General features: G+C 39.4%; 95 protein-coding genes and 10 tRNA genes. 88 read left to right on the forward strand and 17 right to left on the reverse strand.

The genetic code is table 11. The features are described 5' to 3' along the window. Positions 1-94: 94 nt before the first annotated feature. From E7274_RS09360 to E7274_RS09405, 10 genes are all read left to right on the forward strand, one after another. Positions 95-167 (forward strand) — tRNA-Asn (locus tag E7274_RS09360). Positions 168-172: 5 nt separating this feature from the next. Then, positions 173-244 (forward strand) — tRNA-Glu (locus E7274_RS09365). A 21-nt stretch (positions 245-265) separates the two neighbouring features. Beyond that, a tRNA-Thr gene (locus tag E7274_RS09370) sits at positions 266-338 on the forward strand. A gap of 63 nt (positions 339-401) precedes the next feature. Further along, positions 402-475: transfer RNA gene (locus E7274_RS09375), tRNA-Ile, on the forward strand. A gap of 20 nt (positions 476-495) precedes the next feature. Beyond that, a tRNA-Asp gene (locus E7274_RS09380) sits at positions 496-569 on the forward strand. Between the two features lie 22 nt (positions 570-591). After that, a tRNA-Val gene (locus E7274_RS09385) sits at positions 592-664 on the forward strand. Positions 665-691: 27 nt separating this feature from the next. Then, positions 692-775: transfer RNA gene (locus tag E7274_RS09390), tRNA-Leu, on the forward strand. A 30-nt stretch (positions 776-805) separates the two neighbouring features. Next, positions 806-879: transfer RNA gene (locus E7274_RS09395), tRNA-Arg, on the forward strand. 269 nt (positions 880-1,148) lie between these two features. Further along, complete coding sequence (locus E7274_RS09400) at positions 1,149-2,132, forward strand: C39 family peptidase (RefSeq protein ID WP_304175486.1); 984 nt, start codon at positions 1,149-1,151, stop codon at positions 2,130-2,132. Between the two features lie 19 nt (positions 2,133-2,151). Beyond that, positions 2,152-2,820 (forward strand): hypothetical protein, encoded by a 669-nt coding sequence (locus tag E7274_RS09405; RefSeq protein WP_304175488.1) that lies wholly within the window; start codon positions 2,152-2,154, stop codon positions 2,818-2,820. A gap of 77 nt (positions 2,821-2,897) precedes the next feature. Here E7274_RS09405 and E7274_RS09410 read toward each other — a convergent pair whose 3' ends face one another. Next, the gene (locus tag E7274_RS09410) at positions 2,898-4,289 is read right to left on the reverse strand and encodes a prolyl oligopeptidase family serine peptidase (protein ID WP_304175490.1); all 1,392 of its coding nucleotides are present in this window, start codon (positions 4,287-4,289) and stop codon (positions 2,898-2,900) included. A gap of 177 nt (positions 4,290-4,466) precedes the next feature. On the opposite strand from E7274_RS09410, the gene msrA reads away from it, so the two are divergent. From msrA to E7274_RS09535, 25 genes are all read left to right on the forward strand, one after another. Further along, complete coding sequence (gene msrA, locus E7274_RS09415) at positions 4,467-4,952, forward strand: peptide-methionine (S)-S-oxide reductase MsrA (RefSeq protein WP_304175492.1); 486 nt, start codon at positions 4,467-4,469, stop codon at positions 4,950-4,952. 2 nt (positions 4,953-4,954) lie between these two features. Continuing rightward, positions 4,955-5,455 carry a hypothetical protein gene (locus tag E7274_RS09420; protein ID WP_044936895.1) on the forward strand — a complete coding sequence of 167 codons (501 nt, stop codon included), beginning with the start codon at positions 4,955-4,957 and terminating at the stop codon, positions 5,453-5,455. Between the two features lie 129 nt (positions 5,456-5,584). Next, positions 5,585-6,526, forward strand: coding sequence for a nickel ABC transporter permease (gene nikB, locus E7274_RS09425; protein ID WP_304175494.1), 942 nt, complete (start codon positions 5,585-5,587; stop codon positions 6,524-6,526). Further along, positions 6,523-7,347, forward strand: coding sequence for a nickel transporter permease (gene nikC, locus E7274_RS09430; RefSeq protein WP_304175496.1), 825 nt, complete (start codon positions 6,523-6,525; stop codon positions 7,345-7,347). Before nikB ends, nikC begins: the two co-directional genes overlap by 4 nt. 57 nt (positions 7,348-7,404) lie before the next feature. Next, positions 7,405-8,964 (forward strand): ABC transporter substrate-binding protein, encoded by a 1,560-nt coding sequence (locus E7274_RS09435; protein WP_304175498.1) that lies wholly within the window; start codon positions 7,405-7,407, stop codon positions 8,962-8,964. A 19-nt stretch (positions 8,965-8,983) separates the two neighbouring features. After that, on the forward strand, positions 8,984-9,790 hold the full coding sequence (locus tag E7274_RS09440) for an ABC transporter ATP-binding protein (protein WP_304175500.1): 807 nt from the start codon (positions 8,984-8,986) through the stop codon (positions 9,788-9,790). Then, complete coding sequence (locus E7274_RS09445; protein WP_304175502.1) at positions 9,769-10,446, forward strand: ABC transporter ATP-binding protein; 678 nt, start codon at positions 9,769-9,771, stop codon at positions 10,444-10,446. The genes E7274_RS09440 and E7274_RS09445 overlap by 22 nt, the downstream gene beginning before the upstream one ends. 92 nt (positions 10,447-10,538) lie before the next feature. Continuing rightward, positions 10,539-11,318, forward strand: a complete 780-nt coding sequence (locus E7274_RS09450) for a class I SAM-dependent methyltransferase (RefSeq protein ID WP_304175504.1) — start codon at positions 10,539-10,541, stop codon at positions 11,316-11,318. After that, positions 11,318-12,082: a class I SAM-dependent methyltransferase gene (locus E7274_RS09455; protein WP_304175506.1), complete on the forward strand. Its 765-nt coding sequence runs from the start codon at positions 11,318-11,320 to the stop codon at positions 12,080-12,082. Before E7274_RS09450 ends, E7274_RS09455 begins: the two co-directional genes overlap by 1 nt. 15 nt (positions 12,083-12,097) lie before the next feature. Continuing rightward, complete coding sequence (locus E7274_RS09460; protein ID WP_304175508.1) at positions 12,098-12,994, forward strand: LysR family transcriptional regulator; 897 nt, start codon at positions 12,098-12,100, stop codon at positions 12,992-12,994. Between the two features lie 418 nt (positions 12,995-13,412). Then, positions 13,413-14,081, forward strand: coding sequence for a hydrogenase nickel incorporation protein HypB (gene hypB, locus E7274_RS09465; RefSeq protein WP_044936910.1), 669 nt, complete (start codon positions 13,413-13,415; stop codon positions 14,079-14,081). A 34-nt stretch (positions 14,082-14,115) separates the two neighbouring features. Continuing rightward, positions 14,116-15,828 carry an adenine deaminase gene (gene ade / locus E7274_RS09470; protein ID WP_304175509.1) on the forward strand — a complete coding sequence of 571 codons (1,713 nt, stop codon included), beginning with the start codon at positions 14,116-14,118 and terminating at the stop codon, positions 15,826-15,828. A gap of 43 nt (positions 15,829-15,871) precedes the next feature. Then, a complete protein-coding gene (locus tag E7274_RS09475; protein WP_304175511.1) occupies positions 15,872-16,315 on the forward strand; it encodes a VanZ family protein in 444 nt (147 codons plus the stop codon). A 41-nt stretch (positions 16,316-16,356) separates the two neighbouring features. Continuing rightward, positions 16,357-17,289 (forward strand): carbamate kinase, encoded by a 933-nt coding sequence (gene arcC / locus E7274_RS09480; RefSeq protein ID WP_304175512.1) that lies wholly within the window; start codon positions 16,357-16,359, stop codon positions 17,287-17,289. A 3-nt stretch (positions 17,290-17,292) separates the two neighbouring features. Next, positions 17,293-19,647, forward strand: a complete 2,355-nt coding sequence (gene feoB, locus E7274_RS09485; RefSeq protein ID WP_304175514.1) for a ferrous iron transport protein B — start codon at positions 17,293-17,295, stop codon at positions 19,645-19,647. A gap of 260 nt (positions 19,648-19,907) precedes the next feature. Next, positions 19,908-20,117: a FeoA family protein gene (locus E7274_RS09490; RefSeq protein ID WP_334291136.1), complete on the forward strand. Its 210-nt coding sequence runs from the start codon at positions 19,908-19,910 to the stop codon at positions 20,115-20,117. Positions 20,118-20,133: 16 nt separating this feature from the next. Continuing rightward, on the forward strand, positions 20,134-20,361 hold the full coding sequence (locus E7274_RS09495; RefSeq protein WP_033153260.1) for a FeoA family protein: 228 nt from the start codon (positions 20,134-20,136) through the stop codon (positions 20,359-20,361). 4 nt (positions 20,362-20,365) lie between these two features. Beyond that, on the forward strand, positions 20,366-22,741 hold the full coding sequence (gene feoB / locus E7274_RS09500; protein WP_304175517.1) for a ferrous iron transporter B: 2,376 nt from the start codon (positions 20,366-20,368) through the stop codon (positions 22,739-22,741). Between the two features lie 12 nt (positions 22,742-22,753). Beyond that, on the forward strand, positions 22,754-22,897 hold the full coding sequence (locus tag E7274_RS09505) for a FeoB-associated Cys-rich membrane protein (protein WP_304175519.1): 144 nt from the start codon (positions 22,754-22,756) through the stop codon (positions 22,895-22,897). A gap of 105 nt (positions 22,898-23,002) precedes the next feature. Further along, positions 23,003-24,088, forward strand: a complete 1,086-nt coding sequence (locus tag E7274_RS09510; protein ID WP_081822005.1) for a glycosyltransferase family 2 protein — start codon at positions 23,003-23,005, stop codon at positions 24,086-24,088. A 64-nt stretch (positions 24,089-24,152) separates the two neighbouring features. Next, positions 24,153-24,290 (forward strand): hypothetical protein, encoded by a 138-nt coding sequence (locus E7274_RS09515; protein WP_177175676.1) that lies wholly within the window; start codon positions 24,153-24,155, stop codon positions 24,288-24,290. Between the two features lie 67 nt (positions 24,291-24,357). Next, the gene (locus E7274_RS09520) at positions 24,358-25,155 is read left to right on the forward strand and encodes a DUF4422 domain-containing protein (RefSeq protein WP_304175521.1); all 798 of its coding nucleotides are present in this window, start codon (positions 24,358-24,360) and stop codon (positions 25,153-25,155) included. 16 nt (positions 25,156-25,171) lie between these two features. After that, complete coding sequence (locus E7274_RS09525) at positions 25,172-26,056, forward strand: glycosyltransferase family 2 protein (protein WP_304175523.1); 885 nt, start codon at positions 25,172-25,174, stop codon at positions 26,054-26,056. A gap of 15 nt (positions 26,057-26,071) precedes the next feature. Beyond that, entirely contained in the window at positions 26,072-27,022 is a 951-nt protein-coding gene (locus E7274_RS09530) for a glycosyltransferase family 2 protein (protein WP_304175525.1), read from the forward strand. A 15-nt stretch (positions 27,023-27,037) separates the two neighbouring features. Continuing rightward, positions 27,038-27,835, forward strand: a complete 798-nt coding sequence (locus E7274_RS09535; protein ID WP_304175527.1) for an HAD hydrolase family protein — start codon at positions 27,038-27,040, stop codon at positions 27,833-27,835. Between the two features lie 51 nt (positions 27,836-27,886). On the opposite strand, the gene E7274_RS09540 is transcribed toward E7274_RS09535, so the two are convergent. The 4 genes from E7274_RS09540 to E7274_RS09555 are packed head-to-tail and all read right to left on the reverse strand — an operon-like array spanning position 27,887 to position 32,717. Next, complete coding sequence (locus E7274_RS09540; protein WP_304175529.1) at positions 27,887-28,597, reverse strand: hypothetical protein; 711 nt, start codon at positions 28,595-28,597, stop codon at positions 27,887-27,889. 16 nt (positions 28,598-28,613) lie between these two features. After that, entirely contained in the window at positions 28,614-30,887 is a 2,274-nt protein-coding gene (locus E7274_RS09545; protein WP_304175531.1) for a hypothetical protein, read from the reverse strand. A gap of 15 nt (positions 30,888-30,902) precedes the next feature. Continuing rightward, positions 30,903-31,982, reverse strand: coding sequence for a hypothetical protein (locus E7274_RS09550; protein ID WP_304175533.1), 1,080 nt, complete (start codon positions 31,980-31,982; stop codon positions 30,903-30,905). A 15-nt stretch (positions 31,983-31,997) separates the two neighbouring features. Continuing rightward, entirely contained in the window at positions 31,998-32,717 is a 720-nt protein-coding gene (locus tag E7274_RS09555; RefSeq protein ID WP_304175535.1) for a hypothetical protein, read from the reverse strand. Between the two features lie 1,650 nt (positions 32,718-34,367). Between E7274_RS09555 and E7274_RS09560 the strand changes: the two genes are divergently transcribed. From E7274_RS09560 to E7274_RS09610, 11 genes are all read left to right on the forward strand, one after another. Continuing rightward, positions 34,368-37,016: a valine--tRNA ligase gene (locus tag E7274_RS09560; protein ID WP_304175537.1), complete on the forward strand. Its 2,649-nt coding sequence runs from the start codon at positions 34,368-34,370 to the stop codon at positions 37,014-37,016. A gap of 142 nt (positions 37,017-37,158) precedes the next feature. Beyond that, positions 37,159-37,836 (forward strand): deoxyribose-phosphate aldolase, encoded by a 678-nt coding sequence (deoC, locus tag E7274_RS09565; protein WP_304175539.1) that lies wholly within the window; start codon positions 37,159-37,161, stop codon positions 37,834-37,836. A 156-nt stretch (positions 37,837-37,992) separates the two neighbouring features. Further along, positions 37,993-39,393, forward strand: coding sequence for a FapA family protein (locus tag E7274_RS09570; protein WP_304175541.1), 1,401 nt, complete (start codon positions 37,993-37,995; stop codon positions 39,391-39,393). 13 nt (positions 39,394-39,406) lie between these two features. Then, complete coding sequence (locus tag E7274_RS09575) at positions 39,407-39,550, forward strand: hypothetical protein (protein WP_167541212.1); 144 nt, start codon at positions 39,407-39,409, stop codon at positions 39,548-39,550. A gap of 30 nt (positions 39,551-39,580) precedes the next feature. Further along, entirely contained in the window at positions 39,581-40,978 is a 1,398-nt protein-coding gene (locus tag E7274_RS09580) for a tetratricopeptide repeat protein (protein ID WP_033153282.1), read from the forward strand. A gap of 1 nt (position 40,979) precedes the next feature. Then, on the forward strand, positions 40,980-41,435 hold the full coding sequence (locus E7274_RS09585) for a cytidine deaminase (protein ID WP_304175543.1): 456 nt from the start codon (positions 40,980-40,982) through the stop codon (positions 41,433-41,435). A 103-nt stretch (positions 41,436-41,538) separates the two neighbouring features. Further along, complete coding sequence (locus tag E7274_RS09590; RefSeq protein ID WP_304175545.1) at positions 41,539-42,711, forward strand: BMP family lipoprotein; 1,173 nt, start codon at positions 41,539-41,541, stop codon at positions 42,709-42,711. A 160-nt stretch (positions 42,712-42,871) separates the two neighbouring features. Beyond that, the gene (locus E7274_RS09595) at positions 42,872-44,410 is read left to right on the forward strand and encodes an ABC transporter ATP-binding protein (RefSeq protein WP_304175547.1); all 1,539 of its coding nucleotides are present in this window, start codon (positions 42,872-42,874) and stop codon (positions 44,408-44,410) included. Beyond that, on the forward strand, positions 44,410-45,555 hold the full coding sequence (locus tag E7274_RS09600; protein WP_304175549.1) for an ABC transporter permease: 1,146 nt from the start codon (positions 44,410-44,412) through the stop codon (positions 45,553-45,555). The genes E7274_RS09595 and E7274_RS09600 overlap by 1 nt, the downstream gene beginning before the upstream one ends. Position 45,556: 1 nt before the next feature. Beyond that, the gene (locus tag E7274_RS09605; protein WP_304175551.1) at positions 45,557-46,501 is read left to right on the forward strand and encodes an ABC transporter permease; all 945 of its coding nucleotides are present in this window, start codon (positions 45,557-45,559) and stop codon (positions 46,499-46,501) included. Positions 46,502-46,509: 8 nt separating this feature from the next. Continuing rightward, positions 46,510-47,607 (forward strand): HD-GYP domain-containing protein, encoded by a 1,098-nt coding sequence (locus E7274_RS09610; protein WP_304175553.1) that lies wholly within the window; start codon positions 46,510-46,512, stop codon positions 47,605-47,607. A gap of 54 nt (positions 47,608-47,661) precedes the next feature. Here the strand turns inward: E7274_RS09610 and E7274_RS09615 are convergent, their stop codons facing one another. After that, on the reverse strand, positions 47,662-48,930 hold the full coding sequence (locus E7274_RS09615; RefSeq protein ID WP_304175555.1) for a diaminopimelate decarboxylase: 1,269 nt from the start codon (positions 48,928-48,930) through the stop codon (positions 47,662-47,664). Between the two features lie 63 nt (positions 48,931-48,993). Here E7274_RS09615 and E7274_RS09620 point away from each other — a divergent pair. Further along, positions 48,994-49,065 (forward strand) — tRNA-Thr (locus tag E7274_RS09620). Positions 49,066-49,169: 104 nt separating this feature from the next. Further along, entirely contained in the window at positions 49,170-50,207 is a 1,038-nt protein-coding gene (locus E7274_RS09625) for a M42 family metallopeptidase (RefSeq protein ID WP_304175557.1), read from the forward strand. 60 nt (positions 50,208-50,267) lie between these two features. On the opposite strand, the gene E7274_RS09630 is transcribed toward E7274_RS09625, so the two are convergent. Further along, positions 50,268-51,035, reverse strand: a complete 768-nt coding sequence (locus E7274_RS09630) for a nucleoside phosphorylase (RefSeq protein ID WP_304175559.1) — start codon at positions 51,033-51,035, stop codon at positions 50,268-50,270. Positions 51,036-51,435: 400 nt separating this feature from the next. Between E7274_RS09630 and E7274_RS09635 the strand changes: the two genes are divergently transcribed. Further along, a complete protein-coding gene (locus tag E7274_RS09635) occupies positions 51,436-51,978 on the forward strand; it encodes a type IV toxin-antitoxin system AbiEi family antitoxin domain-containing protein (protein ID WP_015550194.1) in 543 nt (180 codons plus the stop codon). 1 nt (position 51,979) lies between these two features. Next, on the forward strand, positions 51,980-52,780 hold the full coding sequence (locus E7274_RS09640; protein ID WP_304175561.1) for a nucleotidyl transferase AbiEii/AbiGii toxin family protein: 801 nt from the start codon (positions 51,980-51,982) through the stop codon (positions 52,778-52,780). A 452-nt stretch (positions 52,781-53,232) separates the two neighbouring features. On the opposite strand, the gene E7274_RS09645 is transcribed toward E7274_RS09640, so the two are convergent. The 5 genes from E7274_RS09645 to E7274_RS09665 all read right to left on the reverse strand — a co-directional run bounded on the left by E7274_RS09645 (position 53,233) and on the right by E7274_RS09665 (position 57,727). Next, positions 53,233-53,904: a hypothetical protein gene (locus E7274_RS09645; protein WP_304175563.1), complete on the reverse strand. Its 672-nt coding sequence runs from the start codon at positions 53,902-53,904 to the stop codon at positions 53,233-53,235. Positions 53,905-53,925: 21 nt separating this feature from the next. Next, on the reverse strand, positions 53,926-54,702 hold the full coding sequence (locus E7274_RS09650) for a hypothetical protein (RefSeq protein WP_304175565.1): 777 nt from the start codon (positions 54,700-54,702) through the stop codon (positions 53,926-53,928). 34 nt (positions 54,703-54,736) lie between these two features. Then, positions 54,737-55,435, reverse strand: coding sequence for a FlxA-like family protein (locus E7274_RS09655; RefSeq protein WP_304175567.1), 699 nt, complete (start codon positions 55,433-55,435; stop codon positions 54,737-54,739). Positions 55,436-55,622: 187 nt separating this feature from the next. After that, entirely contained in the window at positions 55,623-57,011 is a 1,389-nt protein-coding gene (locus E7274_RS09660) for a sensor histidine kinase (RefSeq protein WP_304175569.1), read from the reverse strand. Further along, the gene (locus tag E7274_RS09665) at positions 57,011-57,727 is read right to left on the reverse strand and encodes a LytR/AlgR family response regulator transcription factor (RefSeq protein WP_304175571.1); all 717 of its coding nucleotides are present in this window, start codon (positions 57,725-57,727) and stop codon (positions 57,011-57,013) included. The genes E7274_RS09660 and E7274_RS09665 overlap by 1 nt, the downstream gene beginning before the upstream one ends. 462 nt (positions 57,728-58,189) lie before the next feature. Here E7274_RS09665 and E7274_RS09670 point away from each other — a divergent pair, with 462 nt between their 5' ends. Beyond that, positions 58,190-58,780, forward strand: a complete 591-nt coding sequence (locus tag E7274_RS09670; RefSeq protein WP_304175572.1) for a hypothetical protein — start codon at positions 58,190-58,192, stop codon at positions 58,778-58,780. Between the two features lie 166 nt (positions 58,781-58,946). Continuing rightward, positions 58,947-60,338, forward strand: a complete 1,392-nt coding sequence (locus E7274_RS09675; RefSeq protein WP_304175574.1) for a tyrosine-type recombinase/integrase — start codon at positions 58,947-58,949, stop codon at positions 60,336-60,338. 40 nt (positions 60,339-60,378) lie between these two features. On the opposite strand, the gene E7274_RS09680 is transcribed toward E7274_RS09675, so the two are convergent. Together E7274_RS09680 and E7274_RS09685 are read right to left on the reverse strand one after the other, a co-directional pair. Next, positions 60,379-60,462 (reverse strand) — tRNA-Leu (locus E7274_RS09680). A gap of 22 nt (positions 60,463-60,484) precedes the next feature. Then, complete coding sequence (locus tag E7274_RS09685) at positions 60,485-62,950, reverse strand: hybrid sensor histidine kinase/response regulator (RefSeq protein ID WP_304175576.1); 2,466 nt, start codon at positions 62,948-62,950, stop codon at positions 60,485-60,487. Positions 62,951-63,206: 256 nt separating this feature from the next. Here E7274_RS09685 and E7274_RS09690 point away from each other — a divergent pair, with 256 nt between their 5' ends. The 24 genes from E7274_RS09690 to E7274_RS09805 all read left to right on the forward strand — a co-directional run bounded on the left by E7274_RS09690 (position 63,207) and on the right by E7274_RS09805 (position 93,134). Further along, the gene (locus tag E7274_RS09690) at positions 63,207-63,920 is read left to right on the forward strand and encodes a LytR/AlgR family response regulator transcription factor (protein ID WP_033153299.1); all 714 of its coding nucleotides are present in this window, start codon (positions 63,207-63,209) and stop codon (positions 63,918-63,920) included. A gap of 133 nt (positions 63,921-64,053) precedes the next feature. Next, positions 64,054-66,309: a hypothetical protein gene (locus E7274_RS09695; protein WP_304175578.1), complete on the forward strand. Its 2,256-nt coding sequence runs from the start codon at positions 64,054-64,056 to the stop codon at positions 66,307-66,309. A gap of 202 nt (positions 66,310-66,511) precedes the next feature. Then, positions 66,512-69,760, forward strand: a complete 3,249-nt coding sequence (locus E7274_RS09700; RefSeq protein WP_304175580.1) for a hypothetical protein — start codon at positions 66,512-66,514, stop codon at positions 69,758-69,760. 332 nt (positions 69,761-70,092) lie between these two features. After that, positions 70,093-71,151: a [FeFe] hydrogenase H-cluster radical SAM maturase HydE gene (gene hydE / locus E7274_RS09705; protein WP_304175581.1), complete on the forward strand. Its 1,059-nt coding sequence runs from the start codon at positions 70,093-70,095 to the stop codon at positions 71,149-71,151. Between the two features lie 50 nt (positions 71,152-71,201). Continuing rightward, positions 71,202-72,644, forward strand: coding sequence for a [FeFe] hydrogenase H-cluster radical SAM maturase HydG (hydG, locus tag E7274_RS09710; protein WP_304175583.1), 1,443 nt, complete (start codon positions 71,202-71,204; stop codon positions 72,642-72,644). A gap of 77 nt (positions 72,645-72,721) precedes the next feature. Further along, a complete protein-coding gene (hydF, locus tag E7274_RS09715) occupies positions 72,722-73,909 on the forward strand; it encodes a [FeFe] hydrogenase H-cluster maturation GTPase HydF (protein WP_304175585.1) in 1,188 nt (395 codons plus the stop codon). A 29-nt stretch (positions 73,910-73,938) separates the two neighbouring features. Continuing rightward, positions 73,939-75,417: a 4Fe-4S dicluster domain-containing protein gene (locus E7274_RS09720; protein ID WP_304175587.1), complete on the forward strand. Its 1,479-nt coding sequence runs from the start codon at positions 73,939-73,941 to the stop codon at positions 75,415-75,417. Positions 75,418-75,592: 175 nt separating this feature from the next. Beyond that, positions 75,593-77,530: an NADH-quinone oxidoreductase subunit 5 family protein gene (locus E7274_RS09725; RefSeq protein WP_304175589.1), complete on the forward strand. Its 1,938-nt coding sequence runs from the start codon at positions 75,593-75,595 to the stop codon at positions 77,528-77,530. Then, complete coding sequence (locus tag E7274_RS09730; RefSeq protein WP_304175591.1) at positions 77,530-78,405, forward strand: NADH-quinone oxidoreductase subunit H; 876 nt, start codon at positions 77,530-77,532, stop codon at positions 78,403-78,405. Before E7274_RS09725 ends, E7274_RS09730 begins: the two co-directional genes overlap by 1 nt. A gap of 24 nt (positions 78,406-78,429) precedes the next feature. Then, on the forward strand, positions 78,430-78,873 hold the full coding sequence (locus tag E7274_RS09735) for an NADH-quinone oxidoreductase subunit B family protein (protein WP_304175592.1): 444 nt from the start codon (positions 78,430-78,432) through the stop codon (positions 78,871-78,873). Positions 78,874-78,885: 12 nt separating this feature from the next. Beyond that, a complete protein-coding gene (locus tag E7274_RS09740; protein WP_033153317.1) occupies positions 78,886-79,248 on the forward strand; it encodes an NADH-quinone oxidoreductase subunit C in 363 nt (120 codons plus the stop codon). Between the two features lies 1 nt (position 79,249). After that, complete coding sequence (locus E7274_RS09745) at positions 79,250-80,329, forward strand: hydrogenase large subunit (RefSeq protein ID WP_304175594.1); 1,080 nt, start codon at positions 79,250-79,252, stop codon at positions 80,327-80,329. A 105-nt stretch (positions 80,330-80,434) separates the two neighbouring features. After that, complete coding sequence (locus E7274_RS09750; protein ID WP_304175596.1) at positions 80,435-80,848, forward strand: 4Fe-4S dicluster domain-containing protein; 414 nt, start codon at positions 80,435-80,437, stop codon at positions 80,846-80,848. 105 nt (positions 80,849-80,953) lie between these two features. Next, entirely contained in the window at positions 80,954-83,311 is a 2,358-nt protein-coding gene (locus tag E7274_RS09755) for a carbamoyltransferase HypF (RefSeq protein ID WP_304175597.1), read from the forward strand. Continuing rightward, positions 83,302-83,511: a HypC/HybG/HupF family hydrogenase formation chaperone gene (locus E7274_RS09760; RefSeq protein WP_033153322.1), complete on the forward strand. Its 210-nt coding sequence runs from the start codon at positions 83,302-83,304 to the stop codon at positions 83,509-83,511. Before E7274_RS09755 ends, E7274_RS09760 begins: the two co-directional genes overlap by 10 nt. Continuing rightward, positions 83,511-84,554 carry a hydrogenase formation protein HypD gene (gene hypD / locus E7274_RS09765; protein ID WP_304175599.1) on the forward strand — a complete coding sequence of 348 codons (1,044 nt, stop codon included), beginning with the start codon at positions 83,511-83,513 and terminating at the stop codon, positions 84,552-84,554. Before E7274_RS09760 ends, hypD begins: the two co-directional genes overlap by 1 nt. Before the next feature lie 128 nt (positions 84,555-84,682). Next, on the forward strand, positions 84,683-85,684 hold the full coding sequence (gene hypE, locus E7274_RS09770; RefSeq protein WP_304175601.1) for a hydrogenase expression/formation protein HypE: 1,002 nt from the start codon (positions 84,683-84,685) through the stop codon (positions 85,682-85,684). A 124-nt stretch (positions 85,685-85,808) separates the two neighbouring features. Next, positions 85,809-86,192 carry a response regulator gene (locus tag E7274_RS09775; protein WP_033153324.1) on the forward strand — a complete coding sequence of 128 codons (384 nt, stop codon included), beginning with the start codon at positions 85,809-85,811 and terminating at the stop codon, positions 86,190-86,192. A gap of 358 nt (positions 86,193-86,550) precedes the next feature. Then, a complete protein-coding gene (locus E7274_RS09780; protein WP_304175603.1) occupies positions 86,551-87,702 on the forward strand; it encodes a THUMP domain-containing class I SAM-dependent RNA methyltransferase in 1,152 nt (383 codons plus the stop codon). A 4-nt stretch (positions 87,703-87,706) separates the two neighbouring features. Continuing rightward, entirely contained in the window at positions 87,707-89,446 is a 1,740-nt protein-coding gene (locus E7274_RS09785) for a lectin like domain-containing protein (RefSeq protein ID WP_304175605.1), read from the forward strand. 1 nt (position 89,447) lies between these two features. After that, on the forward strand, positions 89,448-90,509 hold the full coding sequence (locus tag E7274_RS09790) for an N-acetylmuramoyl-L-alanine amidase family protein (RefSeq protein ID WP_304175607.1): 1,062 nt from the start codon (positions 89,448-89,450) through the stop codon (positions 90,507-90,509). Positions 90,510-90,531: 22 nt separating this feature from the next. Further along, positions 90,532-91,143: an RdgB/HAM1 family non-canonical purine NTP pyrophosphatase gene (gene rdgB, locus E7274_RS09795; protein ID WP_033153331.1), complete on the forward strand. Its 612-nt coding sequence runs from the start codon at positions 90,532-90,534 to the stop codon at positions 91,141-91,143. Then, positions 91,124-91,627 carry a metallophosphoesterase family protein gene (locus E7274_RS09800; RefSeq protein WP_304175608.1) on the forward strand — a complete coding sequence of 168 codons (504 nt, stop codon included), beginning with the start codon at positions 91,124-91,126 and terminating at the stop codon, positions 91,625-91,627. The genes rdgB and E7274_RS09800 overlap by 20 nt, the downstream gene beginning before the upstream one ends. Beyond that, on the forward strand, positions 91,617-93,134 hold the full coding sequence (locus tag E7274_RS09805) for an ASKHA domain-containing protein (protein WP_304175610.1): 1,518 nt from the start codon (positions 91,617-91,619) through the stop codon (positions 93,132-93,134). The genes E7274_RS09800 and E7274_RS09805 overlap by 11 nt, the downstream gene beginning before the upstream one ends. On the opposite strand, the gene E7274_RS09810 is transcribed toward E7274_RS09805, so the two are convergent. Continuing rightward, positions 93,131-94,354 (reverse strand): DUF4317 domain-containing protein, encoded by a 1,224-nt coding sequence (locus E7274_RS09810; protein WP_304175612.1) that lies wholly within the window; start codon positions 94,352-94,354, stop codon positions 93,131-93,133. The two genes, E7274_RS09805 and E7274_RS09810, sit on opposite strands and share 4 nt — an antisense overlap. Before the next feature lie 353 nt (positions 94,355-94,707). Here E7274_RS09810 and asnS point away from each other — a divergent pair, with 353 nt between their 5' ends. From asnS to E7274_RS09870, 12 genes are all read left to right on the forward strand, one after another. Further along, a complete protein-coding gene (gene asnS, locus E7274_RS09815) occupies positions 94,708-96,108 on the forward strand; it encodes an asparagine--tRNA ligase (protein ID WP_033153339.1) in 1,401 nt (466 codons plus the stop codon). A gap of 382 nt (positions 96,109-96,490) precedes the next feature. Continuing rightward, complete coding sequence (gene asnA / locus E7274_RS09820) at positions 96,491-97,501, forward strand: aspartate--ammonia ligase (RefSeq protein WP_304175614.1); 1,011 nt, start codon at positions 96,491-96,493, stop codon at positions 97,499-97,501. 220 nt (positions 97,502-97,721) lie between these two features. After that, positions 97,722-98,009, forward strand: a complete 288-nt coding sequence (locus E7274_RS09825; protein ID WP_033153343.1) for a YerC/YecD family TrpR-related protein — start codon at positions 97,722-97,724, stop codon at positions 98,007-98,009. An 81-nt stretch (positions 98,010-98,090) separates the two neighbouring features. Then, complete coding sequence (locus E7274_RS09830; RefSeq protein ID WP_304175616.1) at positions 98,091-100,040, forward strand: glycoside hydrolase family 127 protein; 1,950 nt, start codon at positions 98,091-98,093, stop codon at positions 100,038-100,040. 104 nt (positions 100,041-100,144) lie between these two features. After that, positions 100,145-100,768, forward strand: a complete 624-nt coding sequence (locus tag E7274_RS09835; RefSeq protein WP_304175618.1) for a DUF1836 domain-containing protein — start codon at positions 100,145-100,147, stop codon at positions 100,766-100,768. 96 nt (positions 100,769-100,864) lie between these two features. Continuing rightward, the gene (locus tag E7274_RS09840; protein ID WP_304175620.1) at positions 100,865-103,186 is read left to right on the forward strand and encodes an ATP-dependent helicase; all 2,322 of its coding nucleotides are present in this window, start codon (positions 100,865-100,867) and stop codon (positions 103,184-103,186) included. Next, positions 103,183-104,574, forward strand: a complete 1,392-nt coding sequence (rlmD, locus tag E7274_RS09845; RefSeq protein WP_304175622.1) for a 23S rRNA (uracil(1939)-C(5))-methyltransferase RlmD — start codon at positions 103,183-103,185, stop codon at positions 104,572-104,574. The genes E7274_RS09840 and rlmD overlap by 4 nt, the downstream gene beginning before the upstream one ends. A gap of 88 nt (positions 104,575-104,662) precedes the next feature. Beyond that, positions 104,663-104,827 carry a hypothetical protein gene (locus tag E7274_RS09850; protein WP_304175624.1) on the forward strand — a complete coding sequence of 55 codons (165 nt, stop codon included), beginning with the start codon at positions 104,663-104,665 and terminating at the stop codon, positions 104,825-104,827. A gap of 53 nt (positions 104,828-104,880) precedes the next feature. Continuing rightward, a complete protein-coding gene (locus tag E7274_RS09855; protein ID WP_304175626.1) occupies positions 104,881-105,252 on the forward strand; it encodes a helix-turn-helix domain-containing protein in 372 nt (123 codons plus the stop codon). 56 nt (positions 105,253-105,308) lie between these two features. Next, the gene (locus tag E7274_RS09860; protein ID WP_074788639.1) at positions 105,309-106,385 is read left to right on the forward strand and encodes an ORF6N domain-containing protein; all 1,077 of its coding nucleotides are present in this window, start codon (positions 105,309-105,311) and stop codon (positions 106,383-106,385) included. Positions 106,386-106,450: 65 nt separating this feature from the next. Continuing rightward, entirely contained in the window at positions 106,451-106,612 is a 162-nt protein-coding gene (locus tag E7274_RS09865) for a hypothetical protein (RefSeq protein ID WP_304175628.1), read from the forward strand. Between the two features lie 3 nt (positions 106,613-106,615). Next, on the forward strand, positions 106,616-107,527 hold the full coding sequence (locus E7274_RS09870) for an acyltransferase family protein (RefSeq protein ID WP_304175629.1): 912 nt from the start codon (positions 106,616-106,618) through the stop codon (positions 107,525-107,527). Positions 107,528-107,576: 49 nt separating this feature from the next. On the opposite strand, the gene E7274_RS09875 is transcribed toward E7274_RS09870, so the two are convergent. Then, positions 107,577-108,269, reverse strand: coding sequence for an LrgB family protein (locus E7274_RS09875; RefSeq protein ID WP_304175631.1), 693 nt, complete (start codon positions 108,267-108,269; stop codon positions 107,577-107,579). Further along, positions 108,269-108,628 (reverse strand): CidA/LrgA family protein, encoded by a 360-nt coding sequence (locus tag E7274_RS09880; RefSeq protein WP_304175633.1) that lies wholly within the window; start codon positions 108,626-108,628, stop codon positions 108,269-108,271. The genes E7274_RS09875 and E7274_RS09880 overlap by 1 nt, the downstream gene beginning before the upstream one ends. Positions 108,629-108,766: the final 138 nt, after the last annotated feature.

A 108,766-nucleotide genomic window follows, 5' to 3' on the forward strand; every position in this document is an offset into this window, starting at 1 on the left:
ATACTAATAGATCGAAGGTTTATTCTAAAAAGAAGATATGTAGTATCGGAATACTGTGTGAAGTTTTGAGGTTGCTAGTCAACCAAATTAATATTCCTCAATAGCTCAGTTGGTAGAGCACTCGGCTGTTAACCGAGTTGTCGTAGGTTCGAGTCCTACTTGGGGAGCTGATGGCTCCGTGGTCAAGCGGTTAAGACATCGCCCTTTCACGGCGGTAACACGGGTTCAATTCCCGTCGGAGTCACTTGCCTTTGGCAAACAATAAGCCGATGTGGCTCAATTGGCAGAGCAGCTGATTTGTAATCAGCAGGTTATCGGTTCGAGTCCGATCATCGGCTTTTTTCTATTGAGTAGAAAGAGGCCAATTTTTTTTATAAGGGTCTTGCTTGTATACACAATATGGACCTTTAGCTCAGTTGGTTAGAGCAACCGGCTCATAACCGGTCGGTCCAGGGTTCGAGTCCCTGAGGGTCCACTTTCTATAAAATATAATATGGCCTCATGGCTCAGTTGGTTAGAGCGCCGCCCTGTCACGGCGGAGGTCGAGGGTTCAAGTCCCTCTGGGGTCGTTTCCAGTTCTATATTATTTGTGGGATCTTAGCTCAGCTGGGAGAGCATCTGCCTTACAAGCAGGGGGTCACAGGTTCGAGCCCTGTAGGTCCCATTCACAATCATTAATTTGATTGTAGATGCCGTAGTGGCGGAACTGGCAGACGCGCGGGACTTAAAATCCCGTGGTGGCGACATCGTACCGGTTCGATTCCGGTCTACGGCATTCACTCTTTTGAGTGAAACTGAATATTGTGTGTGTGTAGCTCAGCTGGATAGAGCACTTGGCTACGGACCAAGGTGTCGGGGGTTCGAATCCTCTCACGCACGCTAAATTAAAAGAAAAAGAGATAGGTTTTACCTATCTCTTTTTTCTTTTAACTCACCGGCAGGTCGAATTCGAACAGGTTCGAACTCTCGCCTGCCGGCTCGGTCGGCGCTAAACGACGTCCACTGGACGTCAGCGCCCTCTCACGCATGGTATTTTTGGCGAAATCCTTATTATAATCATATACAGCTAACATTGACAGTGTTTATATGATGTGATAAAACTGTACTATAAGCTGTAGTACAGTCTAGAACATATGGGGAATTGAAGTATGAGAATAATTGGCTTTTTCTTGTGGTTAATACAGGGGATATTGTTATTGGCTTTGACCATGTTATGCCTTATGGCGATTGACTATTATGTTAGTCCAGATTGGTTATACAATGACAATATTGTCTTTTTTATTTTAGGTCTAGTTTTTTTTATTCATTTTATATTTGGAATTAAAAGAAGTAACAAGAGACATATAAAGAAGCAAACATATGAAGATATATTTTATGATGAGTATCAGCCAGTAAAAACTCATCACCTACATACTAAGAAGCCTAATTATATTCGTCAATCCTTCTTGGCCTGTTCTTTAGTAGCTTTACTGCTAATTGGATTCTGCGTTCATAACATTTCAAAACAGGATGATTTAGACGGGGTGCCAGATAATGTTATCGAGTTTGGTGAGAAGTATCCTGAAGCAGAGGAATACGTTAAGAATTTCAATAAATATGCATATGCTGATCTTGACATGGATGTGTCAGATGAAATGTCAAAGAAAGACATTCCTCTTTTTATCCAGTGGGATAAAAGATGGGGATATAAAAACTATGGCGCTAATTACGTAGGTGTAGCAGGTTGTGGGCCTACATGTCTTGCAATGGTTGTTTGTGGATTAGAGCAAGATGCAGATATAAATCCATATGTTGTTGCAGAATATGCATCAGACAAGGGATACTATACATATGGTCAGGGAACATCTTGGGATATTATGACAGAAGGTGCGCGGCATTACGGACTGAGCGTTTCTAGTGGAAATGTTTCTTCGGAATATATTACAGACAATTTGTCCAGCGAAACGCCTATGATTTGCTCAATGTCACCAGGAGATTTTACAAAAACAGGGCATTTTATTGTATTAACTGGAATAGATTCAAACGGAAAAATCATTGTAAATGATCCAAACAGTCCTAAGAATAGTAACAAACACTGGGATGTAAATACATTAGTATCCCAAATGAAGAGTGTTTGGAAATATAATATATAGTTCAATTGGAGGGGAAGAGATGAAAAAATTACTCGTATGCTTTCTGTGTGGTTTATTATTGGTCGGCTGTGGACAGTCCAACACAGATAACACATCAGAATTAGAAAACTCAGAGGAGACTAATCAGGTACAAGAATCAGTTGAAAGTGAACCAGAAGAGTCAGAAGAAACAACTGAAGTAGAGTCTGAAATAGCTGAATATCCATTAAACTTAGATATATCAGGATGTGATACATTTACTCAGATTGTAGACACAGTTCTTGAGCCAGGAATGGGCTATACAAACGAAACAATCGGTGATACAGACGCTTTGTTAGTATGCACATTTGCTTACGATAATATGGATGGCAATATGGCTGCTATAGATTCAGCAATATATGTGTACAATGATGGCGTGCCAGAGTGTATTGGAAATGTATCCTCTATAGGCACAGCTTATCCACTTGCAGTTAAAGATGGTTATTTATATGTTGGAATCTATCATGGAACTGCAAAATATACTATTGAAGATAATGAGTTAATTGAGGTTGAGTCTTCATGGATAGAATATGATGATGAGGGTAACGAAGAATTCTATTACCATGAGGTGGCAGGGGAAGAAACAAAATCAGAAAGCTCTGACATAGTAGACAGCATTCAGAATGAATATGATGAAGCTACAATACTTAATTTTGACGTAATTCAATAATGGGATAAAGAGAAGCGCTGGCAATGCCAGCGCTTTTTATATTGTAAAAGAAAAATGAAGTTATTATCTAGTAGTTATTATTTGCTCTGTTCCGCAAGCCATGACCACATATTTATGCCATCTTCTTCACATTCATTGTTGAAGAAGTACAACCATGACCAGTGACCCATGTATTGGTATGCTTCACCGTCTTCGCCAGTAAAGCGGCCAGTTGTATCATGTACATCGTCAAATACTGAAGAATGAACATTAGCACCTATTGCTTCGAGTCGTTCGATTGTTGGAATTTCAAAGTCTTCTGGAACAACAGTTGTATCGTTTTTAGCATATATGAACCAGATTGGTAAATCTTTTAGTGATGAAATCTGTGCATCTGTAATACCGCTATCGGCATAAGCTTCACAGATTGGGAAAGCAGCTGCAAAATAATCAGGATAATTCATAATCATATCCATTGTCATATAGCCACCATTTGAGCATCCTCCAATATAAATACGATTTGTATCGATATTAGGATTAGATGCAACGTATTCATCTATAAGGCCTTTTAATGTTTCAAGGTAAACAGAGTCTGTACCAGGATTATCGGCCCAATCTCCATTTTCATTATAAGTAAGCCAGAAGGTATCTGTTTGAGGTGTAAGTACATAAGCTCCACCCATTACTTCTTGAAATTCATCGGAATATAAAGCTGTTACTTCGTTGCCTAATACAGCGATTTCGTTTTGTGTACCACCTTCTCCTGCACCATGAATCCAAATAACAAGTGGGTGTTTATTTCCGTCATCTTCTGGAGCATAAGAACCATATGTCAGTGTATACTTGTCATCTGAATATGTTCCTGTTAAATCAACGTTTTCAAGTTGAGGATAAATCGAACCATCTAAAGATAAATCAATAGCCGAGTCAATTGTGACATCAGAAATATCAGCTCCATCTGCACTCTTTAAAGTTTGACCATCATTTAATGTAACATCCAATTCATAAGGTGAGCACACAGTGTTTTGCCAAGTGAAAACATCGTAGCAGAATGGGTTACCCTCATCTGGACTATAAGATAGTTCAAGGGCAACATATTCAGATGAATCAGTTTTGTTTCCATTCTCATCACAGGTGTAGGCATCTAATACGGTCCTATCTGCAGTTGCTGTAATGTGTTCTGAAGGATCACCTTCAAAGTTTTCATCCATAAGTGCGGCATAGTTGAATGATTCTTTGGTTTCAGATACAGAAAATGTATCAGCCGATACTGATGAAGAATCAATTGAATCATTAAAGTGAATTATTGTAGTAGTTACCGCTGGGCCCCAATCATCACCAACTACTACAGCTTTTTGTGTTCCAGTTAATGAAACTGGAGTGTTTGCATCGACTGTGGCATCACTGTTTGAAGATTCAGTTGTACCACAACCCACAAGACCGAAGACACACAATGATGCCATCAGTAGAGAAATAGTTTTTTTCCTCATTGTAAAAATCCTCCCATATATTGATTGATAACAGAGTGAATAATAGCACAAATAAACACTGCAGATTTAGTTGACTGATAACTGGTTAAAATATAAGGATGATTGGTAAAACAAAAAACTGATGCAATTCAATGGTATGTGATATAATTTCTACAGACTAGTTTTGGAGGTACAATCATGAAAGCATATTTTGCAGGTGGATGTTTTTGGTGTGTGACACCAATTTATAAAATATATGGAGTGGACCAGGTTACATGTGGTTACTCAGGTGGTGATGAAGTAAATCCTACATATGAGGATGTTAAGGCACAAAAGACAGGACATAGGGAAACTATTGAATTGACATATGATCCAGCAAATGTGACCTATGATAAATTGCTTGATATTTATCTTGCAAACGTTGATCCATTTGACGGAGAGGGACAGTTCATTGATAAAGGTTTTTCTTATACATTAGCTATCTATTACAATTCTGATGAAGAAAAAGTTATTGCTGAAAAAAAGATAAAGGAGCTGGAGCAGGAGACAGGTAAGAAGGTTCAAATCTCCGTAGAAAAGTTTAAAAGCTTTTATGAGGCAGAGGAAGAACATCAGGATTATTATTTAAAAAATCCGGAAGCCTTTGAAAAGGAGCTAATAGAAAGCGGTCGAAAGGAGTCATAATTATGCAGGAGAAGCTAAAAAAGATAAAGGTGTTGTTTGGTGATGTAGATAACACACTTCTTTGCCTAAAAATGTACAACGAAGCTGGTAAAAGAATAGTTGGTTTTGAAGATGCTAACGACTGGCTTAAATATAATATAAACAATAATGCTTACATCAAATGCCAGGCTCCTAGAGGAGTAAAGAATCTTATCGATGATTTACATTTTAATCATGGCGTTAAGATTTATGGCCTTACAGAATGTAGCAACTCTTTTGAATACAACTCAAAATATAACCGTCTGAGAGAGTGTTACCCAGGTGTTTTCGAGCATCATGGAGATTTGATTTCAACAGAAACACGTCATAAAAAAGTTCTCATAATGAAGATGATTGCAGAACGGGACGGCTACAATATGGACGAGATTATGTTTATAGATGATAGCTATACAGAAATTATGGAAGCTTTTGGAGCAGGAATCTTGGCCATGCATACCACAGAAGTTATGGAGCGATTCATGTAATAAAGGTATTCCAAAACGGAATATAAGCTATACATAAATGAATAACTAATACCCCTTAAATCTATTGAGATATATAAAGTATGACTATAAAATTTACTTTGTATGTTTTAAAGAATAAGGGGTATTTTTTTGGTATATATAATTAAAAGGGTATTACAGTTAATACCGATTCTGTTTGCAATTACATTTCTATCATTTGCAATGATGAGACTTGCAGGAAGCGATGTTGTTGAGCAGAAAATGTTGAACACAGGACAAGTCATTTCAGAGACGCAGTTAGATATGGCAAGGGAACAATTAGGACTTAATTCTCCCTTTTTAGTTCAATATTTTAGATGGCTTGGCAATTTACTTCACGGTGACATGGGCGTTAGTTATGTCTCGGGCAAAGATGTATTTGAGACATTTGTTTCAAAGCTTCCAGCCACAATACTGCTTACAGTCACATCAATTGCACTTACAGTCATTATCTCCATTCCTCTTGGAGTTATATCAGCTGTATATCAAAACAAATTCATAGACTACGTTATTAGATTTTTTAGCTTTATTGGAAATAGTCTGCCTAACTTTTTCGTATCACTTGTGTTGATGTATTTCCTAGGAATCAAGTTAGGCTGGCTACCTATCATATCTAAAGATATAAATAGCACAAGCATAATTATGCCAACTTTGACTTTGGCTATAGCTATGTCTTCAAAATACTTACGTCAGGTTCGTACAATTGTGTTGGACGAGCTAAGCAAGGATTATATTGTTGGAGCCAAGGCAAGAGGTGTAAAGTTTTCAATTACACTCATGGGAAGCGTGCTTCGTGCCACACTTGTAACAATAATTACATTGTTGGCCTTATCCATTGGAAGTCTTTTGGGTGGAACAGCTATTGTGGAATCCATTTTCATGTGGGACGGAGTGGGAAAAATGGCAGTAGATGCAATAAATATGCGAGACTATCCTATCATTCAGGCGTATGTAATGTGGATGGCCATTATCTATGTGCTCGTTAATCTTATTACAGATTTATCATACAGATTCTTGGACCCAAGAATTAGATTGGGGGATAGAGAATCATGAAAAAGAAAATCAAATTAATCATAATGAGTTGCTTAGTTTTTCTCGTTATTTGTATGGCAATTTTTGCAACATATATATGCCCCTATGACCCATATGAACAGGATTTGAGTGTTGCATATCAAGCTCCTGGTTTAGAGCACTTTATGGGAACAGATGCCTACGGAAGAGATATGTTTTCAAGGGTAATAATAGGAGGACAGGTAAGCATATTATCGACACTGGCTCTGGTAGCAATTATTGCAGTATTTGGCACAACCATAGGAATTATATGCGGATACTTTGGTAATAAAGTTGATTTTGTTGTTATGAGAATATCAGATTTATGTCTTGCTTTCCCAGGATTAGTATTTGCTCTGGCAGTAGCAGCAATACTAGGTGGAGGTATCGTAAATGCGGTAATCGCACTTGCGGTTATAAGCTGGCCAAAGTATTCCAGGGTTGCCAGAGGACTTACATTATCCATAAAAGATAGCACATATATTGAGGCTGCAAAACTGGCAGGAGATAATTCATTACAAATAATTAGCCGTCATGTGATTCCAAATATCATAGGTCCAATTATAGTGACAGCTACATTGGATATTGGAACTATGATGATGGAGATTGCAGGTTTATCCTTCTTGGGACTTGGGGCACAGCCACCTGTAGCAGAGTGGGGAAGTATGATGTCCAATGGACGAAGCATGCTACAGACCTATCCATGGGTTGTATTGTCACCAGGAATTGCAATTTTTATTTCAGTTGTTATTTTCAATCTTTTTGGAGATACACTTCGTGATGCTATAGACCCTAAAAATATATCAGGATCGTTAAAGAAATAAAGAATTAGAAATTTCTTTAGTAAAGAAATTTTTAATATATAAAAAGGAGTATTTATAATGAAAAAGTTAGTAGCAATAATGCTTGCTTTGACTCTCACAGCAGCTACATTTGTAGGCTGTGGAACAAAAGCAGAGAATCAGACAGCTGATTCTAATGTAGAATCAGGAAAGAAGACTTTTGTCCTTGGAGACACAACATTTAATGCGGAAAATGAAGAGGCAAATATTGATCCACATGATACATATTGTGGATGGGCAGCAATCCGCTACGGTGTGGGAGAGACACTATTTAAGTTCAATGACAATATGGAACTTGAGCCATGGATTGCTGAAAGTTATGAAAGCATTGATGAATTAACATGGAAAATTACACTTAAGGATGGCGTAACATTCTCTAACGGAAATCCTTGTGATGCAGAGGCAGTAAAGGCTTGCATCGAGGATTTGGTTGCAGTTCATGAACGTGCAGCAGGAGATTTAGCAATTGATTCAATTGAGGCAGATGGGCTTGAGCTTACAATTAAAACTACAACACCAAAGCCAACATTAATCAATTATCTTTGCGACCCTTATGGTTGTATCATAGATGTTACAGCTGGAAATGCAGATGGAATTGTTGTTGGTACAGGTCCATTTGTTGCAACAGAGCTAGTGACAGATGATCATATTAATCTAGTAAAGAACGAGAATTACTGGGGTGGAAATGTAAATATTGATGAAGTAACTGTTCTTACTATCTCTGATGGAGATACACTTGCAATGGCACTTCAGAATGGAGATATTGACGCTGCTTATGGTATGGCATATGCAAGTTATCCATTATTTGAAAATGATGATTATGTATTTACAAGCACAGCAACAAGCCGAGCTTTCTATCTTCAGATGAACTATAATTCAGATATCATAAAGGATGATGCAGTACGAGAGGCAATTGCTCTTGGTATTGATAAAGAAGGATTCGTAAATACGTTATTAAATGGATATGGTTATGTTGGTGCAGGTGCATTCCCTGATTCATTCCCATTTGGCGAGGGTGTAAATGCCAAGGAGTATGACCCTGAAAAGGCTAAAGAAGTTCTTGAAGCGGCAGGTTGGGTTGATACTGATGGTGATGGAATCAGAGAAAAAGATGGAAAGACATTAACAATTAATTGGGTATCATATCCTAGCAGACAGGAGCTTCCTCTTTTAGCTGAGAGCGCCCAGGCTAATCTAAAAGATATCGGAATTGATGTACAGTTAAATGTAACAGCTGACCACGGCACAATCGTTTCAGAGCCTACAGGCTGGGATGTATATGCAGCAGCATTTGTTACAGCTGGTATTGGTGACCCAATGTATTTCTTTAGCACACACTGTTTGTCTGATTCAACAAAGAATCGAGGAGCATATTCTAATGCAAAATTAGAGGAGCTTGCACAGGAGATGAACAACACATTTGATGTTGATGAAAGAAACGATTTAGCTGTTCAGATGCAGCAAATAATTTTGGATGATGATGCATTTGTATTCTGCTCATTCCTTCGTATGAGCATGATTAGCAAGGCAAATGTAACAGGATTGACAGCTCATTCTAGTGATTATTATGAGCTTACAGCAGAATTAGACATTAATTAATTTGAGGAGAGCTTACGCTATGAATGAAACTTTTTTTGATTACAATTCCGTAAGTATAGAATTTGATGGAAAAGTGGCAGTAAATAGCGTAAGCTTTTCTATTAATAAGGGTGAGGTACTTGCTTTAGTAGGTGAATCTGGCAGTGGTAAATCTACAATAATTAAGTCGATAATTGGAATACTAAATTCAGATGGAAAAATAACTGAAGGTGAAGTGGTATTCGAAGATGAAAATCTCTTTTCTAAAAAGGAAAAAGAGTATCGAAATATACGCGGTAAAAAAATAGGAATGATTTTCCAGGACTCATTAGGTTCCTTTTGCCCAATAAGGACAATCGGAGACCAGATAACAGAAGCGGTGAGAGCTCATGAAAAAATAAGTAAAAAAGAAGTGAAAGAAAAAGCATTGGAGCTATTCCATAAACTAAACTTTAGCGAACCGGAAAAGCTATGGAAAAGCTATCCATTTGAGCTGTCAGGTGGAATGAATCAACGTGTTGGAATTGCTATTGCGATGCTTCTAAATCCACCATTACTTTTGGCGGATGAGCCAACAAGTGCACTGGACCCTAAAGCTACAGATATGGTTTTAGAGGAACTTAATAACATGCGTAAAAATCTTGGAACATCAATTATTATTGTGACTCATGACATGTCGATTGTGCCAAGAATAGCAGACAAAATATTAGTTTTAAAAGATGGAACAGTAATGGAATATGGCAAGGCAACAGAGGTCTTAAATAATCCTAAAAGCGATTATACAAAGCTTTTATGTGACGCAGTGCCAGTTTCAGGGAGAAAAGGATGGAACCTTTCATTAAAGTAGAAAATATATGTAAGACATTTTCTAGGAATGATAAACAGAATACAGAAGTCCTAAAGGGCATTTCTTTTCAGGTGAATAAAGGTGAATGTCTCGGAATAGTTGGAGAGTCCGGAAGTGGAAAAAGCACCTTGGCAAGAATAATGCTTGGGCTGATTCCTGCTACAAATGGAAAGATAATCATCAATGGAAAAGAGCAAAAGGGCATTAGACTTGGAAGTCAAATGGTATTTCAAAACCCAAATGAATCCTTTAATCCCCGTAAAACTATTGGTTATGGTGTAGGTGAAGGCTTAAAAAATAAGGGGGTACCCCAGGCCGAAATTGACGAAAAGATAGATTATCTTTTTGATATGTGTGGTCTACAAAGTGAACTGAAAAATAAATACCCACACCAACTCAGCGGAGGTCAGTGTCAGCGAGCTGCCATAGCAAGAGCATTAGCTATGAACCCGGATATACTTATCTGCGACGAGGCCACTAGCGCCTTGGACGCTACTGTACAAAAACAGGTAATTGAATTGTTACAGGAGCTTAGACGAAAACAGAATCTGACTATTATATTTATCAGTCATAACATGGCACTTGTAGAAATGTTTTGTGATCGAGCTATTCTGATTGAAAATGGCACAACAAAAAGAACTTTTGGTCCAACATAGCCCAAAACTATGGCTATTAACAGTAAAATAAAGTAAAATAAAAACTGTTCGGAGACAATCCAGTTTCTGAATAGTTTTTTGTTTTTAAGATTATGGAAAAGTTAGCTAATGATAATAAAGCCTATTGGATTAACAGAGCCAAAGGCTATTCAGAAGTAAATAAAGAAGAATTATCTGGGATTCAGCACGATACATGGAAAGAGTTTTTGGTGTCAGAGATATCTAAATGCTACCCTGACAGGATGCCTGGCTCAATAAGAATTTTGGATGTTGGCGCAGGCCCTGGTTTTATATCTATCATTTTATCAGAAGCAGGCTACCAGGTTACTGCCTGCGATTTTGCAGATACCATGCTTGCAGAAGCTAAGGCTAATGCAGGTGAATTATCAAAACAAATCAGTTTTGTTCAGGGAGACGCATTAAACCTTCCATTTGAAAAAGATTCTTTTGATGTGGTTTTTTCAAGAAATCTTACATGGAATCTTCCAGACCCTGCGAGCGCTTATTCGCAGTGGCTTTCTGTTTTGAAGCCAGGCGGACTGATGCTAGTGTTTGACGCAAATTGGTATTCATATTTAGTAGATGAAGATAAGCTTCAGCAGTATAAAATAGATCGAGACAATGTCAAAAACAGTTGTCTCGAAGACTACAACATTGGCGATAATTTTGAGCAGATGGAGCACATTGCTCGTTCATTGCCACTTACAGATAAAATTCGTCCTAAGTGGGATTTGGATTTTTTAAATAGCATTGATGCAGGACAGGTGTCTGTTATCGAGGACATAGGAAGCAGACTTTATTCCGAAAAAGAAAGGATAAATTATAATTCTACCCCACTATTTATGGTTAGAACGGTAAAAGGGTTATTTTAATGGGTGAGTTACACTATATTGCCTTTGATGAAGAGGCAGATGATATAAAAGAAAAAGTAGAAAGCTACTGGACTAAAAGAGCAGATGGCTTTTTCGATTTAAGACATGATGAAATAGAAAGCAATAAAGCTGATAGATGGCTTAAGGAAATAGAAAAGTATTTACCAACTGGAAGAAGTCTTAAAATTCTTGATGTTGGGTGTGGAGCTGGATTTTTTGAAATTATTTTAGGAAAGCTTGGGCACAGTGTTACTGGTATCGATTTAACTGAAGAGATGGTTGCTAAAGCCAATGAAATGATTCGTATATACGATATGGATTCTTCTAGGGTAAAAGCAATAGTTGGAGATGCAGAGAATCTTGATTTTGGTGATGAAGAATTTGATGTGGTAATCAGCAGAAATCTTACATGGACACTTCCACATCCTATTGATGCATACGTTCAGTGGCACAGGGTTCTTAAAAAGGGTGGAGTACTGCTTAATTTTGATGCAGAATATGCTAAGGGAGCTCATAACCTTAAAAGCCCAGAGAACCTTGCTCACAAGGATATAGCTGATAGTCTGAAGGAGGAATGTCACGATATTTATCACATGCTCACAATTAGTATGTTAGATAGACCTCATTGGGATGAACACGTTTTGGAAGATGTAGGTTTTTCTTTGGTAGAGGTTGATAAAGATTTTGGTAGCAGAATCTTTTTGGAGCATGACGAGTTTTATATACCAGACAAAATGTTTAGCATCAAAGCTATTAAAGCATAATGATGGGGGATTATTATGGAAATAAAGCAATTAAAATACTTTGTTGTAGCTGCAGATGTGGGGTCTTTTAGTGAAGCGGCAAAGGTTTTATATACAACTCAATCCAGTGTTAGCAAGGTAATATCCGCTCTCGAAAAGGAATTAGGCTATAACCTTTTTCAAAGAGAGAGCAAGGGTATTGCGCTAACCTATGAGGGATTAAAGTTTCATAGTAAGGCAAGTGTTCTTGTTTCTGATTTCGAAGCATTAGAAACATCCAGTGTGGAAAATCATAATATAGTCAAAATCAGCATCAACCATAGTTCCTGGTTAGCAAATTGTTTCTCTGATTTTTATGAATTAAATAAAGATGATGATGTTTGCTATAACATTCATACAGACACAACCCATAATATCATTAATCGTATGAGAATAATGGAGGATGAGGTTGGATTTGTATACGTATTTCCTGATACAAGATTACAGTTTGAATATGAAATAAAAAAATATCAGTTGAAATTTGAAAGACTAAAGTCTGTGGATGGAATGATTTATTTCCAGCCAGATGATGTTCAGCAGAATAGAGATTATTCGAGCAAGATCATACATGATTTAAAGTATATTCAGTCTGAGCAGGATGATTATATCAGACAGGAATCATTCCAAACGGAGGATGGTGAGCCTGTAAATATTAAAAACGATATTGCTGTAATTACAAATAGTGATTATGTTATGCATGCATTATTGAAAAATAATTCATTAGCAAATCTTAGTGCGGATAGCTTTAATAGTTATGATTTAGGAATTAGACCAGGAATTCGACTTAAAAATACAAGAGGCAGTATTGACTTCGGAATCATTACAAATGAGAAGGGAAGACAAAGCAGTCAATCAAGGGCATTTGTGGATTATATTAAGAAACAACTACTTTAATTTTTAGAAACTCTTCTTTTGAGTAAAGTGATAAAGCGTGAATATTCAAGGGTTTGAGGGATAATTTGACAAAAAATAAATTCTGAAAAATTGTGAAGAAATTATGAAAAAAGACTTGCACAAATGTGTATTAAGTGTTATATTCTATATCGTACTAGCGAAAAGCTAATACCAAATTTTTCATAACTCAGCGACCAAGGGCAACTTTGGTCGCACTCCCCGAACTTCCAGTCGGCGCGTTGGCGCCGGCTTTTTTTTATTCACAACGAAATTATAAAAATTCACACGAAAACAAAAGGAGTGACTTACTACTTTAAGCTAGGGCTTCCTTTTTAAATAGATATGGTTTTTTATACGCCGTATAGGTATAATAAATCATACGAGTAATTCGTATGTTTTTTAGTTAGGAGTATTAATAATGGGTGAAGTTAAAGTAATTGAAATCGGTGAAAGTGTATTTGCGGAAAACGAAGCAGCAGCTGATGCAATTAGAAATCAAATGAAAGAGCAGGGAACATTCTTTTTGAATGTAATGTCTGGTCCTGGATCAGGAAAGACAACTACACTTTCTGCTCTTATTAATAGAATGAAAGATAAATACAAAATCGGAGAGATGGATGTTGATATTGAAACAAGTATCGATGCTCAGCGTGTAGCTGATGCTACAGGAGTACAGTCTATCCAGATTCACAATATGGGACTTTGTCACATAGATGCTGATATGACAAGTCGTGCATTGATGGAATACGACACAACTGATTTTGATTTATTAATTTTGGAAAACATTGGTAATCTTGTTTGTCCAGCAGAGTTTGATGTTGGAGCTAATAAAAACCTTATGTTGCTTTCAGTTCCAGAGGGAGACGATAAACCACTTAAGTACCCTCTTATGTTCGAGATTAGTGACGTAGTATTAATTAATAAGATAGATACTCTTGAGTATTTTGATTTTAGCAAAGAAAAAGTTACAGAAAGAATCTTAAAGCTCAATCCAAATGCAAAGATTTTCTTCGTAAGTGGAAAGACTGGCGAGGGACTTGATGAAGTTGTTGCATGGTTAGAGGATGAAATTGCTGCAGTAAAATAGTTTTAAATGTTCGGCTTTATATAAGGAGAATAATTTGAATTATCAGCAGAAAAATATGACACGAAGTGAGTACGAAGAATTTTTGAAAGTTTCAGCTGGCGAAATGCCAGCTGATTTAGTACTGTGCAATGGAACATATCTTGACGTATTCACAAATCAGTTCAAAAAAGGCGATATCGCTATTAGCAAAGGCAGCTTTGCGGGAATAGGTAAATACGAAGGTAAAGTGACCATCGATATGACAGGCAAGACAATTGTGCCTGGATTTATCGATGGTCATATTCATATAGAAAGTACTACGGTAGTTCCGGAGATTTTTGCAAAAGAGGCAATCCTGCATGGAACCACAGCCATATTGACAGATCCTCATGAGATAGCAAACGTAATGGGGACAGACGGAATAAAATACATGTTGGAAGCTACAGAGAACCTTCCTATGGACATATTCTTTATGATTCCATCCTGCGTTCCATCCTGCGAGTTCGACGAAAGTGGTGCTCAGATATTCGCCCAGGATATGAAGCCATTTTTATCTAACAAAAGAGTATATGGTATTGCAGAACTGATGGATGTAAATGGCGTCGTTAAACGCAGATTCGATGTGATTGATAAGACATATCTGGCAATCATGGAGGATAAGCTGATAGACGGACATGCGCCTTTAGTAACGGGACAGCAATTGATGGCATATGTTGCAGCAGGAGTACTTTCAGATCATGAATGCTCAAATATTGATGAAGCGATGGAAAAGCTTGGCACCGGTCTTTGGATAATGATTAGAGAAGGTACAGCAGCCCAAAATCTGGAGGCACTTATTGATTTGTGTAAAGAACCATACGCATCCAGATGTATGTTTTGCACTGATGACAGACACATCAATGACATAATGGATTATGGTCATATTGATAATATAATAAGAAAAGCAATCAATTTAGGAGTGGATCCTGTAATTGCATATAAAATGGCTTCATGCACTGCGGGAGTGTATTTTGGACTTCGCGACAGGGGCGCTATTTCACCTGGATTTCTTGCAGATTTTGTGGTGTTAAATGATGTAAATACCGTGGATATCGATAGAGTATACAAAGCAGGTGTGGAAATGACTCCTGACTACTTAAAAACACATTGTAAAAGCAATGTATCTTCTGAACTTATAGACAAGTCTCATAATACATTTAACCTGCCACAGATAACAAAGGAACTGTTGTTAAACAATAAAGCTTTGCCGGTTCTTGGTTTGGTAGAGGGACAGCTCATAACAACAGACGAGGGTAAATCCGAGGCGATAGATGTATCAAAGGATATTCTAAAGGCAGTTGTTGTTGAACGCCACTGTGGAACGGGCCATATAGGAATGGGATTTATAAAAGGCTATGGCTTGAAAAGAGGAGCAATTGCAACTTCTGTTGCCCATGATGCTCACAACATTATTGCTATCGGAGCATCAGAGGAAAACATATCAGCGGCTATCAATGAGCTAAAGGAAATTGGTGGTGGAATTGTGGTGTACGATGGAGAAAAGGTGCTTAAGACTTATCCACTTCCTGTTGCAGGCTTAATGAGTGAAGTAAGCGCTGATGATGCAAAGACAAAGCTAGATGAGATACATGAGGCAGCTTATCAGCTGGGAGTTAATAAAAATATTGATCCATTTATGACATTGAGTTTTACAGCTTTACCGGTAATACCGGAATTGCGAATTACAACTCATGGTGTGTTAAATGTTAATGATTGGAAATTAGTTTAAATAACAAATCTATTTTAGGGGAATATATGCTACAATAGCACTTATGGATAAGAAAAGAATATTTATAACAGTAGTAATTGCTCTCTGGATTATGCTGATATGGGGACACAGCATGCAGCCAGCCACAATATCGGAGCATGAAAGTGGACGTGTATTATATTATCTTGGCAAAATATTCCCTGCTTTGCTTGCAAGCGAAGACGGAATGGTTATTGTTAGAAAAGCTGCACATATTACAGAGTTTCTTATATTAGGAATATTACTTACAGTAGCTTTTGCAAACAAAATATATGGAAGGTTTAACAGATTCACAACTCCAGTCCTTACAGGTCTTTTTGTTGCATTCATTGATGAAACAATACAGCTTTTTGTTGTAGGTCGTTCAGGGGAAGTAAGAGACCTTTGGTTTGATTTTGGAGGAGTCGTACTAGGCACACTTATTGCACTTGCATTTTCAAGCGGTAAGCGAACCCGTAGAAAATACTAAGGTGCAAGATTAAAAATAAATTCTAAAAGTGGAGGCAGCATATGGGAAAAAAGAAGATAGTTATCGCACTGGGACATGACGCATTAGGCACAACTGTACTTGAGCAGTGGAATGCTACAAAGCGTACAGCAGTTGCAGTAGCAGAGTTTATTAAGCAGGATTATCAGGTTGTCGTTACTCACAGTAACGGACCACAGGTTAGCATGATTCACACAGCAATGTCTGAGTTCTACCAGAATCATCCTGATTACACATCTACACCAATGTCAGTTTGTTCAGCAATGAGCCAGGGATATATCGGTTACGATTTGCAGCAGGCTATCCGTTCTGAGCTTGTTAGCTGCGGAATTTACAAGCCAGTTTCAACTATCCTTACACAGGTTACTGTTGATCCATATGATGAAGCTTTCTACAAGCCAACAAAGATTATTGGCAGAGTTATGACAGAGGAGCAGGCAGAAGCCGAGGAAGCAAAAGGAAATCATACAGTTAAGGTTGAGGGTGGTTACAGAAGAATTGTTGCAGCTCCAAAGCCAATGGAGATTGTTGAAATTGATGCTATCAAAGCTTTGTGCGAAGCAGACCAGGTTGTTATTGCAGCAGGAGGCGGCGGTATTCCTGTTCTCACTCAGGACAACAGCCTAAAGGGTGCATCAGCAGTAGTTGAAAAGGACACAGCTGCAGGTCTTCTTGCTTCAGAGCTTGAGGCAGATATGCTGGTTATTCTTACTAGTGTTACAAAGGTATGCAAAAACTTTGGCAAGCCAAACGAGGAGCCTCTCGACTATATCTCAATTGCAGAAGCAAAAAAGATGCTTGAGGATGGAGAGTTTGGTGAGACAGATATGGCACCAAAGATTCAGGCAGCTATTGATTATATTGGTGATTCAGCAATTAGAAAGGTATTGATCACAAAACTATCAGATGCTGGCAATGCTGTAGGCGGCCAGACTGGTACAATGATTGGAAAATAATAAATGACCATTAGAGATTTAGAGATTGGACAAACAGCGAGAATTGATGAAGTAGGAGGAGAAGGGGCACTTAGACAACATTTCTTGGATATGGGAGTTATACCAGGTGTAGAGGTTACTCTTGTGAGACTTGCACCTATGGGTGATCCTATGGAGCTTCGCGTACACGGCTATGAGCTCACCCTCAGATTGGCTGATGCTGCTCAGATAAAAGCCACTCTTGTGGAAAAGAAAGCTCAGGAGGAAAGCATTCCTGCCAAGAAAGATAAGCATGATATAAACCATCCTGGCTTAGGTGAGGAAGGAAAGTATCATCTCAAGGGTGACGGCACCCCACTTCCAAAGGGCGAGATGCTTACATTTGCCCTTGTTGGTAACCAGAATTGTGGTAAGACTACACTCTTTAATCAACTCACTGGAGCCAATCAACATGTTGGTAATTTCCCTGGTGTTACAGTAGATAGAAAAGATGGTGCAATCAGGGGTAAAGAATATACATGCATTACAGATCTTCCTGGAATATATTCAATGTCACCATATTCTAGTGAAGAGCTTGTCAGCAGAGACTTTGTTTTAAAAGAAAAGCCAAAGGCTATAATCAATATCGTTGATGCTACAAACATCGAGCGTAACCTTTACCTTACAATGCAGCTTTTGGAACTTAATATTCCTATGGTTGTTGCTCTTAATATGATGGATGAATTAAGAGGCAACGGTGGTTCGGTAGATATTAACCGAATGGAAAAAATGTTGGGGGTTCCAGTGGTTCCTATTTCTGCAGCTAAAAACGAGGGTATTGATGAGTTAGTTGCTCATGCACTTCATATAGCTCAGTATCAGGAAAAGCCAGAGATAGACGATTTCTGTGATGAAAACGATAACGGCGGTGCAGTGCATAGATGTATCCACGGTGTTATTCATCTTATGGAGGATCATGCTAAAAGAGCAGATATCCCTGTTCGCTTTGCAGCCAGCAAAGCCATCGAAAACGATGCGCAGATAATAAAGCGTCTTGATTTAGATGAAAATGAAATAGAGACATTAGAGCACATCACAAAGCAGATGGAAAAGGAAAGAGGTCTCGATAGAAGTGCTGCCATGGCAGACATGAGATTTGCTTTCATTGAAAAAGTTTGCAATGAATGTGTAATCAAACCTAGAGAAAGTAAAGAGCACATTCGCAGTCAGAAAATTGACAAATGGCTTATAGGTAAATACACTGCAATCCCAATTTTTATTTGCGTAATGGCACTTGTATTTTTCCTTACTTTCAATGTTATAGGAGCATGGCTTCAGGGCTTGTTAGAAACAGGAATCGAAGCGTTAACAGATATTACAGATGCTGCACTGACAGCTGCTAATGTTAATGTAACTGTTCACGAGCTGGTTATTGGCGGCATTTTTGAAGGTGTAGGAGGTGTGCTTAGCTTCCTGCCTATCATCATAACAATGTTTTTCTTCCTATCCATATTGGAGGATAGTGGTTACATTGCCAGAGTAGCTTTCTTCATGGATAAGCTACTTCGTAAAATCGGATTATCTGGAAGAAGTATCGTTCCACTTTTGATTGGATTTGGATGTACTGTTCCAGCAGTTATGTCTACTAGAACATTGCCTAGTGATAGAGATAGAAAGATGACAATTTTGCTTACGCCATTTATGAGTTGTACAGCTAAGCTTCCAATTTACACATTCTTTGTTGCTGCATTTTTCCCTAATAATGGATGGCTTGTAATTACAGTTTTGTATTTCCTTGGCATATTCTTGGGAGTGCTTGCTGCATTGTTCTTTAAAAAAATCAGATTCAAAGGTGAAGCAGTTCCATTTGTTATGGAGCTGCCAAACTATAGATTACCTAGTGCTAGAAATGTAATTCAGCTACTTTGGGAAAAGGCAAAGGATTTCCTGCAGAGAGCATTTACTGTAATTTTCCTTGCGACTGTAATTGTCTGGGTTCTTCAAAGCTTTGATACACATCTCAATTTAGTATCAGATCAAAAGGATAGTATTCTTGCACTAATAGCTGGAGGATTAGCTCCTCTCTTTTCACCTATCGGATTGGGAGATTGGAGAATTTGTACATCCCTTATTTCAGGATTTATGGCAAAGGAAAGTGTTGTATCTGTATTGGAAGTACTATTTGGAAGTACTGGTGTTGCAGCTTCGATGTCCACTCTGACAGCATTTTGTTTGTTGGTATTTTCACTTCTTTACACACCATGCGTTGCAGCTATTGCATCTATAAAAAGAGAGATGGGAAGCAAGTGGGCAGTATGTGTTGTTATTTGGCAGTGTGCAATCGCCTGGGTTTGCACATTTATAGTACATACAATAGGACTTCTCATGGGTCTAGTTTAATACTGAATATCTTTAGCAGAGTTTCACATACGTGGAGCTCTGTTTTTTGTTTACACTAATTCGAGTAAGAGATAACTTTCTAAAATTAAATATAAAAAACTTAAGTTAGAGGCTTGAAACCATACAGAAATTGTGCTATGTTATACATGCGTTAGAGAAGACTAACGCTAATTTATGTTAGCTAACATCGGTTGGGTACAATTAATTATAGGCCGGAATAGCTAATTGAGGGATAAATAAAAGTAAGGAAGTAATATATGATGCCATTAGTAGTAGCGCCAACTGGCGAAGAACAGATGATTAAACGAATTGGCGGTTCAGAGGAAGTGAAACGTCACTTGCAAGAGCTTGGTTTTGTACCAGGGGGATTTGTAACAGTAGTAAACGAGATAGGTGGAAACCTAATCGTTAATGTTAAGGAGTCAAGAGTAGCTGTTGATAAACAACTGGCTCAAAAGATATTTATATAGTAAAAAGGAGAGAAAAATGAAGACATTAAGAGATGTAAGTGTCGGTGAAACAGTTACAGTCGCAAAGCTTACTGGCGAAGGCGCTGTAAAAAGAAGAATCATGGACATGGGTATTACAAAAGGTGTTGAGATTTACGTTCGTAAGATTGCACCATTGGGAGATCCAGTTGAAATTACAGTTAGAGGATATGAGCTTTCTGTACGTAAGGCTGATGCAGAAATGATTCTTTTAAAGGAGGACTAAAAAAGTGGGAATTCGTATTGCGCTTGCAGGTAATCCAAACTGCGGTAAAACAACATTGTTCAATGCACTTACAGGTTCTAACCAGTTCGTTGGTAACTGGCCAGGTGTTACTGTAGAGTACAAAGAGGGTAAATTCAAAGGTGATAAGGAAGTTACAATTGTCGACCTTCCTGGTATCTATTCACTCTCTCCATATACATTAGAGGAGGTTGTATCTCGTAACTATCTTATTGATGAAAAGCCAGATGCTATTATCAATGTTATTGATGGTACAAACCTTGAAAGAAACCTTTATCTTACAACTCAGATTGTTGAGCTTGGTATCCCAGTAGTTATCGGTATCAACATGATGGATGTTGTAGAAAAGAATGGTGACAAAATCAACGCTGCAAAGCTTTCAGAGGAAATCGGTGTTCCAGTTTATGAGCTTTCTGCTTTAAAGAACAGAGGTCTTAAGGAAATCGTTGATGCAGCAGTTAAGGCTGGAAAGGAAGCTAAGCCTCAGTCACCAAAGCACAGATTTGACGGTTCAGTAGAGCATGCACTTGCTCATATCGAGGAGCTTTGCTTACATTATATTTCTGATGAAAATGTTCAGAGATGGTATTCAATCAAGTTATTTGAGCGTGATGAAAAGATTCAGGAAAAGCTCGGTCTTTCATCTGACGTTATTGCTCACATCGAAAACGACATTGCTTCATGTGAAAAGGAAATGGATGATGATTCAGAGTCAATCATCACTGGAGAAAGATATAACTACATCGGTACAATCATCAATGGCTGTGTAAAGAAGGCTTCAAAGGGAATGACAACATCTGATAAGATTGATCAGATTGTTACAAACAGATTCTTTGCACTTCCAATCTTTGCAGTAGTTATGTTCCTTGTATATTTTGTATCAGTTACAACAGTTGGTACATGGGCTACTGATTGGGCAAATGATGGTGTATTCGGTGATGGATGGCATTTATTTGCTATTGGTTCTGCTGATTACGCAGATGCAGCTGATGAGTTCACAGCAAATCAGCTTATCGTTGATGGCTATGATTTATATGTAGAAGAAAATGGCACAGAGCCAACAGGTGATTTCGAATATCCTGTAGAGGATGAAGAAACAGCTGCTGTTGAATACGAGACAGCAACACTTGCTGATTATGAAGCAGCTGCAGCTTATGTAGATGCTAATGAGGAGCCAGACCCAGCAAACTATGGCGTATGGATTCCTGGTATTCCTGTTTATATTGAGGCAGCTCTTGATGCAATTAACTGCAACGATGTTGTAAAGGGGCTTATCCTTGATGGTATCGTAGCAGGTGTTGGTGCAGTTCTTGGTTTCGTTCCACAGATGCTTGTACTTTTCATCTTCCTTGCATTCCTTGAGTCTTGCGGATACATGGCTCGTGTTGCTTTCATCATGGACCGTATCTTCAGAAAGTTTGGTCTTTCAGGTAAGTCATTTATTCCAATGCTTATCGGTACAGGTTGTGGTGTTCCTGGTATCATGGCATCACGTACTATCGAAAATGATAGAGACCGCAAGATGACAATCATGACAACAACATTCATTCCATGTGGAGCTAAGCTTCCATTCATCGCAATGGTTGCAGGCGCTATCTTTGGTGGAGCAGCTTGGGTTGCACCAGCAGCATACTTCCTTGGAATTTTTGCAATCATCGTATCTGGTATCATGCTTAAGAAGACAAAGCTCTTCGCTGGAGATCCAGCACCATTCGTAATGGAGCTTCCAGCATACCACTGGCCAACAGTTTCAAACGTGCTTCGTAGCATGTGGGAGCGTGGATGGTCATTTATCAAGAAAGCTGGTACAATTATCTTACTTTCAACAATCGTAGTTTGGTTCTGCACATTCTTCGGTGTTGTTGATGGTGCATTTACAATGCTTGAAGAGGATCAGATTGATCATTCAATCCTTGCTACACTTGGTAGATGTCTTGCATGGATCTTCATTCCACTTGGATTTGGGGATTGGGAAGCTACAGTTGCTTCAATCACTGGTCTTGTTGCAAAGGAAAACATCGTTGGTACACTTGCTATTATCTACGGTGCTTCTGGTGATGTTTACGAGACAATGCGTGCTGCATTTACAGATGCATCAGGTTTCGCATTCCTTGCATTTAACCTTCTTTGCGCTCCTTGCTTCGCAGCTATGGGTGCAATCAAGCGTGAGATGAACAACACAAAGTGGTTTTGGACAGCAATCGGATATCAGTGTGGTTTCGCATGGGTAATCGGACTTATCGTATATCAGGTAGGTAAGGTATTCACAGGCGAAGGCTTTACATTCGGTACAATCTTTGGTATCGCAGCTATTTGCTGCCTTGTATACGGATTATTCCGCAAGGATAAATACAATAAATAAGAGGTAATAATTATGGGTACATTCATAGTAGTAGTTATATTAATTGCAATTGTTGTAGCGATAGTTCGTTCATTAGTCAAAGCCCGCAAGCGTGGCGAGCATCCAGCATGTGGTGGAGACTGTGGTAGCTGCGGCGGAAGCTGTGGATGTCATTAACGTATATACGAATCCCTCAGTCAGAAATGACTGGGGGATTTTTTAATTGATTAAAAAAATTAAGACATGTTGCGCGCAATGGGGCTTTTTGGTATTATTTGAAGTATGAGCGAGGAAATCAAATTTTCCGTAATAATGCCTACATACGGAGTGGGCGATTATATTGGTGATGCACTTGGCTGTCTTCAAATGCAGACCTATGACAACTTCGAAGTTATCATAGTGGATGATTGTTCTCCTGATTCTTCAGGGGACATTGCAAGGGGATATATGGAGCGCGACGACCGCTTCTATTATGTTAAGCATGAAACAAATCAAGGAGTATCTGCTGCTAGAAATACAGGCATAGAGCATGCCACTGGGGACTATATTTTATTCCTGGACCCAGACGATTTATATGAAAGAAATCTTCTTAGAGTATGTGCAGCAGCGTTGGAAAGAAACCCTGTGGATTTGCTTGTGTTCAGTTTCACTGAGGACTATAGAAATGCATCTGGCAAAATCGAATTCATGAAGGGGATTACCCTGGATATGATGGATTATGATGATGATATGGTTACCACAAGTGATGCTGCAACAATTCATAAAATGGCAATGCAGATGGAAGCCATAACAATGCTTGGTTATCCTTGGAATAAATGCTACAAGACAAGCATCATTAAGGAGAATAATCTTCAATATCAAAAGATTAAGCATGTAGAGGACATTCTTTTTAACTGTGACTTTTTAGATTACACAACATCGCTTACTGTGTTAAACGATGTTTTATATCACTATAGAAATCAGGGGCAGGTTCGTCTTACAGGTGGAGAAATCGAGGACTACTTTAAGCTCCAAAAGATTCGTATCGAGAGAATTTACGACCAGCAACAGAAATGGAAGACCTGCGATTTCGAAGCGCTGGGTACTCTTTCAAAGGAATACTTCAGAAGCTTCCAATCAGCAATGGTTCGTCAGTTGGAATCAGGCGTAAAAACAGACGATATTTTAAAATGGTGTAATGCAGAAGCAGAGACAGAACTGTATCAGAATCTTCGCAGATATATGCCGGAGGATTCAAAGACATTGAAGCTTTTGTATAAACCTCTTACAGAGGGAATGTTTGGAACCGCTCTTAGAAGAGCCAGACTTATGAAATACACAAAGAGTCATTTCCCTGGAGTGTTTAATAGGGCTAAGCAGCTTAGATAGGCTGATTTGCTTTTAACAATTGGCTAAGGTATAATATAGCTAAGTTTCGAAGAGGAGGTTAAGGATGACAGATCAAGGGTTTTTAATTTTCTTTTTTGTATTAATACTATTAGTAGTTATAGTGGCAGTTATAGCAGTAGTTTCTGCAGTGTCAGGAGCCGCAGCTGCAATCGTCGATGAAGAGGACGAAGAAGAAGCTTAAGCCACGTTTAATCAGGTTATGCTAGGGCACCTTTATGGTGCCCTATACTTTTAATTAGGAGATAGATTTGGATATAAAAATTATTATTGCAATGCACAAACCTTTTCAGATTCCGGCAGGTGAGGACTATGTTCCACTACAGGTTGGTGCGGCAGGCAAAGATAGTATAGGTGATATTTTAAGGGACGATGAGGGAGATAATATCTCTGCTAAGAATCCCTATTATTGTGAATTGACTGGGCTTTATTATGCATGGAAGAATTTGGATGCAGAGGCCATAGGCTTGGTTCATTACAGAAGATACTTTTCACTGAAGTCCAAGAAATATAGAAAGCATCATGGATGTTTTGATTCGGTGTTATCCCATGATGAGGCAAAAGCTCTTCTTACAAGAGCAGATGTGATAGTACCTAAGAAGCGTCGTTACTATATTGAAAGCTTATATAGTCATTATGCCCACACTTTAGATGGTGCTCATTTGGATATAGCAAAGGAAATTGTAGGTCAGTGCTATCCAGAATACATGAACTCATTGGTGAAGGTTTATGCAAGGTCATGGGGCTATATGTTCAATATGGCCATCATGCCAAAGAATGAATTGGATGAGTATTGTACTTGGTTATTTGATATACTGGGCCGCATGGAAGAAAAGATAGATACTACATCTTTGGATGCTTTTTCAGCACGACTTTATGGAAGAGTTAGTGAAATTCTTTTTAATGTTTGGATTGATAAAAAGCAGGAGGAAGGTTTATCCATTGTGGAATGCCCTGTAATTGATATGGAACCAATCAATTGGCCAAAGAAGATTATGGGATTTTTGCAGGCTAAATTTTTCGGCAAGAAATATAAAGCAAGCATGTAAAATAGAGGCGAGAATAATGAAAATATCAGTGATTACCCCTTTCTATGAAGGGGAAAAATATATGGAAAAATATGTGGCTTGCATGGAAGCAAATCGTAAGTCATTGGAGGCGGCAGGTCACAGTCTAGAGGTTGTACTTGTAAATGACAGCCCATGGAAAAAGCTAGAGGCAGTGTCAATAAACAACCAATATTTTTCCGTTATAACTAATCCGGACAATAAGGGAATACACTATAGTAGGGTATCAGGCTTAAAGTCATCGACTGGGGATTATATTATGTTCCTTGATCAAGATGATTTGCTCGAGGCAGATGCTCTTGTGAAAATGGCAGACGCATTGTCTTCAAAATCTTGCGATATGATTATCGCAAATGCGAAGCTGGAACAGGCAGATGGTTCATATTTATCATGGTATAGAACTGATGCCCATTGGAATAGAGTTTGGGATTTGCAAACATATCTCAAAGTAGGAATTCAAATCATCTCACCGGGACAGTGTTTGATAAAGAAAAGTGCTATTCCAGAGTTTTGGAATGAGCATTTAGTCAGAGTAAATGGAGCAGATGATTATTATTTATGGCTTCTTATGCTTGCAGCAGGAAAGCGAGCAGCTTATTTAAAAGAAGCTTTATACATTCATAAATACACTGGAGCAAACATTTCAGCTGATACGTCAGCTACTGATGCTTCGGTATACGATTTTATAGAATTACTTTACGATTGTGATTATTTTAAAGAGGAAGACATAATCACTCTTCACGAAATGATTACATATAAGGCTCAATTTAGAAAGAGTAGCCTGGTTGGCAAAATTGGATGCTCTTTAGCAAATCTTGGTATATTTATTTTTAATCTTAAGTTTAAGCGAGAGACTAAAACCAAGTATGGTTTTAACAGATAATCTAGGAGATATGGAATGAAGGATGTAGCAATTCTGCTTGCCACATATAATGGGGCAAAGTATTTGCGAGCTCAGCTGGACAGTCTTTTCGGACAGACAAATCAGGACTTTCGAATAGTTGCACATGACGATGGCTCTTCAGACGAGACTATCAATATTTTAAATGAATACATGGATAAGTATCCAGATAGACTGGAAATAATTTACGGTCATCCGACAGGAAGTCCTAAAGCAAATTTCATGTATTTATTGTCTGAAGTAGAAGCGGACTACTATTTCTTTTGCGATCAGGATGATGTTTGGTATCCCGATAAGGTTGAGAAGAGCATAGAGAAGCTACTTGAAACAGAGATAGACGCTGGTGGAACGGATAGGAAACCAGCTATCGTATTTACGGATATGACAGTTGTGGATGAGAATCTTAATGTAATAGATAATTCGTTTATACGATACTTAGGCAGAAGCCCAAGGAACATAGCGTACACTCAGATTATTATAGATAATCCGGCTGCAGGGACAACTATGTGTTTTAATAGAGCTTTGAGGGACATAGCTGTGTCCTGTGATAGCGTTCAGTGGGAAAATGTGCCAATGCATGATGCGTGGCTTCTTGAAATAGCATCCATATTTGGAACAGTTTATGCAATTGATGAGCCTTTGGTTTATTATCGACAGACTGGTCACAACAATATGGGCGCAGTTACAGAATCAACTTCTGAAAAGGTAGCTCGTAACGCAGGGGACATAGCAAATGGATTCCTTTGCAAGAAAAAGGCTTTCATAAATGAAGCCCGAGTTTTTGCCAGAGAGATTCTTAGGTTAAAGGATATACCTGAGGACAAGCTGAAAGTGCTAAACGGTTTTGTGCACATAGGCTCAAAGCCAAAGCTTTATAGAATCAGTTATTATCGCAGACATAATTTTACCCGAGCTAAGCATAATCTTTGGATGAGATTTTGGGTATAGAATAGAGGAAATGTAATGGCAGAGAAATCAGCAGTATTTTTTGATATAGATGGTACACTTTGGAACTACGATAAATTCATTCCAGATAGCTGTAGAGAAGGAATAAAGCAGCTCAGGGAAAACGGGCATTTGGCTTTTATCTGTAGTGGGCGAGCAAGATCTTTTATTCAGGATCCAGATTTGCTTAGTCTGGGATTTGATGGAATTGTTTGTTCATGTGGATGTCATATTGAAATAGGTGGAAAAACAGTTTACGAAAAACTAATTGATGTGGATAAAGCCATAGAAACAGTTGAACTGATTCGTGGATACGGATTTAGACCTATTCTAGAAGGTCCAAGTCAGTTGTATATGGAAGACCGTGAGTTTGGCTTGGATGATGGATTTGGCAATATTTTGCGCAGGGACATGGGAAGTAATTTGCTTGGAATCGACAGCAATTATGGAAAGTGGACAATCAACAAAATGTCATGTGCAACAGATGTTGATGAGGAAATGAGAATAGAGTGCTATGATAGACTTCGTAAGTACTATCAGATTATCGAGCATAGTGACACTGTTTGTGAGTTGGTGCCAATAGGTCATACCAAAGCGACAGGCATGATGAAAGCATGTGAGCTTGCAGGCATCAATCCAAAGAATACATATGCATTCGGTGATAGCGAGAACGATTTAGATATGCTTGCAGCTGCTGCTGTAGGTATTGCAATGGGAAACGGCACTGAACGTGCAAAAGCAACAGCAGATTATGTGACAACTGCCTTTGACGATGATGGTATATACAATGGATTAAAGCACTTTGGGTTAATCTAAAGTTGAAAGTAATAAAAGGTCCTATCGCATATACGGTAGGACCTTTCATTATTATTCTTCGGAGAGGGGTTCATTTTCAACGGTAGTTGTGAGTTCCACTTCTACCTCAGTTACAACCTCTTCTTTTTCAGTTTTTTTGAAGGATTTAATGGTTACCTGGTTATCTACATCGATGGATGCGATAACATCGTAGCCATTTGTAAAATCATCGTCAAAGGATACCTTTGATAGAATCAGTTTAATGTCTTCGTTTTCAATGTTTTGTATAAACTCGTCGGAAGATTGATTTTCCACAAGCTCGTAGGTGGATTCCAGGGATAATTCAGTCGTATCAAGTCTAGCAAAAGGATCATCATATACTTCCTTTGTGTAGGAAATATTTATGGTACAGTGGTTTTCGGAATGTGTTTCCACTATTGTTTCTGTTTCAATAGTTTCGTCCTCGGCTTTGTCAGCAACCTCTTCAGCCTCGTCCTCAGTTTCTTCAGCTTCTTCCTCAACTTCTTCGTCGGCGTTTTCTGTGACTTCTTCAGCGGATTCGTCCTTGGCTTCAGACTTAGTCTTAGATTCATCTTCAGATTCCACAGAGGATTCGGTTTCATTATTTACAGGATCCTCTACAGATTCATCACGATCTTCTGCATCTGTAATTTCAGTAATTTCTGCAGATGCAGTGTTTTCTTCTGCAGCTAAACTTTCTGTGGGAAAACTAAACCATAGAATAGCAATAGACGCTAGGGCTGCTATTATTTTTCTTTTCATATATTTACTCCTAATATTAATAGTGAATCTTTATGTAGTTTACGCGGTAGTCTCCAGGGGCTTGGTCAACGTAAACGTCCTTGTTATTGTAGGTAGGTTTTTCTGCCTCCATATTTATAATGACGTATAAGCCGTCCAACTGATTATCATCGTAATATGATAAATCAATGAATTTGGTCTGGGTATCAATAGCATTTGAGCTAAAGAGACCAGTGTCTATAATTGCTCCATATTTATTCAAGATGGTATAACCAGTTTTTGTGGCGTTGGCACTGATTGTGATACCTTTTGGTCCCTTTGTAATTTTGTCTGCAGGAAGAGAGCAGGAGCCTTTACCAATGCCAGAGGCTGAGCCGCTTAAATCAGCAGCAGTAAAGGTAAGCTCTCCAGAGCCTTTTAATACAGTCTCAGTTTTTTGTGCATCGGTAGTGTGGGCAAAGTCTGCTGTGTATTCAATTCTATCTGCATAGGATGCGCTAGTAATAGAATCATCAACAATATTATGAGCGCTGCCGCAGTTTACACATCGCATAACACATGTACATTTAGTATGGTTAGCGTCCCAAAGGTATTCAGATGCAGCAAATGAATGGCCGTATCTAATACATCTTTTTACATCAGCGTAGGTTCCGTTTACGTCAAAAGAATTGTGTCTACCATTATTGCTTGTTCCATAGCACTCGCCACTACCTACATGTTCTGAATAACTAGTACGCTGGTTTCCGTGACCGTGATAGATTTTTACACCACAATCGACAACTATGGTAGATGACCAGGTGTCCCTGCTTGAAAGGACGATAGAACTATTTTCAGTCCACCCTGATTCGGAGATGACGCGGCCTGTTTTGGAATCATAAATTTTCCAGCGGTATGTGGAACCCTGTCCACCGCCGGCACCACCAGGATAACCGCTTGAAAGATTAATCCTACCTACACCCACTGGTTTGTTAAATACGGTGCTTGCTTCATCACAGTGACCGCTACACCAAAATGATGCATCTACATAACCACCGGGACGAACTCCGGCTTTGCTGTTACAAGCGGAAACGTTGATATTACCATCGTGATAAATATTGTGAGTCTGACCGGCTCTTGCTACTGCATTATTGATGCTCCATCCGCCGGAAGCATTAGGATGTTTTAGATAGTAACGCATAAGCCAATCTTGCATCTGCTCGTAGGTGGTCCCGTTTCCGGAAACTAAAGTGCGTAGTCTGGCCCAATATCCACCTCCGAAGCAAATGTTGTAGGCCAGCCAATCATAGTCGTTATCACCTAAATCGGTGGAGGATTTGTAATCGCAGTCAGCATCGGAAACCATAAAAATCAGATACATGTCATTGTTGTTTTGAGCTACATCTTCAGCACCTGTCCATAGTTGATTTGATACATTGTAACCTTCAGCTCCATTTACGATAATGTCACCGACATGCACGTCACTATTGCTGATAGCATAGTTAAAGAATTCCTGGCCTCTTGCTGAAACAAAGCCTTCATAGGATGTTGCAATAAGGTTGTACAATTCTACAGAATTATTTCTTGCTGCAACAGCGGCTGCTCCATGGTCTACATAGTCATTTACCATCCACTGCATATATGTGCGTACCCACCTCTTTTGAGGAGTATTTAGCTTTGAATATTGATTACCGTATATACGAAGTACATCTATGTCATGAGTAGATGCAGTGGTACTTGTGGCTGACCATTTAGCATTAAGTTTATCTTCGGAAGTGGAATTGGCTCCCATTAAAAATACATTAGTAGGAGAGTTAAAACCTCCTCCAAGATATTTTCCTTCGGTTGTTAGGTCTACAATAGATTTTGCAAAAATAGGATGGTCCTTGATGGTCTTTGTATATTGGGTAAAAACTGTTGGATTTTCGTTTATCCAATTAATAACAAATTCTGGGTTATTAATAACAGTTTGATATAGGAAAGTATCAAATTCAGGATTGTAAGTGACCTGTTTATTCTGAGATGATTCTGTTGTGCCAATTGAGCTTACATAGCTGCTGTAGTATCTATTAGACCAGCTGGTAAACTGTGGGTGATACCAAGGCATACCAGGGGCCCAGTTAAGTTCCTCTTTAAAAAGCTTTAACCAGACGTATTGTGTTACATCACTTTTATTGTAGGAATATTTTGATAAGTAGTTTACATAATCGGATCTAAAAGGAATAAATTGTTTTGTTTCTTCTGCATGAGCAGTCATAGAAGTGCCAAAAAGCGCACTAAATACAATCACCAACGATAGCAGTGTGTTGATGATATTTCTTACCATCTTTTTCATTAACTCCTCCTGATATTAAAAAGGCTTAAACTCATCACCGACGTAGTAACCATGGGAGTTAGTCACTGGATCGTAACCAAATTCAAAGTAGGTTTCATTATCGGAAATGCGGTCGTTTATTCTGTCTATTTGTTCCTGTAAATCATTATCTTTGGTATCCATGTTTTCTTGAAGCATGGCATCCCCTTCTTCCTGAGAAAGCTTTAATTCATCATGCATAGATTCCATCTCTTCATGAATTGATTTTTCCAAATTGTTTATGATTTTTTCTAAATCGGTAAGTTCCCATGCGCTACTGTCTTCTGGGGAAGCAGTGTTGTTGTCTTTCAAAGAAACATATAAATGCTCATTATAAATGACATAGGCACCTTTGCTGTAGGTAGTACCGGCTGTATAATCCGGTGCGCCAAGTGAATTTTGATATGTTCTGCGAAGGCCATCAATCATTGATGTGAGATTTTCAGATTGCTCATTTAATTGACCATCAGTGTATGCTTTAAGTTTTTCAATCTCACTGATTAATTCCTTGCGGTTTTTCTCATCAGTTGTAGTGTTTTCATCTAGCTCTGCCTGGAGCAACTGAATCAGCTGATCTACATAAGTCTTATTCTCTGCATATTTGTTCTCAATGATATTTGTCAAATCTTCAATGGCATCCTTGTTGCTTTGGATATCAGAATAAATATCATTTTCAGTAAGATACTGATTGATGATTTCTTCCAGCGCCTGATTTTGCTCTGTTGTAAAACCGTTTGAAGACTCGATATATTCTGCAAGGAATTTTAAAATCTTTCTTTTGGCTGCTTCCTGATTTAAGTCACCATCTGTATAATCATCAATTGCATCAAGATAAGAATTGGTAATGTATTCCTGAATTTCATCCACAGTTAGTTCTGAGGCTGAAACAGTCTTCATTGAGCGTAGGTTTTTTATACCTAATACCATGAAGTGACCTAGTGTAATCAAAAGCACAAGTGCCAGTGTTGAAATGAAGATAGCAATCTTGTTTAAAGTGCCATCTGGATATCTATAAGTGTCAATAATGTCCTGTAAAAGGGTATAGTTGTCCCTTGTATCGTTTAATTTCTTTTTCATATAACTCGTATCTCCTTATTTAAGAAATTGGTTGATTTTGTTGTTAATAGTTGGATAGTCTAGGGGACAATCTGAAGCTTCATATGTTGCAATTAGATTTTCTCCTAGATAGATTTGATTTTTTGCATAACACATAATCTTATGGCTGAAGTCATTCAAATACTTCTCGTCGTCCATAAGACCAAAATGTTCCCAGTACATAATCTGCCCAGTACGAGGGTGCAGAATTGTAAAATCGGGCGCAAAAGTAGTGTCATCAATTGTAATTAAGTTTTCATATCTGAATGGAATTTCATGCTCGGATAGAGCAATCGCAATCATAGACTCTGATTTAGATCTGACCATTAGCCCGCCAACTGTAGGATGAACCAAGCTTTCTGGATGATTGGTATTCTTAGGGTAATCTGCATTAGCCCAAACAGTTGCCTCTGAATCTAGTTTCCCAAAATAGTCAGAGAGTAGTTCTATGTAGGCATTATCATTTAGAAGATTATTGAGAGCTGCTTGAGCTGTAGTTGTTTTAGCTTTATGTAGCTTTATTTCAGCAAGAGAGGCTTCTAATGCTTTTATCTTAAGCTTTACATATTTCTTTAAAGCAAGCTTCTTTGCTAAATTAATTTCACTCTTCTTTAGATAGTGTTGTTCATGATTATATGTAACAAACCATTTGTTTGAGTTAGAACAGTGCCCTATAGACAAATCTCCTTCTGGCAGAGTCTTTAATAACTTATTCAATTGATTAAGCTTTGTCCTTATTTTGTTTTCTTCTTCTTGGATTCAATCAACTCCTTTCATTTGAGATTTTTGCACTATTTAAAAATGATTGAGAAAAATTTGGCGAAACGCCAAGATGTATCAAAAGATACTTGGAGACTATATCACGGAGAATAAAAAATTACAAGAAGAAATTTATTTATTTTCGTTTTGGGATTTATAACGAAGTGCCGTGAGGCGTTATTTTTACAGGGATTGTGGGTGAAAAAATTTTTAAAAATTTTCAGAGTGGTATGTGGGTAATGTATGCTAATAATAATAATACTCATCTTTATGTTTATCTGGGGGCTGATAGCGTATCGAGCTATGAGGTGTAAGTACATCGTAATGATATAACTATGAATAAATGTATCTGTGATGCCTTATTTGAAATATATGAATAGATAAGTATGAATGGAAATAAACAAATGTGATGCATATTCTCTTGGTGAGATAGAAATAATCTCAAGAGATTTGGCATAGAATTGCAGTTAAATGCTTTTTGAGAAAGATTAAAAATGTTTAACTAAAAATGGCTATAAAAACATAGAAAATGAGGTGATTGCAATTTGAAAAGTATTGAAAAGGTGAATATTGTAAGTTTAATACTTGGAAAACAAGAAGACATGGCAAGATAAATAGATAAAAGTATTAAAATAGTTAAAAATAGAAATATAATACTTTGAGACATATAGGAATTACAACATAATAATTATTATGTGGACAAAGGGGAGCGGCTGAAGTATTAAAAATAAAATATAAGTCAATTTAATACTTTTTGACTACAACCTCATATAATAATTAATAGATATAAGTATTAAATTGAAAAAAATGGTGAATATAATACTTTTGAACTATAGCATACTAACTGAAAAGCTAGCATGAGGTATTAAATTAGAAAATAAAAACTATTCAATACTTTGGAACTACAGTAATCCAATGAAAGAGTCAGTTTGAAGTATTACATTAGAAAAGTAGAGACTGCAAATTCAATACTTCCCTAGAATAAATTCATAAGATAAATCCATTCAGATTAACCTCCCTCATCTTGACAGATACAGGAAATTTTTCTATTATTAGATAAGTTTAAATGCGTTGATGGAGAGGAGTACACAGACCTCGTCCTGTAGAGAGGGCCGCTCACCGGCTGAAAGGTGGCCTAGGATAGAATTGTGGAAGGTAGCTTCGGAGCAGGTGGTGAACAAAGCGCGGCCAGTTTGATGCAGTCGTGTACAAGCCAACCCGAGTCGTTCCCGTAAGGAATAAGATGAGTTATAAATGCAGGTGGTAACGCGACCGTATCGAATATGGCGCCCTGTGTACAGCAATTTGCCGTACACAGGGCTTTTTTATTGGCGACAATGCAATACTTCATGCTCCCGCAGGGCACCCTCCGTACTTTCGCGAGGGGCCTCCCGCCGGCGTAGGTCCTCCCTCGCTCGGCACGGTGCCTCCCTGCTCGCGCTGGCCTAGTTTATGAGTCGCCACTAAAAAGCACTAGTAGCTATCAAGCTCTGAGTGTTACTCAAGCGAAGCTTTCTTCAGCTGAGCGGAGTAATATCTCAGGCTTGAGAGCGTAACTAGTGACACAGCCTTGGACGTAGATTACTTTACGAGAGAAAGGAATTAGGGATGAAAGAATTAGCAAAAACTTATGATCCTAAGGGTCTGGAAGACAGACTCTACAAGAAGTGGGAGGAGAATGGTTATTTTCATGCTGAGGTAGATCGTAGCAAGAAGCCATTCACTATTGTGATGCCACCACCAAATATTACAGGACAGCTTCACATGGGACATGCATTGGATAACACAATGCAGGATATTCTTATCAGATATAAGAGAATGCAGGGATACTCAGCTCTTTGGCAGCCAGGTACAGACCATGCAGCAATTGCTACAGAGGTAAAGGTTATCGAGCATCTTAAGAAGCAGGGAATCGAAAAGGATGATCTTGGTCGTGAGGGATTCCTTGAGAAGTGCTGGGAGTGGAAAGATGAGTATGGAACACGTATCATCAACCAGCTTAAGAAGATGGGCTCATCTGCTGATTGGGAGCGCGAAAGATTCACAATGGATGAAGGCTGCTCAAAGGCTGTAGAAGAAGTTTTTGTTAAGCTTTACAACGAAGGATATATCTACAAGGGCAACCGTATCATCAACTGGTGTCCAGTTTGCCAGACTTCTATTTCAGATGCTGAGGTAGAGCATGAGGAGCAGGCAGGACATTTCTGGCACATGAAGTACGAAATCGTTGGCGAGCCAGGTCGTTTCGTTACATTTGCTACCACACGTCCAGAGACAATGCTTGGCGATACAGCTGTTGCTGTAAACCCTAAGGATGAAAGATATCAGGATATCATCGGCAAGACAGTAATGCTTCCATTTGTAAATCGTGAGATTCCAGTTGTTGCTGATGAATATGTAGATATGGAATTTGGTACTGGTGTAGTTAAGATTACTCCAGCACATGACCCTAACGATTTCGAGGTAGGAAAGAGACACAACCTTCCTGTTATCAACATTCTCAATGATGATGCTACTATCAATTCAAACGGTGGCGAGTTTGAGGGAATGGATAGATATGAAGCTCGTGAAATCATCGTAAAGAAGATGGATGAGATGGGGCTCCTTGTAAAGATTGAAGACCATACACACAATGTTGGTACTCATGATAGATGTAACACAACAGTAGAGCCAATGGTTAAGCCACAGTGGTTCGTTGCAATGGAAGAGCTTGCAAAGCCAGCTATCGAGGCTATCAAGACAGGTGAGCTTCAGTTCGTTCCAAAGAACTATGACAAGACATATTTACACTGGCTTGAGAACATTCGTGATTGGTGCATTTCACGTCAGTTATGGTGGGGCCACAGAATCCCTGCATACTACTGCGAGAAGTGCGGAGAGACAGTTGTAGCAAAAGCTTCAGAGGCTCCAACAGTTTGCCCTAAGTGCGGACACACTCATATGAAGCAGGATGAGGATACACTTGATACATGGTTCTCATCAGCTCTTTGGCCATTCTCAACACTTGGTTGGCCAAACAACACAGAAGAGCTTGATTACTTCTATCCAACAGATGTGCTTGTTACTGGATACGATATCATCTTCTTCTGGGTAATCAGAATGGTATTCTCAGGATACGCTCACACAGGTAAGAGCCCATTCCACACAGTACTTATCCACGGCCTTGTTAGAGATTCACAGGGACGCAAGATGTCTAAGTCACTTGGAAATGGTATCGATCCACTTGAAATTATTGATAAGTATGGCGCTGATGCACTTCGTCTTACTCTTATCACAGGTAATGCACCTGGAAACGATATGAGATTCTACAACGAGCGTGTTGAAAACAGCCGTAACTTTGCAAACAAGGTATGGAATGCTTCAAGATTTATCATGATGAATCTTGCTGACAACCAGGTTACTGAGCCAGCCACAGCAGACCTTGCAACAGAAGATAAGTGGATTATCTCTGCAGTTAACACTCTTGCAAAGGATGTTACAGAAAACATGGATAAGTATGAACTTGGTATTGCAGTTCAGAAAGTTTATGACTTTATTTGGGATGAGTTTTGCGATTGGTATATCGAAATCGTAAAGCCTCGTATGTACTCAGAGGAATATACAGCAAGCAAGAATGCTGCACTTTGGACAGCTAAGTATGCACTTACAAATGCACTTAAGCTTCTTCACCCATTCATGCCATTCATCACAGAAGAAATCTTCTGCACACTTCAGAGTGAGGAAGAGACAATCATGCTTTCAGCTTGGCCTGAGTATGATGAGTCAAAGAACTTCCCAGTTGATGAGGCAAAGGTTGAGCGTGCGAAGGACGTTGTTCGTGGCATGAGACAGCTTCGTACAGATATGGATGTTCCACCTTCAAAGAAGGCAGCTATCCACATCGTTTCAGATAATGCTGATGTACGTGCTACATTTGATGAGATTACACCAATCTTCAAGACACTTGCAGGTGCAACAGAAGTATATGTTCAGGCAGATAAGCTTGGTATAGGTGATGATGCTGTTTCAGCAGTTATCCCTGATGCAACACTCTTTGTTCCACTTGAAGATCTTGTAGATTTTGAAAAGGAAAAAGAGCGTCTTACAAAAGAAAAAGAGAAGCTTGAAAAAGAGCTTGCTCGTTCACGTGGAATGCTCTCAAATGAAAAATTTATGAGCAAGGCTCCAGAGGCAAAGGTTGCTGAAGAGCGTGAAAAGCTTGCAAAATACGAAGCAATGATGGCACAGGTTGAGGCTCGCCTAGCATCAATGCGCTAGTGGCTAGCCTACGCCAGTTACGGCTACAAGCATTATATTACTTCGCTCAACAACACGTTTCGCTTAAGTATTATAATAGCTTGATGCCTACTGGCTTATGTTGAGAGGGAGCCTCTCATTCTAAAAAACGGAGGATACGAATATGGATATTAAGAATATTTTAAGCAAATGCGACCACACACTTCTTGGGGTGGATGCAACATGGAATGACATTAAGGGAATCGTTGATGATGGAATGAAGTATGAGACTGCTTCAGTTTGCATCCCAGCTAGCTTTGTAAAGCAGGCTGCTGATTATGTAAAGGAGCAGGGAGGACATCTTCCAATCTGTACAGTAATTGGCTTCCCTAATGGTTATGCAACAACAGCTTCTAAGTGCTTCATGGCTACAGATGCTGTAAACAATGGTGCAGACGAAGTAGATATGGTTATCAACGTTGGTTGGGTTAAGGAAGGTAGATATGATGATGTTCTTGCTGAGATTAACGCAATCAAGGCTGCTTGCAATGGTAAGCTTTTAAAGGTTATTATCGAGTGCTGTCTTCTTACAGATGAAGAGAAGATTAAGATGTGCGAAGTTGTTTCTAAATCAGATGCAGATTACATCAAGACTTCAACAGGCTTCTCTACAGGCGGAGCTACATTTGATGATATCAAGCTTATGGCAGATCACATGACAAACGGCAAGCTTATCAAGGCTGCAGGCGGAATTGCTTCGCTTGAGGATGCTCAGAAGTTTATCGACCTTGGAGCATCAAGACTTGGTACAAGTAGAGTTGTAAAAGCTGTTAAAGGCCTTCCAAACGACGGTAAATACTAATCAGCTGTGAAAATTTCATGAAAATTCTTGTAAAATTAGAATATTTCATGACAAAATTAGAAATAATAACTATAATTATCTTAATATATAGTACTATACATATACTATGGTTATTATGTACTTAAAATACTACTAGCATAATGTTTTGGGGGACTTATGGCTCAGCCGGTTAGCGCGTTTGCACCAAAAGTACAAGTGTCATCAGATGGCTTGGAAGCTACTATGACTTTCAAGATTCCTGATGGAAAAAATGAAGTACCTAAGTTTACTGCAGCACAGTTACTTGGGTTCTTGAATAATGCCAATGTTTCCTTTGGTATCGATCAGGAGATGTTGGCAAGGCTTGCCGATAGTCCTATTTACGGAAGGCCTATCAAGGTCGCATCGGGCACACCACAGCAGCAAGGTACCCCGGGATATTATGAGTATCTTTTTGATACAAACTTCAATAGAAAACCAACAATTCGTCCAGATGGCACTGCCGACTATATGAGTATTAAGACTATAGAGACAGTGCAGGAGGGCGATGTTATTGCTACATATCACCCAGCGGTTCAAGGCAGTAGAGGTATGTCTGTTCGTGGACAGATTCTCGAGCCTAAGCCTGTGAGAGATTTACCACCATTGATTGGTCGAGGTTTCGATAGATCAAGTGACAATCTTACATACACAGCAAAGATTGATGGGAAAATAGAGGTAAACCAGGGAAAGATTCTGGTTTCTCCTGTTCATGAAGTGCAGGGAGATGTTGGCATTGAAACAGGTAACATCAAGTTTAATGGTGATGTTATTGTGCATGGCGGCGTACATGATGGTGCCGTTATTGATGCAGCAGGAAATGTCATAATACATGGGCTTATAGAGGATTGTGACATTCACGCAGGCAAGGATTTATTCCTGCTTTCAGGCATAAAGGGAAATGAAAAAACAGTTATTGATTGTAAGGGTTCTATAACAGCTCAGTTCGTAGAGTATGCAATCATCACATGTTCAGGCAATATCACAGCGGACTATTTCTTTAAGAGTAAAATCTCCTGTGATGGCCACATAGAATTAAATGGAAACAATGCTTCTATTATAGGAGGCTATGTTTCTGCAGTTCAGGGTGTAGAAGTCAATGATATTGGCAACTCATTTGGAACTATTACAAATGTATCAGTGGGCGTTGATGTCGAGCGCGCTGCTGAATACGAAATGTTAGCGAAGAAAATAATGGCACTTACTGCCAATGTTCAGAAGATAAAAAAGGGTATCGAGGATTTCGACAAGTTAGGCGAAGAACGCGGTATCAATGTAAAAGAAGATCCAAGACGTATGCAACTTCTCCGAGTACGTATTCGAGATGAGGCTATCGTTTTGGAGGAAACAAAAAAGCTTAATTACATGAAAGAAGTTATTATGTCTGGCAAGGGCGCTACTATCAAGGTGTATAGACGTCTATATGCAGGAAGCAATCTTTCGGTAGATGATCATCATGCAAGCATCAATGAGACGCATGAAGCAATCGAGATAGAAAAAAGCGAAGAAGGCATAAGACTGGTTAAAATAAGAGGCTAGACAGAGGTAAATCATGATAGATTTCGAAGAAGAATTAAAAAAATATGAACCTGCCATAGAAGTAGAACAGGCCGAGGCAGATATTAAGGCCAGAGATTTAACAGACTTAACTGATTTGTTAATGAACTTATCTACTCAGCAGAATAACGGGAAATAATTGAAGCTTATATTTTACGGAGAATAATAAATGCAATGTTTTATGTGTGGTGCCGAAGTTGGTAACGACAAAGTTTGTTACAACTGCGGTGCCGATATTTTGTTATACAAACAAATCATATACACGTCTTATGTGTTCTATAATCAGGGCTTGGAAAAGGCCAAGGTCAGAGATTTATCTGGTGCAATTGATTCGCTGAAATCATCACTTCAATACTACAAGTATAATACTAGAGCACGTAACCTTCTTGGACTCTGCTATTATCAGACAGGGGAGATGGTTAGAGCTTTAAATGAGTGGGTTCTCTCAAAAAATCTGCAGGAGGAGGATAATCCAGATGCAGATAGATATCTTGCAGAAATTGAAAGTGATCCAGGTCTTTTAACAAAGACTAATTCCACAATCAAAAAATATAATCAGGCTATTGAGTACTGCAAAGCGGGCAGTAGAGATTTGGCGATGATTCAACTAAAAAAGGTTGTAAGCCAGAACCCCAATTTCGTAAAGGCCTTGCAGTTACTTTCCCTTCTTTATATCCAGGAAAAGAAGTATGCTGATGCAAGAAAATTCCTTAGTCAGGCAGCTAAAATCGATAGCAATAACACTACGACTATACGATATATCCACGAGGTTAAGGAACGCCTTAAGGAACAGAATACAGGCAGAAGAAGAAAGAAAAATGATGTAGTTACATTCGCAGACGGTAACGATACAGTTATCATGTCTGAGAATTCATTCAGAAGCATGTTGGATAACTCAAGGGCAAGCTTCATGAATATTTTGCTTGGATTAGTTATCGGTCTGTTGATTTGCTTCTTCCTTGTTGTACCTACAGTAAGAGATAATATGACAGATGATAATACTGACACTGTTCTTGCATTGAATGAAGAATTGTCAGATGCAAAAACAGAAAATGAATCTCTTCAAACAGAAATTGAGAATTTACAGTCAAGCTTAAGTGCTTATGATGATAAGCAGGATGTTGCTACATCTTACGATAATCTTTTTGCTGCTCAGAATTATTACAATGAGGGCGATAGCGTAACTGCAGCTGATTACATTCAGCTTGTCACCAGAGATGTTCTTGGGGAACAGGGGCAGACAGCATACGATAATTTATATGCTAGCTTGTCACCTACAATTATCCAGGGATATTACGATGATGGCAACAACTTCTATACAGAAGAAAACTATGAAAGTGCAATCACAAATTTCAAGACAGTTGTTGAAATAGACGAGACATACAATAGCGGAGCAGCTCTGTTCTTACTTGGAGACTGCTACAGACTTACAGGAGAGACTGAGTTAGCACTTGAATGCTTTAATCGTGTTGTTGAGCTTTACCCAAGTAATAAATGGGGCAAGCAGGCAAAGGTTTACCTTGCAGCTGATGATACCGAATTAAGTGCTACAGAAGTAGGTGAATAATATGACAGATTTTGAATTAATAAAGTTAGCTCTAGAAGCTAGAGAAATGGCGTACACACCATATTCACATCATAAGGTTGGCGCAGCTCTTTTATGCAAAGATGGTACAGTTTTCAAGGGATGTAACGTGGAAAATGCAGGGTACACTCCTACAAATTGTGCTGAGCGAACTGCAGTATTCAAAGCGGTAAGTGAAGGCTACAAAGAATACGAAGCCATTGCAGTAGTTGGTGGAATGGATAATCTAAAGGATCTTCCTCTTTGTGCACCATGCGGTGTATGCCGACAGGTTCTTAATGAATTTGGTGATCCTGATACATTTAGAATTATTCTTGCAGAAGTTAAAAATGTAGACAATTTGTCTAATATTACTCCGAATGATGTCAAGATGACGAACAAAACACTTAAAGAGATACTTCCTTTTGGGTTTGGGCCTAAAAACTTGTACATAGAATAGTCACAAAAAGTCCTATATTTGTTGCAAAAATAGCAAAATAAATTATAATTTAACTATGTGTTTCTTTATCAGAAGAAACAAAGCAAATAGGAGGAATAGAAGAATGAAAAAGAAGTTATTAAGTGTACTTCTCGTAGCTGCAATGGCTGTATCAACATTTGTTGCATGTGGATCATCTGCATCATCTGACAGCACATCAGCTACAACAACTGAGGGGGCTGCAGAATCTGAGGCAGCAAGCGATTTCAGAATCGCAATGATTACTGACTCTGGTGATATCACAGATCAGTCATTCAACCAGACAACATATGAGGCTATTCAGGCATTTTCTGCTGAGACAGGTGCTGATTTCCAGTACTATAAGCCAGCAGACAACACAGACGATGACCGTGTTGCTGCATTTGAGAACGCAGTAGCTGATGGTTACAACGTAGTAGTTTGTCCAGGTTATCTTTTCGCTGCTATGATCGCAGAAGTTGCTGACACTTATCCAGATGTTACAATCATCGCACTTGACTGTGGTGAGAGCGACTTCGCTGATGCAGGCATGACAGAAATCCCTTCAAACGTATGTGCATTCACATACCAGGAAGAGCTTGCTGGTTACATGGCAGGTTATGCAGTAGTTAAAGAAGGCTATACAAAGCTTGGTTTCCTTGGTGGTATCGCTGTTCCAGCTGTTATCCGTTATGGATACGGTTTCGTAGCAGGTGCTGATAAGGCTGCTGAGGAGCTTGGAAATTCTTCTGAGGTTGAAGTTAATTATGTATATGGTGGTCAGTTCCAGGGTGATGAGGCTATCACAGCTACTATGGATTCTTGGTACTCAAACGGTACTGAAATCGTATTCGCTTGTGGTGGTGGTATCTACACATCAGCTTGCGAAGCTGCTGTAAAGGCTGACGGACACGTTGTAGGTGTTGACGTTGACCAGTCAGGCGTAATTCACGATCAGTATGATGTTGAGGGTCTTTGCGTAACATCTGCTATGAAGGGTCTTGCTGCAACAGTAGAGGCTACACTTACAGATGTTGTCAATGGAAATTGGGATGCTCATGCAGGAAAGATCGAGAACCTTGGTCTTGTATCAGGTACAGATCCTTCTTTAAACTATGTTCAGCTTCCAACAGACACATGGACAATGGAAAACTTCACAGTTGATGATTACAACACACTTGTTTCTCAGATGTATGATGGAACAATCACAGTTGACGTAAGCATCGATGCTATGCCAACAACAACAATCAAGGTTACAGAGTTTGATAATATTCACTAAGGCGTAACTGGATTACAAAGGGAAGGCTTAGTCCTTCCCTTTTTTTGAAATTATAGCAAGGCTCTAAAAATCATTATATGAGGTGTAATGATTTTTATGGTTTTGCTAGCTGAGTCAGGCTGGGCGTAAATCAAAATTTTTATTGTAGAAAGGTATTGCGATGGAAGATTATGTAATTGAGATGCTGCATATTACAAAAGAATTTCCAGGCATAATTGCAAATGACGACATCACTTTGCAACTTAAGCGCGGAGAAATTCATGCACTTCTCGGTGAAAATGGAGCTGGAAAGTCCACGCTTATGAGCGTTCTTTTTGGACTGTACACTCCAGAAAAGGGAGTAATTAAAAAAGACGGTAAAGAGGTTAAAATTAGCAATCCGAATGATGCTACTGACCTTGGTATCGGAATGGTTCATCAGCACTTTATGTTGGTAGATATTTTCTCGGTACTTGATAACATCATTCTTGGATCAGAGCCAAGCAAGTTTGGTTTCCTCACAAAGGAAGAAGCTAGAGCAAAGGTTATTAGATTGTCTGAAAAGTACAATCTTAAGGTTGATCCTGATGCTATGGTAGAGGATATCACTGTTGGTATGCAGCAGCGTGTAGAAATACTTAAGATGCTTTACAGAGATAACGAAGTTCTTATCTTTGATGAGCCTACAGCTGTTCTTACACCTCAGGAAATAGATGAGCTTATGAAAATCATGAAGGAGCTTGCTGCAGAAGGTAAGTCAATCCTCTTCATCACTCACAAGCTCAACGAAATCATGGAAGTTGCTGACAGATGTTCAATCCTTAGAAAGGGTAAATACATCGGTACAGTTGATGTTGCAAACACTACCAAGGAAGAGCTTTCTTCTATGATGGTTGGACGTAATGTAAAGTTTGCAGTAGACAAAGCGCCAGCAAATCCTGGCAAAGAAGTATTGAAGGTAGAGAATGTTTGTGTAAAGAGTAAGATTCATTCAAATGATTCTGTACACAACGTTTCATTCAATGTTCGCGCTGGTGAAATCGTATGTATCGCTGGTATCGACGGAAATGGTCAGACAGAGTTCGTTGGAGCTCTTACAGGTCTCGATGATATTTCAAGTGGTAAAATCACTCTTTGTGGTGAGGATATCACAAAGAAATCTATTAGATATAAGAACACACATGGTATGAGTCATGTCCCAGAAGACAGACATAAGCATGGTCTTGTTCTTGACTATACTCTCGAGGAAAACATGATTCTTCAGAGATATTTCGAGCCAGCTTTCCAAAAGGGTGGACTTATCAAAAAGAAAGAGATGAGACAGTACTCTGACAGACTTGCAAGTGCATTTGATGTTCGTTCTGGTCAGGGCGCTCGCACAATTGTCCGTTCTATGTCTGGTGGTAACCAGCAGAAGGCTATCGTTGCTCGTGAGATGGATAGAGACCATGAGCTTCTTGTTGCAGTTCAGCCTACAAGAGGTCTTGATGTTGGTGCTATCGAATATATCCACGAGGAAATCGTTAAAGAAAGAGACAACGGTAAGGCAATCTTACTTGTTTCTTTAGAGTTGGATGAGGTTATGAACCTATCTGATAGAATTCTTGTTATGTATGAAGGTGAAATCGTTGGAGAGTTAGATCCAAAGCAGACTACACTTCAGGAACTCGGCCTTTATATGTCAGGCGCAAAGCGAGACAACGGAAAGGAGGCTAACTAATGGGAGAGAAGATTAGCTTTTTTAGACGCCCTGCCGTTCAGACGATTATTGCGTCAATTCTATGTGCAGTTTTAGGTATATTCATCGGATATATCATTCTACTTACAATGAATGCTGAGCATGCGACTGAAGGTATGCAGGCAATCATTACAAACTTTTTCAAGTTTAGCGGGAACTCAACAGTTCTTATGAAATACATGGGATCATTCCTTGTAAAATCAATGCCACTTATTCTTTGTGCTGAAGCAATTCTTTTTGCTTACAAAGCCGGATTGTTCAATATCGGAGCTGCCGGTCAGTACACAGTAGGTATTATCGCCAGCCTTTATTGCGCATTGGCTCTTGGTTGGAATTGGTTCTTATGTGTTGTTGCAGCAATTGCTGCAGGTGCTCTTTGGGGATTTATGGCAGGACTCCTTAAGGCATACTTCAACGTAAACGAAGTTATCGCAGGTATCATGCTCAACTGGATTGGCTTATATCTTTGCAACATTATCATCGGTGGCGAAAAATGTATGAATCAGACAAAGTCTGAGACATTTGATATTGTAGCAGTTAATCCTTCAGCAATATTACCTGGATTCATACAGGATTTCTTCGGTGGCAATAAATACACAACAATCGCAATACCAGCAACAATTATTATTGCTATCGCAATACTTGTAGTTCTTAATAAGACAACATTTGGTTATGAATTAAAGGCAACAGGTCACAACAAAGAGGCTGCTAAATATGCAGGTATGAATGCAAAGCGCAATATCATCCTTACACTTGTTATTTCAGGTGCTATTTCAGGATTTGCAGCTTCTCAGTTCTATCTTACAGGAATGGAGCACTACACAATTTCTGCTTCAGTTCCAGGCATGGGATTCTCAGGAATCGCCGTTGCGTTCCTTGGTGGTTTACATCCAATCGGAACAATTTTCGCTGGCTTATTTGTAGAGTACATTACTCTTGGTGGTCAGTACCTCAACACAAACTATTACAACCCACAGGTTGCTGATTTAGTTATAGCTATTATCATTTACCTTTGCGGTTTCGTATTGTTCTTTAAGTCAGTAGTTAATAGACCAGCTAAGGTAAAGGTTAATGCCAATGCCGAGCCAGCAACAAAGTCAGCAAAAGCTGAAGAAAAGGAGGTGTAGTATGGCTTTACTTATTCAATACACCCTCATCTCATCAGCAGTACTGATTCTTGTAGCTTTGGGTGGTATGTTCTCAGAGCGAAGCGGTATCATCAATCTTGGTCTTGAAGGAATCATGGTATTTGGAGCTATGGCAGGAGCTATGGTAATGGTTCTTGTTCCTGAAAATTGGCCAAAGGCAGCAATCATCGTTTGCACACTTTGTGCAGCAGCAATCGCAGGTATGCTTTCATCACTGTTAATAGCAGTTGCCTGCATCAACTTCAAGGCAGATCAGACCCTTGTAGGTACAGCTGTAAACATGCTTGCAACAGCAGCAGCTACTGTTATTATCAAGGCTTTCAACACAACACGTTCTCACGGTTCAGATTTCTCTGCAAAGCTTGATTACAACAGAGGTTACAAAGCATTTATTATTCACACTAGCAAAATCGACTTCAACTGGTTCGAGGTTGTTGGTTTAGTTCTTCTTGTAGCAGCAATTGTCGTATTCTACAAGACAAAGTTTGCTCTTAGACTTAGAGCATGTGGTGAGCATCCACAGGCAGCTGATTCAGTAGGTATCAATGTTTACGCAATGAGATATGCAGGTGTTCTTATTTCGGGATTCCTTGCAGGTCTCGGTGGAATCATTTATATCGCAGCAGCAAACTCAACATGGCATTTTGATTACGGTGTTGCCGGAGCAGGTTTCCTTGCTCTTGCAGTTATGATTTTTGGTCAGTGGAAGCCAGAGCGTATTGCATGGTCAGCAATCCTCTTCGCTGTATTTAGATCACTTTCAAACGTATATACAGCAATCGGATTCTTACACGCATTACCTATTTCAGGAACTGTTTACAACATGTTCCCTTACATTGTTTCACTTATTGTTCTTGCATTTACATCACAGAATTCACGTGCACCAAAGGCAGAAGGAATTCCATACGATAAAGGTGCTAGATAAATTGTCATATGAAAATAATTAACGTAGACGAAATGAAGCCGGGAATGATTCTGGCGGAAAAGATAATAAGTCCTAAGGGACAGGTTCTTGCCGATGAAGGTACAGCCATAACAGCTCAGCAGCTTTTGCACATAAGCTATTATGGAATCAAAGAACTCAAGATTCAGGACGAGAAAGATGCGATTGAAAAATATCAATTCGATGCACCTGATGAGTTCATCGGCGAGACCCAGTCTTGGCGAATTCTCAACAGCGAGGAATTCAAAGAGTTTAAGAGAGCATATGAAAAATGCTCCGATAGGCTTGAAGGGATTATCAGTGATTTTGTTGAGAAACAGGGGGCATTGGATGATACCGAATTAATCCAGGAGATTCATTCGGTGTTTGAAAAGCACTCTACAGGTCTTGGCATTATGGCAATGATGCTAAACATTCAGGAGATTGACCGTAGCACATTCAGGCATTCTGTTAATGTGGCAATCATTTCCAGAGTGTGTGGAGGATGGCTTGGTATTACAGATGAGAAAGAGCTGGATGTTCTTACTATGTGTGGTCTTTATCACGATATAGGAAAATCTCTTGTGCCTCACAGCATTTTGACAAAGCCAGGTCCACTTAATGCAGAAGAGTTTGGCCGAATGGCTGAACATCCACTTCTTGGATATAATTTGCTTAGTGATTTGCCAATAGACAGACGCATAAAGCTTGCTGCTCTTCAGCACCATGAGCGTAATGATGGCAGCGGTTATCCTTATGGGCTTACAAAGGACTTTATTAATCCTTTTTCAAAGATAGTAGCTATTACAGATGTGTATGACGCGATGACAGCGGATAGAGTTTATCGAGCTGGAATTTGTCCATTCGAAGTAATTGCTCAGTTCCAAAGAGTGGAGCCAAGCAAGTACGATCAAAATGTCTTACATGTCTTTCTACAGAATATTGCCCAGTCCTATATTGGGACAGGTGTGCTTCTTTCGGATAATTCTCGTGGAATTATCACTATGGTTAAAAAGAACGCTTTAGCAAGTCCGCTAATAAAGCTGGATGACGGCTCGTTCGTAGATTTGCAGGAGCGTACAGATTTGTACATTAGAGCTTGTATATAAAGAAAAGCTAGGAGTTATTGCTCCTAGCTTTTTTGTTTATGCACATATTAGTGATTATTTTAATAGATTATCAACAACTCCAAGTCCATCGAATGTAGCAAGATAATCCTTGATTGTTTCTGGACGACGGATAAGCTTGAAGCTTCCATCTTCCTTAAGAAGAACTTCGGCGCTCTTTAGCTTTCCGTTGTAGTTATATCCCATTGAGTAACCGTGAGCACCTGTATCGTGGATAAATAGGATGTCTCCCATGTCGATTTGTGGAAGCTGACGGTCTACAGCAAATTTATCGCAGTTTTCGCAGAGAGAACCGGTGATATCGTATACCTTATCCTCTGGAGCATTTTCCTTTCCAAGAACTGTTACATGATGATATGAACCGTATACAGCTGGACGCATAAGGTCTACAGCGCATGCATCTACTCCGATGTACTCCTTGTAAATGTGCTTTTCATGGATTGCTGTTGTAACAAGTCCACCATAAGGTCCCATCATAAAACGACCCATTTCAGTGAAGATAGCAACATCTCCAAGGCCGGCAGGAACGAGAATTTCATCAAATGCCTTGTGAACGCCTTCACCAATCACTGCAATATCGTTTGGTTTTTGATCTGGACGGTATGCAATACCAACTCCACCAGAAAGGTTAACAAATGAAATGGAAATACCTGTCTTTTCCTTAAGCTCAACAATAAGCTCGAACAAAGTCTTTGCAAGGGCAGGGTAGTAATCATTTGTAACAGTATTTGAAACTAAGAATGCATGGATTCCGAACTCCTCGACACCCTTATCTCTAAGAACCTGATATGCCTCGAAAATCTGCTCTTTAGTCATTCCATACTTGCTATCCCCAGGATTATCCATAATGCCGTTTGAAAGCTCATATACACCGCCTGGATTGTATCTGCAACACATCTTGTTAGGAAAATGGCCTACGGCCTTCTCGTAGAAATCGATGTGTGTAAAGTCGTCTAAGTTTACGATGACTCCTAACTCATCAGCGTACTGAAATTCGCTAGCAGGAGTATCATTAGAAGAAAACATTATATCGTCTTTTTTGAAACCAATCTGGTCTGATAATGCAAGCTCCACATATGATGCACAGTCAACGCCGCAACCTTCTTCCTGAAGAATTTTTAGGATGAATGGGTTTGGATTTGCCTTAACTGCAAAATATTCTTTAAAACCTTTATTCCAGCTAAATGCCTTGTTTACTGCACGGGCATTTTCTCGGATTCCCTTTTCGTCATAAATGTTGAAAGGAGTTGGGATTGTTTGTGTAATTTCTTGAATCTTTTCTTTTGTAACAAATGGGGTTTTCATAGCTATTCATCTCCTTGACAATGATACTCAACTTTGATATGCTTTTTCTTGCTGAATAAGCAAGCTGGTGTGGCTCAGAGGTAGAGCACTTCCTTGGTAAGGAAGGGGTCACGGGTTCAATTCCCGTCACCAGCTCTTTTTTATTATCTTCTTTTCTCTGATTGGGAATACTTTAACATAATAAAGTGTTAATGTAAACTGGTTTTACACAACTGATTATAATTTTAGGAGGTATATAAATGGACACTAGTAAATACGTAGATTACATGGTAAATCAGACTGTTGATATTCTGGGCATAGATAGCCCTACAGGGTTCACAGCCACTGCTGCTAAGCATCTTATGGCAGAATATGAAAAGCTTGGTTATAAGCCTCAGATGACCACTAAGGGCGGTATCCTTGTTGATTTGGGAGGAAAGGCAGAGGATGATGCGCTTCTTATCGAAGCTCACATGGATACACTTGGCGGAATGGTTTGCAAGATTAAGGACAATGGTAATCTTGAGCTTACTCCACTTGGTGGATTCAATCCAAACAATGGTGAGTCTGAGAACTGTCGTATCTACACAAGAGATGGCAAGGTTTACGAGGGAACATTCCAGCTTAATGATGCATCTGTTCACGTTAATGGAGATTACTCTACAAAGACCCGTGAGTTTAAGGGTATGGAAGTGGTTGTTGATGAGGAAGTTTCATCTGCAGATGATACAAAAGCTCTTGGCATCATGATTGGAGATATTGTTGCTTTCGAGCCACGCACAAGAGTTACAGAGTCAGGCTACATCAAAAGCCGTTTCCTTGATGATAAGCTTTCTGTTGGAATTCTTCTTGGCCAGGCAAAGTATTTGGCAGACAACAAAATCACACCAGAGAGAAAGGTATACCATCATATCACTGTTTACGAAGAGGTGGGACATGGCGCATGCGGAACTGTTCCAGATGGCGTTACAGAGATTCTTTCGGTAGATATGGGATGCATTGGTGAGGGCCTTGATTGCAAAGAGACACAGGTAAGTATCTGTGCAAAGGATAGTGGTGGCCCTTACAACTATGATGTGGTTTCTGCTTTGATAAAGGCTGCTAGAGATAACGAAATTGATTTTGCTGTAGATGTTTACCCTCACTATGGTTCAGACGCTGATGCGGCTCTTAACGCGGGCTACGATGTAAAGCATGGACTTATCGGAGCTGGTGTTTATGCAAGCCACGGATACGAACGCTCTCACAAGAAGGGTGTTGAAAACACATTCAAGCTTCTTATCAATTACGTAAAATAAATTTGATTATATTAAGAAAGACAAGGCTTTGGGACCTTGTCTTTTTTTACTTGAGAATTATTAGTTGTAGTGTTTTAGCACATCAAGTCCTAGTAATAAAGCTTTTTCGTGAGAGTCCTTTCCGAAATCTCTGGCATCATAATCATGAACATTTGCCAAAGAATCTCCGGTGAAGAGGAACTGACCGAATTTTGCACCGCGCTTCTTGCTGACAGCAGCAAGAGCAGAGCATTCCATTTCCACAACAGAACATCCCGCATCTAATCTATGTTTAACCATATCTTTTGTCTCTCTGAAAAATGCATCTGTTGTCCAGGTAGTGCAGGTTACAAAAGGGAGATTATGGTCTTTGAAACAGCTTTCAATGGCCTCCACAGGCTCTGTATCAAGCTCGATAAAGCGTGAAGCAGGAAGGTAATGATATGAAGTACCCTCGGCTCTAAGAGCTCTTGTTGGGACGATAAAGGCGTTCTCAGGTAAATCAGCCAGTACACCGCAGGAACCAACAGCAATAATCTTTTCACAACCGCATGCTATCAACGAATCCAAAAGTGAAGCAGCGGCAGGAGCACCGATTATTGGCTGCACCAGGCAAATATCTTCGTCTCCATTTTTCAAAACATAAATATTTACAATGTGAGAGAAGGTTTTGAATTCTTCCACTTTCCTGGCATTGTGCTCCAAGGCGTATTTTTCAACTACATCACCTAGGAATGCAAAAAGACATTTCTTTGGAAGGGTTACATTATTCCATTCATATGCTGGAGCTATTACTTCAGCTGAGTGGTCGTCGTATTCAAGTATTGGTATTTCGTGTTTAATAATCATGATGTTCCTCCCTTATATTTTTAATGGATAGTATAACAATGTTGGGGAGGAAAATACAGAGTTATTTTTAATTTTATAGAAAAAGACCTAGGTATGTACCTAGGTCTTTTTCATTTCCATATGCCGGCTGCGGGACTTGAACCTTAAACAGGGTTCACAAATACTATAAAATCAAGGAGGAAAAGCATGTCGGAAGTCTCGTTGCCCTTTTGGTTGCCCGTTATATCATTTTATCGAAAGTATTCATTGTTATGAGTTTACAAATAGTATGAAGAATAATATTTTAGTATATATCGGTAAAAAGTGGAAAATTACCGAGTTTCACTTTACTGTTGGCGTTTTAGATGATATATTATAGTAAAAGTGGGTGAAAAATAAGAAATTACCGAGGTTTACTGAAATGATAATGAATTATAAAGAGGCAATTGAACAATACGGAAATGATTATCAATTAAATAAGGCAGTTAAATCTAAGGAATTATATAAGATTGAAAATGGCATTTATTCTTCAAAGCAACATGAAAATGAACTAGGAATCATTATGAAGAAGTATCCCAAGACTGTTCTTACTGGAGAATATGCATTTTATATGTATGACCTTACAGATCTTATACCAGAAAAATATGATTTAGCAACAGGCTCTAAAGCTGCCAAATTAAAGGATTGTCGGGTGAATCAAATATATATGAAAGATGAACTGTTAAATCTTGGTGTGGTGGAAAAGGAAGTTGATGGTTACATTATTCGTATATATAACAAGGAACGTATGCTTATAGAATTGCTTCGCCATAAGAATACAATGCCATATGATTTATACAAAGAGGTGTTGTTAAATTATAGAGAGATAATAAATGATCTTGAAATATGGCGCATACAGGAGTATGCCGATATTTTCCCAAAGAGCAAAATGATAAAGAAAGCTATAGATGAGGAGGTTTTATAGATTGAATTTACAGGAAATGGTCGATTTATACATAGAGGAAGGATTGACAAGGGTATTAGCAGAAGCTAGAGTATGCCAAGATATTGTGCTAAAAGCTATTGCTGATGGACCGTTAAATAGAAACGTAACAATAAAAGGTGGTGTGGTTATGAGAAGCATCACCAATAATAATCGAAGAGCTACAAGAGATATAGATTTGGACTTTATACATTATTCGCTAGCAGATGAATCTATAGAGGCATTTATAAGACGCCTTAATTGCATAGAAGAAATAAGCATAGAAATATCAGGAGATATAAAAGAACTCAAGCATCAGGATTATCATGGAAAAAGCATCGAAGTAACAATTAAAGATGAGTTCGATAATCATGTGGAGAGTAAAATTGATATTGGGGTTCACAAAGATTTGTCAATCGAACAAGAAGAATATTGCTTTGATGTATGTCTAGACGAGAATGGTGCAAGTCTATTAAAAAATACAGTGGAACAGGCTTTTACCGAAAAGCTTAGATCACTTTTAATATTTGCAAACAATAGCAGGCGCTATAAAGATATCTTTGATATGTATTACCTTAAAGATGTTGTTAATGTTGAGAAAACGAATAGACTTGTAAAACACTATATTTACGATGATGATGGAATGAAAGAAAATGATATTGATGACATACTCAAGCGAGTTTCATACGCTTTTAAGGATTCTCAATATTTAAGAAGAGTTTCAACCTCAAGGCAGCGTTGGATAGATGATGATATTAAAGTTATTGCTGATGGAATAATTGGATTTCTCGAGCAGCTTAGTTAGAAAAGAAGTCAATGAAAACGTTAGAACATTACCACTTATTTAGGCATGGAAGAAATTCATTTTCCATAAGGGATTGAATGTTTGGGGATAAATGATTGAATTTTGAATATGGATGGAACTACTGTAAAGTTAAACTAGTGGTAAAAAAGGAGGACTGCAAGTTGAAAATGCAGCCCCCTTTTTTAATGGCAAGGTTGCCCCTAAGTTGCCCGTTTATTTTTATGCTGTTAAAATGATAAAAATAAAGCAGAATAATCAACGTAAATAATAAATATTATTTAGAAAAAACTATTGATAATCTTCGCTGATGATGGTATTTTTTTATTAGACTGCAGGAAGGCATGGGTAATGCCCGAATCCAAATATTCCATCGGCGGGATTAAGAATGGTATATCCATTCTTTTTTTATCTTATGGAGGATTTTATGCTTAATACAGAGCTTCCAACAGACCTTACTTGCTGACATTTACTGTATTCTCATTAATCACTTCCTTAGATTCGCTTTCCTTCGCCTTAAAATAATTATCAAAGAGCGAATCCGCAGCATCCATGGTTTGTTGGCAAATAGAAGGTAGTTTTCTTCCCCAAGACTTACCTGCTAAACCAAATCCTTTATGCATTGCCTTTTGCATTTCATGCATTTTTTCTACATCATCACCAGCTAATGCGCTAGCAAAATCAAAAAGTCTCTGAGAAGTTTGTTTTACGCCCCAATAACCATCTTCTCCAATATCAGCCTGAGCTTTGGCCTTTGTGGCAGCATCAACTTTGAAATTGCCGCCAGCTAACATTCGCCAAAAGCTGTCATCATTTGCTTTTCCAAATGTTCCAACTTGTCCTGAAATAGTCTTATTAACTAATTCAAGCATCTGCTGCTTCTGCTTTTCCATATTGTCCTTTAATTGCTGCACCAGGGCAGCGCGGTCCTCTTTGCTCATCTTATTGATTTTGTATGAACCCGTTTCAGTTTTATCACCCTTTTCGTATGTAACCCCTTCATCATTCGATTTTTTATTTATACTGTTTATTCTTACAGGTGTTTCTGTTTTCTCAATATTACTAGGTTCATTTGAATTTAAAACTGTAGGTGTTACATTTGAAATTCCATTTATATCCATACCCATAATAAATACCTCCATACAAAACTATTCTTTGAAGTCATACTTACTTTTTACTAAGTCATTTAGAGAATTAGAATAGCGTCCTTGTTTGTTATAAGAGCTTCCTACACCAGCAGCATTCGCAATGGAATTTCCCTTATTCATTAACTGCGAAGCATATGAATTATGGCCAGTGAATAGCGATTTAAGAGCTCCTATATCAGCCTTTTTTAACTGGTCCACATCTAACGAAAGCTTATTTCCTTTTCCAATATAAATTCCTACTTTGTTAAGAGTTTTCTGGTGTGCAGAAGTTGTTTTTGTCATCCACGCACCATTTCGTAAAACGCTTTTAGTGTTGGAATTACCTGCAGCTTCAACAGTATTGTTATAGTTTTCAATAAATGCATTTAAAGCCTTCTCAATATCCGACCAGTTATAATCTGATTTAGCTTTTTCTTCTCCTGTTAATTCATCTTTTTCTGTAATTGTTTTTTGTTCCCATAAGGATGCACTCATGAGCCTTTCAGAAGATTTAGATAAAGCACTTGCTGCTTCAGCCATTGCTGTTAACTTAGCCGAAGAGTCTTTTCCAGCGTTGGCTTTCTGGGCTTTGTCCTGTGCATAATAAGCCTTCATTAGCTTTCCGTAAGTTCCGCTTTTGATGAGTGAATAGTCGGATAGACTAAATGATCCACTGGAAACTTTAGGCGCCGATGCACTTAACCCCTCTAAGAAATCATTTGAATAGTTTTGATTGTTCACGTTGTAGTTCTCATCGAAATACTTGTGATTTGATACATAGTCGCTAATCCTTGCCATAATAATCGACCTCCTTGTCTATAACCCAATCCTTTTAAATACGATAATCAAATGGTATATAATTCACAGGAATCCTCTTTTCCTGTTCAAGTTTTTCTAACTCTTCTTCAGTCAGCATCATCTGATTCAACTCATCCTCGGATAGTATCTCTTCTGATGATTGCTGTAAGTCTTCAACCATTTCCTCAGTAACTTCTTCAACTGCATCTGTAAGATTATCCATTAATTCGTCAAGCATTCCGTCATTCTCAACGCCAGTTGCTTCTTCAATCATATCTTCACGACGCTCTTCAGGCGTCTTAGGTTCATTCTTTTCAGCAGCTTCAGCAATCTTTTCTGCGAGTTCCTGAGCCTCATCAAATACATGGAACATTTGAGCATTGTTGTATTCCATTTTTGCTGCTTTAGATGATTTTGCTGTTTGTTTGCCTCCAAGCATATCCTCCATAGACGAACCTTTGCTCTGTCTGTTTTCTTTCTTCTGTTCAATTTGATGTTGGCGTAATTGATTTTGCAAATCAGTTATTTGCTTTTGAATTTCTTGACGTTTTTTCATTTTTTCATCTATGGACATTTCTTTATCATCGCCAAGAGATTGAAGCTGTTCATTGGCATTATTTATCTGCTCTTGAAGGCTTTTACTATATGAATCCATCTGTTGATTCTGGTTTATCTGAAATGTTGTTCTGGATTTATGTAATTCACTTATACTATTCATATAAACTGACCCCATACGTTAACCCTCCTTGGTATAAATTCGAAATCCTTTTCTTATAAAAAAGATAGTAGTAGCTTTCTATAATCGCTATCGACTATGAATTTTTCAATCTAAACCCATTTGATGTGGACTGCATCTAATATGATGTGAATAGCACTAAAAAAGCCTGCTACATTTCTGCAGCAGGCGCCATTCTGTATTCTTATCCAACAAACATTATGTTGAGCACAAACCATAACTCATTATTTTCACTGAATTGCTTAATTTCAATATCACCATTGTATTTTCTAGCGATTTCCCTTATGTTACGTACACCAAATCCATGACCATCATCATTCTTTATTGAAATAGGAACACCTTCTTCATCAATCTGAGCCTTTTTATCAGACTTATTCTTAATGCTAATAATGTAAACATTTTCTCGTTCAACTGATGTTATTTCAACATATGGCTCATTAACTCTAAGCGAGGCTTCGTAGGCGTTTTGTATGGCATTTGTAAGAACCACACACATTTCAAATGGATTAACAGCTACATTACTTGGATATTTTAAGGATGTCTTTAGTGTTATGCCATTATCAGCAAACCTATCTACAAACTCTGATATTGCAATATCAGTTACGGCATTTCCGGTTTTAGCTGATGGAACTATATTCTTATATGTCTCTTCCCAATTACCAAGGTAATCCCTTAGTTCCTGATACTTTTCTGTCTCCAAAAGACCTTTCATTACAGCCATATGATTGCCTGTATCATGACGTAAGGCTCTCATCTGTTGATATACAGTCTCAATTTGACCTACATACTTTTTGCTATCTTCGATCTGTTTAGCCAACACACGATTAGCATATTCTATTTCTTTGTTAGCCTTTATGCTCTGATAAAAGTAAAGTGTAACACAAAGCGTTAAATAAGCCATTATGCAAAACAGTATGCGATACATATTGCCTGGAATATTAGCCTTGATGCTTCCGTTTTCAATGCCATCAAACCATAGCATATAGTACGAATAAATAATTCGTGTAGCAAGGAAGATGCTTATACATGGAATTAATAACATAATCAGTTCCTTCCAAGATAGGTCTTCTTGCTTATTTTTATATGTTTTTAGAAGCAGCTTGATAGAGAAGAAGAGTAGCAATAAAGCTAATCCATACTCGACAATCGTTGATACAACATATTCAGCTACAATTGCAGGGATGCTTTCTCTAAATAATTTAAAGTTAGAAACAAAATCCCTTTCATAAAAACCAAGCTCAGTGAATATTTCCAAGCTTAACCATCTAATGATAAAAAAGCTTACACATAGAAATATTTTCTGCATAAGATTTCTTTTTTCATCTAAATAGAAAAGAATCACTCCAACAAAAAACAATGAAAAAATCGAGATTGTCAGTCTTATTCCATTTTGGACATCAACATGCCTTAGTATACAGTCTGTAATCCATTCGAAAACTACTGCATAATAAACTGACTTCATATTTTTTACAAACGGCCTGAGCCAATATATAAATAACACAGAAGTAATTATGCAATATATCTCGATTACAGTATTCATAAAATAATTAAAGAATGCATCAGACACCATCATCACAATCCTCTTGTATTAAATGATAAATAAGCTTTTACCAAATCTTGATACTTGCCTCGGGCAACAGGTATTTCTTCGCCAGCCACTTTTACGATTTTGGAATTATAAGATTGAATTGCTGAAAGATTAATTAGATATGCCCTATGAACCCTAAAAAAATCATTTCCAACAGTATTCTCTAAATCTGTCATTCGTCCATAGTATTCAATCTCATCATTATCCCTCATGTGAAGCACAATTCTACGGTTAAATACCTCAGCAAATGCAATTTCTGAAATAGAAACACTTCGGCTTAATCCATTGGCTTTGATTATAAATGACTTATTATCAGGCACTACTGGAGTTACTCTAGTTTGTCTATGTATTATTTCTTCAACGGCTGCATGTAATACCTCGTTTAGCTTTTCTTTATCTATAGGTTTTACTAGATAATTAAAAGCTCTCACATCGAAGGCATTAAAAACATATTCCTCCAAAGCAGTAACAAAGATAATCACTGCATCACTTCCATTAGCGCGGACTTGCTTAGCGAGCTCCATGCCATCAATTCCAGGCATCTGTATATCTAGAAACAAAATGTCAGGATTATATGCTGCTTCCAATAAGTTCTCAGCAGATTCATAGCATTTAACAATGGCATCTGTAATCTCATCAGAAATGCTTTTAGCTATGAAATCTCTTATATATTTTTCATCATCACATATTGCAATTTTCATTTCCACCCCCACCGTATATACGAATATTATAACTGATTTTACGATATATATACCTTGCCTATTGTGTGAAACGCAGTTTTTTTGTTGTGAACAGTTCAAATTTCCAATAATAGTAATTAACGTAACGATAATCCCAATTATTGGAAAATATTTTTTTCTAAAGCTGCATCGTTTTTTTCCATAATTCCCATTAACGCTCCATTAACTATGATTAATGGAAACTTTCGAAATTGTATTTAAATAAAAACATAAACAAGTAGACCATTTCTCGAATTTTGGTCCCTTTTATAGACGTAGAGGTTGGAAAAAAGGTTCCGTTTGTTTTTTGCAAGCATAGAAAAATGTCCCATTTTTCATGGAAATAAATTTCCATAAGAATATTGGGCATGCCCAAACCCTTGAGATTAAAGAATCTCAAAGGCTGCGCACAAAAAAATAATATATTTAAGAAAGAGGTAAAAAATGAAAAATTACAATTTATGTGTATCACTAAATCCAGAAGAAAAAGCGATAGTTTGTGCTTTAGCGGCTCAACACAATATGAAGCCCACTGCATATGTAAAAAGCTTAATATGCTCCCAAAAGCCTAAACAGAGTAAGCCTGTGATATTTATACCAAGCGCTGAGGTGAATTATGCGATAGGTTCAAAGAGTCAATGCGTTAAAGCTTACTTTACCGATAATGAGATGATGGCACTTAGACACATGGCTATGAATGAGCCTTTATCTAGATTTGTTTCTCGTAGGGCACTTCAAGGAGAAAATGTTCTTTCTATAAAAATCGAAGATGATGATTATGACTTTGTATATTCAGTTGTTGAACCTATTTATACATCAATCTATATGTATTTACACAATCTAAAAAGTATTAACGCATTAGAGAAAGATGTTATTGAGAATTTTATTTCAGAACTAGAAAAATCAAATAGATTTCTTATAAAACTAACAGAGTATTTAAATAATAATAGAAGAAGCATTAGAAAAACAAGGCTTAACGAATTGCGTAAGCTCAGCAACTATCTTCTAAAAGACTATGACCTATTTTCAGTATAAATACTTATTCTTTGCTGCTTGAAATTATATCCTGAGAATCTTCGCCATCAAGGACTTCGCAAGTGACATGTGTCATCCTTGACGGCTCAGCTTCTCTGGATAACCAATAAACAAGCAAAGAAAAGGAAAAATGTATTTAAATAAGATTTAGAGAAAGGAATTATAAGTGAAAACAACTAAGGAAATATTATTATTTGCAAACGAAATAACCAAATTATTAGACATTCAAATTGGCCGCAAAAAGACTTTGGAGGACGAATACAAGTGTGATATTATTAGTCTTGCCGACATGCTAAAAGAATTAGACATGATCAATAAAAAGGAGCTTAAATTAAAGCGTACGCTTGTTTCACAGGTCCATGTGAAGAAAAATGGACTGCCTAAAAGCATTAGATATGACGCAGTCAGAGACTTATGGATAACAAAGATTTCTGGCGACATCAGAATTCATGCTCGAACCGAAGAGGCATTATTAGATAAGATATTAGAATACTATGATTGCCATTTAATGTCATATACTATCGACCATATATTCACTTTGGCTCTTAAGCACAAAGAGGATATCGATATATGCAGTCCACTTACAATTCAACGCTATAAGGATTCGTATAATCGTTTTATCTCTGAAGAATTTAGGGAAAAAGATATCAGAAAGGTTGATAACGATTCATTACAGTCATACAGTAAATTAATGACTGCACGACTTCATCCTAAGAAAAAAGCATTTTTAAGCTATAAAGGGGTGTTGAATCTAATCTTCGACTATGCAGAAGAGAACAATTACATTCAAAACAATCCTGTTAAATCTATCAATAACAAGAAGTTCTTGATGCAGTGTGATAATTCAAAGCCACAGAGCAGTGAGAAAATTCTTTCGCTGCATGATATTGAAGCTATTTATTCTGAAATCAATAGACGAAATAATCTTCCACGCTATCAGGGCTATTTTTATTATGGTTATATGGTTCGTATGGCTATTGCGACAGGTATGCGTGCGGGTGAGCTATGTGCTTTGAAATGGACTGATATTGACGATTATTATATTCATATCCATGCACAGCAGTTAACAGGTCGAGGTAAGGGAAATACAGCAAATTTCTATGTAGATTGGACAAAGGATGAAAAGGGTATTTCACGTGGTGGAAGACAATTTCCAATCACAGATGATATTGCAGCTATTTTAGATGATTTGAAAAAAAATCAGCTTGAGAAAAATATTATTTCTGATTACGTGTTTTGCAAACTCAATGGCGATTGGATAAAAATTGGTTCATATCACGCTTGGCTTCGTGAGTTCATGAAAAGTATAAACTTACCAGTCACGAATAATCACGCATTCAGAATGAGTCTTAATTCTAATGTTTTTATTCCAAACGGCATTCCTGTAACAGATAGAGCAAGATTGCTCGGCCACAGTGTTGAAACCAATATAAAGCATTATTCATACGCAAGAATTGGGGTTGATCAAGAAATAATAGATAGGCTAAATGGTAAGGTTGCCCCTAAGTTGCCCCAAAATATAATTGACTTCGAATCAACCAAAAAGAAAAAAGCTTGAGAAATCAACTTTCTCAAGCTCTAATCATTAAAAATTATTATGCCGGCTGCGGGACTTGAACCCGCACGATGTTGCCATCAACAGATTTTGAGTCTGCCTCGTCTGCCAATTCCGACAAGCCGGCGTCCGCAGACTAGTATACTAAATTAGATTGATAATTGCAATGCGTTTTTTAGTTTTTCTAGCAACTTTCCGTACTGGTCGATGACGTCGCTGTGATGGCTTTTAATATAGTCGATTTTGCTTTCTTTTGCTGCAAATTCCAGGTTCTTTGCTGCGTTAGAAAGTTCCTCGGCGCCGATGGTAAGAGCAGTGCCTTTGAGGGAGTGGGCGATGATTTGATAATTAGGCCAGTCCTCTTTTTGAAGTAGGCTGTTTAACGCTTCTCGCTTGTCCTCGTTAACAAATGTAGTTACAATCTGGCGATAGAAATCTTCGTCGCCTGCAGCAAATGCTAAGCCTGCCTTGGCATCTATAAAGCTAAGAGACTTGAGGAATTCGCTTTCTTCTGGTTCCTGATTAGAATCGGCTTTTGGTTCCTCCACCGCTTGAATCAGTTCCTCTGGTAAATGCTTAAGTACCATTTCATCCAAAGCATCAGGTTTTATAGGTTTTGAAAGATAATCCGTAAATCCGTTTTCCAAGTATTTCTTATCAGCACCCATCATTGCATTAGCAGTAAGCATAACAACAGGCGTTTCAAGGTTTGCACTGGCACCGTTTGCTCGAATGCGTTTAAGCACTTCGATACCGTCCATCTCTGGCATCATGTGATCCAGGAAGATGATATCGTATTTACGTTTATGGGATAACGCAAGAGCGTCAGGCCCGTTTAAAGCGGTATCAATCTGTATCTGTGTTTTCTTTAATAGACCAACAAATACATCCAGATTCATTTGCACATCATCTACTGCAAGTATTCGAGCTTTTGGTGCAATAAAGCTATTTGTATAGGTAAGCTTCTTGCGCATATCCAAATCAGTTAACTCACCGATTGGCTCAGGGTTGCTTATCTGCTGAGGTATTTCAACGGTGAATGTAGAGCCATGCTGGTAAGTACTTTCTACGTTGATAACACCGTGCAGTAATGATACAAGGTTTTGAGTGATGGTTAAGCCCAGGCCAGTACCCTGGATTGTTCTGTTTTTAGAAAGATCAAATCGCTGGAAGTTCTCAAAAATATGAGGTAAGTCTTCCTCTTTTATACCGATACCATTGTCCTTGACCTGGATAACAAGAGCAAGGAAGTTATCGTTTCTCTCTTTGTATGTAGCGCTAAATTGTATGCTTCCACCTTCTGGAGTGTATTTCACAGCGTTAGATAGAAGATTAGATAGAATTTGCTTAATTCTAATGTCATCACCAATCAATCCTGCAGGAAGATTTGGGTCGCAAGTAAATGAAAGCATTTGATTCTTCTGTGAAGAAAGGCCTGCAAACATGTGATAGCACTCTATCAAAAGGTGCTGAATGTTGTATTCCCCGGAAACAACTTCAAGCTTACCTGATTCAATCTTTGAGAAATCGAGCACATCATTTATTAAAGATGTAAGGTTCTTTGAAGCAACGTTGATGTTTTCGGCGTACTTCAAAATAGTTTCATCCTTGCATTCGCGACGAATCAGTTCATCCATACCAGAAATAATATTGATAGGAGTACGGATTTCATGAGAAATATTACTGATGAATTCAGACTTTGCCTTGTTAGCTGCCTGAGCTTCATCTATGAGTCTGTTTTCCTCTGTAAGGTCTGTAGCTACGAGGATGTAGCACATTGGCTGGTTGCTTCGGTCAAATTTGCAAGAGAAATTGACGAGGATGACCTTGTTTGTCAACTTTGACGTCAATCGATAGTCAATTATGTCTCCTTTGGAGGCTTTTTCAAACATCTTCAGCGGTTCGCCTGTTTTTAACTCAAAAATCTCTTTCAAACGAATACGATGTGGTTCATTATCAAGCCCCAAAAGCTTGTCAGCGTATTCATTGGATAAATTGAGGTGATAGTTAGTATCAAATACCAGCAGACCAGTTCCTAATGTAGAAAAGATATCCTTACTGATACTGTTTACGGTGATGTTGAACATCATATAGTTGTTGGATGCAACAAAGAAAACAACAAAGGCGAAGAACATACCAACAGTGTAAAATACGTGAGTGAGATTAAAATCACTATCGTATATACGGAAATCTGGAATGCATGATGCAGCCAGAATCAAGTTAGAAATATATGCGAAAAATACGAGACGTTTTTCTCGTTTGAATCGAACATTTACAGCCCAAACGCAGGCGATTATGAACATAGAAATACCCATTATAGTTAAGAACGTATAATGGAAAAGGTGTCGATATGGATCTAGACGGACATATGCGGTGTAGTTTTCATAGCGCACAAAAGTGTCAGATTCTCTACTACCGAAAATTACAATATCAAATAGGGATGCCAGACCGGACAAACCGATAATCAAGTACTCTGCAAATCGGCTGAAATTCAAACAGCTGGTTACAAGAAGGATTTCAGCCATAAGATAAATATCGATTCCAATTAGCCCCAGCACTCTAAAATAGTATGCAAATCTAAGGTCTGGGCTGAGGGACATGATAGAGTATCCCATACAGCATAGACCATTTCCTAAGGCTAGCATGAACACCGAATATTTGAAAAATCCTTTAGTGTGTTTCTCCCTCTTTAAAAAGCTTGCACCAAGGTGCAGCGAGGTGGCTCCAGCCAGCAAAATTATTATGTTAATGTATGTAATATTGTTAATTAAAAGTTCCATAAAATCATTATATAAAATAATTTTCTGATTTTCATTATCAACTTGAGAAAATTGTGGTATCATTTCTTATACAAAGATATAGGGGGCAAGTATGAGAGTTGCAGTAATAGATGACGAAAGTATATTTAGAATGCAATTGAAAATGATGGTAGAAAAACTTTCTGCGAGCAAGGAGATACCTCTAGAAGTTGAGGAATTCTCAAGCGGACCAGATTTTATCTCTGTTTTATCAGAAAGAAGATTCGACATCGTATTCATGGACATCTTCATGCCGGACATGGATGGCATAGAAGCAGCAAAAAAACTCAGAGAGATGACGGAGAGGACTTTCCTTATATTCATGACAGCGTCAGAAGGTCATTATCCAGATGCATTTTCACTACATGCATTTGACTACGTCACAAAACCATTTACAATAGAAAGAATAGATCAGGTCCTGACAGAGATAATCGAGCATACACCTATGGATGCGGCCTTTATTAAACTATCAGCTGGTCCAATAGATGAAAAGGTATATTTAAAGGATATTATCTCAGTAACAACAGATGGCCATTACCTGGAAATAAACAAGGATGATGGCACAACCAGCAGAGTCAGACTTACATCAGGCGAATTTTTGGATTTGGCTGGTGCAGACAAAAGATTCATCATGGTAAATCGCGGCATAATTATTAATATGGACTTTATTCATCACCTTGAGGGTGGCGATATTTACATGGATGATAAGAGCATATTCCCGATTTCAGCTCGTAAAGTATCGGAAATTTCTCAACAGATAAAGGATTATCAATTTAGTAATAGATAAAATATTTTAAGTTAGCCGTAATACTTTTGCCAGATTTTAATCAATCTTGCCAAGGGCGTTGCGTCTAACTTTTTTTATGTTACGCTATAAGCAGGAAATTTGGACTTTTGTATATGGAAGGGCACAGAAAGTTATGAGGAGTGGTTCAGCAAAGGCTTTGGCAGCTGGATTATCTACAATTACATTAGCGGGTAGTATCGTATTTCCGATACAGGTAGAGGCTTCAGAGAATTCTGAAGGCTCTGTTGTTGTGCCTTCAGATACTAAAGAGCAGCAGGTTGTTTCGCCAGAGGAAGCTGCAGTTGAAAGTAGCGTTAGCGCAACTGAATCGGTCCCAGAGACACTTGCTGATGCAGATGTTTCTACAGAAGTAAGCAATGCAGTAGATGCAGGTGTGGTAGATGAAAGTGCTGCAGCCAATTCACAGGCAATCACACGGGATATTACCGATGCAAACACTCAGGTTGCTGATGCAGCTACAGCAGTTTCAGGTGTGGCAGATGCAAAGGATTCCATGGATTCTAGTGTTGCAGCAGCCGATGAAAGCCTTGCTTCAGCAAATGATACTGCTTCAGGCGTAGCACAGGTCACAGGACAGGCTAGTGAAGTGGCAAATGCAGCAGCGGTTGCAGTGGCAGACACAAACACTGATCAGGAAAGTGCAGAAGCTATTATCGCAGATGCTACCGCCACTGTTGAGGAAGCAGAAAAGCAATTTGCATCAGCAGAGGAAACATACAATAATAAACTTTCAGAATACGAATCAGCTAAAGCTGAATACGAAGCCGCAGCTGAAGAATACAATAATAAAAAATCACAGGCTACATCAGATTTATCAGATGCAGAGGCTACACTTACAGACGCCCAGGAAAAGCTTGCTTCATTAGAAGAGCAGCTGGAGGCAGCAGGCCAGGACCTTGCAGCAGCTGGTGCAGATGCACTTATTGCAGCAGACGCAGACAAATCAGATGTCACATCATACATCGCTACAGTGGTAGAACACTACTACGCACCAAACACAGAGCTTGCCGATGGGCAGTCTGTTTCAAATTTTGCAGTTACACCTTACAAAGGAAATGTTATCGGAATTTCATATGATATTGTGGATGCCGATGGTAATTATGTACGTACTGTTAGTGCTAATTACGGATATACGGTAGATTACAAATCTGGTGAGGTTCGTATTTACGATAGGGACATGGTATACGAATACCAGGACATCAATGGCAACATAGTCTCTCTTACAAAGGAAGAGGCTGAGCAGCTGAAGGATGGCGTGGTTGAGTATTCTTATTGGACTGCCACAGGATTTTATATTCCTAGTTATTATGGTTGGGTGATTGAATCAACTTATATTAAGCGTCCAGAAAACAGATGGACGTATAGTGATTTCAATGATTTGATTAAGTTCGAAGAAACAAAGGGAAGAGTAGTTACAAGTACAGCAGCAGAATATCCATATGGCTACTTCAGGTACTACCAAGGCACCAGTGTTTCATCCACTGTTAAGAACTCAAAATACACATCAGAGGATGATCTTAAAAATGCAATAGTTGATGATGCAAAGAAGCAAAACAAAGCTACAGGCGTTGCTTTCGATAAAAGCAGGCTATTAAACATAACAGAGCATAAAACGACTGCTGAGGTTTATAGTTACGAAGTAAATAATAATCAGGTATTTACAAGCGCATCCAAGGATTACGCTTCCTATATATCAGAGATTACTGAAAAATATAATGCTTACAAAGCTCTTTCAGAGGCTGTCAGATCAGCAAAGGCGGATTTTGAATCAGCCAAGCAGACAGTATCTAGCTTGAAGCAGCAGATTGCAGATTTAGATGCAGCTAGCGATATTAATACAGGAATGGAGCTTGCAAGGCTTCAGGGTGAGCTTGAAAAAGCTCAGACCGATTACGACATAGCAAAATCAAATCTGGCAGATGCAAAGGAAGCTTTAGCAAATGCACAGTCAACATACGACGCCAGATTCAATACAGTTTCTTCTATAGAAATAGCGCAAGTAGATTCCGAAGAGGTTATCCAGTACGCAGAGGAAATCGAAGAGGAAGAGCTAGAGGAAGAAGAGATTGAAGAAGAGGAAGAGGAATCAGAAGAAGAGATTCATATCATCACTTCCCCAAGCAGCAACGCCGGTGGATATGGCGGTGAGGCAGAGATTCCACAGGATCAGCCTGAAGAACCTGCACCGGAAGAAACAGTCACAATCGAAGAGGAACAGTCACCTACAGGAATCACCCTGGCAGGCCTTATGGAAAGAGGTAAATGGTTCGTCGGACTTGCAGGTGTTTCAACTGCAGGAGTTGGCGTTGGAGTCCTAGAAGCAAAGCGCCGAGCAGCTATAAAGCTCATCGATAAATTGAATCAGTAATAGTTATTAACTAGTCAGCGAATGCTGGCTAGTTTTTTTATGGGTAAATATCTTGCCAAAAAACGTCACATTTTGCCAATGTTATTGTACGTAACGATTTTCGGTGTTATATTCTATAACAGATGTTCACGTAACGTTCACATAACAATCATGGAATGTTAACAAAGTGTAATGTACGGTTTAGGGAAAGGAATTTATACGTATGAAGAAGAATGTAGTAAAAGCAATGTCAGTTGGCTTATCAGCAATCACAATTGCAAGCTCACTGAGCGTACCTGTATTTGCAGAGGAGTCAACAGAAGGGGGACAGCCAGCGGAACCAAGTACAGCTTCTCAAGAGGTAGAGACTAATGTAGCAGAGCAGACTGTTGTAAATGATACAGCAGAGCTGAATGAAAGCTACAATGGTAATCAGTCAGAAACACCAGCAGAAGGTGAACCTAGTACAGAAGGTGAAACACAGACAACAAACGAAGAAAAGTCTACACTCGATAAAGTTCAGGATGCTGTTAATACTACAAATGCTACATTTAAAGATGACGACACATATTCATTCAAGGTAGATATCGAAGTTAGAGATGAATTTGGTAATGTTGTTGCTGACGAAAACGGTGAAATAAAGACAGAAGAAAAGACTGTAGAAGGAAATTATAAAGAAACTGCAGCTGATGCGCAGGAAGCTGCAAAGGCAGCGGGAGAAGCGATTGCAGCAGCAGATGCTGATACAAAAGAAATTTTGCAGGCAGCAGAAGATATGGATGATGCAGCAGCAGATGCAAATACAGCAGTAGGTAATGCTGAATCAGCAGCTTCTGATGTTACTTCAGCAGTTAATAAGGCACAGCAGGATGCAAATGCAGCAGTAGTTGCAGTTGCAACTGATTCACAGGAAAATGCTGCTACACTTATTGCTACAGCACAGCAGTCAGTAGCAGATGCACAGCAGACATACGATGAAAAGGCACAGGACCTTGCAGATGCAAAGAGTGCATATGAGGATGCAATAGAGGATCTTAATGATGCGGCTGATAGATATCAGGCTGCTAAGGACGATGCGACTGGTGACTTGGCAGACGCAGAAAAAGACTTAGCAACATTGCAGGCAAAGGTTGATGAGCTCGAGAAGGCTGTAGAGAATGCAAAAAATGCACTTGCTGAGTCAGCTGCAGGTGTTCTTGCGGCAGCAGATAAGGAATATGCAGATAGCGATAAGACTGCAGCAGATACAAACAAGTATATTGCAGCAGTAGTTGAGAATTATTACTTAGTAAACAACGTAGAGCTTGCAGAAGGACAGAAATTAGAGGTAACTGTTTCAGATGCAGTGGAAAATCAGGATGCAGGTCTTAACCTTGTAAGTGTTACATATAATGTTCTTGATGAGTCTGGCGCAGTTGTAGCTACAAATTCATTCAATCTTGGCTACGCTATTAATAATGGTGTTGTAGAGCTCTTCGAAAAGGAAGTTCGTTACGAGTACACAACTACTGATGGAAAGCTCATTTCTTTATCTGGTACTGATATCGAAACAGAAGTTACAAATGGAACAGCTGTAAGAAGATATGAGTATACTGATGAAGAAGGTAAAACAACTTATTTATCACAGGATCAGTATGATGACCTCAAAACAGATGAAGAGAAAGCTAAGTATACATTAGGCTATGTTCTTCTTGGTAATTGGGGAGATGCTGATACAAAGGGGTTGGATTCAGATGAAACAACTTACACAATTGGAAACACAACCAAAAAAGTAGTTGCTGTAGAGGAAATTGCAACAGGTGAGGATGCTACTACCGTATGCTATTTCGATAAGAATGGTAATTATATAAAAGTTGTAACAAATTATACTACAAAGTATGTTTATACATATGCTAATGGCACACAAATATCAGCAGATAGCTTTAAAAGCGAAGCTGAAGCTCAGTCTAAGGCAAATGAAGCTGCTGCAAGCATTCAAGATGTAATCGATACACTTGTCAATGTGGATGATTATTATAGAATTGGTGGTATGTATGTTCCAAAGTATTCATATAATGGGAAATATAAAGATACACATACAAAAATAACACATTGGTCTGAAAATAGTGCAATATCTGCAGGAAAAGAGGCTGTAAAGTCACACTATAAGTCAAATACGTACTATGGAAGTGATGTTTCATATGGAGATAATTGGTCAGCATATTTCGATGGCGCTTTGGATCCATGGCATGTTAGTGGTTCATACACTGCAACATACGATAAGCAGTACAATAGTAGGGATAACAACTATACTACATGGGAAGCATTTTTAGATAAATTTAGAAGCGGAAAGAAAAAAGAGGAGGTAATTGCTCAGTTCGAAAGTGAGTACAATGTAGTTGTTACAAACGCTAAAAGCTTTAATTGGGATATTTATAATGCAACACTTTATTATTTACAGTTATATAGCGTAAATGGTACTGTTGCTGGCACAAAATATCAATCTGAGCAAGATGCAATTAACGCTGCAATTAATGCTGCAATCGCAGATAATTATGGTGCAAATGGTGGAGAAAAAGTAATTGGTATTGATGAAAACAATAGCAAATTAACTACTGCTAAGTATTATCAGTACTTCTTAGATTATGTTACAAAGACAACTGCAGTTGATGAAGCAGGTGCAAACTACACAGATACATACACTGCAAGTGTTGCAAATGAATACGGCAAGGTTTACAGAAACGTACAAAACGCTACTGACCTTGTAAGTGGTTACACAAACCAGATCAACGGCACAAACCAAACATTATCTAACTACGCTACACTACTTCAGCAGCTTGCAGACGCAAAGGCAGCTGTAGAGGCAGCTCAGGATAAGGTAACAGATATCCAGGGCAAGATTGATGATCTTGGCAAGGATGGCGCAATCTTATCACTTCAGGTTCTTGAGTGGGAGCTTAGACTTGCAGATGCTCAGAAGGCATACGATGATGCAAAGGCTACACTTGATGATGCTAAGGCTGCTCTTAACACAGCAACCCAGGCATACAGTGATAAGTATCCAACAATCGTTCCTACAACAGGTGGCGGCGCTACAACTACAACAGGCGGAGCAGCTCCAGTAGTTTACGCTACAGCTACTACAGCAGCAGTTGCAGCAGACGAAGAGCTTGAGATTCCTGATGATGCAGTACCTGCAGCAGGCCAGGCAAGAAGAGCTCGTAGAGCTAGAACAGTTGCAGCAAACGATAACACAACTACAATCGACGAGGCTGAGACACCACTTGCAGGTGGCGATGCAGATGATGCAGTAGTTGAGGATACACAGGATGAAACAACAACTGTAGAAGAAGATTTAGTACCACTTGCAGGAGAAACTCAGAAGGGATTCTTCGCAAGAACATGGTGGGGATGGTTACTCCTTATCATTGCAGTTCTTACAGGAACTACAGCATATGCTAAGAAGAAGGCTGATGCTAAGAAGATTAAGTAATTAGGTTTTAACTGCGATAATTACTTAAATAAAATTCGAAGGGTGAGGTTAAGAGGTTATGAAGGTTCTAATTCTGAAAGTGAGGATGATAAAAACGATGTTGGAGAATCATAAAACCAGAAAGCAGTTAAAGAAGCTCCAATTGAGTAAACAACAATAATTATCCTACGAAAAAAGAGAGAGTTGGCAGCGGTTGCCAGCTCTCTTTTTTCTAGTAAATTTTTGTATACAAAAAAGAACAGCAAAATGAAAGAATAAACAAAAAAGCTACGTAGTTTTATGGTATAGTATTGATTGTGAAAAAATAAACGATAATTTTTATCAATTAATTTATGGATACAAAAGCAAGACAGTTATTAGATAAATTAAATACAGAACATTCACTTCAGACCGAAGAGTACCAGTATTTACTTGATCATCGCAATCAGGAGCTGATAGACCTTGCAGCAGAGTATGCACGTCACTTCCAGAAGCAGCACTATGGCAACAAAGTATTCATCAGAGGTCTGGTGGAGTTCACAAATTTCTGCAGAAACAACTGTTTATACTGCGGAATCAGAAGAGACAATCACAACTGTGAGAGATACCGTCTTTCGGCTGATACTATTGTAGAGTGCGCCGATGAAGGCTACACACTTGGTTTCAGAACTATCGTCCTACAGGGCGGTGAGGATTTCTCATATAGCGATGAGGATATATGCGATATCATTCGCAGAATAAAGGCATCCCATGAGGATATGGTTGTTACCCTTTCCATCGGGGAACGCTCAAAGGAAAGCTATCAAAAGTACTACGAGGCAGGTGCTAGACGCTACTTGCTCAGGCATGAAACTGCCAACCCAGAGCTTTATGCAAAGCTTCATCCAGCAGAGCTTTCATGGGACAATCGCATGGAATGTTTGAAGAATCTTAAAGAGATTGGTTATCAGATTGGTGCAGGCTTCATGGTGGAATCACCTAGCCAGACCACTTATGACTTAGCTATGGATTTGAAATTCGTTGAAGAATTCAAGCCAGATATGTGTGGCATAGGTCCATTCATTAGCCATAAGGAAACACCATTTGCAAATAGCCCTAGTGGCACATTGGAGACAACACTGTTTTGTCTTTCATTACTAAGGATGATTTATCCACAGGTACTACTTCCAGCCACCACAGCCCTTGGCACAATTCATCCAAAGGGCAGGGAAATGGGAATAAAGGCTGGTGCTAATGTAGTCATGCCAAATCTTTCACCTACCGGTGTTAGAAAAAAATACGCTTTATACGATAATAAGATTTGCACAGGAGAGGAAGCTGCCGAGTGCTTAGGCTGCTTAGGCCAGCGCATGGAGAGTATTGGGTATAAAATTGTTACTGACCCTGGAAACAGAGCTGGTTTTATAATTTAGTTAATTTAGCTAGTAAGTAACTAGCAGGATGTTGAATAGAGGTATTAAAAATGTACAATGTAAAATCTTTAAAAGCAGAAGAGTTTATCGACAATCAGGAAATCTTAGATACTATCGAGTATGCAGAGGCAAATAAGAACAACTTCGAATTAATCGAAGAATTACTAGAAAAGGCTCGTCCAGTAAAGACAGCAGAAGGATGTGTATGCAAAGGTCTTACTCACCGTGAGGCATCAGTTTTGCTTGCTTGTGAGGAGCCTAAATACATCGAAAAGATGTATCAGGTAGCACAGGAGATTAAGGATGCTTTCTATGGCAACCGTATCGTTCTCTTTGCACCACTTTATCTTTCAAACTACTGTGTAAATGGCTGTGTTTATTGCCCATATCACGCAAAGAACAAGCACATCGGCCGTAAGAAGCTTACACAGGAAGAGGTTAAGGCTGAGGTTATCGCACTTCAGGATATGGGTCACAAGAGACTTGCCATCGAAGCTGGTGAGGATCCTGTAAACAACCCAATCGAGTACATCCTTGAGTGCATCAACACAATCTACAGCATTCATCACAAAAATGGCGATATCCGTCGTGTAAATGTAAATATCGCAGCTACAACAGTTGAAAACTATCGCAAGCTCAAGGAAGCAGGAATCGGTACATACATCCTCTTCCAGGAGACATACAACAAAAAAAGCTATGAGGAGCTTCATCCAACAGGACCAAAGCACGATTATGCATATCATACAGAGGCTATGGACCGTGCTATGGAAGGTGGAATCGACGATGTAGGACTTGGAGTTCTCTTCGGACTTGAAAGCTACAAGTATGAGTTTGCGGGACTCCTTATGCACGCTGAGCACCTTGAGGCTGTTCACGGCGTAGGACCTCACACAATCTCAGTTCCACGTGTAAAGCACGCTGACGACATCGATCCAGAGGCATTCGACAACTCAATCCCAGATGAGATGTTCACAAAGATTGCAGCTTGTATCAGAATCGCAGTTCCTTACACAGGTATGATTATTTCTACTCGTGAATCAGAGGAAGTTCGTCGCAAGATGCTTCAGGTTGGTATTTCACAGGTTTCAGGTGGAAGCCGTACATCAGTAGGTGGCTACACAGAAGAGGAGAGACCACACGATACAGAGCAGTTCGATGTTTCAGATCAGCGTACACTTGATGAGGTTGTTCGTTGGCTTATGGAGACTGGTCACATCCCTTCATTCTGTACAGCTTGCTACCGTGCAGGACGTACTGGTGACAGATTCATGTCACTTTGCAAGAGCGGCCAGATTATCAACTGCTGCCATCCAAACGCTCTTATGACTCTTACAGAGTACCTTGTTGACTATGCTTCAGAGGAGACAAGAGAAATCGGCTACAAGATGATTGAAGACGAGCTCAAGAAGATTCCTAAGGAAAATGTTAGAAAGACAGCTCTTGAAAATATCGAAGCTATTAAGAACTCAGATAGACGTGATTTCCGCTTCTAAGTTCTCAGATTTTTAATAAAATAGACAAAGTTATTTTGTATAATTATGATGTCTAAGTCTTGGTAAAGGAAGAAAAAATGTCCTTGAATAATACACCTAGTGGCCAGCGTATTCACATTGGCTTCTTTGGAATTAGAAATGCAGGAAAATCAAGCATTGTAAATAAGCTTACAAATCAGGCAGTATCACTTGTGTCTGCACACAAGGGTACCACTACTGATCCAGTTAGAAAGACTATGGAGCTTCTTCCATTGGGACCAGTTGTCATTATTGATACAGCTGGTTTCGATGATGAGGGAGAGCTAGGTGAGCTTAGAAAAGAAAGAACATACCGCATCCTTGATGAGATGGATATCGTTGTTTTGGTACTTGATGCCAGAGCAGACCATCTCACAGAAGAAGAGGTTGCTTTTCTAAAGATGGTTAAGGAACGCAAGGTGCCATACATCATCATTGAAAATCACGTGGATGAGGTGGCAGGTCATCCTTTTGAGGAACTGTCATCAGACGAAAAGCTTCTTTATGTGGATGCCACAACAGACGATATGGCAACTGTAAAGCAGGCACTTCTTCAGCTTGCACCAAAGATTACAGAGCCACCATTTGTTGCTGATTTAGTACCAGAAAAAAGCACAGTTGTGCTTGTTATTCCAATTGATGAATCGGCGCCAAAGGGCCGTATCATATTGCCTCAGCAAATGGTTCTCAGAGATTTACTGGACCACAGATGCAAAGCCATTTGCTGTCAGCCAGAAGAGCTCACAGAGGTACTTAATGAAGATAAGTCGGTATCACTTGTTATTACTGATTCACAAGCATTTGAAACAGTATCGAAGATGGTGCCTGAAAATATACTTTTGACATCTTTTAGCATATTGATGGCAAGATACAGAGGAAGCCTTAACACCCAGCTAAAGGGCGTCGCTGCACTTAAAAATCTGCAGGACCATGATAAGGTTTTGATTGCCGAAGCTTGCACACATCACAGACAGTGCAATGACATCGGCACAGTAAAATTACCTGGATGGATTAGAAAGCATACAGGTAAGGATGTTGATTTTGAATTTTCTTCGGGAAATGAATTTCCAGAAGATTTATCAAAATATAAATTAGTAGTTCATTGCGGGGGCTGCATGATTAATGCTAGCGAGATGCAAAGTCGAACTAAGCATTGCGTGGAGCAGAGGGTTCCAATAGTAAACTATGGAATGGCCATTGCCCATTTCAATGGAATATTAGACAGAAGTCTAGAGGTTTTAAATTAAACTGGCAAACAATGTAAAAGGAGAAAAATATGGTAACTTCAGATCAAAGTATTGTGCGTTTAAAGCACAACATCATGGAAGAAGTGTGTAAGCTTGCTTGGAAGGGTGAGCTCGATGCTTCTCACAAGGAACAGGTTTGTTATGAAATCATCCCTGGCCCAAGACCAACATATCGTTGTTGCGTTTACAAGGAGCGCGAAATCGTAAGACAGCGTGTTATCCTTTCTTGCGCAGAGAATCTTCCTACTAACCCTGATTCAAAGAACGTTGTACAGGTAATCCAGCCTGCATGTGATGACTGCTCTATCGCATCTTACTCAGTTACAGACAACTGCCGTTTCTGTCTTGGAAAGGCATGTCTCAACTCTTGTAAGTTTGGTGCTATTGCTCCAGGTGATAACAGAATGCATATCGATCCTTCAAAATGTAAGGAGTGCGGTATGTGTGCTAAGGAATGTCCTTATGGTGCAATCGTTCACCTTGAGAGACCATGTAAGAAGGCTTGTCCAGTTGGTGCTATTTCTTACGATGAGTACGGTCACTGCGTAATCGATGATGAGAAGTGTATCTCATGCGGTCACTGTATCCACAGCTGCCCATTCGGTGCTATCGGTTCTAAGACATATCTTGTACATATCATCAAGGCTATCCTTGAAGGCAAGAAGGTTTACGCTATGTGCGCACCTGCTACAGAAGGACAGTTCGGTGAGGATATCTCTATGGCTGCAGTTAAGGAAGCTTGCAAGAAGATTGGATTCACAGACATGGTAGAAGTAGGTCTTGGTGGAGATATGACAGCAGCTTACGAGTCTGCTGAGTGGTTTGAGGCAAAGGAAGAAGGACGTAAGATGACAACATCTTGCTGCCCAGCTTTCATCAACATGCTTAGAAAGCACTTCCCAGAGCAGTTCGAAAACAACATGTCTTCAACAATTTCACCTATGTGTGCTATCTCACGTCTTCTTAAGGCTACACAGGGTGAGGATGTAGTTACAGTATTCGTTGGACCATGTATTGCAAAGAAATCTGAAGCTGCTGATGAGTCAGTTCCAGGAAATGCAGATTACGTTATCACATTTGGTGAGCTTCGTGCACTTATGCGTTCAAAGGGCGTAGAGTTTGAGCCAGTAGAGGAGAACTACCAGGAGTCATCAACATTTGGTAAGAATTTTGCTTCTTCAGGCGGTGTTGCAAAGGCTGTTATCGAGTGTATGCAGGAGCGTGGACAGAACACAGACGATATCAAGCTTATGCAGTGCGCAGGTGGTGCTGAATGTAAAAAGGCGCTTATGCTTCTTAAGAGTGGTAAGCTTGATGTAGACTTCATCGAAGGAATGATTTGTGATGGAGGTTGCGTTGGCGGACCTTCTAAGCACAAGGCTGAGAGAGAAATCATTAAGGCTAGAACAGGTCTTATTGGCAAGGCTGATGGACGTAAGATTCTTGAAAACCTTAAGAATTACCCAATGGATAAGTTCTCAATGTACAGAGACGGACATATGGAATAAGTTATAATTTTTACACCCTGTCGGAGAGTTTTCTGACAGGGTGTATTTTTGTGGAAAAATAACCATAAAAAGACAAAAAAATCAACGCTATGTTAGTAAATTTGTGATATAGTATATCTAGTGCGTTAAAAATATATCAAAAGATATAATGTAATAATATGGAGGTTAATAACATATGGAAATGCTAGTAACAGCGTTAATCTGTCTGCCATTTCTGTGGGCGATTTTTCCTGCATTGATTCATCATTCAAAATGCAGGGCTTTTTTCGTCTATCTAGGATGCGCAATTGTAATGATTCTATCCATCATTACAGCGGTTCAGTGGTTTAGGGCTGGTGGCCAAACACTGAATTTTTCTTTGCCATATCAGGAAACATTCAGTCATGTTTTTGTTGTGGGCGATATTCTTTTAATGTTTTTCATTATTCATCTTTGTGCAAAGTATAAGAAATTAATTATATCTTTGCTAACCATTGTATCCACAGTGATACCAACCGTTTTGGAGTTGGCAGGGCCAAAAATTCCAAGCAGTTACACAATGCGATTTGATTATCTCACATTGATTATGATTTTGATTATTGGAATTGTTGGTACACTGATTGGAGTGTACGCAGTGGGATATATGCATGGCTATCACATTCATCATCACAAAGAGCTAAAGGATAGAAGAAGCTTTTTCTTGGCCATGATATTTGTATTTTTTGGTGCTATGTTTGGTTTGGTATTTTCAGCAAATCTATGTAGTCTGTATTTCTTCTGGGAAATCACATCTGTAACATCATTCCTGTTGATTGGATATACAAGAACTGATGAGGCTATAAACAATTCATTTAAGGCTTTATGGATGAACTTGCTTGGTGGATGTGGATTGGCAGCAGCAATCTCAGTTGGATATTTATGGTATGGAACTGTAAATCTGTTTGACTATATTGATTTAGTTCAGGCAGATCCTACCAACATCAGAAACATGCTTCCAATAGCATGCCTGGCTTTTGCGGCACTTACAAAATCGGCACAGTTCCCATTCTCAGGATGGCTGCTTGGTGCCATGGTTGCGCCTACACCATCATCAGCACTTCTTCATAGTGCAACAATGGTAAAAGCTGGTGTTTATTTGTTAATCAGAATATCTGTTGCAATGGCAGATAACTATGTAGGAAACATGGTAGCCCTTATTGGTGGCTTCACATTCCTTGCTGCATCTTGCCTTGCTATATCCGTTTCTGATGGCAAGAAGGTGCTGGCTTATTCTACAATTTCAAACCTGGGCCTTATAGTTGCATGTACTGGCTGTGGCTATGAGGAGACAATTTGGGCAGCGGTATTCCTTGTAATTTTCCATGCTGTTTCAAAGTCTATGCTTTTCCAGTGCGTTGGTGCTATTGAAAACACAACAGGTAGCCGCGACGTTGAGGATATGCAGGGATTGATTTCAATCTTCCCTAAGCTAGCCGTAATCCTTATGATTGGTATCGCAGGCATGTTCCTTGCACCATTTGGAATGCTTATTTCTAAGTGGGCAGCACTTAAGGCATTTATTGATACTACATCGGTTTATGTATCAACACTTATGGTACTTTTCATTTGCTTTGGTTCAGCAACTACAATGTTTTATTGGACAAAGTGGATGTCAAAGATTCTTGGAGCTTCACCACGTGAAAAGTCACGAGATCTTACAAAGAAGAACGAGTATATCTCAATGTTCTTCCATGCATTTATGATGCTCGCACTTATCCTGGGGTTCCCATGGCTGTCAAAGCATGTGCTAAAGCCACTTTCAAATGATATGTTTGGCACAGCAACACAGGTTATTTCATACCAGAATATGGTCATCATGATTGTACTTTTGGTAGGCATCTTTGTGGTCCCATTTGTAAACTATGTTCTGACAAAGGGACAAAAAGCAAAGCAGGTTATCACATACATGGGTGGTGCCAATGCTGGTGACAACTTCAACTTCGTATCAGCAACAGGTGATCCAAAGGAGATGCACATTGCAAACTTCTACATGGAAGAAATCATGGGAGAAAAGAAGCTATTCACTCCTGCAATAATGATTTCTACATTTATCATAATTGTTTATATGATTATCGTGATAGGAGGTGCGTTCTAATGGCTACAACTCGAATTATAATTGCAGTACTTTATGTACTTTTAGCACCTTTTGTTATCGGACTTTTAGATGGCTTCGATAGAAAGATTTCTGCACGTATGCAGGGAAGACGTGGACCTTCGGTACTCCAGCCTTTCTTCGATATCAAAAAGCTTTTCGAAAAAGAATTTTTAACAGCAAACAAGCAGCAGCTATTTATGATTTACTCATACGTATTTTTTATCGTACTATCAGGAGTAATCTTTTTCGCTGGCTTTGATTTATTACTTGTTGTATTTTCACTTTCAACAGCAGCAATGTTTTTGATTTTGGCAGCTACATCAACTCACTCACCATTCTCTTCTCAGGGAACGCACAGAGAACTAGTGCAGATTATGTCATGCGAGCCAATGGAATTGTTGGTGGCAGTTGGATTTTATCTGGCTACAAAAACATTCAATGTAAATGAGATAGTGATGAATTCAACATATTCCAACATCATTTACTTGCCAGGATTTTTTGTAGGCTTTGTATTTATTCTTACAATCAAATTTAGAAAGTCGCCATTCGATATTTCTACATCTCATCATGCTCATCAGGAGGTCATCAAGGGCGTGACTTCTGAGATGGTAGGTAAGGAGTACGGAATGGTTACACTTGCTGAGTGGTACGAAAATGCAATCCTTCTTGGTATAGTTGGATTATTCTTCCTTAACAGCAACCCACTTTCAGTGATTGGTGCTATCGTTGCAATTCTTGTTGTGTGGTTCCTTGAGATTCTCATCGACAACACTTCAGCAAGAGTAAAATGGCAGCTTATGCTCAAGCTTGCTTGGGGCGTAACAATCGTTGCAGCTGGTATGAATCTCTTCTTGTTAGAGATTATCATGGGTTAATGTTTGGAGTTAGGAGGATAAGAAATGAGTACAATACATAAATCACCATGGCTCCTTCACTATGATGGAAGTAGCTGTAATGGATGTGATATAGAGGTTTTAGCTTGTACTACACCTGTTTACGATGTAGAAAGATTTGGCGTTATCAACACAGGTAACCCAATGCATGCTGATATTTTCCTTATTACTGGTGGTATCAATTCTCAGAATGAAGCCGTTGTAAAGCAGATATACGAACAGATGCCACAGCCAAAGGTTGTAATCGCTGTTGGTACATGTGCCTGCACAGGCGGAATTTTTAAAGAGTGCTACAACATCAAAGGTGGCGCCGACACAGTTATTCCTGTAGACATCTATGTCCCAGGATGTGCTGCTCGTCCAGAGTCAATCATCGACGGTGTTGTAAAGGGCATCGGCCTGTTCAAGGAAAAGGCAGAGGCTCTTAAGGCAGAGCAGAAGGATAATTAGTAGGAGGAAATCATGCAAGAATTAAAAAAGGATTTATATTTAATTGACAAGGCTGAGCTCCTCCAGGTAATCATGGAAAAGAAGAATGCTCTTTGGAGACTTTGCCAGATTTGCTGCTCATTCCCAAAAGCAGAAAATCATTATGAGGTAACATATTCCTTTGCAAATGGATATGATTTTGCAAATTACAGACTCATTGCTGAGCGTGATGAGGAGGTCCCATCAATCTCTCGTGTATACAAATCTGCAATATATTATGAAAATGAGATGCACGAGCTTTGGGGACTCAACGTAGAAAATATCAAGGTGGATTTACACGATAAGCTTTATCGCATCGATGTAGAGACGCCATTTATTGAAAAGGAGGATAAGTAGTATGGGAAACAGAAGTATAGTACCTTACGGCCCACAGCATCCTGTCCTTCCTGAACCAATCCATCTTGATTTAGTTTTGGAAGACGAAAAGGTTTTGGCAGCAATTCCTTCTATCGGATTCATCCACAGAGGACTTGAAAGCCTTACAAGCAAGAAGGATTTCAATGAGATGGTATATGTGGCAGAGCGAATCTGCGGAATCTGTTCATTCATGCACGGCATGGCCTACTGCATGGCACTTGAGGATATTATGAACGTAGAGGTTCCTCGTCGTGCAGATTACTTACGTACAATCTGGGCAGAGATGAGCCGCCTTCACAGCCACTTGCTTTGGCTTGGACTACTTGCTGATGGCTTTGGATTTGAATCATTGTTCATGCACTCATGGAGACTTCGCGAGAAGATTCTTGATATGTTTGAAGCATCAACAGGCGGACGTGTTATTTTCTCAGTTAACACAATCGGCGGTGTGCTGAAGGATATGCCAAATGATATGCTTAAGGATTTCGTTCGTCAGCTGGATGAAATGGAAAAAGAAATCCGTGAGACAACAAGCATCTTCCTTGACGACTACACAGTAAAGAGCCGTCTTGTAGATGTTGGTATTATCACTGGCGAGGACGCTATTCGTCGTGGCGCCGTTGGCCCTATGATGAGAGCTTCAGGCATCAATGTTGATATGAGAAAGAACGGCTATGCAGCTTACAATGATATTGATTTCGAGGTAATCACATCTAACAAGTGTGATTCATATGCTCGCTGTGAAGTGCGTATTGGAGAGCTTTTCCAATCAATCGATATCATCAGACAGTGCGTTGCAAAGATTCCAGATACAGAAATCAATACAAAGGTTACAGGCATGCCAAACGGCGAATCATTCATCCGCGTTGAGCAGCCACGTGGAGAGGCGTTCTACCATGTTCGTGCCAATGGAACAAAGTTCCTTGATCGCTTCAGAGTCCGCACCCCTACCTTCGCCAACATCCCAGCTCTTACTCAAACACTTCAGGGATGTCAGTATGGCGATGTACCATTGCTGGTGCTTACGATAGACCCTTGTATAAGTTGTACTGAGAGATAATTAGATGAGTCGGTAGACAACAAGCTCTTATATTTCTCAAGCGAAACATGTAGTTGAGCTGAGAAATCATAAGGCTTGTAGGCGTAACCGACGGATTGGAGGATTATGGGACAAATATTACCTTTTACAAAACAGGTTTTAAAGAACCTCTTTTCTGAGCCTGCTACTACTCAGTATCCTTTTGTACAAAGAGAGTATCCAGAGCGCACGAGAGGTCATGTAGACATTAATAAAGATCAGTGCATTCTTTGCGGTATGTGCATGCGTAGCTGCCCACCAGGGGCAATCAAAGTTGATAGAGCAGCGAAGACCTGGACTATCAATCGCTTTGATTGTATCCAGTGTGGCTACTGCACAGAGAAGTGCCCAAAGAAATGTTTATCTATTACACCAGGCTACCAGGAACCAGGCCCTGAGAAGTTCAACTACTCAGTAGAAGTGCCTTATGAGCCACCAAAGCCTGCTGCTAAGCCAGCCGCTGCAGCAGCTCCTGCTGGCGGGACAAAGCCAGAAGCTTAGTGCTTTGTTTTGTTATCAAACAAGATTATTTAAACGCTCCTGGCTGTGGCTGGGAGCGTTTGTTGGTTAAGAATAATAACGATTGAAATAACGTAGGATATTTATATGATTATAAAATTCATAGTCAAAGGCTTAGTTCAGGGGATAGGGTACCGTCCTTTTGTGGCTAAGCTGGCAGATGAATTGAATATAGATGGATGGGTGCGAAATACCGGAGGAATTGTGACGGTGTGCGCATCAGGAGACGAGGAGAAACTGGGAGAATTGCAAAGTCGATTGGCAGTGGAAGTGCCGACGGGGGGCTTTGTAACATCTGTTGAGGTAGAGGAGCTTGATACTGCCGAAACCATAGAGCTACCAGGCAAAGGCTTCACTATAGTTGAATCCGATCAGGACATGCAGGCAAACCTTCCTCTCATCCCAGCGGACATTGCAACCTGTGAGAACTGCAAGAAAGAGCTGCTGGACTCTACCAACAGAAGATACTTGCATCCTTTTATTAGCTGCACCGTTTGCGGGCCAAGATACTCTATACTGGAGCAGTTACCCTATGATAGAGATACAATCACTATGGGGGATTTTGAAATGTGCCCAGAGTGCCAAAAAGAGTACACAGGCAAGCTGGATATTAGACGCCATGCTCAGACTATTGCTTGCAATAAATGTGGGCCAAAACTTTCATTTATAGCTATTTCGGGCCAAAATAATGTGGATAACTCACAAAATGCAGGATATCCTGCAAAAAATATAGTTCACAGAAAGTTCACAAGTGAATTTTTAGACAATTCCAATAAGGACTTTACACCTCTAAAAGATGCAATTGTCCATATACTTAATGGCGGAATTCTAGCTGTAAAGGATATAGGTGGATATCATTTGGTGTGCGACCCATTTAACGAGAGAGCAGTGGCAAATCTAAGGCTACTAAAACATCGCGAAGCCAAGGCTTTTGCGGTGATGTTTTATGATTTGGAGCAGGCAAAAGAATATTGTCACATCAATGAAAACGAGGCCAAGCTACTGGCAGGCCCTGCAAGGCCAATTGTCCTTGTAAAACGTAAATACGAATTAGAACAAAAGCTTGCAGACAACGTATGTCTCACAAGCCCAGATATAGGAGCTATGCTTCCGTGCAACCCAGTGCAGATACTCCTGACAAAAGCTCTGGGGCCACTTATCATGACAAGCGGAAATGCCAGTGGAGATGTGCTAGAAACTGACGATGATAAAATGGAAGAATGGTTGCGACAGCGGGCCGAAACAGATGAGATGCGAGACGTACCGCTAGCAATCTTATCCCACAACAGACGAATCCTGCGTCCAATGGATGATTCTGTAATGAAGGTAGTGGCGGGCAAGCAACAATTCATCAGGCGAGGCCGAGGCCATGTGCCTGCGCCAATTCATGTGGATATCCCAGGGGAGATTTTTGCAGCCGGTGGAGATCTAAAGTCCAGCTTTTGTTATGTGAAAAATGGACTGGCATATGTAAGTCAATATCTGGGTGATATGGAATCAGTCAGCTGCCAGGAGTTCTATAAAAAGGAAAAGAAGGCCATGGAAACAATCTTTGGCTTTACTCCAAAGAATAATGTTGTGGATAAGCATCCTGGATATTTTAGTAGAAACAATTCCACTTTTGATATAGAAATCCAGCATCACAAAGCCCATGTGGCTTCGGTAATTGCAGAGCATGCTCTAAATGGAACAGTCCTAGGCTTTGCTTTTGATGGTACAGGCTATGGAGATGACAAAACCATATGGGGTGGCGAGACATTCTTATGGAAAGATAAACAGATGGACCGTGTGGCTCATTTGAAGCCAGTAAAACTCATAGGCGGAGATGAAGGCGCAAAGAACTGCGATACAATCCTCACAGCAATGCTTCATGGAAACGGTCTTCAGCCAACAGAAATAAACATGAACACCCAGTTGATTTTGGCCGCATTAAACAAAAATATAAACACAGTAACATCTTCATCAATGGGGCGATTATTTGATGCTGTATCGGCACTTCTTGATATATGTCATTACAATTCATACGAAGGGCAGGCGCCAATTGAACTGGAAAACATTGCGGCCACAACAAATAAGGCATACAAACTTCATTTGAATTCGGATGGTTGTACAAAGGATCTATTTCGTGATATCGTATATGCGATATCAAATGGGGTAGATAAAGCTGAAATCGCCAGAGGCTTTATTGAGGCAGTTTCAGATTATATAGTTGAAATTTCAAAGGAATACGAGAATAATCTAGATAAGAATAAACAGGTAGTATTATCTGGAGGAACATTTTTAAATCGAATTTTGATGGAAAGTACTGTCAGTAAGCTAGAGGACTTGGGCTTCAAAGTGTACACGGCTAATCAGTTGCCACCTGGAGATGGGGGAATCTGTTTGGGGCAGGCTTTTTTATCACAATTTGAAAAGGCATACAAAGAGGTAGAACAATGTGTGTAGCAATACCAGGTTTAGTAAAAAGATTAAAGGACGGCAAGGTCACAGTAGACTTTAATGGAAACGAAGTTGAAGCATATGCAGGCCTTGTAAATGTTAAAGAGGGAGATTACGCCCTAGTTCATGCAGGCTGCGTTATCCAGACTTTGAAAAAGGACGAAGCAGAGGAAATCATTGAGCTGATGGGAGGCCTAGAGGGTTAATGGAGTTCTCTGAGATTGTAGATTTTTTAAGAAACTATGATGGCAAGCCAATCAGGCTGATGGAGGTGTGCGGAAGCCACACTCATGCCATAGCGACTCATGGAATCAGGGATATTCTCTCTGATAAGATTCAGCTTTTGTCAGGGCCAGGATGCCCAGTGTGCGTCACACCCACAGCCTATATCGACAAGCTAATAGATATTTGTCTTGAGCCAAACACTACAGTCACCACATTTGGCGATTTGCTTCGTGTGCCAGGCTCCAAAGAAAGCTTGAACGAAGCAAAGGGACGTGGTGGTTCGGTGGAGATGGTTTATTCACCAATGGATGTTCTTGCACTGGCAAAGAATCATCCAGATAGGCAATATGTTTTTGCAGCAGTAGGTTTTGAAACAACTGCCCCTGTCTACACATTGCTTTTAGACAATGCAATTGCCCAGGGACTTTCTAATATAAAGATTCTTACAGCTTTAAAGACAATGCCGGGAGCTATTTCATATCTTTGCGACAATGGTGCGCAGATAGACGGTTTCATTGCTCCAGGCCATGTTAGCGCAGTTACAGGAGCTGATTATTTCAATGAGTTGGCAGCCAAGTACGGCATACCCTTTGCAGTATCAGGGTTCGGCGCCAAGGAGCTAGTCATAGGCATATATGGCCTGGTTCAAATGGTTATAAACAATCAACCACAAGTCAAAAACTATTACACATCAGTGGTTGAACAGGGCCAGAATGACATCATCGTTTCCCAGCTAAACAAGTATTTTAAGCCTGCCGATGTGGTATGGCGAGGAATGGGAATCATCCCAGGCTCGGGGCTATTGCTTAAAGAGGAATATGCGCGCTTTGATGCAGGAAGCGATGGGCTTGATGAAGATAACAAGCGAAACAAGGCATGCCGATGCGGTGATATCCTGATGGGTAAGGCCACACCAAAGGATTGTCCATTATTTGGAAAGGTGTGTACACCTATGTCTCCGGAGGGGGCCTGTATGGTGTCTGAGGAAGGCGCTTGCTTTAATAACTATTTAGTAAACAATTAAATGACTTAATGAACAAACAATAATTAACAAGCTATTATAACTTTGAACGAGACATTCTAGTCGAGTAAAAAGTTCATAATGCTTGTTAATGTAATTGTTTGTGGACTAGAGGTTAGGGGTAAATAGGTATGGATAAAATTATTATGGAGCATGGCTCAGGTGGTCGTGCAACTGGAGAATTAATAAAAGAGATATTTGAAGCTCAGTTTGATAGTGACGTTCTTTCTGAGATGGAGGATGCTGCTGTTGTTCCTGGTGATGCCACTATCGCCATGACAACAGACAGTTTTGTGGTTACGCCGCTAGAGTTTCCTGGTGGAGATATAGGTCGACTTTGCATTTGCGGCACGGTTAATGACCTTTGCATGCGCGGGGCCGTGCCTAAATACATCACATGCGGTTTCATTCTGGAAGAGGGCTGTGATATAGAGCAGCTTAGACGCCTTGTAAAATCTATGGCAGCTACAGCAAAGGAAGCTGGAGTGAAAATTGTTGCCGGAGATACAAAGGTTATCGAAGGCAATGGAGGAATTTATATCAACACTGCTGGTGTTGGATTTGTTCCAAAGGGTGTGGACATCAAGGCAAAAAACGCCCAGGACGATGATGTAATTATTGTCTCAGGAAATGTAGGAGACCATCATGCTACGGTTCTCAGCCAAAGAATGGGCATCAAAAACACAATCGAAAGTGATAATGCCCCACTTCAGGAGATGGTAGGAAAGCTTATAGAAAATAAGATTCCAGTTCATGTATTAAGAGATGTTACAAGAGGTGGTCTTGCTACAGTATTGAAGGAGCTTGCAATGGCAAGTGGCCTTAGATTTGAGATTCACCAGGAAAAGCTTCCTGTATCGGCACAGGTAAAGTCTTTCTGTGGATTGCTTGGGCTTGACCCACTATACATGGGAAACGAAGGTAAGTTGGTTGCCATAGTTCCAAAGGAGTATGCTGCGCAAGCAGTGGAAATCATCCGTGGATGTAAATATGGCGAAAATGCATGTATGATTGGAGCGGTTAATACACCTGAAAACGACAGTGAGGTAGGTGCGCTTATAATGAAAACAGAAATAGGTGGCCGACGTTTTCTTGATATTTTACAAGGTGAGGGTCTACCTAGAATATGTTAAATCCTACAAACTCCAGTAGGACGATAATATTTAACATTTATTTCATAATTAGACAGGGGCATCTTGTGCTATAATATACCTACACATCCAAATACGTTTGTTGAATGAATGAGGAGGATGCCATTTGGGAAAAACTGTACTGGTTGTTGATGACTCGAAGTTTATGAGAGCAGTTGTCAAAGGCGAAGTTGAAAGAAATGGCTGTACTGTTGTAGCTGAGGCCGATTGCAGTGATGCAGCGGTTGAAAAATACAAGGAGTTAAAGCCTGATATAGTGACGATGGATATCACAATGACTGTTGATGGACATACCATTGGTCGAAGTTCAAATGGCATAGATGCTATTAAGCAGATTATGGAATTTGATCCAGAAGCCAAGATTCTGGTGGTAAGTGCCATGGGTCAGAAGTGCTACGTTATAGAAGCTATTGAGGCAGGAGCCAAGGACTTTGTTATTAAACCTTTTGATGAAGTTCGATTTGCAGAGGCATTAGCACATTTCAAGTAGAACTGAATATGGTTTAAAAGGACTGCAAGGCGGTCCTTTTCTTTTGCAAAAATAGAAAACTTTGGTTGTGCACAACGGAAACTAATTGCATACAATAAATTACTTGATTTTGTTATATAAAATAATGGATAAGTAAAAAGACCGAGAACTCGGTCTTTTTGAGGGGAGTATAAATAATTAATAAGGGTGCAACTAGGAAACTCCTAGTCACGTTTCAAATTATAATATAACAGGTGTACCAATGCAATAGAATAATTAAAAAATTTTTATTGCATTGACTTGTAATGGGCTGTAGCTTAAGATATTTTTATCTAGGTTTTCCTTGAAAAATCAATTAAGAAAGAGTGTTATAAATTATTTGAAAACGAAGATTTTTACTATTAGTTGCCCATGTCATTTTGGACTTGAGGCACCACTAAAAAGAGAAATATATGATTTGGGATACGACATCACAGAAGTTACCGACGGAAGAGTGACATTCACAGGCGATGCGGAGGCTATATGTCGTGCAAATATTCATTTGCGCTGTGCTGAGCGCGTGCTTGTAGAGGTTGGCCGTTTCCACGCCACCACATTTGAGGAGCTTTTTCAGGGAATTAAATCTCTTCCATGGGAAGAATATATTCCAAAGGACGGCAAATTCTGGGTTACAAAAGCTACTTCAGTTAAAAGTAAGCTTTTCTCTTTGACAGACATTCAGTCCATTGCAAAAAAAGCCATGGTTGAGCGTATGAAATCATATTACGATATCAACTGGTTTGACGAGGATGGCGCTGAATATCCAGTAAGAATCTTCTTATTAAAGGACGATGTTGTAGTTACTTTGGATTCTACTGGTGTTCCTCTTCACAAGAGAGGCTACAGAACATACACTAGCAAGGCTCCACTTTCTGAGACTATGGCAGCAGCTTTAATTGAGCTTACACCATGGCGTGCAGACCGAATACTTGTGGACCCATTCTGTGGCTCAGGTACATTTTTAATAGAAGCGGCTATGATGGCTGCAAATATTGCACCAGGTATTAACAGAGACTTCACTTCTATGGATTGGACAAATCTAATCGATTCACAGATTTGGAAGGATTGCTTTGATGAAGCCAGAGCAGAGGTAAATACAGATATTGAATGTGACCTACAGGGTTTTGATATAGATCCTGAAATGGTAAAGATAGCCCGCTTGAATGCAAAGCAAGCAGGGGTTGATCATCTGATTCATTTCCAGGCCAGAGATGTTGCAAATCTTCGCCATCCTAAAAAGTATGGCTTTATTCTTACAAACCCACCATACGGTGAGCGTTTGGAGGACAAAAAGGATTTGCCAGAAATCTATGGCAAGCTTGGAGATGCATTTAAAGCCTTGGATAGCTGGTCTATGTATGTAATCACCAGCTACGAGGATGCACCAAAGTCCATTGGCAAGAAGGCAGATAAGAACCGTAAAATCTACAACGGAATGATCAAGACATACTTCTACCAGTTTTTAGGACCTAAGCCAAAGAAGAAGGACTAAATAAATGAAACTTTCCAAGAGATTTTTAGCGTTTGCCTTAATATTGGCAATCACTTTATTTTGGAAATTAAATAATTGGAATGACAGATACGCAGCAGTAGAAACTTTCCGTGGAGCAGCACTGAATGAGGACGTGCTGTATCCTCTTATGTCCAAAAATCTTAACGATTCTAACAAGCTCAAGATTTTTATCAACGGACAGGAGTATTCTAATACACAGAGCTATGCCATTTTGGATGACTCTTTGAATCCAGTTGGATCCTTAGAGTTTATTCGTTCTGTGCTGAAAGGCTCAGCCTTCATGGAGGATGAGTCTGCTGCTTTAGTTCAGATAACAGATAATGTATACGAATACATTTTAGACAATACAACCGCCACAGAAAATGGCGATGAAATCGACCTTTCTATTGCTCCTTCTATGCACTTAGGGGAGCTCTATATTGGCATTGAGGATTTGTGTAAGGCATTTGGCTACGCTTATGAATACGACCAGTCTACATACACTGTAAACATTCAGTACAACAAAGTTCCTTCATTGCCAAGAGATTATGATCTTAGAGATGTTAATCGCGTCAGCACAATCAGAAATCAGGGTTCAACTTCTACATGTTGGGCATGTGCTTCGTTGGAGGCCTTGGAGTCTTCATTGCTTCCAGTTCATCAGCATCTTTTCTCAGTAGATTCAATGATAAATGAAAATAGCTTCGACCTTGATCAGTCGGCAGGCGGCAAATACACTATGGCCCTTGCATACTTGCTTTCATGGCAGGGACCAGTGGAGGAGCAGACAGAGGAGAGTGATACTACACCTGCAATTATTTCCAGCTTGACTGGTGAGACTCAGGAGAACCAGGTTCACCTTCAGGAGGCTCATTTTTATGATGCAGAAAATCTGGACGAGATAAAGTGGGCAGTATATCAGTACGGTGGCGTTTCTACATCCATTTATGCCAGTGTATCTACATCAAATCTGACAGGTTCTAGCAGCTACAATCGCAGAACCAATTCATACTGCTATACAGGCAATGCCAAGCCAAATCACGATGTGGTTATAATTGGATGGGACGACGATTATCCAGCATCAAACTTCAGCGAGGATGTTCCTGCTAATGGCGCTTTCATCTGCCAAAACAGTTGGGGCACAGGCTTCGGTGATGATGGTGTTTTCTATATTTCTTATTACGATTCAAATATTGGTAACCAGGCGGTATCTTATGTCAAAATAGATACCAACAATACATACAATTATATTTACCAAAGTGATTTGTGTGGTTGGATTGGACAGATTGGCTATAGCAAGCAGTGGGCATATGGAGCCAACACATTCGTGGCTGATGCAGATCAGCAGATTGAGGCGGCAGGTTTTTACGCACTGGGCACTGACACTAGCTATCAGGTGTATTTTGTTTCCAACTACGAAAACACAAGCTCGCTTTCGGAGAAGGAGCTGGTTGCATCAGGTACAGTTTCACAGAAGGGCTATTACACTATTAAGTTTAATTCCCCAAAGACTGTAGCAGCGGGAGAAAGCTTTGCAGTAGTTTTATATGTGAATACACCTGACACTGTGCGTCCTTTGGCAGTTGAGTATGTAACTGATTCAATGACTCAGGCAGTAGACATCACTGACGGCAAGGGATTTATCAGTAATAATGGTTTAGATTGGGAGAACGTGGAGGACGTGGTGCAAGCAAATCTTTGCATCAAGGCCTACGCAAATAATGTTGTGGAAGTGTTCGAATAATATGGAACAAAAAGTGATGGGAGCCTTTACGGCTGTTATTTTGGCAATCACCATTTTGATGAGTTGCCTGCTGATTTATGTGCCGAACATGCACATAATCGCTTTAAAAGTGGAGGATGAAAAGCTTTCAGGGGGAAGAATATCTGTTATGGATATGCTGCGCTCCAGCGAGGAAGCTTTGCAGGAAGAAAGTGAGGCTACAAGGGAGTCTGTTTTGAAGGGGCACCAAATCAGATTAACTTTGCCACAAAATGTTACCAGTGCCAGTGTGAGCATTGATAACATCCACGTAGATAAAACTATCGCAATTACGATAAATGGTATCGGAAAAGATTATTTCAGCAATTATCCTATGCGAGGTGCGTCAAATAACATCGTTGATGTAACCTACGACAGTGAAAATCTGGTAGGTGTAATTGAAATCACTATGGATGATGTTTTGGAAGTTCAGATGACTTCTGAAGACGAATACATCTACTTTGACTTTGTAGATCCACATGAGATTTACGATTATGTAGTGGTGGTGGATGCCGGTCATGGTGGAAATGTTCCAGGTGCCACAAAGCAGGGCGTATATGAAAAGGATTTAAATCTGGACATAGTGCTAGAGCTGAAAAAACTATTTGACAGAACTGATAAAAACATTGGCGTTTACTATACACGAACTGACGACACCAATCCGTCCTTTGAAAACAGAGTTGGCCTGGCCAATGATTCAGAGGCAGATTTATTCCTGTCTGTACATAACAATTCAACTGCATCAGGTAGAATGTCTTCTATCAACGGTACAGAAGTTATGTACGAGGGTGGAGATACCACAGGGGAATCAAAGTCATTTTCAACACTTTGCCTTGTGCATCTTTTAAATGAGCTGGGCTCAAAGTCGAAGGGCACGGTAGTAGGCGACGAGGTCTATATTATTAGAATGTCAGAGCCACCAGTTGCACTTGTAGAGGTAGGCTTTATGACAAATCAAAAGGAGTTGGATTTGCTGCAGGATTCTGAATATCAGGCAAAGGCTGCAAAGGCTTTGTACGATGCAGTAATTGAATATTTATATTAATTTGTAGAAGGGAATAATTGTAGTGAAAAGAAAAGTGATTTTTGCAACTGGCAATGCCAACAAAATGCGAGAGATTCGCGAGATTCTTGGAGAGGAGGATTTTGAGATTCTTTCAATGAAGGAAGCTGGCATTGATATTGATATCGTGGAGGATGGTGCCACATTTGAGGAGAATTCCTTAATAAAATCAAGAGCCATTGCAGCAGTAGCAAAGGATGCAATTGTGCTTGCTGATGATAGCGGGCTGGAAATTGATGCGCTTAACAAGGAGCCAGGTATTTATTCTGCCAGATATATGGGCGAGGATACATCTTACGATATTAAGAATGCAAATCTTATAGAGCGCCTGGACGGAGTTGAAAAACAGGATAGAAGCGCTAGATTCGTATGCGCAGTTTCGGCAGTTTTCCCTGACGGTGAGGATGCAGTTGTACGTGGCACAATTGAGGGCTATATCGGCTGGGAGCCAATGGGTACAAATGGATTTGGATACGACCCTATTTTTTATCTTTGGGACAAGGATGTTAGTACAGCAAGTCTTTCTCCAGAGGATAAAAATGCAATAAGCCACAGAGGACAGGCTCTTAGAATGATAAAGGAAGTTATTTATAAGCATGAAAATATTAGTTGTTAGTGATACACATGGCAGATCGGAAAATCTTCGTGACGCCATTCACATAGAAAATCCAGACAGAATCTATCACCTGGGGGATGGACAGGGGGTAGAGGATAATCTTTGGATGATGTCGGAAGCTCCTGCAGAATGTGTCTGTGGAAATTGTGATTGGGGAGTAAATCTCCCAAATGAAGTTGTACTTGAGGTAGGAAAGCATGTGATTATGCTTACTCATGGCCACTATTACGGAGTAAATTATGGCTACGAGAAAATCGCTGAAGCCGCAAGAAATAAAGGCTGTGACATTGTACTTTATGGCCATACTCACGTGCCTACAATCGATCATTACGAGGATTTGATTATAGCAAACCCTGGTAGTATTGCATTCCCACGACAAAATAGTCGTGAACACACTTATATGACAATTATGGTGGATAATGATGGTGAGTTTACTATGAACTTACATTCATTAGAGGAATACGATAGAACACATGGAAATTAAAATTATCATCGATGGAGAAACTCCACAAAAAGAGCATATCTTGATGTCAGACGAACCAATCAAGTTCGTAGACGCAATGGAGCAGCTTGGACTAAGCTTTTATCGCCCATGCGGTGGAATAGGCAAATGTCTGAGTTGCAACATTCAATTTCTTTATGGTGCACCACAGATGACCTCTGCAGATGAAAAGGCTCTGGATTTTTCAGATATGAGAGCCGGCTGGAGAGTAGGCTGTAAGTGCGTTATCACAAAGGATTGCAAAATTCAGGTCCCAGCATCATTGGCAGGTGAAATTACATCAGTTCTTGCAGACGAAGTTGCAGAGGATGAAGCTATTGATAAGAACAATATTGGTATTGCAGTGGATGTAGGCACAACCACTCTTGCCACTGCAATCATCGATTTATCCACAGGAAAGATTCTTCGTCAGCGCAACTGCACCAATTCCCAGGCTAAATTTGGTGCCGATGTTATGAGCAGAGTGAAGGCTGCCATGGATGGCCATGGAGAGGAATTAAAGAATTGTATCCGTCAGGATTTAACTGAGCTTGGAAAAAAAATCCTTGGGGAAGATTTCCTCATGCACAAGATTGTTTTCTGTGGAAATACTGTTATGACACATTTACTGCTGGGGTACACTGTCGATGGTTTGGCTCAGTACCCATTTATTCCATACACACTCGATAGTGTTAGTTTTGTGGAAAAAGGGCGCAATATTTTCTTCATGCCGTCGATAAGTGCCTTTGTTGGAGGAGATATTGTTTCAGGATTGTTCTATTTGGCAATGCAGGCAAAGAAAAATAATAAAGCACAGGATAAATTCCTGCTTGTAGATTTGGGAACAAATGCTGAGCTTGTCTTGTTTGATGGAGATAAATATTGGTGCTCATCTGCGTCTGCAGGCCCTGCTTTAGAAGGTGCTTCTCTTAGTTGTGGCGTAGCTTCTGTGCGCGGTGCAATCAATCATTTGAGCATCAACAAAGGAAAATGCACATATACAACCATCGCCGGAGAGCAGCCTATAGGAATTTGCGGAAGCGGTATTATCGACCTTGTTCATGAGCTTCATCGAAACAAGATAATAGATGATGGTGGATTACTTTTGGATGACTACTGCGAAAGTGGATATCCAGTAGCTCCAGGAGTGGCAATCACTGGAGAGGATATTCAACAGGTACTGCTTGCTAAGTCTGCGGTTCACTCAGCTATTCAGCTTTTAGTGCAGGAGGCTGGATTGACAATGAAGGATATCGACCATCTATATGTGGCAGGAGGCCTAGGCGCATCTGCGAGTGTATGGTCAGCTGCTGATATTGGATTGATTCCAAAGGAACTGGCAGCCAAATATGAATCCGTGGGAAATACTGCATTGCTTGGAGGGATAGAATATATCCTTCATGGTGATGAAGAAATTCTTAATGAGATAAAAGAAAAATCCAAGGTAGTCATTTTAAATGACAACCCTGGATTCGAAAAACTTTTTTTAGAGAATCTAATGCTTAATTAAAGCTGTTCACCATTGAGCATTAAGAGGTCTTCAGGATCAATAGGTACGCAAAGACATTTTTTGCCATCTACATAGGCTGTTGTAACATCAGCAGCCTTTGCTTCTGAGACCTTAACAACGATATCAGCTTCTTTGCCATCTGCTGTTACGCCGCTAACTTCTTTAAGCTGCTTTGTAAGATCTACGACTCTTTCCTTAAGAACATTTTTTTCTACACGAAGCTCGTTATTCTTAAGAGCTTTTTCATCAAGGATTTCTTCTGCAAGTGGAAGAGCCTCCTCAAAATAGTTCTCAAAATTAGCCTGAACCTTTTCAACCTTCATATCTGAAAGACCAGAATCTGTAAGGATATTTGCAACATCCTGTGCCTCAAGAATGATTGGCTCTTCAGGACCGAGACGCTCTGTTTCAACAGTGATGAAATCAGAAAGATTCTGCTGAATATCAAGCTTTGTCTCGATTGTATCTTCTGTTTCTTCTCCAAGAACCTGATTAAGCATATTGTCGAATGCGTTCTTCTTCTGAGTAGAAGTTTTTTTGGTGCCGCAACCGATGCAGTTTTCCCAGAATTCTACGTGAGGCTCCTTTGTATTCTTTGTGTATGCTAAGCAAGCGTGTAAGTCAGTAGTACGCTCTGTAAAGCAAGGGAATGTAAATGCTGTGTCAACAGGACCAACAACCCAATCACGGTCTCTAGCACCGATGCGGTTTTCCTGCTCGCGATATCCAAGGCCTGGCTTAGAAAGCTGTACAGGACAGATAGCGCAGATGATATAGTCGTATACTTCCTCTGACTCATCAAGCTTTAAATCGTCCGATGTCTTAACTGGAATATCGTATGTATCGTGATATAAAAGAATCAAGAAATTTCCAACATAATCATATGATTCAATAATACGATTGTAGTATTCGATAAGGAGCTTCTCGTCCTGAAGACGTGACTCACGAAGTCGCATAAGTAAATCGTGACCGCTTCCTTCAATTTCTGATTCTGGATCAAAAGGAAGCTCTAAAAGATTGTTTCCGATAGTACCGGACATAGCTTTGTTGGCAATTTCAAGGTATTTATGAAATTCCTCATCTTCAAGATTAAGAAAGGTTTCCTTGAAAGTAAGAACCATTTCTTTGTTTGCATCTACATAGCAACCGACCATTTTATCGAAGTTACATGCGTCCTTCTTAAAACGGCGCTTTATTTCATTTACTTCTTTTTTATTCATTTAACTCTAACTCCTGTCTTTAATGTAACGACTCTATTATATGTTTCAAAAAATTAGATAGCAAGACTTGACGTTTTTGATTTGAAGTACCTTTTGCCATATAGGGGTTGACATTGAATTGTCAAATAACTATACTTTACTCAAATAAAGAAGGAGAACAATCATGGCATTTACATCTATGCTTAATAATCTCAATAATAACAATAACAATTCCGTGAATAATAATCAGGGGATTTAATTTTATTGTGTTGATGAGATTTGAAGATTGTTCAAATATGTAAGAATTAGAAGGCCTCATCAAGCACAGCTTGATGGGGCTTAATTTATGCTAAGTCGTAATAAGGAGAAAGAATATGAGCGTTAAAACAACAGACGTAAGAACACTTTCAAGAAATTTCAAAGACTATGATGGCAAGGAAGTTACAGTAGCTGGATGGGTACGTAACATGCGTGATTCAAAGACATTCGGTTTCTTAGTACTTGCAGATGGTACATTTTTCAATCCAGTACAGGTTGTGTTCAATCAGGACAAAATCGACAACTTCGATGAGGTTTGTCATTTAAATGTTGGTGCAGCAGTATACGTAACAGGTACTGTAGTTGTTACACCAGAGGCAAAGCAGCCATTTGAGATTCAGGCAACAAAGGTTGATATCGAAGGAAAGTCTACACCAGATTATCCAATTCAGCCAAAGAGACATACAATGGAATACCTTCGTACACAGACACATCTTCGTCCACGTACAAACACATTCCAGGCAGTATTCAGAGTTCGTTCTCTTTGCGCATACGCTATTCACAAGTTCTTCCAGGAGCGTGATTTCGTATATGTACACACACCACTTATCACAGGCTCTGACTGTGAGGGTGCTGGTGAGATGTTCCAGGTTACAACAATGGACCTTAACAACATTCCTAAGACAGAGGATGGTAAGGTAGATTTCTCACAGGATTTCTTTGGTCATGCTACAAACCTTACAGTTTCAGGCCAGTTAAATGGTGAGACATATGCTCAGGCATTCAAGAACATCTACACATTTGGACCTACATTCCGTGCAGAGAACTCAAACACAACTCGTCACGCAGCAGAGTTCTGGATGATTGAGCCAGAGATTTCATTTGCAGATCTTGAGGATGACATGATTCTTGCAGAGGATATGTTAAAGTACGTTATCAACTACGTTCTTGAGCATGCTCCAGAGGAGATGGAGTTCTTCAACAACTTCATCGACAAGGGACTTCTTGATAGACTTCATCATGTTGCTAATTCTGACTTCGGCCGTATCACATACACAGATGCAGTTGCAGAGCTTGAAAAGCACAACGATGAATTTGATTACAAAGTATCTTGGGGCTGTGATCTTCAGACAGAGCACGAGAGATACCTTACAGAAAAGATTTTTGGCAAGCCAGTATTTGTTACAGATTATCCAAAGGAAATCAAGGCTTTCTATATGAAACTTAACGAAGATGGCAAGACAGTTGCAGCTATGGACTGCCTCGTTCCAGGTATCGGAGAAATCATCGGTGGTTCTCAGCGTGAGGACGACTATGATGTACTTCTTAAGAGAATGCAGGAATGTGGCCTTAAGGAAGAGGACTACCAGTTCTACCTTGACCTTCGTAAATACGGTAGCTCTCGCCATGCCGGCTTCGGACTCGGCTTCGAGCGCTGCGTAATGTACCTCACAGGCATGGGCAACATCCGCGACGTTATCCCATTCCCACGTACCGTAGGTAACTGCGACCTTTAAAAACGTAATGTGACGACCTCGTATTTTTTCATGCTCCCGCAGGGCACCCTCCGCATTACGTCAGTTACGCATACAAGCCTTAGTATTGCTCCGTCGCGAGATTGGCTCCTTGAGCAACACTAAGAGCTAGTCTGCTACTGACTTGCGAATTGTCCCCTGCTCGCGCTTGCCAAGGTTATGTGGTCGTCATGGTATTTAGATGAGTAATCGGCAAAGAAGAATTACATGTCTTTTAAGAGACCTTAAAGTGCCGTCCCTACTTAGATGGTGCTTTAGCAGCATCTTATGTAGGGCAACGAGCACGACAAGAGCGAAAGCGTGTCTCGAAAAGATATGTAAAGCTTCTGAAGCTGATTACGGATTATATGACTAGGAGGAGAATATGAGCAAGATTTACATCCCAGATGGGTATGCTTCGGCACTTGATTTGAAAGAGACACAGATAGCTATTAAGAAGGTGAAGGATTTTTTCCAGGCACAGCTTACTGCAGAGCTTAATTTACATCGTGTAACAGCTCCACTTTTTGTTGAGCCAGAGTCAGGTCTTAACGATAATCTTAATGGCGTTGAGCGTCCAGTTTCGTTCGGTGTAAAAGAGCAGGGCGATAAGGCAGTTGAAGTTGTTCACTCTCTTGCAAAGTGGAAGAGAATGGCCCTTGGTAGATATGGCTTTAATGTAGGCGAAGGCCTCTACACAGATATGAATGCTATCCGTAGGGATGAAGATACTGATAATATTCACTCTATTTACGTAGATCAATGGGATTGGGAGTGCATCATAGAAAAATCAGCTCGTACTGAAGAGACTCTTAAGAAATATGTTAAGAGCGTTTATGCAGCTCTTCGTGTGACTGAGAAATATATTGCCAATGCTTACGATTATGTTCAGTGCATTTTGCCTGAGGAGATTCATTTTATCACTACTCAGGAGCTCGAGGATAGATGGCCAAATCTTACTCCTAGTCAGCGTGAGTATGAAGCAGCTAAGGAATATGGCGCAATCTTCCTTATGAAGATTGGCGATTTACTTAAGTCAGGAGAGAAGCACGATGGTCGTGCACCTGATTACGATGATTGGCAGCTTAACGGAGATATTATTGTTTACTATCCAGTTGATGATATTTCACTTGAGCTTTCATCAATGGGTATTAGAGTAGATGAAGACAGCCTTAAGAGCCAGCTTGAAAAGTCTGGCTGCACAGACAGAGCAGAGCTTCCTTTCCAGAAGGCAATCCTTGATAAAAAGCTTCCATATACAATCGGCGGTGGAATCGGCCAGAGCCGTATCTGTATGTTCTTCTTACGCAAGTGTCACATCGGTGAGGTTCAGTGTTCATTCTGGCCAGAAGAGGACGTAAAATACGCTAGCGAAAAGGGCGTTGTTATCCTGTAGACGGAAATTTTCTCAAGAGTGTCTTTCTATGGCAAACAAAATCCTTTACAATTACAAAAATATATCGTACAATAATCTTCGGCTCTCAGGTAATGGGGGCCGATTTTTGCGAAAACAATATTTTTTATGTAATCCTTTACTTTAAGACTTTAGTGTGCTACAGTAATAGTGTAGTAAGTATAGTCTTATAGGCGGGGATTTTACAGGAGTAGTTATAAAAATGAATAAAAAATTAGAAACAGCAGAAATGGATGAGCTTCTTAGAGCTATACTCAGTCTTGAGACAGTTGAAGAAGCGTATGAATTTTTTGAGGATTTATGTACTGTAAATGAGATGGTAGCTATGAAGCAGCGTTTCGAAGTTGCTAAGATGCTCAGAGAGGAAAGAACATATCAGGATATCGCAGATGAAACGGGTGCTAGTTCCGCAACTATCAGTCGTGTTAATCGTGCACTTAATTATGGAAATGATGGATATGATTTGGTCCTCAAAAGAATTGGCCAGTAAATTTAGTAATACTAGGGAGTCAGGATATTGTCCTGACTCCTTTTTTTGATTATTATAAACATATAACAGGAGGAGACAAAAATGGGGAATAATGTAAAGATTACGTCGGAGTTTTGGGGAAGGTACAGAAATCTGGTTCGTACCGAAATGATTCCATTTCAATGGAATGTTCTCAATGATGTGGCAGGAATTAAAATTGAAAAAGAGCGTTTGAACGACGACGGAATACCTAGCGAAAAGAGTCATGCAATGGAGAATTTCAGAATCGCTGCAGGTAGAGCAAAAGGCACTCACTATGGTTGGACGTTCCAGGATAGTGATGTTTATAAATGGCTTGAGGCGGTAGCATATTCTCTTAGGGAAAAGATGGACCCTGAGCTAGAAAAGAAGGCGCTTGAGGTAATAGATTTAATTGCTGATGCCCAGGAAGAGGATGGTTATTTGGATACATTTTATTCAATCCTTGGTATCCAATATCGCTATCAGAGTTTGGCTGGGAGCCATGAGCTGTATTGCATGGGACATTTTATTGAGGCTGCAGTAGCGTATTATGTTGCTACAGGAAATGAGAAGGTGTTGTCTGTGGCAAAGAAGGCAGCGGACAATATTGATGACAATTTCGGACCAGAGGATGGAAAAATCCATGGGTATGATGGACATGAGGAAATTGAAATTGGTCTTTTAAGATTGTTTCATGTTACAGGAGAAAATAGATATTTAAATCTTGCAAAATACTTTTTAATGGAAAGAGGAAAGCATCCTGATTTCTTTAGAGAACAAGCTGCAAAATACGAAGGACCTAATGCCTTAAACGGAATTGAAAAATCACCAGATACATATTTTCAGAACCATAAGCCTATATTGCAGCAGGATACAGCAGAAGGTCATGCAGTGCGCGTAGTATACATGTGTACTGCATTGGCAGATTTGGCAGCTACTACTGGCGATGCAGAGATTTATGAGGCATGTAAAAAGCTTTGGAACAATATTACTTCAAGAAGAATGTTTATTACCGGCGGTATTGGCTCAACTTTCCACGGCGAATCATTTACTCTTGATTATGATTTGCCAAATGACACTATGTACTGTGAAACTTGTGCTGCAATAGGTTTAATATTCTTTGCAAGACAGATGCTTAGAATAGAACCTAAGGCAGAATATGCAGAGGTAATGGAACGAGCTCTTTATAACTGCGCTCTGGCTGGAATGGCTTTGGATGGCAAGCATTTCTTCTACGTAAATCCGTTGGAGGTAAATCCTGCTAAATCTTTAAAAGACCCAGGAAAGAGCCACGTAAAGCCGGTACGCCCATCATGGCTAGGCTGTGCATGCTGCCCACCAAACTTGGCCCGTATGATAACATCTCTGGACGACTATGTATACACGATATCAGACGATACTATTTTGATTAACCATTACATCGATTCAGATTCAACATTAGATTTGAAAGACGGCATTGTAACAATAAAACAGAACACAGAGTATCCTTGGGATGAAAAGGATATTATTGCTATCAAAAATGAAACAGAATCTGTAGTACGAATTGGAATTAGAATCCCTGCATGGTCCTCTGAAGCATCATTAAAGATTAATGGAAAAGTTTCAGAGATTTCAAAGGAAGATGGCTACCATTATGTGGAATTGTCAGCTGGTGATTCAATGGATGTAGAGTTGATATTCCCTATGGAGGTAAAGAGAAACTATTGTAACCCGCTAGTTTCAGAGGACATTGGAAAAGTTGCTATCTCCAGAGGACCTTTCGTTTACTGCTTGGAAGGTGTTGATAATGGAACATCACTAAATTGTCTGCGTTTGCCAGAGGATGCTTCCTTTGAATACCAGTACAATGGCGATTTATTAAATGGCGTAGGAGTTATTAAGACCGTTGGGAAGCGTGTGGAGCTTTCAAAATCCAGTGATCTTTACACAAATATCAGACCAGAAGAGCAGGATGCTTCACTTACATTCATTCCATATTATGCTTGGGCGAATCGTGGAGAAAACGAAATGGAAGTGTGGATAAGAGAGTAAGTCGGAAAGACAAAGATAGTTTTTTATGATAAGATATAAGATGTAGTTTTTGAGACTACATCTTATTTTTTTATTGAAACATGTTGTAGCGTCAAGGAGGAAATATGGACACCAAAAAGAGACTTAATGAAATATTACATCAACTTGCTGAGATAGATTATGTTCATCCAGAAGATATTCCAAATATTGATTTATATATGGATCAGGTGCTCACTTTCTTGGATCAGGAGCTTGGAACTGTCCGTGAAGCCACAGAAGACAAGGCTATGACAAAGACCATGATTAACAACTACACCAAGAATCAGATTTTACCATCTCCAGAAAAAAAGAAATATTCTAGGGATCATATGCTAAATCTGATATTCATATATTATCTGAAAAACTTCCTTTCTATGAAGGATATCAAAAGCATTCTTGACCCAATCAATGAGCGCTATTTCGGTGCAAAGGAGGGACTGGGCTTCTTTGATATTTATTCAGCTATGGTAGGGTATGAGAGTAAAGTTGCCAGGGATGTTACGAAGGATATTATCCGCAAATACAATCTCAGTAAGGAAGCCTTTGCTGATCAGGATGATGATTCACGTCAGGATTTGCAGGAATTCACATTCATCTGCGAGCTTGCTTTCGATGTCTTTGTAAAGAAGATGATGATTGAGCAATACCTTGCTGAAAGAGACAGCAAGACACAAACAAAAGAGGAAAGTTCTCAAGAAAATCCAATGTAATCTTTTGGATTATATAGATAGAATAGTTCTGATGTGATAGAATAAATCAGAACAAATTTTCGAAAATATATCATGCAATAAAGGATATTTTATGTTATGGATTTAAGTATGTTAAACGACAAGCAGCGTGAGGGCGTTGAGACTATCAATGGCCCTGTTCTTATTTTGGCTGGCGCTGGCTCAGGCAAAACAAGAGTACTTACACACCGCGTTGCTTATTTAATAGAGCAGGGGGTTATGCCATACAATATCATGGCTATCACCTTTACTAACAAAGCTGCAAGGGAAATGAGGGAGCGTATTGATAATATCGTCGGCTTTGGCTCAGACGGTGTTTGGGTGGCCACTTTCCATGCCAGCTGTGTTCGTATTCTTCGCAGGTTCTGTGAGAATCTCGGCCAGGGATACACTAGCAATTTCACAATTTACGATACAGACGATTGCAAGACTTTGATGAAGGAAGTATGCAAGTATCTCCAGATTGATACAAAGCAGTTTAAGGAACGCACTTTTTTAAATGTCATTTCCGATGCTAAAAACAAGCTCATCAGTCCAGAGGAATTCACAAACCGTGCCATGGGAGATTTCAATATGTCACGTCAGGCCACAGTTTATCGTGAGTATCAGGCTCGTCTTCGTCAGAACAATGCTTTCGATTTCGATGATCTTATCATGAAGACTGTAGAGCTTCTTCGTTTGGATGGGGATGTTCGTGCATATTATAATGACAAATTCAAATACATCATGGTTGACGAGTATCAGGATACCAATGCAGCTCAGTTCGAGTTGGTTCGCCTTCTTATCGGTGGTCAGCAGAATCTTTGCGTAGTTGGTGATGACGACCAGTCTATCTACAAGTTCCGTGGTGCAGATATTTACAATATTTTGAATTTTGAGCAGCACTTCCCAAGTGCTCATGTCATAAAGCTTGAACAAAACTATCGAAGCACTGGAAATATTTTGAATGCTGCTAATGCGGTCATTGCTAATAATGAAGGCCGTAAGGAAAAGGCTCTCTGGACAGAGGCAGAGGACGGAGACAAAATCCAGTTCCAGCAGTTTGATAGTGCATATGAGGAAGCCAGCTACATCGCTAGTAACATTGGCTCAGTTGTTCGCAGAGGAGAGGCAGATTATCGTGATTGTGCCGTACTTTATCGTACAAATGCTCAGTCACGTCTTATAGAAGAAAAAATGATTTACGAGGGCATCCCATACAAAATCGTTGGTGGTGTAAACTTCTACAGCCGTAAGGAAATCAAGGATGTTCTCGCTTACTTAAAGACAGTTGATAATGGTAATGATGATATTGCAGTTCAGCGTATTATCAATATTCCAAAACGAGGAATTGGAGCTACCACTATCACAAAGGTTTCAGACTATGCTAGGGAGCATGGCTTGAATTTCTACGAAGCATTATTACATGCAAACGATATTCCATCTATTGGAAAGGCTGCTAGCAAGATAAAGGGCTTCACAGACCTTATTGAAAAGCTTAAGAAAATCGCCGTTGAGGAGTCAGTATCTGCATTGGTAGAGGAAATCCTTGATCAGACAGATTATGTTGCAGAGCTAAAGGCAGAGGGAACAGACGAGGCAAAGGCTCGTATCGAAAATATCGACGAGTTACTTACAAAGGCAGTTGCTTATGAAAAGGATGCTAGGGATGATGGTGAGGAGCCTTCACTTTCGGGATTCTTAGAGGATGTTGCCCTTGTCGCAGATATAGATAGCTACGAGGAGAGCGACAACTACGTTGTACTTATGACTCTTCATGGAGCAAAGGGATTGGAGTTCCCATATGTATACATGGCCGGCATGGAGGATGGATTATTCCCAGGGCAGGCAGCTATTTTTGACGGTGGCGGAGCTGATTCTGAACTTGAGGAAGAGCGCCGTTTGGCATACGTAGGTATCACACGTGCCAAGGAACACCTTACAATGACAAGCGCTCGCATGCGTATGATTCGTGGTGAGACTCAGTTTCATAAGATTTCCAGATTCGTTAAGGAAATCCCTAATGAACTTGTTAAGGGCAACCTTTGGGAGCCAAAGCCAATGGATGACTACTCTAGCACTCCAATCGGAGAGTATTCAGTATATCAGCGTCCTACAGGCAAGGGACCTACTATAGCTACAAGCTACGGTTCTAGAAACGAATCAGTTAGAAATACATACAGTTCTAACGTATATACGGTAGGAAGCTCTACCACAGCTGTTGCCAATAAAAATGGCACTAAAATCGAAAAGACAACATTGGATTATGGCATAGGCGATAGAGTAAGCCATATCAAATTTAAGGAAGGTACAGTAAAGGATATCATCGATGAAGGCCGTGACTACGAGGTTACAGTCGACTTCGATGGCGTAGGCATCAAGAAAATGTTTGCATCCTTTGCAAAATTAAAGAAAGTATGAAACGTGGAGAAATAGTACAGGGAAAGGTTGTAAAAGTATCTTTTCCAAACAAAGGAATAATGGAGACTGCAGAAGGTGACAAGCTCAGAGTTAAGGGCGTGTTGCCTGGTCAGACTGTGTCAGTTCGTGTAAAGAAATCATCAAAGGAAAAGGCACAGGGAAATCTTCTTTCAGTGGATGTGCCATCACCACTTGAAATGGACACACCAGCATGCGTTCACTTTGGCAAATGTGGTGGTTGTACTTATCAGTCGCTTTCATATGAAAATCAGCTTTCCATCAAAGAAGGCATGATTCATGATTTGATGGCACCAGTTATTGGCGAGGATGTTTGGACAGCCACTTACGAAGGTATCAAATCCAGCCCAAAGCAGTTTGAATACCGCAATAAAATGGAGTTCTCATTTGGTGATGAGGTAAAGGACGGTCCCCTTACTCTTGGTATGCACAAAAAGGGTAGCTTTTACGATGTTGTCACAGTAGACGGATGTCAGATTATCGATGCAGATATGCGCCGAGTTCTTACCATGACTTTGGATTATTTTACAAAGGCAGGACAGCCATATTATCGCAAGAACACTCATGAAGGATATCTTCGTCATTTGCTTGTCCGTAAGGCAGCCAAAACAGGGGAAATCCTAATAGACTTAGTTACAAGCACACAGATATCATCTCTCTACGAGATTGCTCTTTTAGCAGGCTGGAAGGACGCTCTTGTAAGTTGCACTGATTGGGACGGCAAAATCGCTGGAATCCTTCACACAAAGAATGATAGAGAAGCAGATGTAGTTGCAGATGAAGGTACTGAAATCCTTTACGGCCAGAGCTGGTTCAAGGAGGAGTTACTTGGTCTTTCATTTACCATCACACCATTCTCATTCTTCCAAACAAATTCACTGGGAGCAGAGGTGCTTTACAGCACAGCTCGTGATTTCATATCTACAGGCGTTGATGGAGCAGAGGTTTACGATCTGTATTCAGGCACAGGCACAATCGCTCAGGTTATCGCACCTGCAGCAAAGCATGTAACTGGTGTGGAAATCATCGCAGAGGCAGTTGAGGCTGCCAAAGAAAACGCAAAGCTCAATGGCCTTGAAAACTGCGATTTCATCGCAGGCGATGTACTGAAGGTTCTTGATGACATCACAGAAAAGCCAGACTACATTATCCTGGATCCACCTCGTGATGGTATCCATCCAAAGGCTCTCGATAAAATCATCGACTACGGTGTAGATAGCCTTGTTTACATCTCATGCAAGCCTACAAGCCTTGCCCGTGACCTTGAGGTATTCTTGGCCCGTGGCTACAAAGTAACACGCCTTGCATGTGTAGATATGTTCCCTGGAACTTATCATGTAGAGACGGTGGCAAAAATTGATAGGATATAGGAACTAAATACAGTATAAAATCAGCTTCCGAACTTGAAAAAGTTTGGGAGCTTTTTTTGAATGCTTCCAAGGTGTGGGAGTAGATTTTATGTATTCAATGATTTTAAAGTATAGCGATAAGGTTGATTTTGATAGCTTACCTAATCCAGAGGTTCATTTTCTTATGTGGGATATAAGAACGTTTATTAAGCTTTCGGCAGAGAAACGTAAGGAAAAAGATTTGTTTGATATTGAATACGTTTTGTTTACATGATAACATATTCGTGTAAACGAAATTGATAGAATTCGGAAAGGCGGACAGCTGTTATGACAATAACTGAAAGAATATTTTTTCTTATAAAAGAGCGTGGATTAAGTCAGAATGCATTTGGCAAAGCTGCGGGGATAGCACCTAGCACAATCAGTGATTGGAAGAGAAAAGGGCATAATCCTTCCGCTGATAAGATAGTGGATATCTGTAAAGCGCTTGATGTAACACCAGAACAGCTTCTTACTGGAAAGGATATAGATGAAAACTATATAGATGAAAACTATATAGAGCCTACTGCTGATTATGTGGCTAGAAAACAGGATGAGGAGCTTTTAATTGAAATTAATAGCCTTAAGAAGGATCAAAAGAAAAGATTGAAGGCTTATGTAAAAGCACTGAAGCAACTTGAGGAGTTGGAAGATATATAGAAATAAAGAAAGGAACTTGAGGTCGAAAATTTCGACCTCAAGATTTTAAAAAGAATATGGCTGGAAAAAAGAAGGAAGATTTGCTCCCAGATTTATCGAATAATATTTTTATAATTTCAGAAGAAACAATTCGTGAACGCACATATATTGTCAGAAATCAAAAGGTTATGCTTGATTTTGATTTGGCTGAAATATATGGCTATGAAACAAAAAACCTCAATAGACAAGTGAAGAACAATATTAAAAAATTTTTGGGCGAAGACTTTATGTTTGAACTGACTGACGAGGAAGTGGAAGAACTTTCAAGGTGCAAAAATTTCACCTTGAAAGATGAAGAAAATGGAAGAGGTAAAAATATTAAATATAATCCACATGCATTTACTGAACAAGGCATATATATGCTTATGACGGTATTAAGAGGTGAACTCGCGATTAAGCAAAGTAGAGCATTGGTAAGAACGTTTAAAAAGATGAAAGATTACATTGTTTCTAATGAAATGCTTCCATCTAACAGACAGATGCTACAGTTATCTATGCAAGTGACAAATACGACTCAAAGTATAGCAGAAATAAAGAAAAGCCTAAATCAAGTTGAAGATGATATTGCTATTGCTATGGGAGAATTATCAGATGTCGTCCGTAAATCTGAGCTAGCAGAAATCTTTGAGAATTTTAGTGAAGCTAATGCGTGTCGTGGATACTTATTTTTTAATGGTCAAATTTTTGATTCGGATGTAGCATACGCAGAAATATATTTACAGGCGAGTAGTTCTATTTATGTTGTTGATAATTATATTAGTACAAAAACGCTACAACTGCTAACACACGCAAGAGATGGAGTAGAAATTAAAATATATAGTGATAATTTAATGAAGGGCCTATCAGCTACTGAATACACAGATTTTAGAAAGCAGTATTCGGAACTAAAAATTGAATTGTATGAATCTGGAGGAGTATTTCATGACAGATACATTATTCTTGATTATGGAACGGATAATATGAAGATTTATCTTTGTGGATCATCATCTAAAGATTCAGGAGCAAGAATAACGACTATTCTTGAAGATCAAGATATAGAAAAGTATAAAAATCTTTTAGAGATATTAAAAGGCAATGGGAAATTGAAATTGTAGTGATACGGGGGTAATTATGAAAGAGGAGAAAAAGTGTTAAAATATTTGGCAAAGGTGGTGGAAATATGAGGAAGGTGTACTTGGATAATATTCGCTGGATAACAGTAGTGTTGGTAGTTATCTATCATGTAATCTACATATTTAACGGTGTAACCGGGCATGGCATCATCGGACCTTTCAGTAAACATCAGCCCCAGGATACATATCAGTACATTGTATATCCTTAGTTCATGTTACTTCTGTTTGTGGTATCCGGCATGTCAGCCCGCTATGAACTAACTAAACGAACAGAAAAGGAATTCATCAGAGTAAGGACGAGAAAATATCTTGTGCCATCAACAATCGGTCTTCTGGTTTTCGGCTGGGTTCTTGGTTACTACAATATGCTGATTTCCGGTGCATTTGATTCTATGGGCAATGTACCGGGGCCAATCCTTTTCCTCATAATGGCAGTCAGCGGCACAGGCCCTCTGTGGTACATACAGATGCTATGGCTCTTTAGCCTGATGCTGGTACTGATCAGAAGGATTGAAAAAGACAGATTCTATAATGTCTGCGGCAAAGCCAATCTTTTGATACTTATACTTCTTGTCATACCCGTATTCGGAGCGGCGCAGATACTTAACACACCGATAATAGTGGTATACAGATTCGGTATCTATGGACTGGGTTTTTTGATCGGCTACTTTGTACTGTCCCATGAGGTCGTGGTGAATCGACTTGGCAAAAGTTGGCTGTTATTGAGCGTCCTTGCTCTCGCATCCTGCATAGCTTTCGTGATTTTATATATAGGTCAGTCTTATCCGGATCATGTGGTTCTGGATACAATCATGTGCAATGTATATGCATGGTTTGGAACTCTCGGTATACTTGCCTTCATGAAAAAATGGGGGAATTTCACGAATGCTTTCTCAAAGTGGATGTGCCGAAAATCATGGGGCCTCTACGTATTCCATTATCTGATGATAGCGGTCAGCGGATGGTATCTGCATACATTATGTCCGTTCTTTGCCCCTGTTATCGTATACCTGTTGGTTGCAATAGCAGCATTCGCAGGCTCCTACTTTCTGTATGAAATCATGAGCCGCATACCTTTCATAAGGTGGTGTGTTCTGGGAATAAAAAAGGAGAAGAAAGAATAATGTACGTTTAAGCTTCGGTGAAAGTGCCGGAGCTTTTTTGATTCAAACATTAAATTAATCCAGCAAATACAGTGGCAAACACAACTGTAAGGATGCCGGCAACGGCGATTGAAAGAGAACTCATAGCTCCTTCGATTTCACCGATTTCCATGGCCTTTGCAGTACCGATTGCGTGGGCTGCAGTGCCGAGGGCTAACCCCTTAGAGATTGGCTCATGGATTCTAAACAGCTTGCAAATGAATTCACCAAGAATATTTCCGATTACTCCGGTGATAACAATTACTGCAACGGTGATTGTTACATATCCACCAAGCTCTTCTGAAACACCCATGCCGATAGCAGTGGTGATTGATTTTGGAAGAAGTGTAACGTAGTTCTCATGGGAAAGTCCCATAAGCTTTGCTAATACAAATACTGTGACAAGGCTAGTAAGAACACCGGCTGTTATACCAAGCATTACGGCCTTGGCATTCTTCTTGAGAAGCTCAAATTCTTCATATAGTGGAATAGCAAGGCATACTGTTGAAGGTGTTAAAAGCCAGCTTAAATACTTGGCTCCTTCATTGTATGTTTCGTAGCTGATGCCACATGTACATAAGAAAATGATTGTAAATATGATAGATATCAGAAGAGGATTAAAGAATCCAAATCCAAATTTCTTTTTTAACCATGCACCTAAGCCATAGGAAACGAGGCTGATTGTTACTCCAGCGTATGCGCTGGTCGCCATAAACTCTGTCATTATGCTTCCTCCTTCTTTCCCATGCGAATAATTCCCTGTGATACTAATCCTGTAGCAGCCATTACTGTAAAGATTGTGATAACAGTAATTACTGAAACTGGTACGAGAACAGGCTCAAGTACGTTCCAAGATGACATAAGACCAACTCCTGCTGGGATAAACATAACAGGCATAATTTCAATCAGGAATTTTCCTGATTCTTTAACCTGGTCAAGCTTGAGAATTCCTGTGAGAAGAAAAATAAACATAAAGACCATGCCATAAATGCTTGCAGGTATAGGAAGTGGGAGAACTGCTTTGCAAATCTCTCCAAGAAGTGAAACTGCAAGAATGATTAAGAATTGTTTCAAATATTTCATTGGTATACCTCAATATAACTTAAAAGTTCTTACACATTATACTCTATGTTTTGAAAGAAACAAGACTAACTATTAAAGAAAGTCAATAAAAATGTTTTAAAACAGAAATGTTTTGAATATAGCGGCGGTGACTATATC

Source organism: Pseudobutyrivibrio ruminis (genome assembly GCF_015057245.1).
Lineage (GTDB): Bacteria > Bacillota > Clostridia > Lachnospirales > Lachnospiraceae > Pseudobutyrivibrio > Pseudobutyrivibrio ruminis_E.

Coding starts and splice junctions, on each gene's coding strand:
- E7274_RS09560 (WP_304175537.1), top strand. CDS start 34,368: ATGAAAGAATTAGCAAAAACTTATGATCCTAAGGGTCTGGAAGACAGA.
- E7274_RS09600 (WP_304175549.1), top strand. CDS start 44,410: ATGGGAGAGAAGATTAGCTTTTTTAGACGCCCTGCCGTTCAGACGATT.
- E7274_RS09535 (WP_304175527.1), top strand. CDS start 27,038: ATGGCAGAGAAATCAGCAGTATTTTTTGATATAGATGGTACACTTTGG.
- hypE (WP_304175601.1), top strand. CDS start 84,683: ATGGATAAAATTATTATGGAGCATGGCTCAGGTGGTCGTGCAACTGGA.
- E7274_RS09595 (WP_304175547.1), top strand. CDS start 42,872: ATGGAAGATTATGTAATTGAGATGCTGCATATTACAAAAGAATTTCCA.
- E7274_RS09870 (WP_304175629.1), top strand. CDS start 106,616: ATGTTACTTCTGTTTGTGGTATCCGGCATGTCAGCCCGCTATGAACTA.
- E7274_RS09650 (WP_304175565.1), bottom strand. CDS start 54,702: ATGGCAAGGATTAGCGACTATGTATCAAATCACAAGTATTTCGATGAG.
- E7274_RS09875 (WP_304175631.1), bottom strand. CDS start 108,269: ATGACAGAGTTTATGGCGACCAGCGCATACGCTGGAGTAACAATCAGC.
- E7274_RS09720 (WP_304175587.1), top strand. CDS start 73,939: ATGGTAACTTCAGATCAAAGTATTGTGCGTTTAAAGCACAACATCATG.
- asnA (WP_304175614.1), top strand. CDS start 96,491: ATGAGCAAGATTTACATCCCAGATGGGTATGCTTCGGCACTTGATTTG.
- E7274_RS09505 (WP_304175519.1), top strand. CDS start 22,754: ATGGGTACATTCATAGTAGTAGTTATATTAATTGCAATTGTTGTAGCG.
- E7274_RS09790 (WP_304175607.1), top strand. CDS start 89,448: ATGGAACAAAAAGTGATGGGAGCCTTTACGGCTGTTATTTTGGCAATC.
- E7274_RS09455 (WP_304175506.1), top strand. CDS start 11,318: ATGGGTGAGTTACACTATATTGCCTTTGATGAAGAGGCAGATGATATA.
- E7274_RS09590 (WP_304175545.1), top strand. CDS start 41,539: ATGAAAAAGAAGTTATTAAGTGTACTTCTCGTAGCTGCAATGGCTGTA.
- deoC (WP_304175539.1), top strand. CDS start 37,159: ATGGATATTAAGAATATTTTAAGCAAATGCGACCACACACTTCTTGGG.
- E7274_RS09700 (WP_304175580.1), top strand. CDS start 66,512: ATGAAGAAGAATGTAGTAAAAGCAATGTCAGTTGGCTTATCAGCAATC.
- nikC (WP_304175496.1), top strand. CDS start 6,523: ATGAAAAAGAAAATCAAATTAATCATAATGAGTTGCTTAGTTTTTCTC.
- E7274_RS09440 (WP_304175500.1), top strand. CDS start 8,984: ATGAATGAAACTTTTTTTGATTACAATTCCGTAAGTATAGAATTTGAT.
- E7274_RS09475 (WP_304175511.1), top strand. CDS start 15,872: ATGGATAAGAAAAGAATATTTATAACAGTAGTAATTGCTCTCTGGATT.
- E7274_RS09840 (WP_304175620.1), top strand. CDS start 100,865: ATGGATTTAAGTATGTTAAACGACAAGCAGCGTGAGGGCGTTGAGACT.
- E7274_RS09630 (WP_304175559.1), bottom strand. CDS start 51,035: ATGATTATTAAACACGAAATACCAATACTTGAATACGACGACCACTCA.
- hydF (WP_304175585.1), top strand. CDS start 72,722: ATGTCCTTGAATAATACACCTAGTGGCCAGCGTATTCACATTGGCTTC.
- E7274_RS09570 (WP_304175541.1), top strand. CDS start 37,993: ATGGCTCAGCCGGTTAGCGCGTTTGCACCAAAAGTACAAGTGTCATCA.
- E7274_RS09605 (WP_304175551.1), top strand. CDS start 45,557: ATGGCTTTACTTATTCAATACACCCTCATCTCATCAGCAGTACTGATT.
- E7274_RS09745 (WP_304175594.1), top strand. CDS start 79,250: ATGGGAAACAGAAGTATAGTACCTTACGGCCCACAGCATCCTGTCCTT.
- E7274_RS09575 (WP_167541212.1), top strand. CDS start 39,407: ATGATAGATTTCGAAGAAGAATTAAAAAAATATGAACCTGCCATAGAA.
- E7274_RS09860 (WP_074788639.1), top strand. CDS start 105,309: ATGGCTGGAAAAAAGAAGGAAGATTTGCTCCCAGATTTATCGAATAAT.
- E7274_RS09410 (WP_304175490.1), bottom strand. CDS start 4,289: ATGAGGAAAAAAACTATTTCTCTACTGATGGCATCATTGTGTGTCTTC.
- msrA (WP_304175492.1), top strand. CDS start 4,467: ATGAAAGCATATTTTGCAGGTGGATGTTTTTGGTGTGTGACACCAATT.
- E7274_RS09490 (WP_334291136.1), top strand. CDS start 19,908: ATGCCATTAGTAGTAGCGCCAACTGGCGAAGAACAGATGATTAAACGA.
- E7274_RS09690 (WP_033153299.1), top strand. CDS start 63,207: ATGAGAGTTGCAGTAATAGATGACGAAAGTATATTTAGAATGCAATTG.
- E7274_RS09450 (WP_304175504.1), top strand. CDS start 10,539: ATGGAAAAGTTAGCTAATGATAATAAAGCCTATTGGATTAACAGAGCC.
- E7274_RS09670 (WP_304175572.1), top strand. CDS start 58,190: ATGAAAAATTACAATTTATGTGTATCACTAAATCCAGAAGAAAAAGCG.
- E7274_RS09865 (WP_304175628.1), top strand. CDS start 106,451: ATGAGGAAGGTGTACTTGGATAATATTCGCTGGATAACAGTAGTGTTG.
- E7274_RS09855 (WP_304175626.1), top strand. CDS start 104,881: ATGACAATAACTGAAAGAATATTTTTTCTTATAAAAGAGCGTGGATTA.
- hypB (WP_044936910.1), top strand. CDS start 13,413: ATGGGTGAAGTTAAAGTAATTGAAATCGGTGAAAGTGTATTTGCGGAA.
- E7274_RS09420 (WP_044936895.1), top strand. CDS start 4,955: ATGCAGGAGAAGCTAAAAAAGATAAAGGTGTTGTTTGGTGATGTAGAT.
- arcC (WP_304175512.1), top strand. CDS start 16,357: ATGGGAAAAAAGAAGATAGTTATCGCACTGGGACATGACGCATTAGGC.
- hydG (WP_304175583.1), top strand. CDS start 71,202: ATGTACAATGTAAAATCTTTAAAAGCAGAAGAGTTTATCGACAATCAG.
- E7274_RS09805 (WP_304175610.1), top strand. CDS start 91,617: ATGGAAATTAAAATTATCATCGATGGAGAAACTCCACAAAAAGAGCAT.
- E7274_RS09585 (WP_304175543.1), top strand. CDS start 40,980: ATGACAGATTTTGAATTAATAAAGTTAGCTCTAGAAGCTAGAGAAATG.
- asnS (WP_033153339.1), top strand. CDS start 94,708: ATGAGCGTTAAAACAACAGACGTAAGAACACTTTCAAGAAATTTCAAA.
- E7274_RS09435 (WP_304175498.1), top strand. CDS start 7,405: ATGAAAAAGTTAGTAGCAATAATGCTTGCTTTGACTCTCACAGCAGCT.
- hypD (WP_304175599.1), top strand. CDS start 83,511: ATGGAGTTCTCTGAGATTGTAGATTTTTTAAGAAACTATGATGGCAAG.
- E7274_RS09660 (WP_304175569.1), bottom strand. CDS start 57,011: ATGATGGTGTCTGATGCATTCTTTAATTATTTTATGAATACTGTAATC.
- E7274_RS09445 (WP_304175502.1), top strand. CDS start 9,769: ATGGAACCTTTCATTAAAGTAGAAAATATATGTAAGACATTTTCTAGG.
- E7274_RS09830 (WP_304175616.1), top strand. CDS start 98,091: ATGGGGAATAATGTAAAGATTACGTCGGAGTTTTGGGGAAGGTACAGA.
- E7274_RS09515 (WP_177175676.1), top strand. CDS start 24,153: ATGACAGATCAAGGGTTTTTAATTTTCTTTTTTGTATTAATACTATTA.
- E7274_RS09760 (WP_033153322.1), top strand. CDS start 83,302: ATGTGTGTAGCAATACCAGGTTTAGTAAAAAGATTAAAGGACGGCAAG.
- E7274_RS09755 (WP_304175597.1), top strand. CDS start 80,954: ATGATTATAAAATTCATAGTCAAAGGCTTAGTTCAGGGGATAGGGTAC.
- E7274_RS09665 (WP_304175571.1), bottom strand. CDS start 57,727: ATGAAAATTGCAATATGTGATGATGAAAAATATATAAGAGATTTCATA.
- E7274_RS09400 (WP_304175486.1), top strand. CDS start 1,149: ATGAGAATAATTGGCTTTTTCTTGTGGTTAATACAGGGGATATTGTTA.
- E7274_RS09580 (WP_033153282.1), top strand. CDS start 39,581: ATGCAATGTTTTATGTGTGGTGCCGAAGTTGGTAACGACAAAGTTTGT.
- E7274_RS09525 (WP_304175523.1), top strand. CDS start 25,172: ATGAAAATATCAGTGATTACCCCTTTCTATGAAGGGGAAAAATATATG.
- E7274_RS09825 (WP_033153343.1), top strand. CDS start 97,722: ATGAATAAAAAATTAGAAACAGCAGAAATGGATGAGCTTCTTAGAGCT.
- E7274_RS09635 (WP_015550194.1), top strand. CDS start 51,436: ATGATAATGAATTATAAAGAGGCAATTGAACAATACGGAAATGATTAT.
- rlmD (WP_304175622.1), top strand. CDS start 103,183: ATGAAACGTGGAGAAATAGTACAGGGAAAGGTTGTAAAAGTATCTTTT.
- E7274_RS09510 (WP_081822005.1), top strand. CDS start 23,003: ATGAGCGAGGAAATCAAATTTTCCGTAATAATGCCTACATACGGAGTG.
- E7274_RS09530 (WP_304175525.1), top strand. CDS start 26,072: ATGAAGGATGTAGCAATTCTGCTTGCCACATATAATGGGGCAAAGTAT.
- E7274_RS09785 (WP_304175605.1), top strand. CDS start 87,707: ATGAAACTTTCCAAGAGATTTTTAGCGTTTGCCTTAATATTGGCAATC.
- E7274_RS09740 (WP_033153317.1), top strand. CDS start 78,886: ATGCAAGAATTAAAAAAGGATTTATATTTAATTGACAAGGCTGAGCTC.
- E7274_RS09800 (WP_304175608.1), top strand. CDS start 91,124: ATGAAAATATTAGTTGTTAGTGATACACATGGCAGATCGGAAAATCTT.
- E7274_RS09810 (WP_304175612.1), bottom strand. CDS start 94,354: ATGAATAAAAAAGAAGTAAATGAAATAAAGCGCCGTTTTAAGAAGGAC.
- E7274_RS09495 (WP_033153260.1), top strand. CDS start 20,134: ATGAAGACATTAAGAGATGTAAGTGTCGGTGAAACAGTTACAGTCGCA.
- E7274_RS09725 (WP_304175589.1), top strand. CDS start 75,593: ATGGAAATGCTAGTAACAGCGTTAATCTGTCTGCCATTTCTGTGGGCG.
- E7274_RS09545 (WP_304175531.1), bottom strand. CDS start 30,887: ATGAAAAAGATGGTAAGAAATATCATCAACACACTGCTATCGTTGGTG.
- E7274_RS09405 (WP_304175488.1), top strand. CDS start 2,152: ATGAAAAAATTACTCGTATGCTTTCTGTGTGGTTTATTATTGGTCGGC.
- E7274_RS09685 (WP_304175576.1), bottom strand. CDS start 62,950: ATGGGATACTCTATCATGTCCCTCAGCCCAGACCTTAGATTTGCATAC.
- E7274_RS09460 (WP_304175508.1), top strand. CDS start 12,098: ATGGAAATAAAGCAATTAAAATACTTTGTTGTAGCTGCAGATGTGGGG.
- E7274_RS09655 (WP_304175567.1), bottom strand. CDS start 55,435: ATGGGGTCAGTTTATATGAATAGTATAAGTGAATTACATAAATCCAGA.
- E7274_RS09850 (WP_304175624.1), top strand. CDS start 104,663: ATGTATTCAATGATTTTAAAGTATAGCGATAAGGTTGATTTTGATAGC.
- E7274_RS09750 (WP_304175596.1), top strand. CDS start 80,435: ATGGGACAAATATTACCTTTTACAAAACAGGTTTTAAAGAACCTCTTT.
- E7274_RS09550 (WP_304175533.1), bottom strand. CDS start 31,982: ATGAAAAAGAAATTAAACGATACAAGGGACAACTATACCCTTTTACAG.
- hydE (WP_304175581.1), top strand. CDS start 70,093: ATGGATACAAAAGCAAGACAGTTATTAGATAAATTAAATACAGAACAT.
- E7274_RS09735 (WP_304175592.1), top strand. CDS start 78,430: ATGAGTACAATACATAAATCACCATGGCTCCTTCACTATGATGGAAGT.
- feoB (WP_304175514.1), top strand. CDS start 17,293: ATGACCATTAGAGATTTAGAGATTGGACAAACAGCGAGAATTGATGAA.
- E7274_RS09645 (WP_304175563.1), bottom strand. CDS start 53,904: ATGGGTATGGATATAAATGGAATTTCAAATGTAACACCTACAGTTTTA.
- E7274_RS09615 (WP_304175555.1), bottom strand. CDS start 48,930: ATGAAAACCCCATTTGTTACAAAAGAAAAGATTCAAGAAATTACACAA.
- E7274_RS09695 (WP_304175578.1), top strand. CDS start 64,054: ATGAGGAGTGGTTCAGCAAAGGCTTTGGCAGCTGGATTATCTACAATT.
- E7274_RS09835 (WP_304175618.1), top strand. CDS start 100,145: ATGGACACCAAAAAGAGACTTAATGAAATATTACATCAACTTGCTGAG.
- E7274_RS09540 (WP_304175529.1), bottom strand. CDS start 28,597: ATGAAAAGAAAAATAATAGCAGCCCTAGCGTCTATTGCTATTCTATGG.
- E7274_RS09610 (WP_304175553.1), top strand. CDS start 46,510: ATGAAAATAATTAACGTAGACGAAATGAAGCCGGGAATGATTCTGGCG.
- E7274_RS09730 (WP_304175591.1), top strand. CDS start 77,530: ATGGCTACAACTCGAATTATAATTGCAGTACTTTATGTACTTTTAGCA.
- E7274_RS09625 (WP_304175557.1), top strand. CDS start 49,170: ATGGACACTAGTAAATACGTAGATTACATGGTAAATCAGACTGTTGAT.
- E7274_RS09880 (WP_304175633.1), bottom strand. CDS start 108,628: ATGAAATATTTGAAACAATTCTTAATCATTCTTGCAGTTTCACTTCTT.